114 protein-coding genes, 1 tRNA gene and 1 pseudogene (1 of these 116 only partly in view) are annotated in these 112,406 nt (G+C 73.6%); 55 read left to right on the top strand and 61 right to left on the bottom strand.

The features are described 5' to 3' along the window. On the bottom strand, positions 1–1,670 hold the 5' portion of the coding sequence (gene metH, locus O2W16_RS08830) for a methionine synthase (RefSeq protein ID WP_269158444.1). It extends 2,125 nt beyond the left edge of the window; only the first 1,670 of its 3,795 coding nucleotides appear in the window; its start codon is at positions 1,668–1,670; the stop codon falls past the left edge of the window. Positions 1,671–1,882: 212 nt separating this feature from the next. Here metH and O2W16_RS08825 point away from each other — a divergent pair, with 212 nt between their 5' ends. After that, positions 1,883–2,743 carry a PAC2 family protein gene (locus tag O2W16_RS08825; RefSeq protein WP_269158443.1) on the top strand — a complete coding sequence of 287 codons (861 nt, stop codon included), beginning with the start codon at positions 1,883–1,885 and terminating at the stop codon, positions 2,741–2,743. Positions 2,744–2,829: 86 nt separating this feature from the next. Here the strand turns inward: O2W16_RS08825 and O2W16_RS08820 are convergent, their stop codons facing one another. The 7 genes from O2W16_RS08820 to O2W16_RS08790 all read right to left on the bottom strand — a co-directional run bounded on the left by O2W16_RS08820 (position 2,830) and on the right by O2W16_RS08790 (position 8,776). Continuing rightward, the gene (locus O2W16_RS08820) at positions 2,830–3,939 is read right to left on the bottom strand and encodes an HD domain-containing protein (protein WP_269158442.1); all 1,110 of its coding nucleotides are present in this window, start codon (positions 3,937–3,939) and stop codon (positions 2,830–2,832) included. Next, positions 3,936–5,219: a cysteine--1-D-myo-inosityl 2-amino-2-deoxy-alpha-D-glucopyranoside ligase gene (mshC, locus tag O2W16_RS08815; RefSeq protein WP_269158441.1), complete on the bottom strand. Its 1,284-nt coding sequence runs from the start codon at positions 5,217–5,219 to the stop codon at positions 3,936–3,938. The genes O2W16_RS08820 and mshC overlap by 4 nt, the downstream gene beginning before the upstream one ends. 110 nt (positions 5,220–5,329) lie before the next feature. Beyond that, positions 5,330–5,716, bottom strand: a complete 387-nt coding sequence (locus O2W16_RS08810) for a VOC family protein (RefSeq protein ID WP_269158440.1) — start codon at positions 5,714–5,716, stop codon at positions 5,330–5,332. Between the two features lie 58 nt (positions 5,717–5,774). Further along, on the bottom strand, positions 5,775–6,638 hold the full coding sequence (locus O2W16_RS08805; protein WP_269158439.1) for an SCO1664 family protein: 864 nt from the start codon (positions 6,636–6,638) through the stop codon (positions 5,775–5,777). A gap of 12 nt (positions 6,639–6,650) precedes the next feature. Continuing rightward, positions 6,651–7,202: a DUF3090 family protein gene (locus tag O2W16_RS08800; protein ID WP_269158438.1), complete on the bottom strand. Its 552-nt coding sequence runs from the start codon at positions 7,200–7,202 to the stop codon at positions 6,651–6,653. Positions 7,203–7,212: 10 nt separating this feature from the next. Further along, on the bottom strand, positions 7,213–7,914 hold the full coding sequence (locus O2W16_RS08795) for a histidine phosphatase family protein (protein WP_269158437.1): 702 nt from the start codon (positions 7,912–7,914) through the stop codon (positions 7,213–7,215). Positions 7,915–7,942: 28 nt separating this feature from the next. After that, positions 7,943–8,776 (bottom strand): undecaprenyl-diphosphate phosphatase, encoded by an 834-nt coding sequence (locus O2W16_RS08790; RefSeq protein WP_269158436.1) that lies wholly within the window; start codon positions 8,774–8,776, stop codon positions 7,943–7,945. A 161-nt stretch (positions 8,777–8,937) separates the two neighbouring features. On the opposite strand from O2W16_RS08790, the gene O2W16_RS08785 reads away from it, so the two are divergent. The 3 genes from O2W16_RS08785 to O2W16_RS08775 are packed head-to-tail and all read left to right on the top strand — an operon-like array spanning position 8,938 to position 12,187. Further along, complete coding sequence (locus O2W16_RS08785) at positions 8,938–9,918, top strand: aldo/keto reductase (protein WP_269158435.1); 981 nt, start codon at positions 8,938–8,940, stop codon at positions 9,916–9,918. Between the two features lie 4 nt (positions 9,919–9,922). Further along, complete coding sequence (locus O2W16_RS08780; protein ID WP_269158434.1) at positions 9,923–11,863, top strand: AAA family ATPase; 1,941 nt, start codon at positions 9,923–9,925, stop codon at positions 11,861–11,863. A gap of 57 nt (positions 11,864–11,920) precedes the next feature. Further along, the gene (locus O2W16_RS08775) at positions 11,921–12,187 is read left to right on the top strand and encodes a GlsB/YeaQ/YmgE family stress response membrane protein (RefSeq protein ID WP_269158433.1); all 267 of its coding nucleotides are present in this window, start codon (positions 11,921–11,923) and stop codon (positions 12,185–12,187) included. A gap of 48 nt (positions 12,188–12,235) precedes the next feature. Here O2W16_RS08775 and O2W16_RS08770 read toward each other — a convergent pair whose 3' ends face one another. Further along, entirely contained in the window at positions 12,236–12,949 is a 714-nt protein-coding gene (locus O2W16_RS08770) for a DUF2470 domain-containing protein (RefSeq protein WP_269158432.1), read from the bottom strand. A gap of 149 nt (positions 12,950–13,098) precedes the next feature. Between O2W16_RS08770 and rpsD the strand changes: the two genes are divergently transcribed. Then, positions 13,099–13,704 (top strand): 30S ribosomal protein S4, encoded by a 606-nt coding sequence (gene rpsD / locus O2W16_RS08765; RefSeq protein ID WP_269158431.1) that lies wholly within the window; start codon positions 13,099–13,101, stop codon positions 13,702–13,704. 65 nt (positions 13,705–13,769) lie between these two features. On the opposite strand, the gene O2W16_RS08760 is transcribed toward rpsD, so the two are convergent. After that, positions 13,770–14,024, bottom strand: a complete 255-nt coding sequence (locus O2W16_RS08760) for a hypothetical protein (RefSeq protein ID WP_269158430.1) — start codon at positions 14,022–14,024, stop codon at positions 13,770–13,772. Positions 14,025–14,172: 148 nt separating this feature from the next. Here O2W16_RS08760 and O2W16_RS08755 point away from each other — a divergent pair, with 148 nt between their 5' ends. Further along, on the top strand, positions 14,173–14,376 hold the full coding sequence (locus tag O2W16_RS08755) for a DUF5703 family protein (protein ID WP_269158429.1): 204 nt from the start codon (positions 14,173–14,175) through the stop codon (positions 14,374–14,376). A gap of 7 nt (positions 14,377–14,383) precedes the next feature. Here O2W16_RS08755 and O2W16_RS08750 read toward each other — a convergent pair whose 3' ends face one another. Continuing rightward, the gene (locus tag O2W16_RS08750; protein ID WP_269158428.1) at positions 14,384–15,340 is read right to left on the bottom strand and encodes an NADPH:quinone oxidoreductase family protein; all 957 of its coding nucleotides are present in this window, start codon (positions 15,338–15,340) and stop codon (positions 14,384–14,386) included. A 137-nt stretch (positions 15,341–15,477) separates the two neighbouring features. Between O2W16_RS08750 and O2W16_RS08745 the strand changes: the two genes are divergently transcribed. Beyond that, entirely contained in the window at positions 15,478–16,218 is a 741-nt protein-coding gene (locus O2W16_RS08745) for a GAF and ANTAR domain-containing protein (protein WP_269158427.1), read from the top strand. A gap of 6 nt (positions 16,219–16,224) precedes the next feature. Here O2W16_RS08745 and O2W16_RS08740 read toward each other — a convergent pair whose 3' ends face one another. After that, complete coding sequence (locus O2W16_RS08740) at positions 16,225–17,049, bottom strand: SDR family oxidoreductase (RefSeq protein ID WP_269158426.1); 825 nt, start codon at positions 17,047–17,049, stop codon at positions 16,225–16,227. 4 nt (positions 17,050–17,053) lie between these two features. Further along, entirely contained in the window at positions 17,054–18,376 is a 1,323-nt protein-coding gene (locus tag O2W16_RS08735; protein WP_269158425.1) for a M20/M25/M40 family metallo-hydrolase, read from the bottom strand. Between the two features lie 86 nt (positions 18,377–18,462). Here O2W16_RS08735 and O2W16_RS08730 point away from each other — a divergent pair. From O2W16_RS08730 to O2W16_RS08710, 5 genes are all read left to right on the top strand, one after another. After that, positions 18,463–18,547 (top strand) — tRNA-Leu (locus O2W16_RS08730). A 392-nt stretch (positions 18,548–18,939) separates the two neighbouring features. Continuing rightward, entirely contained in the window at positions 18,940–19,548 is a 609-nt protein-coding gene (locus tag O2W16_RS08725; RefSeq protein ID WP_269158424.1) for a TetR/AcrR family transcriptional regulator, read from the top strand. Further along, entirely contained in the window at positions 19,545–20,564 is a 1,020-nt protein-coding gene (locus O2W16_RS08720; RefSeq protein ID WP_269158423.1) for a hypothetical protein, read from the top strand. The genes O2W16_RS08725 and O2W16_RS08720 overlap by 4 nt, the downstream gene beginning before the upstream one ends. 388 nt (positions 20,565–20,952) lie before the next feature. Continuing rightward, positions 20,953–21,246 (top strand): type II toxin-antitoxin system Phd/YefM family antitoxin, encoded by a 294-nt coding sequence (locus tag O2W16_RS08715; RefSeq protein WP_269158422.1) that lies wholly within the window; start codon positions 20,953–20,955, stop codon positions 21,244–21,246. Next, positions 21,243–21,518: a type II toxin-antitoxin system RelE family toxin gene (locus tag O2W16_RS08710; RefSeq protein ID WP_269158421.1), complete on the top strand. Its 276-nt coding sequence runs from the start codon at positions 21,243–21,245 to the stop codon at positions 21,516–21,518. Before O2W16_RS08715 ends, O2W16_RS08710 begins: the two co-directional genes overlap by 4 nt. Before the next feature lie 358 nt (positions 21,519–21,876). Here the strand turns inward: O2W16_RS08710 and O2W16_RS08705 are convergent, their stop codons facing one another. From O2W16_RS08705 to O2W16_RS08685, 5 genes are all read right to left on the bottom strand, one after another. Next, on the bottom strand, positions 21,877–22,773 hold the full coding sequence (locus O2W16_RS08705) for an alpha-hydroxy acid oxidase (protein ID WP_269158420.1): 897 nt from the start codon (positions 22,771–22,773) through the stop codon (positions 21,877–21,879). A 101-nt stretch (positions 22,774–22,874) separates the two neighbouring features. Then, the gene (locus tag O2W16_RS08700) at positions 22,875–23,597 is read right to left on the bottom strand and encodes an ABC transporter ATP-binding protein (RefSeq protein WP_269158419.1); all 723 of its coding nucleotides are present in this window, start codon (positions 23,595–23,597) and stop codon (positions 22,875–22,877) included. Next, the gene (locus tag O2W16_RS08695) at positions 23,594–25,405 is read right to left on the bottom strand and encodes a branched-chain amino acid ABC transporter ATP-binding protein/permease (protein ID WP_269158418.1); all 1,812 of its coding nucleotides are present in this window, start codon (positions 25,403–25,405) and stop codon (positions 23,594–23,596) included. Before O2W16_RS08695 ends, O2W16_RS08700 begins: the two co-directional genes overlap by 4 nt. Beyond that, on the bottom strand, positions 25,405–26,280 hold the full coding sequence (locus O2W16_RS08690) for a branched-chain amino acid ABC transporter permease (protein WP_269158417.1): 876 nt from the start codon (positions 26,278–26,280) through the stop codon (positions 25,405–25,407). Before O2W16_RS08690 ends, O2W16_RS08695 begins: the two co-directional genes overlap by 1 nt. Positions 26,281–26,417: 137 nt before the next feature. Next, positions 26,418–27,593, bottom strand: coding sequence for an ABC transporter substrate-binding protein (locus tag O2W16_RS08685; protein ID WP_269158416.1), 1,176 nt, complete (start codon positions 27,591–27,593; stop codon positions 26,418–26,420). A 220-nt stretch (positions 27,594–27,813) separates the two neighbouring features. Here O2W16_RS08685 and O2W16_RS08680 point away from each other — a divergent pair, with 220 nt between their 5' ends. The 3 genes from O2W16_RS08680 (at position 27,814) to O2W16_RS08670 (ending at position 30,138) form a co-directional block, all read left to right on the top strand. Beyond that, a complete protein-coding gene (locus tag O2W16_RS08680; protein WP_269158415.1) occupies positions 27,814–27,945 on the top strand; it encodes a type II toxin-antitoxin system RelE family toxin in 132 nt (43 codons plus the stop codon). Between the two features lie 577 nt (positions 27,946–28,522). Then, positions 28,523–29,326 (top strand): DUF4383 domain-containing protein, encoded by an 804-nt coding sequence (locus tag O2W16_RS08675; protein ID WP_269158414.1) that lies wholly within the window; start codon positions 28,523–28,525, stop codon positions 29,324–29,326. Between the two features lie 428 nt (positions 29,327–29,754). Then, a complete protein-coding gene (locus O2W16_RS08670; RefSeq protein ID WP_269158413.1) occupies positions 29,755–30,138 on the top strand; it encodes a VOC family protein in 384 nt (127 codons plus the stop codon). Between the two features lie 275 nt (positions 30,139–30,413). On the opposite strand, the gene O2W16_RS08665 is transcribed toward O2W16_RS08670, so the two are convergent. Both O2W16_RS08665 and O2W16_RS08660 read right to left on the bottom strand, forming a co-directional pair. Then, entirely contained in the window at positions 30,414–32,255 is a 1,842-nt protein-coding gene (locus O2W16_RS08665) for a potassium channel family protein (protein ID WP_269158412.1), read from the bottom strand. Between the two features lie 12 nt (positions 32,256–32,267). After that, positions 32,268–32,654, bottom strand: coding sequence for a DUF6394 family protein (locus O2W16_RS08660; RefSeq protein WP_269158411.1), 387 nt, complete (start codon positions 32,652–32,654; stop codon positions 32,268–32,270). A gap of 619 nt (positions 32,655–33,273) precedes the next feature. Between O2W16_RS08660 and O2W16_RS08655 the strand changes: the two genes are divergently transcribed. Next, on the top strand, positions 33,274–33,945 hold the full coding sequence (locus O2W16_RS08655; RefSeq protein ID WP_269158410.1) for an NADPH-dependent F420 reductase: 672 nt from the start codon (positions 33,274–33,276) through the stop codon (positions 33,943–33,945). Between the two features lie 326 nt (positions 33,946–34,271). Here the strand turns inward: O2W16_RS08655 and O2W16_RS08650 are convergent, their stop codons facing one another. Continuing rightward, the gene (locus O2W16_RS08650) at positions 34,272–36,422 is read right to left on the bottom strand and encodes an MMPL family transporter (RefSeq protein ID WP_269158409.1); all 2,151 of its coding nucleotides are present in this window, start codon (positions 36,420–36,422) and stop codon (positions 34,272–34,274) included. 173 nt (positions 36,423–36,595) lie between these two features. On the opposite strand from O2W16_RS08650, the gene O2W16_RS08645 reads away from it, so the two are divergent. From O2W16_RS08645 to O2W16_RS08630, 4 genes are all read left to right on the top strand, one after another. After that, positions 36,596–37,735 (top strand): sensor histidine kinase, encoded by a 1,140-nt coding sequence (locus O2W16_RS08645; protein ID WP_269158408.1) that lies wholly within the window; start codon positions 36,596–36,598, stop codon positions 37,733–37,735. Then, positions 37,732–38,394 carry a response regulator gene (locus tag O2W16_RS08640; RefSeq protein ID WP_269158407.1) on the top strand — a complete coding sequence of 221 codons (663 nt, stop codon included), beginning with the start codon at positions 37,732–37,734 and terminating at the stop codon, positions 38,392–38,394. Before O2W16_RS08645 ends, O2W16_RS08640 begins: the two co-directional genes overlap by 4 nt. 189 nt (positions 38,395–38,583) lie before the next feature. Further along, the gene (locus tag O2W16_RS08635) at positions 38,584–39,912 is read left to right on the top strand and encodes a cytochrome P450 (RefSeq protein WP_269158406.1); all 1,329 of its coding nucleotides are present in this window, start codon (positions 38,584–38,586) and stop codon (positions 39,910–39,912) included. 435 nt (positions 39,913–40,347) lie between these two features. Continuing rightward, positions 40,348–41,304 (top strand): CapA family protein, encoded by a 957-nt coding sequence (locus O2W16_RS08630; protein ID WP_269158405.1) that lies wholly within the window; start codon positions 40,348–40,350, stop codon positions 41,302–41,304. Between the two features lie 109 nt (positions 41,305–41,413). Here O2W16_RS08630 and O2W16_RS08625 read toward each other — a convergent pair whose 3' ends face one another. The 3 genes from O2W16_RS08625 to O2W16_RS08615 form a co-directional block, all read right to left on the bottom strand. Continuing rightward, the gene (locus tag O2W16_RS08625) at positions 41,414–41,797 is read right to left on the bottom strand and encodes a hypothetical protein (protein WP_269158404.1); all 384 of its coding nucleotides are present in this window, start codon (positions 41,795–41,797) and stop codon (positions 41,414–41,416) included. A 755-nt stretch (positions 41,798–42,552) separates the two neighbouring features. Beyond that, positions 42,553–43,074: a hypothetical protein gene (locus O2W16_RS08620; protein ID WP_269158403.1), complete on the bottom strand. Its 522-nt coding sequence runs from the start codon at positions 43,072–43,074 to the stop codon at positions 42,553–42,555. 10 nt (positions 43,075–43,084) lie between these two features. Next, on the bottom strand, positions 43,085–43,885 hold the full coding sequence (locus tag O2W16_RS08615) for a tyrosinase family protein (protein ID WP_269158402.1): 801 nt from the start codon (positions 43,883–43,885) through the stop codon (positions 43,085–43,087). 162 nt (positions 43,886–44,047) lie between these two features. Here O2W16_RS08615 and O2W16_RS08610 point away from each other — a divergent pair, with 162 nt between their 5' ends. After that, positions 44,048–44,944 carry a MerR family transcriptional regulator gene (locus tag O2W16_RS08610; RefSeq protein ID WP_269158401.1) on the top strand — a complete coding sequence of 299 codons (897 nt, stop codon included), beginning with the start codon at positions 44,048–44,050 and terminating at the stop codon, positions 44,942–44,944. 590 nt (positions 44,945–45,534) lie between these two features. On the opposite strand, the gene O2W16_RS08605 is transcribed toward O2W16_RS08610, so the two are convergent. Then, a complete protein-coding gene (locus O2W16_RS08605) occupies positions 45,535–47,469 on the bottom strand; it encodes an acyl-CoA dehydrogenase family protein (protein WP_269158400.1) in 1,935 nt (644 codons plus the stop codon). A 124-nt stretch (positions 47,470–47,593) separates the two neighbouring features. Here O2W16_RS08605 and O2W16_RS08600 point away from each other — a divergent pair, with 124 nt between their 5' ends. Both O2W16_RS08600 and O2W16_RS08595 read left to right on the top strand, forming a co-directional pair. After that, positions 47,594–48,874: a glycerophosphodiester phosphodiesterase gene (locus O2W16_RS08600; RefSeq protein WP_269158399.1), complete on the top strand. Its 1,281-nt coding sequence runs from the start codon at positions 47,594–47,596 to the stop codon at positions 48,872–48,874. Beyond that, complete coding sequence (locus O2W16_RS08595) at positions 48,871–49,044, top strand: hypothetical protein (protein ID WP_269158398.1); 174 nt, start codon at positions 48,871–48,873, stop codon at positions 49,042–49,044. Before O2W16_RS08600 ends, O2W16_RS08595 begins: the two co-directional genes overlap by 4 nt. Before the next feature lie 41 nt (positions 49,045–49,085). Here O2W16_RS08595 and O2W16_RS08590 read toward each other — a convergent pair whose 3' ends face one another. Further along, positions 49,086–50,393, bottom strand: coding sequence for a heparan-alpha-glucosaminide N-acetyltransferase domain-containing protein (locus O2W16_RS08590; RefSeq protein WP_269158397.1), 1,308 nt, complete (start codon positions 50,391–50,393; stop codon positions 49,086–49,088). 394 nt (positions 50,394–50,787) lie between these two features. On the opposite strand from O2W16_RS08590, the gene O2W16_RS08585 reads away from it, so the two are divergent. Then, positions 50,788–51,492 carry a TPM domain-containing protein gene (locus O2W16_RS08585; protein ID WP_269158396.1) on the top strand — a complete coding sequence of 235 codons (705 nt, stop codon included), beginning with the start codon at positions 50,788–50,790 and terminating at the stop codon, positions 51,490–51,492. 22 nt (positions 51,493–51,514) lie between these two features. Here the strand turns inward: O2W16_RS08585 and O2W16_RS08580 are convergent, their stop codons facing one another. Next, the gene (locus tag O2W16_RS08580; protein ID WP_269158395.1) at positions 51,515–52,468 is read right to left on the bottom strand and encodes a helix-turn-helix domain-containing protein; all 954 of its coding nucleotides are present in this window, start codon (positions 52,466–52,468) and stop codon (positions 51,515–51,517) included. Between the two features lie 210 nt (positions 52,469–52,678). Between O2W16_RS08580 and O2W16_RS08575 the strand changes: the two genes are divergently transcribed. Continuing rightward, positions 52,679–54,577, top strand: coding sequence for an amidohydrolase (locus tag O2W16_RS08575; RefSeq protein ID WP_269158394.1), 1,899 nt, complete (start codon positions 52,679–52,681; stop codon positions 54,575–54,577). An 82-nt stretch (positions 54,578–54,659) separates the two neighbouring features. Here O2W16_RS08575 and O2W16_RS08570 read toward each other — a convergent pair whose 3' ends face one another. Genes O2W16_RS08570 through O2W16_RS08560 form a run of 3 tightly spaced genes read right to left on the bottom strand, consistent with a single transcriptional unit; the run spans position 54,660 to position 55,750 of the window. Beyond that, complete coding sequence (locus O2W16_RS08570; RefSeq protein WP_269158393.1) at positions 54,660–55,307, bottom strand: class I SAM-dependent methyltransferase; 648 nt, start codon at positions 55,305–55,307, stop codon at positions 54,660–54,662. Between the two features lie 57 nt (positions 55,308–55,364). After that, complete coding sequence (locus tag O2W16_RS08565) at positions 55,365–55,514, bottom strand: hypothetical protein (RefSeq protein ID WP_269158392.1); 150 nt, start codon at positions 55,512–55,514, stop codon at positions 55,365–55,367. Further along, positions 55,511–55,750, bottom strand: coding sequence for a hypothetical protein (locus tag O2W16_RS08560; RefSeq protein WP_269158391.1), 240 nt, complete (start codon positions 55,748–55,750; stop codon positions 55,511–55,513). Before O2W16_RS08560 ends, O2W16_RS08565 begins: the two co-directional genes overlap by 4 nt. Positions 55,751–56,106: 356 nt before the next feature. Here O2W16_RS08560 and O2W16_RS08555 point away from each other — a divergent pair, with 356 nt between their 5' ends. After that, the gene (locus O2W16_RS08555; protein ID WP_269158390.1) at positions 56,107–56,331 is read left to right on the top strand and encodes a PLD nuclease N-terminal domain-containing protein; all 225 of its coding nucleotides are present in this window, start codon (positions 56,107–56,109) and stop codon (positions 56,329–56,331) included. Positions 56,332–56,345: 14 nt separating this feature from the next. Continuing rightward, positions 56,346–57,098: a DUF6544 family protein gene (locus O2W16_RS08550; RefSeq protein WP_269158389.1), complete on the top strand. Its 753-nt coding sequence runs from the start codon at positions 56,346–56,348 to the stop codon at positions 57,096–57,098. An 81-nt stretch (positions 57,099–57,179) separates the two neighbouring features. Here the strand turns inward: O2W16_RS08550 and O2W16_RS08545 are convergent, their stop codons facing one another. From O2W16_RS08545 to O2W16_RS08540, 3 genes and pseudogenes are all read right to left on the bottom strand, one after another. After that, a complete protein-coding gene (locus O2W16_RS08545; RefSeq protein WP_442928906.1) occupies positions 57,180–57,482 on the bottom strand; it encodes an SIMPL domain-containing protein in 303 nt (100 codons plus the stop codon). Between the two features lie 26 nt (positions 57,483–57,508). Further along, a pseudogene (locus O2W16_RS21665) lies at positions 57,509–57,781 on the bottom strand (SIMPL domain-containing protein); the annotation flags it as partial. 235 nt (positions 57,782–58,016) lie between these two features. Next, positions 58,017–59,438, bottom strand: a complete 1,422-nt coding sequence (locus O2W16_RS08540) for a DUF2252 domain-containing protein (protein WP_269158387.1) — start codon at positions 59,436–59,438, stop codon at positions 58,017–58,019. 270 nt (positions 59,439–59,708) lie between these two features. Between O2W16_RS08540 and O2W16_RS08535 the strand changes: the two genes are divergently transcribed. After that, positions 59,709–60,422, top strand: coding sequence for a hypothetical protein (locus O2W16_RS08535; RefSeq protein ID WP_269158386.1), 714 nt, complete (start codon positions 59,709–59,711; stop codon positions 60,420–60,422). Between the two features lie 167 nt (positions 60,423–60,589). Continuing rightward, a complete protein-coding gene (locus O2W16_RS08530; RefSeq protein WP_269158385.1) occupies positions 60,590–61,276 on the top strand; it encodes an AfsR/SARP family transcriptional regulator in 687 nt (228 codons plus the stop codon). A gap of 22 nt (positions 61,277–61,298) precedes the next feature. On the opposite strand, the gene O2W16_RS08525 is transcribed toward O2W16_RS08530, so the two are convergent. Further along, positions 61,299–62,102 (bottom strand): helix-turn-helix transcriptional regulator, encoded by an 804-nt coding sequence (locus tag O2W16_RS08525; RefSeq protein WP_269158384.1) that lies wholly within the window; start codon positions 62,100–62,102, stop codon positions 61,299–61,301. Between O2W16_RS08525 and O2W16_RS08520 the strand changes: the two genes are divergently transcribed. Further along, positions 62,071–62,811: an alpha/beta fold hydrolase gene (locus O2W16_RS08520; RefSeq protein ID WP_269158383.1), complete on the top strand. Its 741-nt coding sequence runs from the start codon at positions 62,071–62,073 to the stop codon at positions 62,809–62,811. The two genes, O2W16_RS08525 and O2W16_RS08520, sit on opposite strands and share 32 nt — an antisense overlap. A gap of 21 nt (positions 62,812–62,832) precedes the next feature. Then, complete coding sequence (locus O2W16_RS08515) at positions 62,833–63,006, top strand: hypothetical protein (protein WP_269158382.1); 174 nt, start codon at positions 62,833–62,835, stop codon at positions 63,004–63,006. Here O2W16_RS08515 and O2W16_RS08510 read toward each other — a convergent pair. Together O2W16_RS08510 and O2W16_RS08505 are read right to left on the bottom strand one after the other, a co-directional pair. Further along, positions 62,994–63,359, bottom strand: a complete 366-nt coding sequence (locus tag O2W16_RS08510) for a cupin domain-containing protein (protein WP_269158381.1) — start codon at positions 63,357–63,359, stop codon at positions 62,994–62,996. The two genes, O2W16_RS08515 and O2W16_RS08510, sit on opposite strands and share 13 nt — an antisense overlap. A 38-nt stretch (positions 63,360–63,397) precedes the next feature. Continuing rightward, positions 63,398–64,732, bottom strand: coding sequence for an FAD-binding oxidoreductase (locus tag O2W16_RS08505; protein WP_269158380.1), 1,335 nt, complete (start codon positions 64,730–64,732; stop codon positions 63,398–63,400). Between the two features lie 208 nt (positions 64,733–64,940). Between O2W16_RS08505 and O2W16_RS08500 the strand changes: the two genes are divergently transcribed. Next, on the top strand, positions 64,941–67,832 hold the full coding sequence (locus O2W16_RS08500; protein WP_269158379.1) for an ATP-binding protein: 2,892 nt from the start codon (positions 64,941–64,943) through the stop codon (positions 67,830–67,832). Positions 67,833–67,850: 18 nt separating this feature from the next. Here the strand turns inward: O2W16_RS08500 and O2W16_RS08495 are convergent, their stop codons facing one another. Both O2W16_RS08495 and O2W16_RS08490 read right to left on the bottom strand, forming a co-directional pair. Beyond that, positions 67,851–68,120, bottom strand: coding sequence for a DUF4242 domain-containing protein (locus O2W16_RS08495; RefSeq protein WP_269158378.1), 270 nt, complete (start codon positions 68,118–68,120; stop codon positions 67,851–67,853). A gap of 119 nt (positions 68,121–68,239) precedes the next feature. Beyond that, positions 68,240–68,794: a universal stress protein gene (locus O2W16_RS08490; protein ID WP_269158630.1), complete on the bottom strand. Its 555-nt coding sequence runs from the start codon at positions 68,792–68,794 to the stop codon at positions 68,240–68,242. Between the two features lie 472 nt (positions 68,795–69,266). Between O2W16_RS08490 and O2W16_RS08485 the strand changes: the two genes are divergently transcribed. Next, positions 69,267–70,235 (top strand): asparaginase, encoded by a 969-nt coding sequence (locus O2W16_RS08485; protein WP_269158377.1) that lies wholly within the window; start codon positions 69,267–69,269, stop codon positions 70,233–70,235. Between the two features lie 49 nt (positions 70,236–70,284). Next, entirely contained in the window at positions 70,285–71,178 is an 894-nt protein-coding gene (locus tag O2W16_RS08480) for a polysaccharide deacetylase family protein (protein ID WP_269158376.1), read from the top strand. A gap of 71 nt (positions 71,179–71,249) precedes the next feature. Here O2W16_RS08480 and O2W16_RS08475 read toward each other — a convergent pair whose 3' ends face one another. The 3 genes from O2W16_RS08475 to O2W16_RS08465 all read right to left on the bottom strand — a co-directional run bounded on the left by O2W16_RS08475 (position 71,250) and on the right by O2W16_RS08465 (position 73,290). Beyond that, a complete protein-coding gene (locus O2W16_RS08475) occupies positions 71,250–71,429 on the bottom strand; it encodes a hypothetical protein (protein WP_269158375.1) in 180 nt (59 codons plus the stop codon). Positions 71,430–71,702: 273 nt separating this feature from the next. Beyond that, positions 71,703–72,611, bottom strand: a complete 909-nt coding sequence (locus O2W16_RS08470; RefSeq protein WP_269158374.1) for an NAD-dependent epimerase/dehydratase family protein — start codon at positions 72,609–72,611, stop codon at positions 71,703–71,705. Positions 72,612–72,732: 121 nt separating this feature from the next. After that, positions 72,733–73,290, bottom strand: coding sequence for a hypothetical protein (locus tag O2W16_RS08465; RefSeq protein ID WP_269158373.1), 558 nt, complete (start codon positions 73,288–73,290; stop codon positions 72,733–72,735). 251 nt (positions 73,291–73,541) lie between these two features. Between O2W16_RS08465 and heR the strand changes: the two genes are divergently transcribed. Further along, the gene (gene heR, locus O2W16_RS08460; RefSeq protein ID WP_269158372.1) at positions 73,542–74,327 is read left to right on the top strand and encodes a heliorhodopsin HeR; all 786 of its coding nucleotides are present in this window, start codon (positions 73,542–73,544) and stop codon (positions 74,325–74,327) included. A gap of 192 nt (positions 74,328–74,519) precedes the next feature. Here the strand turns inward: heR and O2W16_RS08455 are convergent, their stop codons facing one another. Then, positions 74,520–75,170 carry a response regulator gene (locus tag O2W16_RS08455; protein ID WP_269158371.1) on the bottom strand — a complete coding sequence of 217 codons (651 nt, stop codon included), beginning with the start codon at positions 75,168–75,170 and terminating at the stop codon, positions 74,520–74,522. Beyond that, on the bottom strand, positions 75,167–76,447 hold the full coding sequence (locus O2W16_RS08450) for a sensor histidine kinase (protein WP_269158370.1): 1,281 nt from the start codon (positions 76,445–76,447) through the stop codon (positions 75,167–75,169). Before O2W16_RS08450 ends, O2W16_RS08455 begins: the two co-directional genes overlap by 4 nt. Before the next feature lie 189 nt (positions 76,448–76,636). On the opposite strand from O2W16_RS08450, the gene O2W16_RS08445 reads away from it, so the two are divergent. Both O2W16_RS08445 and O2W16_RS08440 read left to right on the top strand, forming a co-directional pair. Then, a complete protein-coding gene (locus O2W16_RS08445; protein ID WP_269158369.1) occupies positions 76,637–77,602 on the top strand; it encodes an ABC transporter ATP-binding protein in 966 nt (321 codons plus the stop codon). Beyond that, the gene (locus O2W16_RS08440; RefSeq protein ID WP_269158368.1) at positions 77,599–78,399 is read left to right on the top strand and encodes a hypothetical protein; all 801 of its coding nucleotides are present in this window, start codon (positions 77,599–77,601) and stop codon (positions 78,397–78,399) included. The genes O2W16_RS08445 and O2W16_RS08440 overlap by 4 nt, the downstream gene beginning before the upstream one ends. Positions 78,400–78,410: 11 nt before the next feature. On the opposite strand, the gene O2W16_RS08435 is transcribed toward O2W16_RS08440, so the two are convergent. Beyond that, positions 78,411–78,566, bottom strand: a complete 156-nt coding sequence (locus O2W16_RS08435; protein ID WP_269158367.1) for a hypothetical protein — start codon at positions 78,564–78,566, stop codon at positions 78,411–78,413. A 37-nt stretch (positions 78,567–78,603) separates the two neighbouring features. Further along, entirely contained in the window at positions 78,604–80,463 is a 1,860-nt protein-coding gene (gene ggt, locus O2W16_RS08430; protein ID WP_269158366.1) for a gamma-glutamyltransferase, read from the bottom strand. Positions 80,464–80,657: 194 nt separating this feature from the next. On the opposite strand from ggt, the gene O2W16_RS08425 reads away from it, so the two are divergent. Continuing rightward, a complete protein-coding gene (locus O2W16_RS08425; protein ID WP_269158365.1) occupies positions 80,658–81,302 on the top strand; it encodes a maleylpyruvate isomerase family mycothiol-dependent enzyme in 645 nt (214 codons plus the stop codon). A 69-nt stretch (positions 81,303–81,371) separates the two neighbouring features. Here O2W16_RS08425 and O2W16_RS08420 read toward each other — a convergent pair whose 3' ends face one another. From O2W16_RS08420 to O2W16_RS08410, 3 genes are all read right to left on the bottom strand, one after another. Then, positions 81,372–81,887: a hypothetical protein gene (locus tag O2W16_RS08420; protein ID WP_269158364.1), complete on the bottom strand. Its 516-nt coding sequence runs from the start codon at positions 81,885–81,887 to the stop codon at positions 81,372–81,374. A 306-nt stretch (positions 81,888–82,193) separates the two neighbouring features. Beyond that, on the bottom strand, positions 82,194–83,033 hold the full coding sequence (locus O2W16_RS08415) for a bacteriorhodopsin (protein WP_269158363.1): 840 nt from the start codon (positions 83,031–83,033) through the stop codon (positions 82,194–82,196). A 154-nt stretch (positions 83,034–83,187) separates the two neighbouring features. Then, positions 83,188–83,928 carry a hypothetical protein gene (locus O2W16_RS08410; RefSeq protein WP_269158362.1) on the bottom strand — a complete coding sequence of 247 codons (741 nt, stop codon included), beginning with the start codon at positions 83,926–83,928 and terminating at the stop codon, positions 83,188–83,190. Positions 83,929–84,196: 268 nt separating this feature from the next. Between O2W16_RS08410 and O2W16_RS08405 the strand changes: the two genes are divergently transcribed. Next, the gene (locus O2W16_RS08405; RefSeq protein WP_269158361.1) at positions 84,197–84,922 is read left to right on the top strand and encodes a hypothetical protein; all 726 of its coding nucleotides are present in this window, start codon (positions 84,197–84,199) and stop codon (positions 84,920–84,922) included. Between the two features lie 52 nt (positions 84,923–84,974). Here the strand turns inward: O2W16_RS08405 and O2W16_RS08400 are convergent, their stop codons facing one another. The 4 genes from O2W16_RS08400 to O2W16_RS08385 form a co-directional block, all read right to left on the bottom strand. Beyond that, positions 84,975–85,154, bottom strand: a complete 180-nt coding sequence (locus O2W16_RS08400; RefSeq protein ID WP_269158360.1) for a hypothetical protein — start codon at positions 85,152–85,154, stop codon at positions 84,975–84,977. A 600-nt stretch (positions 85,155–85,754) separates the two neighbouring features. Continuing rightward, positions 85,755–87,329 carry a phospholipase D-like domain-containing protein gene (locus tag O2W16_RS08395; RefSeq protein ID WP_269158629.1) on the bottom strand — a complete coding sequence of 525 codons (1,575 nt, stop codon included), beginning with the start codon at positions 87,327–87,329 and terminating at the stop codon, positions 85,755–85,757. A 134-nt stretch (positions 87,330–87,463) separates the two neighbouring features. Further along, the gene (locus O2W16_RS08390) at positions 87,464–87,874 is read right to left on the bottom strand and encodes a VOC family protein (RefSeq protein ID WP_269158359.1); all 411 of its coding nucleotides are present in this window, start codon (positions 87,872–87,874) and stop codon (positions 87,464–87,466) included. Next, positions 87,871–88,299 carry a helix-turn-helix transcriptional regulator gene (locus O2W16_RS08385; protein ID WP_269158358.1) on the bottom strand — a complete coding sequence of 143 codons (429 nt, stop codon included), beginning with the start codon at positions 88,297–88,299 and terminating at the stop codon, positions 87,871–87,873. The genes O2W16_RS08390 and O2W16_RS08385 overlap by 4 nt, the downstream gene beginning before the upstream one ends. A 131-nt stretch (positions 88,300–88,430) precedes the next feature. Between O2W16_RS08385 and O2W16_RS08380 the strand changes: the two genes are divergently transcribed. The 5 genes from O2W16_RS08380 (at position 88,431) to O2W16_RS08360 (ending at position 93,935) form a co-directional block, all read left to right on the top strand. Further along, positions 88,431–89,078, top strand: coding sequence for a trimeric intracellular cation channel family protein (locus O2W16_RS08380; RefSeq protein WP_269158357.1), 648 nt, complete (start codon positions 88,431–88,433; stop codon positions 89,076–89,078). 163 nt (positions 89,079–89,241) lie between these two features. Continuing rightward, on the top strand, positions 89,242–91,203 hold the full coding sequence (locus tag O2W16_RS08375) for a primary-amine oxidase (RefSeq protein WP_269158356.1): 1,962 nt from the start codon (positions 89,242–89,244) through the stop codon (positions 91,201–91,203). After that, positions 91,196–92,767 carry an APC family permease gene (locus O2W16_RS08370; RefSeq protein WP_269158355.1) on the top strand — a complete coding sequence of 524 codons (1,572 nt, stop codon included), beginning with the start codon at positions 91,196–91,198 and terminating at the stop codon, positions 92,765–92,767. Before O2W16_RS08375 ends, O2W16_RS08370 begins: the two co-directional genes overlap by 8 nt. A 3-nt stretch (positions 92,768–92,770) precedes the next feature. After that, a complete protein-coding gene (locus O2W16_RS08365; protein WP_269158354.1) occupies positions 92,771–93,307 on the top strand; it encodes a hypothetical protein in 537 nt (178 codons plus the stop codon). A 25-nt stretch (positions 93,308–93,332) separates the two neighbouring features. Continuing rightward, positions 93,333–93,935, top strand: coding sequence for a TetR/AcrR family transcriptional regulator (locus O2W16_RS08360; protein WP_269158353.1), 603 nt, complete (start codon positions 93,333–93,335; stop codon positions 93,933–93,935). 55 nt (positions 93,936–93,990) lie between these two features. Here O2W16_RS08360 and O2W16_RS08355 read toward each other — a convergent pair whose 3' ends face one another. From O2W16_RS08355 to O2W16_RS08345, 3 genes are all read right to left on the bottom strand, one after another. Next, positions 93,991–95,115 (bottom strand): NDMA-dependent alcohol dehydrogenase, encoded by a 1,125-nt coding sequence (locus O2W16_RS08355; RefSeq protein WP_269158352.1) that lies wholly within the window; start codon positions 95,113–95,115, stop codon positions 93,991–93,993. Positions 95,116–95,295: 180 nt separating this feature from the next. Beyond that, positions 95,296–95,589: a helix-turn-helix transcriptional regulator gene (locus O2W16_RS08350; RefSeq protein WP_269158351.1), complete on the bottom strand. Its 294-nt coding sequence runs from the start codon at positions 95,587–95,589 to the stop codon at positions 95,296–95,298. Further along, the gene (locus tag O2W16_RS08345) at positions 95,586–96,635 is read right to left on the bottom strand and encodes a TerC family protein (RefSeq protein WP_269158350.1); all 1,050 of its coding nucleotides are present in this window, start codon (positions 96,633–96,635) and stop codon (positions 95,586–95,588) included. Before O2W16_RS08345 ends, O2W16_RS08350 begins: the two co-directional genes overlap by 4 nt. Before the next feature lie 311 nt (positions 96,636–96,946). On the opposite strand from O2W16_RS08345, the gene O2W16_RS08340 reads away from it, so the two are divergent. After that, positions 96,947–97,582, top strand: coding sequence for a CBS domain-containing protein (locus tag O2W16_RS08340; RefSeq protein ID WP_269158349.1), 636 nt, complete (start codon positions 96,947–96,949; stop codon positions 97,580–97,582). 143 nt (positions 97,583–97,725) lie between these two features. On the opposite strand, the gene O2W16_RS08335 is transcribed toward O2W16_RS08340, so the two are convergent. The 3 genes from O2W16_RS08335 to O2W16_RS08325 form a co-directional block, all read right to left on the bottom strand. After that, positions 97,726–100,317, bottom strand: a complete 2,592-nt coding sequence (locus tag O2W16_RS08335; RefSeq protein WP_269158348.1) for a SpoIIE family protein phosphatase — start codon at positions 100,315–100,317, stop codon at positions 97,726–97,728. Between the two features lie 263 nt (positions 100,318–100,580). Continuing rightward, positions 100,581–100,937: an ATP-binding protein gene (locus O2W16_RS08330; RefSeq protein ID WP_269158347.1), complete on the bottom strand. Its 357-nt coding sequence runs from the start codon at positions 100,935–100,937 to the stop codon at positions 100,581–100,583. 259 nt (positions 100,938–101,196) lie between these two features. Next, positions 101,197–101,388, bottom strand: a complete 192-nt coding sequence (locus tag O2W16_RS08325; protein ID WP_269158346.1) for a hypothetical protein — start codon at positions 101,386–101,388, stop codon at positions 101,197–101,199. A gap of 32 nt (positions 101,389–101,420) precedes the next feature. Here O2W16_RS08325 and O2W16_RS08320 point away from each other — a divergent pair, with 32 nt between their 5' ends. After that, the gene (locus tag O2W16_RS08320) at positions 101,421–101,978 is read left to right on the top strand and encodes a flavodoxin domain-containing protein (protein ID WP_269158345.1); all 558 of its coding nucleotides are present in this window, start codon (positions 101,421–101,423) and stop codon (positions 101,976–101,978) included. Positions 101,979–101,989: 11 nt separating this feature from the next. Here O2W16_RS08320 and O2W16_RS08315 read toward each other — a convergent pair whose 3' ends face one another. Then, positions 101,990–102,664: a universal stress protein gene (locus tag O2W16_RS08315; protein WP_269158344.1), complete on the bottom strand. Its 675-nt coding sequence runs from the start codon at positions 102,662–102,664 to the stop codon at positions 101,990–101,992. A 198-nt stretch (positions 102,665–102,862) separates the two neighbouring features. On the opposite strand from O2W16_RS08315, the gene O2W16_RS08310 reads away from it, so the two are divergent. Both O2W16_RS08310 and O2W16_RS08305 read left to right on the top strand, forming a co-directional pair. Beyond that, positions 102,863–103,324, top strand: a complete 462-nt coding sequence (locus O2W16_RS08310; protein ID WP_269158343.1) for an alcohol dehydrogenase catalytic domain-containing protein — start codon at positions 102,863–102,865, stop codon at positions 103,322–103,324. Between the two features lie 6 nt (positions 103,325–103,330). Then, a complete protein-coding gene (locus O2W16_RS08305; RefSeq protein WP_331253742.1) occupies positions 103,331–103,873 on the top strand; it encodes a zinc-binding dehydrogenase in 543 nt (180 codons plus the stop codon). A gap of 36 nt (positions 103,874–103,909) precedes the next feature. Here O2W16_RS08305 and O2W16_RS08300 read toward each other — a convergent pair whose 3' ends face one another. Then, a complete protein-coding gene (locus O2W16_RS08300) occupies positions 103,910–104,449 on the bottom strand; it encodes a DNA-directed RNA polymerase subunit alpha C-terminal domain-containing protein (protein ID WP_269158342.1) in 540 nt (179 codons plus the stop codon). A gap of 141 nt (positions 104,450–104,590) precedes the next feature. On the opposite strand from O2W16_RS08300, the gene O2W16_RS08295 reads away from it, so the two are divergent. Then, positions 104,591–105,298 carry a class I SAM-dependent methyltransferase gene (locus O2W16_RS08295; RefSeq protein WP_269158341.1) on the top strand — a complete coding sequence of 236 codons (708 nt, stop codon included), beginning with the start codon at positions 104,591–104,593 and terminating at the stop codon, positions 105,296–105,298. 13 nt (positions 105,299–105,311) lie between these two features. On the opposite strand, the gene O2W16_RS08290 is transcribed toward O2W16_RS08295, so the two are convergent. Then, a complete protein-coding gene (locus O2W16_RS08290; RefSeq protein WP_269158340.1) occupies positions 105,312–106,412 on the bottom strand; it encodes an NAD(P)/FAD-dependent oxidoreductase in 1,101 nt (366 codons plus the stop codon). A 374-nt stretch (positions 106,413–106,786) separates the two neighbouring features. Here O2W16_RS08290 and O2W16_RS08285 point away from each other — a divergent pair, with 374 nt between their 5' ends. The 6 genes from O2W16_RS08285 to O2W16_RS08260 all read left to right on the top strand — a co-directional run. Further along, positions 106,787–107,965, top strand: coding sequence for an MFS transporter (locus O2W16_RS08285; RefSeq protein ID WP_269158339.1), 1,179 nt, complete (start codon positions 106,787–106,789; stop codon positions 107,963–107,965). A 48-nt stretch (positions 107,966–108,013) separates the two neighbouring features. Then, positions 108,014–108,772, top strand: coding sequence for an alpha/beta fold hydrolase (locus tag O2W16_RS08280; RefSeq protein ID WP_269158338.1), 759 nt, complete (start codon positions 108,014–108,016; stop codon positions 108,770–108,772). Next, on the top strand, positions 108,769–110,085 hold the full coding sequence (locus tag O2W16_RS08275) for a cytochrome P450 (RefSeq protein WP_269158337.1): 1,317 nt from the start codon (positions 108,769–108,771) through the stop codon (positions 110,083–110,085). Before O2W16_RS08280 ends, O2W16_RS08275 begins: the two co-directional genes overlap by 4 nt. A 60-nt stretch (positions 110,086–110,145) precedes the next feature. Further along, on the top strand, positions 110,146–110,754 hold the full coding sequence (locus tag O2W16_RS08270) for a sigma-70 family RNA polymerase sigma factor (protein WP_269158336.1): 609 nt from the start codon (positions 110,146–110,148) through the stop codon (positions 110,752–110,754). After that, the gene (locus O2W16_RS08265) at positions 110,738–111,838 is read left to right on the top strand and encodes a hypothetical protein (RefSeq protein ID WP_269158335.1); all 1,101 of its coding nucleotides are present in this window, start codon (positions 110,738–110,740) and stop codon (positions 111,836–111,838) included. Before O2W16_RS08270 ends, O2W16_RS08265 begins: the two co-directional genes overlap by 17 nt. A 2-nt stretch (positions 111,839–111,840) precedes the next feature. Next, positions 111,841–112,406: ABC transporter ATP-binding protein (locus O2W16_RS08260; RefSeq protein ID WP_269158334.1), on the top strand; the 566-nt coding region annotated here is incomplete at its 3' end.

Below are 112,406 nucleotides of genomic sequence, written 5' to 3'. Positions count from 1 at the left end.
TCCTGCTTGATCCACCGGGTGGCCTCGATGAAGTCCTGCCCGTAGGTGGCGTGCTCCTCGATGCCGGTGGCCACGGCGAAGACGTTCGGGTCGAAGATGATGTCCTCGGCCGGGAACCCGACCTCGTTCGTCAGGACGTCGTAGGCCCGCCGGCAGATCTCCTTGCGGCGCTGCAGGCTGTCGGCCTGGCCGTCCTCGTCGAAGGCCATCACCACGACTGCGGCGCCGTACTTGCGGCACAGCCGGGCCTGGGTGACGAACTCCTCCTCGCCGTTCTTCAGCGAGATGGAGTTGACGATCGCCTTGCCCTGGACGCACTTGAGCCCGGCCTCGATGACCTCCCACTTCGAGGAGTCGATCATCGTCGGCACCCGGCAGATGTCCGGCTCGGTGGCGACCAGCTTCAGGAAGCGGTCCATCGCCGCGACCCCGTCGATCATCCCCTCGTCCATGTTGACGTCGATGACCTGCGCACCGGCCTCGACCTGCTGGCGGGCGACGGCGAGCGCGGCCGGGTAGTCGCCGGCCTTGATGAGGTTGCGGAAGCGGGCCGAGCCGGTGATGTTGGTCCGCTCGCCGACGTTGACGAACAGGCTGTCCTCGGTGACGGTCAGCGGCTCCAGTCCGGACAGCCGCAGCGCCGGGGCGACCTCGACCGGCGTCCGCGGCGCCCGGCCGGCGACCGCACCGGCGATGGTGGCGATGTGCGCGGGCGTGGTGCCGCAGCAGCCGCCGACCACGTTGACGAAGCCGCTCTCGGCGAACTCCCCGACGACCGCCGCGGTCTCCTCCGGCGACTCGTCGTACTCCCCGAAGGCGTTGGGCAGCCCGGCGTTGGGATAGCAGGAGACGAAGGTGTCCGCGATCCGGGAGATCTCGGCGATGTAGGGCCGCATCTCCGCCGCGCCCAGCGCGCAGTTCAGCCCCACCAGCAGCGGCTTGACGTGCCGGACGGAGTGCCAGAAGGCCTCGGTGACCTGCCCGGAGAGGGTCCGCCCGGAGGCGTCGGTGATCGTGCCGGAGATCATCACCGGCCAGCGGCGGCCGCGCTCCTCGAACAGCGTCTCCAGCGCGAAGACCGCCGCCTTGGCGTTCAGCGTGTCGAAGATCGTCTCGATCAGCAGCACGTCCGACCCGCCGTCGACCAGCCCGTTGGCCTGCTCCAGGTAGGCCTCGACCAGCTCGTCGTAGCTGACGTTGCGGGCGCCGGGGTCGTTGACGTCGGGTGAGATGGACGCCGTCCGGCTGGTGGGGCCGAGCGCACCGACGACGTAGCGCGGCTTCTCCGGTGTGCTGACCGCGTCGCAGGCGGCGCGGGCGAGCCGGGCGGAGGCGACGTTCAGCTCGTAGGCGAGGTCGGACATCCCGTAGTCGAGCAGCGAGATCCGGGTCGCGTTGAAGGTGTTGGTCTCTATCAGGTCGGCGCCGGCCTCGAGGTACTCCCGGTGGATGCCGCTGATGAGCTCCGGGGCGGTGATGCTGAGCAGGTCGTTGTTGCCCTGGACGTCGGTGGGCCAGTCGGCGAACCGCTCGCCCCGGTACCCGGCCTCGTCCGGCCGGTCCCGCTGGATGGCCGTGCCCATCGCCCCGTCGAGCACCAGGATCCGCTGCTCGAGCAGGGTGGTCAGCGCAGACGAGGCGTCGGGGCGGACGTGCGGGGAGACAGGCACAGGCAGTCCTCGGTCGTCGATCGGGCACGGTCACGGAGGCGTCCGGCGCCAGGGCCCTGGCAACTCCGACGGGCAAGCGACCTCGTCGTCCTCGAACAGCGCCCCCATCGTCTCACTTCCCTCCTCCGCCCGGATGCACCTCGGGGGCCCGGGCCGCCGCACACACCCCCGCGCGGCCGGGCCGGCGGCCGGGATCGACGTAGGCTCGAAGGGTGATCGATCCCAAGTCCGACGCTGACGACCTGCCCGAGCTGGACGACCCCGTGGTCGTGGTCGCGTTCGAGGGATGGAACGACGCCGGGGACGCCGCCACCGGCGCCGTGGAGCACCTGGAGCTGATCTGGGATGCCACCCCGCTCGCCGCGCTGGACCCCGAGGACTACTACGACTTCCAGGTCAACCGGCCGACCGTCAACCTGATCGACGGCGTCAGCCGCCGGATCGAATGGCCCACCACCCGCCTCTCGGTGGCCAAGCCGCCGGGCAGTGCCCGGCACGTCGTCCTCATCCGTGGCATCGAGCCGAACATGCGGTGGCGCAGCTTCTGCGATGAGCTGATCGAGCTGTGCCAGGAGCTCGGCGCGCAGACGGTGGTCGCGCTCGGGGCCCTGCTGGCCGACACGCCGCACACCCGCCCCACCCCGGTGACCGGATCGGCCTACGACGCGGAGTCGGCGCGGCAGTGGGGGGTGGAGACGTCCACCTACCAGGGCCCGACCGGCATCCTGGGCGTCTTCGCCGATGCCTGCGTGCAGGCCGGCCTGCCGGCGGTGAGCTTCTGGGCGGCCGTGCCGCACTACGTCTCCCAGCCCCCCGCCCCCCGGGCGACGATGGCGCTGCTGACCCGGGTCGAGGAGGTCCTCGAGGTCACCGTCCCGCTCGGCACCCTGCCCGAGCAGGCCGACGAGTGGGTGAAGACCGTCGACGAGATGGCCCAGGAGGACGAGGAGGTCGTGGAGTACGTGCGCTCGCTGGAGGAGCGGCAGACCGCGACCGACCTGTCCCAGGCCAACGGCGACCAGATCGCCCGCGAGTTCGAGCGATATCTGCGCCGCCGCGGCGGCACGAGCTGAGCTCGGCCGCTTCATGATCAGCACGGGCTGAGGGTCGTCATCTCCGCGTGATGACGACCCTCAGCCCGTTCTCGTCGCCGACCCCCTCAGGGTGTGACGAGCAGCGGGCGCATCCGGATGGTGGCGGTGTCGTCGAAGAGGCGGTCGTAGGTGGCGAGGGCGAACCGGTCGGTCATCCCGGTCACGTAGTCGACGACCTGGGTGACCAGGTCGGCCTCGGTGTCCCGGTAGCTGGCCGGCATGAGCTCGGGATGGTCCAGGTGGTGGTCGACCAGCCGGCGGATCACCTCGATCGCCACGTGCTTCTGCCCGGCGGCGATCTCGGACCCGTAGACCCGCTCGAACATGAAGGCCCGCAGCTCGTTCATCGCCTCGAGGGCGTCCGGCGCCATCCGCACGGCCGGGGTCGGCGGGCCGCCGGGGACGGCGTGCCGGGCCTCCTCGCGCGCCGAGGCGTACGTCCCGTCGACGACCGCCTCGATCATCGCCCCGACCATCGCCCCGCCGGGCGGGCCGAAGGTGGCCAGCGTGCGGGCCGGCAGGTCACCGGCGCGCAGCACCCCGGCCCGGACGGCGTCCAGCGCGTCGTGGGAGAGGTAGCCGATCCGGTCGGCGAACTTCACGCACTCCGCCTCCCGGGTGGCCGGCGGCGGGGTGATCTTCCAGCTGTGTGCCCGGACGCCGTCGCGCACCTCCCAGGTGAGGTTGAGGTCCTCGAGCACCTCGACGATCCGCACCCCCTGGGCGGCGTGGTGCCAGCCACCAGCGACGTAGGGCTCCAGGGCCTCCTCGCCGATGTGCCCGAACGGCGAGTGGCCGACGTCGTGGGCCAGTGCGATCGCCTCGGCCAGGGTCTCGTGCAGGCCCAGCGCCCGGGCCAGTGACCGGGCGACCTGGGTGACCTGGAGGGTGTGGGTGAGCCGGGTGACGAAGTGGTCGCCGTCGGGGTGCAGGAAGACCTGGGTCTTGTGCTTGAGCCGGCGGAAGGCCTTGGCGTGCAGCACCCGGTCGCGGTCGAGCTCCCAGCAGGTGCGGAGTCCGTCGTCGGGCTCAGGGCGCGCCCGTCCCCGGCTCCGGGCGGACCGGGCGGCCGCCGGGGCGAGAGCCGTCTCCGCGTCCTCCCGCGCCTGTCGGTCGATCCGGGTGAAGGCAGGCGGGTACGCCAGCCACTCGAACCCCGTCCCGCCCTCGCTCACGGCGTGAGTGCCACGCCGAGCAGTGCGTCGACGAGGTCGCGGACGACGGCCGGGGACTCCTCGTCCCAGTCGTCGCTGGACTGCGCGGCGGGCAGGCCCGGGCCGGAGGCGGCCTCGGCGAGGCTCGCGGCAGCCCAGCGGTCGACGGCGGCGATCGCGCCGGGGGTGTCGAGGTCGTCGGCCAGCCGCTCCCGGACGGCGGCCAGCACCGGGCCGGCCGGCGCACCCAGCGGCAGCTCGACGGCGCGCCGCCAGGTGTCCAGCCGCCGCTGCGCCTGGGCCAGCAGGTCGGGGGTCCAGGCCCGGTCGGTGCGGTAGTGCCCGGACAGCAGGGCCAGCCGGATCGCCATCGGGTCGGTGCGGTCGCCGCGGAGCCGGGAGACGAAGACCAGGTTGCCCCGGCTCTTGCTCATCTTCTCCCCGTCCAGCCCGATCATCGCGGCGTGCACGTAGGCCCGGGCGAAGGGCTTGGTGCCGGTGAGCGCCTCGGCGTGGACGGCGGAGTACTCGTGGTGCGGGAAGACCAGGTCACTGCCGCCGCCCTGGACGTCGAAGCCCATGCCGATCTTGTCGAGAGCGATCGTGGCGCACTCGACGTGCCAGCCCGGGCGGCCCGCGACGCCCCGCGGACCGGGCCAGGACGGCTCGCCCTCGCGGGCCCCCCGCCACAGCAGCGGGTCGAGCGCGTGCCGCTTGCCCGCCCGGTCGGGGTCGCCGCCCCGCTCGGCGGACAGCCGGAGCATGGTGGCCTCGTCGTAGCCGGACTCGGAGCCGAACCCGGGCGCCTGGGCGACGTCGTGGTAGACGTCCCCGGTGCCGTCGTCCAGCTGGTAGGCCAGTCCGGCGTCCCACAGGGTCTCCACGTGGGCGGCGATCCGCGGGATCGACTCGACGGCGCCGACGAAGTCCTCCGGCGGCAGCACCCGCAGCGCGGTCATGTCCTCGCGGAAGAGCGCCGTCTCGCGCATGCCCAGGACGATCCAGTCCTCGCCGTCGCGGTCGGCCCGCTCGAACAGCGGGTCGTCGACGTCGGTGACGTTCTGCACGTAGTGCACGGCGTGCCGGGCATCGCGCCAGACCCGGTTGACCAGGTCGAAGGCCAGGTAGGTGGCGGCGTGGCCGAGGTGCGTGGCGTCGTAGGGCGTGATGCCGCAGACGTACATGCGGGCCGTGCGGCCCGGTGAGGTCTCGACCACCTCGCCGCGGGCGGTGTCGTACAGCCGCAGGGCGGGGCCGGACCCGGGCAGGGTGGGGAGCAGCGGGGCAGGCCAGGAGAGCACGGCAGGAGCCTAGATCCGGCCGGTGACAGGTCGGCACGCCACCCGGTCGACACCCGCCGTTCCCCCGCCGGCCGGACCGGCAGCCCGTCAGGCCCGGAGAGGTGACGCCGTCACGGCCAGGTGGTGGCGTGCCGCTCGAACTCCTCCCCGGTCTGGACGCCGACCACGCAGAACAGCAGCCCGGCCGGGTCCTTCATCTGCCAGAACCCGCCCATGTCGACCATCCGGACCGCCCCGAGGGCCTCCAGCCGGGCCACCTCGGCGTGCACGTCGTCGGTCTCGATGTCCACGTGCCAGCGCGGCGGGGTGCCCACCCCGGTGCGCTGGACCTCCAGGTGGAACCCGTCGGCGAAGGAACCGAGCGAGGACCACGCGTCGTCGATGGTGTCGGGTTCCACGGGATGGCCCGTCGCGGCGGACCAGAACGCCTGCCCCCGGTCGTGCAGCTGCGGCGGCAGGTCGATCAGCAGGACCGCGAGTCGGCTCCGGTGAGGCACTCCCCCACCCTGGCAGGGACGGCGGCGGGAGAGCAACGCCGGGCCGACGGCGCTCAGCTCAGAACGGCGGCCAGGGCAGCGCGGGCCACTCCCCGCTCGGCTGGGGGTGCACGCCGGTGCGCAGCATCTCGGCCACCCGTTGCTGGGTGCGCCGCACCTCGCGCCGGGTGAGGTGCTCGTGCAGCTGCTCGCCCAGCTCGCCGCGCAGCTGGTCGTCCAGCTCGCGCAGGACGGTGACCGCCTCGGCGGTGAGCGGCTTGCCGGCCCAGCGCCACAGCAGGGTGCGCAGCTTGGGCTCAGCGGAGAAGCAGATGCCGTGGTCGACGCCGTACACGTGCCCGCCGCGCATCGGGATGATGTGGCCGCCCTTGCGGTCGGCGTTGTTCACCACGGCGTCGAAGACGGCCATCCGGCGGAGCTCGGGGACGTCGAGCCGGACGAACTCGGTGAGCTCGACGGTGGGGTCGGCGTCCATCCAGAGCTGCACCATGCCGGGGCCGAACGGGCCCTCGCGCAGCACGGTGGGCGGCACGATCGACCAGCCGGTGGCCTCCGACACCAGGTGCGCGCTGATCTCCCGGCCGGCGAGCGTGCCGTCGGGGAAGTCCCACAGCGGCCGCTCCCCCGCCACCGGCTTGTACACGCAGGTGGCGGCCAGCTGGTCGGTCCGGATCGCCCCGACGAGGGTGACGTTGCTGGCGTCCAGCAGCCGGCCCTCCATGTCCAGCGCACCCTCGCGGAGCAGGGTGGCGACCTCGTCGGCGCCGCTGGGCGGCCGACGGTCGCCGTGGTCGAAGCCGGCGAGGTCCAGCTCGACGACGTCGCCGTCCAGCTCGTCGTCGTCGAGCTCGTCGTCCAGCTCGAGGGGCTCGTCGGTCAGCGGGTGCTCCAGCCGGTCGTCGCGGGGATCAGGCGCCGTCATCGCTCCGCCGGCTCAGCGGCGGTAGCCGTTCTGCCGGGGGCAGACGTGACCGGCCGGGTCCAGCGGCAGCGAGCACAGCGGGCAGGAGGGCCGGCCGGCGGCGATCACCCGGCGGGCGCGGGCGACGAACGCGCGGGCCGCGACCGGGGTGATCGTGACGCGCAGGGCGTCGGGGCCCTCGTCGCTGTCGGAGAGGATCGCGTCCTCCTCGATCGGCTCCTCGCCGGCGGCGACGGCCTCGACGACGACGGCGTCCTCCTCACCGTCCCAGGCCAGGCCCATCGCGGCGACGCGGAACTCCTCGTCGACGGGGGCGGTGAGCGGTTCGAGGTCGTCGACGTCGGCGTCGGGCGGGACGACGACGGCGGCGCGGTTGGCCACCTCGTCGAGCAGCTCGCTCATGCGGTCGGCCAGCACCTGGACCTGCGTCTTCTCCAGCGCCACGCTGATCGTGCGGCCGGCCTCGTCGGAGGCCTGCAGGTAGAAGGTGCGGTCGCCGGGCTGGCCCACCGTGCCGGCGACGAACCGGGAGGGACGGTCGAAGAGGAAGACCTGACGAGGCACGGCGATCAGGTTACGCGGCGCCGGAGCCCGCGCCGCCGCCGACGACCGCATCGGAGGAGGGTGTGCGCCGGCCGCGCTTCTTCTTCGGCGGGATCAGGGCGGACACGTCGCCGCCGGTGTCGTTGACCCGGACCAGGAAGGGCCGGGTGTCGGTGTAGGTGACGACCGACAGGGACGCCGGGTCGACGACGATCCGCTGGAAGGAGTCCAGGTGCAGCCCCAGGGCGTCGGCCAGGATCGACTTGATCACGTCGCCGTGGCTGCAGACCAGCCAGACGGCGTCCGGGCCGAGCTTCGCGTTCCACTCCCGGACGGCGGCCACCGCCCGCGCCTGGGTCTGGGCGAGCCCCTCGCCCTCGGGGCCGGGGAAGACCGCGGCGGAGGGGTGCTGCTGCACGACCTTCCAGAGCGGCTCCTTGACCAGTTCCTTGATCGGGCGCCCGGTCCAGTCGCCGTACCGGGCCTCGCCGAACCGGTCGTCGGTCTGCACGTCCAGGGCCCGGCCCTCGGCGACCGCGCCGGCGGTCTGCTGGCAGCGCTCCAGTGGGCTGCTCACCACTGCGGCCAGCGGGACGGCGGACAGCCGCTGCGCGACCGCCTGGACCTGCGCCTGACCGGCGTCGTCCAGCTGGACCCCGGGGGTCCAGCCGGCGAGCACGCCTGCGGTGTTGGCCGTCGTCCGGCCGTGTCGGAGCAGCACGACGGTGGTCACTCCACCGACTCTAGTGAGCGGCTCTCCGTCAGGTCGGCTCGAGGACGCCGGTGCCGACCAGCGCCAGCACCAGCACGCCGAGTGCGATCCGGTAGACCACGAACGGGGCGAAGCTGCCGCGCTCCAGGTAGCGCAGCAGCCAGGCGATGACCGCGTACCCCATCCCGAAGGCGATGACCGTGGACAGGACCGTCGGACCCCAGGAGAGCGCCTCGCCCTCGGTCTCGCCGGTCAGGGACTCGTAGGCCTGGAAGAACCCGGCGCCGAGCACGGCGGGGACGGCGAGCAGGAACGAGTACCGCGCGGCTGCGGCCCGGTTGTAGCCGAGGAACCGGCCGGCGGTGATGGTGCCGCCGGAGCGGGAGACCCCGGGGATGAGCGCCATCGCCTGGGCGAACCCGAAGGTCAGGCCGTGCTTGACGGTCAGGTCGGGCAGGTCCCGCTCGGTGCTGCCCACCCGGTCGGCCCAGTACAGGACCAGCGAGAAGACGATCAGGGCGACGGCGATGATCCGCAGGTCGCGGAAGGTCGTCTCGATCGAGTCCTGGAACAGCAGCCCGAGGACGACGATCGGCAGACTGCCGATGATGATCAGCCAGCCCATCCGGGCGTCGGGGTCACTGCGGGCCGAGCGGTCGGACAGCCCCCGGACCCAGGCGGTGATGATCCGCCAGATGTCGTGCCGGAAGTAGATGAGCACGGCGAGCTCCGTGCCGATCTGGGTGATCGCGGTGAACGCCGCGCCGGGGTCACCCCAGCCGAACGCCTCGCCGACCACCCGCAGGTGGGCGCTGGAGGAGATCGGCAGGAACTCGGTGAGCCCCTGGACGAGGCCGAGGACGACGGCTTCCCACCAGCCCACGGTCAGCGCCCCCGCTGCTCGGCCGGGCGGTGGTCAGGGCAGGTCGAGGGCTCGCGCACGACAGGCACCCTAGGTGGCCGGGACCCCGGGGCCCGGCAGCCCGGCACGAGACGTTCGTCGCTGCCGGGGGACGTCGGTGGGCAACGGTAGGTTGACCCGTCGTGGAACAGCGGGCGCTCGGGCGCAGTGGGCTCGTCGTCTCCCGGCTGGGGCTGGGCACCCTCACGTGGGGCCGTGACACCGACGAGGACGAGGCCGCGATGCAGCTGACGGCGTTCGTCGACGCCGGCGGCACGCTGGTCGACACCGCCGACGTGTACGCCGACGGGGAGAGCGAGCGGACCCTCGGGCGGCTGCTGGCCGACGTCGTCCCGCGGGACGACGTGCTGGTCGCCACCAAGGCGGCGGGCCGCACCGGCCCCGGGCCGATGGGCCGCGGCGCCTCCCGCGGGCACCTGCTCTCGGCGCTGGACGCGTCCCTGGAGCGGCTGGGGATCGACCACGTCGACCTGTGGCAGCTGCACGCCTGGGACGACGCCACGCCCCTGGAGGAGACGCTGGCCGCCTGCGACCTGGCCGTCTCCTCCGGCCGGGCCCGCTACGTCGGGGTGAGCAACTTCTCCGGCTGGCAGACCGCCCAGGCGGCCACCTGGCAGCGTGCCTGGCCCGGGCGCACCCCGATCGTGAGCACCCAGGTCGAGTACTCGTTGCTGCAGCGCGGCGTCGAGCGCGAGGTGCAGCCGGCCGCGGAGGCGCTGGGGCTGGGCATCCTGCCGTGGTCGCCGCTGGGCCGGGGGCTGCTCACCGGCAAGTACCGGCACAGCACGCCCGCCGACTCCCGCGGCGCGTCGGCGCAGTGGCAGGGGTTCATCGACGGGCTGCGCTCGGCGACCGCGGACCGGGTGGTGGAGGCGGTGATCACCGCGGCCGAGGGGCTGGGCACCACGCCGCTGGGGGTGGCGCTGGCCTGGCTGCGCGACCGGCCGTGCGTGGTGGCCCCGATCGTGGGCGCCCGGACCGCCCAGCAGCTGCAGGCCGCCCTCGACGCCGAGGGCGTCCGGCTGCCGCCGGCGATCACCACCGCCCTGGACGACGTGTCCGCACCGCACTTCTCCTATCCCGAGCAGCGTCGGGAGCACTGAGGTCATGAGCACACCCGCTGGCGACCCCGTCTTCGCCGCCTTCTGCACCGCGGGCCTGTGGCCGGGCCTGGGCAAGCGGACGGCGGCCGACCTGCCGACCGCCGGCATCACCGGCCCGGACGACGTCACCGCCGACCGACTGCTCAAGCTGCCCCGGGTGGGCCGGCAGCGCGCCGAGCGGCTGTTCAGCTCCTTCCTCGCCGCGCGGTCGACCTACGAGGTGGTCGAGCTGCTCGTCGGCGCCGGCCTGAACGCCCGGCTGGCCGTGAACTCCGCCGACGCGCTCGGCCCGGACGCCGCCCGCCGGCTCCGGGACGACCCCTGGGCACTGCTCGGCCTGACCGGGGTGACGCTGGCCGACGCCGACCGGCTGGCGATCGCCGTCCTCTCCGGCGCCGACCGGCAGGACACCCGCCGCGGCCGGGCCATCGTGGCGCTGACGCTGCGGACCGCCACCCGGGACGGGCACACCGTGCTCCCCGCCGACCTGGTGGTGGCGGCGCTGCGGGCCGAGGGGATCGCCGACCCGGCCGCCGCCGTGGTGGCCGCGGTGGAGTCCGGCGAGGTGCTTGAGCACGAACCACCGATGGTCGAGCCGGCCGACGACGCCGACGAGCTGCCCGAGCCCGACCCGGCGCTGCGCACCCTGTCGCTGGCCCGGTACGGGATGGCGGAGGAGGCGGTGGCGGAGAACGTGCACCGGCTGGCCGCCACGAGCGGGCGGATCGCAGACCCGGCGTCGGTGCGGTCGGTGGCCAAGGGCCTGGACCCGGCACAGCAGGCGGCGGTGGCCCAGGTGCTCGGCGCCGGCGTCTCGCTGCTGACCGGCGGGCCGGGCACCGGGAAGAGCCGGACCGTGGCCTCGCTGGTGAAGCTGCTGCAGGCCAAGGGCACCGAGGTCGCCCTGGCGGCGCCGACCGGCCGGGCGGCGAAGCGGCTGGAGGAGCTGACCGACCACCCGGCGGTGACCGTGCACCGGCTGCTGGGCGCCCAGGGCATGACGGGTGGGTTCGCCCGCAACGAGGAGTGGCCGCTGGACGCCGACGTCGTCGTGGTCGACGAGGCCTCGATGCTGGACGTCGAGCTGGCCGCGGCGCTGCTGGAGGCCTGCCCCGACGGGACCCACCTGCTGCTGGTGGGCGACCCGGCCCAGCTGCCCTCGATCGGCCCGGGCCACGTCCTCGGTGACCTGATCGACTCCGGCGTGGTGCCGGTGACCGAGCTGACCACGCTGCACCGCCAGGCCGCCGGTGGGGCGATCGCCCGGCTGGCCACCGGCGTCCGGGGCGGCGAGCTGGTGCAGGTGGAGTCCCCGGACCGTGAGGTGGTGATCGTGCCGGCCACCGGCAGCGCCGAGGCCGCGAAGCGGGTGGTGCAGCTGGTCACCGACTCGATCCCGCGCGCGCTGGGGATCGACCCGTCGACGGTGCAGGTCGTCACCCCGGTGCACCGCGGGCCGGCCGGCACGATCGAGCTGAACAAGGCACTGAAGGCACAGCTCAACCCGGGCGAGGGCACGGTGTTCGGGTTCGACGTCGGTGACCGGGTGGTGGCCACCGCCAACCACCTGGAGCTGGAGCCGATCGGGTTCGCCAACGGCGAGGTCGGTGTGGTCACCGGCACCGGCGAGGGCTCGCTCACCGTCGACTTCAGCTCCGGACCGGTCACCGTGATCGGCAAGGCGCTCGGAGACCTCCGGCACGGCTGGGCGATCACCGTGCACCGGGCCCAGGGCTCGGAGTGGCCCGGCGTCGTCGTGGTGCTGCCGCCGGAGGCCGGCGGGATGCTGTCCCGGCCGCTGGTCTACACCGCGCTCACCCGGGCCCAGCGGCACCTGTCGATCGTGCACGCCAGCGGCGCCGCCCTGGCCCGCGCGGTGCGGGAGGTCGACGTCCGGCCGCGCCGGACCCGGCTGGCGGCCCTGCTCGCCGAGCTGGCGGAGTGAGCCACCCGTCAGGCGGCGGGCGTTTGCCGCGTTGATCTTGTGGGAAACCACCAGCCCATGGGCATCATCGGTTTCCTCGTCTTCGGTCTGATCGTCGGTGCACTGGCGCGGCTGATCAAGCCGGGCAAGCAGAACCTCAGCATCCTGGCCACCCTGGCCCTCGGTGTCGTCGGTTCCCTGATCGGTGGCGTCGTCGCCACCCTCCTGGGCACCGGTGACTTCGGCGAGCTCAACATCATCGGCGCGATCGTCGCGATCGTCGCTGCCGTGCTGCTGGTCGGTGCGGCCGAGGGCATGAGCGGCGGGCGGCGCAAGGTCCACTGACCTCGCTCCACGGCACCACTCCCCTGCCCCGGGCGCAGACCTCCGCGGTCAGCGCCCGGGGCAGGCGCGTCTCACGGCGCAGATCAGCCGGTGCACGGCCGGGCCGAGGTCGTCGGCGCCGGTGACCGGGTCGGCGAACGGGACGCGGACGTCCCGGTGGCCCGACCGCTGTTCGATCCGCAAGCGGAACCCGTACCGGTCCAGGCCGAGCGGGCGGACGACGTCGCCCTGCCCCAACCAGGCGGCCGGCACCCGGGAGCAGAGCAGGTCCAGCTCCTCGGGGTGCGCGACGTCCAGGTGCTGCAGCGCCTGCGCCTCCACCGCGGCCAGTGGGTCGGGCACGGCGGCGAGGAAGGCGTCGGGGTCGATCTCGGTGACCGTGCCGCACTCCCCCAGCACGACCTCGGCCAGGTCCAGGCGCAGCAGGGTCGCGCTGCGCCCGACGTCCAGCAGCGCCCCCACCGGGGCGACGTCGGCGAAGGCCAGTGTGGCGTCCCGCTGATCGGCCTCGAGCAACGGCGTGAGCCACCCCGACAGCCAGACCTGGGCGCGCACCGGTTCCCGCAGCGGCACCGGCGCGTGGTCGGTGACCATCAGCAACGCCGCGAGGTCCCCGTCGGGGGACGACTGCACCGCGCTGCACACCTCGCCGGCGGTAGGCACCACGACGAGCACCTGGCCCGCGGCGGTGATGGCGTGCCCGAGCACGCGGCTCCCGTCGATGCCGGCGGCGCAGACCGCGGCGGACGGTCGGGCGGCCACCGTGCGCGCTCGTTCGGCTCCGGTGGGCCGGACTGCATCGGACGAGGGCCCCGGGGTGGCGGGGCGGGTCGATCGTGTCATGCGGCACTCCGGGTTCAGGACGACTCGACATCGCGGTAAGGTGAGCCTAACCGAACCCGGAGGACCGTGTGAACAGCTCTCGCCCCAAGGTCCGGCGCTCCCGTGCGCTGGGCATCCCGCTCACCCCCAAGGACGTCCGCTACTTCGAGCGGCGCCCGTACCCGCCCGGTGAGCACGGCCGCAAGCGCAAGAACACCAGCGACTACAAGACCCGGCTGATGGAGAAGCAGCGGCTGCGCGCTCAGTACGACATCAGCGAGACCCAGCTCCGCTCGGCGTTCGACCGGGCCCGGCGCAGCGGCGGGAAGACCGGCGAGGAGCTGATCACCCACCAGCTCGAGGCGCGGCTGGACGCAACCGTGCTGCGCGCCGGCTTCGCGCGGACGATCTACCAGGCCCGGCAGACGGTCAGCCACCAGCACGTCACGGTGAACGGCAAGCGGGTCGACCGGCCCAGCTACCAGGTGCAGCCCTACGACGTCGTCGAGATCGCCGAGCGCAGCAAGGCCAAGCTGCCCTTCCAGGTCGCCGCCTCCGGTGCCCACGCCGCTGCCCCGGCCTACCTGGAGGTCCAGCTCGCCGAGCTCCGCTGCGTGGTCCTCCGCCGGCCGCAGCGCGCCGAGGTCCCGGTGGTCTGCGAGGAGCAGCTGGTCGTGGAGTACTACTCCCGCTGAGCCGGTCCGGGCCGGGGCCGTTCCGGCCCCGGCCATCGGTCGGTGCCCACCGAGCGCGTTCGAGATCAGCCCCGCTGGTCGTCCTCGTCGTCGGGGACGGCGGCCTGCTGCTCCAGGACGTCGTACTCGTCGGCCTCGGGATCGGCGTCCCGCAGTCCGGTCGAGGCGCCCGGGGCGGCGGTGAGCTGCTGCTCGACGGCGTCGGCCTCCGGGACGTCGGCGCCCAGCGGGCTCACCTCGTCGGCGAGCTCCGGGCCGGCCGGGGCGACGGTCCGCTGCTGCTCCAGGCGGTCGGCGTCGTTGGCTTCGGGGTCGGTCATGGGGGCTCCTCGCCGGTCGGGGGCCCGGCCGGGTGCCGGGCCGCGCCGTCCTCCCCTGCCCGTACTCCGCCGGTGCGACACCCGGACCAGGTGGCGTCGTGGTGACCACCACATGACCCACCGACGTCCGGCAGGCACAATCGACGAGGTGTCAGCACCCGGCGAGTACGAGTACGCCCCGCTGCGCATCCCGGCGGGCATCTCCCGCTCCGCGGCCGCGCAGCTGATGAGCATGCAGTCCGACACGGGCGGCTGGGAGCTCGCCCGGCTCCAGCTGCACGCCGACGGCACCCGAAAGGTGATCATGCGACGTCGGGCGCGGCTGTCCTACCTCCCCCGCCCCATGGTCTGAGGCCACGTCAGGGGGTGAGGACGACCTTGCCGACGGTGCTGCGGTCGGCGATGGCGGCCATCGCCTGCGGCAGCTGGGTGAGCGGCAGCGACTGGCCGACCAGCGGGGCGATCGCACCGTCGTCGAACAGGTCGCACAGCGCCTGGTGCACCGTCCCGATCCGGGCCGGGTCGTGCTTGCGGTACAGGCCCCAGTGCAGCCCGACGATGCTGTAGTTCTTGACCAGCGCGTGGTTGACCGGGGCTTGCGGGATCGTGCCGCTGGTGAAGCCGACGACGACCAGCCGCCCCTCGAAGGCGATGCACTTGCGCGACTTGTCGAACACCTCGCCACCCACCGGGTCGTAGACGACGTCGGCCCCGTGCCCGCCGGTGATCTCCTTGACCAGCGGGACGAAGTCCTCGGCCGTGTAGTCGATGACGTGGTCGGCGCCGAGTGAGCGGCAGACCTCGGTCTTGCGCTCCCCACCGGCGGTGGCGATCACCTTCGCGCCGGCGGCCTTGCCGAGCTGGATCGCCGCCGTCCCGACGCCACCGGCCCCGGCGTGCACCAGCAGCCACTCCCCCGCCTGCAGCGCCGCGCGACGGTGCAGGCCGACGTAGCCGGTCTGGTAGGTCAGGTACAGCGAGGCGGCCTGCTCATCGGACATCGCGTCGGGCACCGGCCAGGCTGCGGCGGCGTCCATCAGGGCGTACTCGGCGAAGGCGCCGGGCCCGCCGGAAGGCGAGCCGAGCACCCGCTGGCCGGTCTCGACGATCTCGCCGCACAGCTCCACGCCGGGGGTGAACGGCAGCGGCGGCCGCTCCTGGTACTGCCCCATCGCCATCAGCACGTCGGGGAAGTTCAGCCCGGCCGCCCGCACCTTGACCAGCACCTGGCCGTCGGCCGGCGTCGGCTGCTCGACCTCGTCGAGGGACATGACCTCGGCCGGGTCGCCGAGAGAGTGGACTCGCCATGCACGCATGCCCGGCACCTTGCCAGAGCGGCGGTGACGCCGGTCACCCGGGGGCCGAGAACTCATTGCGCGCAATCAGGCACCTCGTACGCTGGAGCGGTTGCGTCGAGAGGACGGCGTCGTCGACCACCGGAGGACGAACCCCCGTGAGCTCCACCATCGACCCCGTCGCCGTGCACACCCTGGGCCGGCTGGGCGCCGACCTGGCCGCCGGCAGCCCCTCGCAGGACCTCGTCGAACGCCTCGTCGACGACCTGAACCGGCCGTTCGGGCTGGACTTCTCCATCCGGTACGAGCTGCCCCCGGCGGCCGACGAACTGCGCCTGCACACCACCATCGGCGTCGCTGCGCAGCACCGGACGGACCTCGCGGTGGTCCCGCTCGGCGTCGCCGTCTGCGGGATGGTCGCCGAACGGCGCCGCCCGGAGGCGCACGCCCGGGTGGACGCCGACCCCGACGAGCGGCTGGCCCTGGCCCGGGAACTGGACGCCACCGCCTACGCCAGCTTCCCGCTGACCGCGGGACCGGCCGTGCTCGGCACCCTGTCGGTCGGCTCCCGGACCCGCCCGGAGTTCGGTGCTGCGGAGCTGGCGGTCCTGGGGGCGGCCGCCGACCTGGTGACCGTGGCCGCGGCGCGCGAGCGCGACCGCGCGGTGGTCGAGTCGGCTCGCGCCGCGCAGGCGCAGGCCGAGGAGCGCGTCGCCCACCTGGAGACGGCCCTGGTCACCAACCGCACCATCGCCACCGCCATCGGCGTGGTGATGACGCGCCGGTGCATCACCGAGCAGCAGGCCCACCGGTGGCTGATCGAGGTCAGTCAGCGCACCAACCGGAAGCTCCGGGTGGTCGCCGAGCAGATCGTGCACACCGGTTCCCTCGAGATCTGAGCCGGTTCAGCGCATCGAGGGCGGCCGCAGCGCGGTCGGGACGACGGCGGTCTCGCCGCTCGTCGTCCGGGCGGCCGGCACTCCCTTGAACTTGTACGGGACGGCTCCCACTCCCGGCTGGACGACGTAGGCCGCACCCGGCTCGGCACCGGCCCAGGCGGCGACCATCGCCTCGGCGACCTCGCCGGCCGACAGCACCGGGAAGTCGGCGGCGGCGAACTCCTCGCGCAGCGGGTCGATGATCGCGGTGTCGGCGAACCCGGGGCAGATCGCGGAGATGGTGATGCCGTCGTCGACGAGCCGGGAGGCCATCGACCGGACGAAGGCCACCGCCCCGCCCTTGGCGACGCTGTAGCCGGGGTCGGTGGCCATCGGCGACAGCCCGGCCAGGGAGGCGGTCACCACGATCGACCCGCCTCCGGCGCGCCGCAGGGCCGGCAGCGCCGCTTCGGTGCCGTAGACGACGCCGAACAGGTCGACGTCGACCACCTTGAGGAACTCGTCGACGTCCAGGGCGTGCCGGGACTGCCCGGCGATGCCGGCGTTGAGGAAGACGGCGTCCAGCCGGCCGTGCTCGGCCTCCACAGCGGCGACGACGGCGGCGTTGGCCGCCCGGTCGGTGACGTCGAGGGCCACGAAGTGCGCCCCCAGGCCCTCGGCGACCCCGCGGTTGGCCGCGCTGTCGAGGTCGGCGAGGACGACGGTGACCCCGCGCTCGCGGAGCTGGGCGGCGAGGGCGCGGCCGAAGCCGCCGGTCCCTCCGGTGACGAGGGCGACGTCGCCGGGGGCGGGGGAACCGGGCGTGGGAGTGGTGTCGGTCACGCCCGGCATCACATCACGCCTGGCGCAGGAACCGGTCGAGCACCCGGATGCCGAACTGCATCGAGTCGATGGAGATCCGCTCGTCGATGCCGTGGAACAGTGAGGCGAAGTCCAGCTCGGCGGGGAGCTTGAGCGGGGAGAAACCGAAGCAGCGCATGCCGAGGGTCTCGAAGCTCTTGGCGTCGGTGCCGCCGCTCATGGTGAACGGGACGGCGCGGGCGCCCGGGTCCTCGGCCTGCAGCGCCTGGACCATCAGGTCGACCGAGGGGCCGTCGAACGTCGTCTCCACGGCCTGGTCGTAGGTGATCCACTCCCGGGCGACGCCCTCCCCGATCAGCTCGTCCAGCTGCTTCTCGAACTCCGCCTCCTGCCCGTACAGGAAGCGGCCGTCGATGGTGGCGCTGGCGGCGCCGGGGATGACGTTGGTCTTGTAGCCGGCGTCGAGCATCGTGGGGTTGACCGTGTTGCGCAGCGCCGCGCCGATCATTCGACTGATGCTGCCCAGCCGGGCCAGCGCCTCGTCGGGCTGGTCCGGGTCGATCTCCACGCCGTAGGCGTCGCTGACCGCGTCGAGGAACTCGCGCATCGGCGGGGTGAGCACGGTGGGCAGCCGGGTGGTGCCGATCCGGGCGACCGCTGCGGCCAGCCGGGTGACGGCGTTGTCGTCGTGCACGAAGGAGCCGTGCCCGGGGCGGCCCTGGGCGGTCAGCTTCATCCACGCCAGGCCCTTCTCCGCGGTCTGCACGAGGTAGAGGCGCAGGTCGTCGCGGACGGTGATGCTGAACCCGCCGACCTCGCTGATCGCCTCGGTGCAGCCCTCGAAGAGGTCGGCGTGGTGGTCGACCATGTAGTGGGCGCCCTTGCGGCCGCCGGCCTCCTCGTCGGCGACGAAGGCCAGCACGATGTCGCGGTCGGGCTTGACGCCGGTGCGGGCCCAGTCACGCACCAGCGCCAGGGTCATCGCGTCCATGTCCTTCATGTCGACCGCGCCGCGGCCCCACACGTAGCCGTCGCGCTGCTCGCCGCTGAACGGGTGGACGCTCCACTCGGCCGGGTCGGCCGGGACGACGTCCAGGTGGCCGTGCACCAGCAGCGCCGGGCGGTCGCGGTTCGTGCCCTCGATCCGGGCGACCAGGTTGGCCCGGCCGGGCTCGGACTCGTGGATGACGCTGCTGATCCCCACCTCGTCCAGCTTGGCGGCGACCCACTCGGCGGCCTTCCGCTCCCCCGCGCTCGTGGCGGAGTCACCGGTGTTGGTGGTGTCGATCCGGATCAGGTCGGAGAGCAGGTCCGCGACCTCGGACTGGGCACCGGCCAGGGGCGTGGGCTGCGACATGCGGTCGATGGTGCCACCGGCCCCTGTCCCGGACCGGCGGTGGCCTCGGTTATGCTCATCGAGGCGCTCCGCGGAGTGCCCACCTTGTCCGGGTGGCGGAATGGCAGACGCGCTAGCTTGAGGTGCTAGTGCCCTTTATCGGGCGTGGGGGTTCAAGTCCCCCCTCGGACACCGAGTTGAACCCCCACGGTCTTCAGGCCGGTGGGGGTTCCCTTGTTTCTGACGTAGGCACGTCGGCTCCATGCCTGTAGGACGTCGTCCGGGTACCGCAAGGCACTGGGAGCTGACCTGGCGCCACGAGGCCAGGCCGTGCTCCCTGGTCGATCGGCCGCAGATCTCGAAGGGTGTCCGACCGTCCCGCTCGATCAGCTCGATCAGCTCGATCAGCTCGCGCACGATCGTCGCGTCGCATCACCCATGGCCTTGCACCGGTCAGATTCGGCGTCCACAGGTACAGGTAGGTGCACACCTGCTTGCCGGTGAAGAACCGCACGATTCATCGCCGCCGGAGCAGGATTGACCACTCGTGCTAATTTCTGACCATGCGGTCAGACCGGTCGGGCGTGGAACAGACCTTCATCGAAGAGGCCCGGCGACGGCAACTGCTCCAGGCCACCATCGAGACGATCGCCGAGCTCGGTTACGGCCAGGCGTCACTGGCCCGAATCGCGCAGCGCGCCGGGGTCAGTAAGGGGGTCATCGCCTACCACTTCACCAGTAAGGACCGGCTCATCGAGCTCGTCGTCGACCACGTGTACGCCTCGAGCTGGGCCGCGGTGCAGCCTCGCCTGGCAGGAGCCGGGACGATGACGGAGAAGCTCGCGACCTTCGTGCACGCTGAGATCCAGTACTACGGCTCGCACCGGCAGCAACTCCTGGCGATCGGCAGCATCGTCGTCAACCACCGTTGCGCCGACGGGTCCCTGCACTACCCACCTGGTGCCGAGGCGTCCGTCGTGCGCGTGCTGGTCGACCTCCTTCGTGCGGGTCAGGAGCGCGGGGAGCTGACGTCTTTCGACCCGCTCCCCCTGGCCGTCACCGTGGACAGAGCGATCACCGGCGCGCTCGAGCAGTGGGCGACGGATCCTGAGATCGACCTGCAGGCCTACGCCGACGAGCTGGCCCGCATCTTCGAGGCGGCCGTCCGACCGCTCATGACGGAGATGCCGTGACGTCCCTGCCGCCCGCGCCTGCCCTGCGCGGGATCAACTACGACGTCGGAACGGACTACGCCTCCGTGCCCTCCCGGATCTCCTGGCATCGGGACGACGTGACCCGAGACCTGCTCGCCATCCGCGACGAGCTGCACTGCACGACGGTCAACCTCTTCGGCACCGACACGGGCCGGCTCGCCGAAGCAGCGGGCATCGCGCGTCGCGTCGGGCTCGATGTGTGGGTCCAGCCGCGGCTGATCGACAGGCCGCAGCACGAAGTCCTCGCCCACCTGCTCGACGCCGCCCGCGCGGTGGAGCAGTTGCGACTGGAACACGGCGCAGTCGTGCTGAACGTCGGTTGCGAGTGGAGCGTCTTCTCCGATGGCGTCATCCCCGGCAGGAGCTACGCCGAACGAGCCGCCCATCTCGGGCGCCCGTGGTCCTGGCCGGCGCTCCCCCTGTACAGCCGGCGGTTGAACCGACTGCTTGCACAAGCCGTCGAGGTCGCACGTGCGGAGTTCCACGGACCTGTGACCTACGCTGCCGGCCTCTGGGAGCAGGTGGACTGGCGACCTTTCGATCTGGTCGGCTTGAACTACTACCGCCTCCGATGGAACCGGCTCGGCTATGCGGGGCGACTTCGCAAGCACGTGCAGCACGGCAGACCAGTGGTGATCACCGAGTTCGGTTGCGCCACCTTCCGCGGCGCGGCGGCACTGGGCCCCGCCGGTCACACCATCGTGCGGTACGGGCCGGAGGGACCGTCCCTGGCACCCGGGTACGTCCGCGATGAACAGGAGCAGGCCGACTACCTGCACTCACTGCTCGACGTCTACCGCGCTGCAGGCGTCGCCGGCACATTCGTCTTCGAGTTCGCTGAGCCGTACAAGCCACACTCCGCCGATCCCCGCGCGGACCTCGACATGTCCGGTTACGGAATCGTCAAGGTGTTGCCCGGCTCCCCTGGAGGCCCGCTCGACTGGGAGCCGAAGGCCGCGTTCCGCACTCTTGCGCGTGCCTACGAGGCCGCATGACCACCTCCGGACCACCGCATGACCTGCAGATGCCAGCACCGGTCCGGCCAGCGCAACGGGGTCAGCCTCGTCGAGCGGTCTCAGGGTCAGGACGGCGCACGGGCAGGCGTGTCACACATGCCCCGCCCGCGAACATGCCGGGTGTGCGGGCGTCGCTCGGCTCGACGTACCGCGGCCCGGCCATACGGGTCATTTCCTCAGGGACACGCGTGTGCGTATGTGGCATGTCCCCCCTCGGACACCGCTCAATGCACACCGAGTCCGTTGAACGGCAGGGGCCCGGAACCACTCAGGTTCCGGGCCCCTGCCGTTCAATGCATGCCTACGACGTCCGAGCTACGACGTCCGAGCGCCTTCCGCGCGGCCCTCCTTGACCCTACGTAGCTACATGACCATAATCCTGGTCATGTCGACCCAGTCGCTGGCTTCCGTGAAGGCACACTTCAGCCACATCATCGACGAGGTCGCCGGGACGCATGAACGCGTGACCGTAACCAAGAACGGCAGCCCGGTCGCCGTGATCCTCGCCGTCGAGGACTACGAATCGCTGGTCGAGACCCTCGAGATCCTCTCCGACCCCAAGGCCACGGTCGAGATCCGGAAGGCCGAGTCCCAGATGGACGACGGCGAGGTATACGACGAAGCCGACGTACGTGCCGCACTGGCGGCACGCCGGCGGTGAGCCACCAGCAGACCTTCACCGTCGTCCTGTCTGCGGCGGCCAAGCGCGCCATCGAACGGGACCTCCCTGAAGCGGTCGCCGTCGCTGTCGTCGACTTCTTGTTCGGGCCGCTCGCCGCCGATCCTCATCGAGTCGGCAGGCCCTTGCGGTTCGATCTGGAGGGCTACTGGTCCGCCCGCAGGGGCCAGTACCGGGTGGTCTACTCGATCCACGATGACCAAGTCCTGGTACGGGTCGTCCGCATCTCGCACCGCGCCGACGCCTACGGCTGACAACCGCCATCAGCGGCGAGGGTCGATGGCCGTGTGCGTACGTAGCGTGGCGCCTCTCGGACACCGAAGACACGGCACTGACGTCGACCGGTGCGGCGAAGCCGACAACGGTCCCGCGCCGCGGAGGTGCGTCCTGGGCAATGGCGAGGGCGCTGGAGGGCTCCGGTGTCCCGGTCTCCCAGGGAGCTCCGGCGTCAGGCGTTGTCGCTCGGACCCTTGCGTGCTGGACTGGGGCGCGTGACCCGCCTGCGCCAGCTCGTGCTCGCTGCACACGAGCGCGCATCGGTCGAGGAGGCGCTGAGGGCGCTCCTCGCCGCCTCCGTGGCGCACCACGACCCCGGCGTCGGGCGGTTCGGCCTCACCAACGTCGTCCTCGCGGCGGGCGGCGACTTCGTCGAGGTCGTGTCGCCCTCGGGGCCGGGTACGGCGGCCGGTCGGTGCAGGCACTCCGGATCCACTCGATGTCGGCGAGCGTGACGCCCGGGTCGAACATCGTGTTGATGATCCCGGCCAGATCGCCCGGAGCGCCGCCGACGGTGGCGAAGGCGAGGGGCTCGCTGGTGAGGAAGTCCGCCCACCACGCGGGATGGCGCACGGCCTGCAGGGCACTGCGCCACCGCAGCGACGGGGGGATGGTCATGCCGTGCCGGACGTCGCGCAGCCGGGCGCCCGCGACCGGCACGTCCACGGTCAGCACGAGCACGTCCATGCCGGCATCCCGGGCCAGCTGGAGACTGTCCCGGCTGCGGCCGCGGTCCCGGACGACGTAGAGCTGGAACCAGTTCCACCCCTCCGGGGCGGCTGCGGCGACGTCGGTGGCGGACGTGGTCCCCATCGTCGACAGCGTGTAGGGGACCCCGGCCGCTGCAGCGGCGCGGGCGACGGCCGACTCGCCCTCGCGGTGCATCATCCGGGTGAAGCCCGTCGGGCCCAGCACGAGCGGGAGAGCGATGCTGCGCCCGAGCACGTCCGTGCTGGTGGACACGGTGCCGACGTCGCGGAGGACACGCGGTCGGAAGGTGACCCGGTCGAACGCCTCGACGGACGCCCGGAGCGAGCGCTCGCTCTCAGCAGCGCCATCGACGTAGTCGAAGACCATCCGGGGCGCGCGCCGGCGGGCGAGCAGCCGGAGATCGCCGATGTCTGCGGCCTGCGCGAGCCTCGTGGTGGTCGTCGGCAGGGTGGGGACGGGCGGGAGCATCGGGCGCAGCTCGCGCCACCGGGGGCGACGGCGCGGGCGGGCCGTGCTGGTCATGAGAGGTCCTCGTGGTCCGGGCGGGGTGGGGACGGCCGTCGAGCGGGGGCAGCCTGCATTCCTCGGATCATCGGACGTTCTCGGCCGATCCCGGCGGCAGGTCAGCTGCCGCTCTCGACCCCCAGGTACGCCTGCACGACGCGCTCGTCGGCGAGCAGCTCACCGGCCGGGCCGGAGTGCACGACCTCCCCGCTCTGCAGCACGTAACCGTGGTCGGCGGCGCGCAGCGCCCGGCGGGCGTTCTGTTCCACGAGCACGACCGTGGTCCCCGAGGCACGGATCTCCTCGATGACCCGGAACACCTCGGCGACGATCTTGGGCGCCAGCCCCATCGACGGCTCGTCCATGAGCATCACCTTCGGCCCGGCGATCAGAGCGCGGGCGATGGCCAGCATCTGCTGTTCGCCGCCGGACAGGGCACCGGCCGGCAGCGCCCGCCGGTCGGCCAGCACCGGGAACCGGTCGTACATGGCGTCGACGGAGCGCGCGCCGACGGTCCCCGAGTGCCAGCCGCCCATCTGGAGGTTCTCCTCGACGGTGAGCGTGGCGAGGATCTGACGCCCCTCCGGCACCTGCACCAACCCGCGGCCCACCAGTTTGTGCGCCGGCGTCCGGGTGATGTCCTGGCCCTCGAAGGTGATCCGCCCGCCGGCCGCCCGCAGCATGCCGGAAACGGCGTTGATGACCGAGGACTTGCCCGCCCCGTTCGCCCCGACCAGCGTCACCAGCGAGCCCTGCTGCGCCCGGAACGAGACGCCCCGGACCGCCTCCACCCGTCCGTAGGTCACCCGCAGGTCCTCCACGGTGAGGATGGGGTCGCTCATGTCGCCTCCCTCGGGCTGGTGTCCGGTGTGTCCAGGCTGCCGGCGTCACCGGGCCGCAGGTTCAGGACCGCATCCGGTGGCGCATCCTCGGCAGGAGTCGCGTCCGCGCGGGTCCCCTCGGCGAGCAGGCCGCCGTCCACGTCGTCGTCCGCCGAGCCCAGATAGGCCTCGATGACCGCGGGGTCGGCAGCGATCGCCTCCGGCGCACCGCTGGCGATGACCTCGCCGAAGTTGAGGACGACGACCCGGCTGCAGGTCTGCAGAACCATGCCGACGTTGTGCTCGATGAACAGGATGGTCAGCCCGTCCTGCGCCAGAGACCTGATCAGCTGCGACAGCTGCGCCGCCTCGACGTGGTTCATCCCGGCGGCCGGCTCGTCCAGGATCAGCAGGGACGGGTCGGACGCCAGCGCGCGGGCGATCTCGAGCCTGCGCTGGTCGCCGTAGGACAGGGCCTCGGCGCGGGTGGCGGCGAGCGAGGTCAGCCCGACCCGCTCCAGGCAGCGGGCCGCCTGCCGCAGCGCCGCCCGCTCGTCCCGGCGTGCCGACGGCAGCCAGAGCAGCCGCCGCAGGAAGGTCGGCCGGCTGACGAGGTGGGCGCCGACCAGGACGTTCTCCAGCGCCGACAGCCGGTTGAACAGCTTCGAGTGCTGGAACGTGCGGCTCACCCCCGCCGCCGCGATGCGGTGCACCGGCGTGCTGCCGATCGCCGTCCCGAGCACCGTCGCGCTGCCCGTGCTGGGTGGGACCAGGCCGCTGATCATGTTGACCAGGGTCGTCTTGCCGGCCCCGTTGGGGCCGATCAAGCCGACCACCTCACCGGCCCGGATCTCCAGGTCCACGCCACGGACGGCGTGCACCCCGCCGTACTCCTTGCCCAGCCCGGCGAGGGTGACCACCGGTTCGCCGGCCGCCGGGTGACGACGACCGGCCAGGCCGGCGGTGTCGTCGTCGGCCCCGGAGGGCATGCGCGTCCGGCGCGGGATGAGGCTCGCCAGACCACCGGGCAGGAACAGGATGACGACCAGCAGCAGCAGGCCGGCGAGGAACGGCCGGATCCAGCCGGCCTCCACCCCGACCGCCCGCTGGACCTCCGGGACGATCGTCTGGAACCCGCTGCCCAGCAGCGGCCCCAGGAACATCGTCGAACCACCGACCACCGCGGTGACCAGACCTTCGACGGCCGCCGTGAAGTCGAAGTCGCCGGGGGCGATGAGTCGGACGTAGTAGGCGTAGAGGACGCCGTACAGCCCGGCGACCGCCCCTGCCGTGACGAAGGCGGCGAGCCGGTGGCGGCCCACGTCGATGCCCATGGAGCGGGCGGCCAGCTCGTCCTCGCGGATGGCCTCCAGGGCGCGGCCGTACCGGGAACGGCCCATCCGCCAGAACCAGTAGGCCACCAGTGCGAGCGCCATCCACGCCATGCCGACGGTGAGGACCCGGGGTACCCCGAGGCCCTGGGCGCCACCGGTCCACTCCTGGTTGAGCAGCACCACCCGCACCGCCTCGGCGAACCCGAGGGTTGCGATGGCCAGGAAGACCCCGCGCAGGTGCATGGTCGGCAGGCCGAGGACGACGGCGGCGAGCGCGCCGACCGACATGCCGATCACCACGGCGATCAGCAGCGCAGGGACCTCGCCGACGTCGGCCCCGCTGGGTGCCAGGGAGGCCCCGGAGAACGCCGCCAGAGAGGCGAAGCCGGCCTGGCCGAGGCTGAGCTGCCCGGCGATCAGGACGGCGTAGAAGGAGTAGGCGAAGATCGCGCCCAGCGCGATGAAGGTCAGGGTGGTGGCGTACTGGTCCAGCATCAGACCTCCCGGACCTTCCGCGCGCCGAGCAGCCCCTGCGGGCGCAGCAGCAGGATCACGAACAGCAGGCCGAAGGCGATGACGTCCCTCCAGGACGAGCCGATGTACTGGACGGCGAACACCTCGGCCAGGCCCAGCAGCAGCCCGCCGATGAGCGCGCCGGGCAGCGAGCCCATGCCGCCGACGATGATGACGGCCAGGCCCTTGAGCTCGATCGCCGAACCCATGCCCAGCTGGGCGGTGTTCACGTTGATGGCGAACAGCACGCCGGCGACCGCGCCGAGCGCCGAGGAGATCGCGAAGGTGACCGCGGTGACCCGGTCGACGTCCACGCCGAGCACCCGCGCCGCCGTCGGGTTCTCCGCCACCGCGCGCATCCCGCGGCCCAGCCGCGTCCGGGTGACCATGTACGTGAGGCCCACCATGAGGGCGAGGGAGATCACGAGGATCACCACCTGCACGAGGGTCACCTGGGCGCCGGCGAACTCGAACCGGGTGTCCGGGAACGAGCCCGGCGGGAAGCGGCGGGTGTCCGGACCGTAGCGCCACTGCAGCAGCGCGACCAGCATGCCGGCGAGCGCGATGGAGGAGATCAGCCCGGCGAAGTGGGCGTCGGCCCGGCCCTTGAGCGGCCGGAACGCCACACGCTCGATGACCAGGCCCAAGACGGCGCCGAAGACGAACACGATCGGCAGGGCGGCCCAGAGGGACAGCCCACCCCGCTCGACCAGCTCGATGCCGACGAAGGCGGAAGCGGCGAAGACCGCGGGGTGCGCCAGGTTCAGCCGGTCGAGGATGCCGAAGACCAGCGTGAAGCCGATGGCGAACAACGCGTAGATCGAGCCGATGAAGATGCCGTTGAGGAGCTGCTGCACAGCGTTGCCTGTTCTCGTCGTGGGTGCCCGGGCACGGTAGTCGACACGTGCGACCGGGGCCTCGGTCCAAGGACCGGGGCCCCGGCGGGGTTGCCGAGCGGCGCCGGCCGGTCAGCCGGCCGGCGCCGTGTGCCGGGTCATTCGAGAACGGCGAACTCGCCGTCCTGGACCACCTGCACGACAGCCGGGTGGTCGGCGTCCCGGTTCTCGTCGATGGAGAACTCACCGAGGACGGTGGGCAGGTCCTCGATCTGCCCCAGCGCCTCCTGGATGTCGTCCCGCTCCGCGGAGCAGTTGGCGCGCACGGCCTGGTCGACCAGCTTGAGCCCGGTGTAGGCCTGGGCGGCGAACTGGTCGGGCTGCGCGCCGTACTCGGCCTCGTAGGCCTCGAGGAACGCCTGGTTCTCGGGGCTGTCGGACGAGGAGTTCCAGGCGGCGCCGACGACGACGCCCTCGGCCGCCTCGCCGGCGTCGGCCATCAGCTGCGGGTTGTTGAACCCGTTGCCACCGATGATCGGCACATCGATCCCGAGCTCACGGGCCTGGGTCACCAGCGGCACCGCGGCCTCGATCAGCCCCGAGACGACCAGCGCATCCGGATCGCTCTCCTGGGCCTGGGTCAGCAGGGCGCGGAAGTCGGTGTCGGACTTGGAGAAGGTGATCGTCTCGCTGACGTTCACGCCCTCCTCCTCGAGGGCGGCGGTGAACGCCTCGTACCCGGACTCGGTGAACGCGTCGTCGTTGCTGTACATGACGACGACGTCCTCCAGCCCGAACTGCTCGGTCGCCAGGGCGATCGTCTGCGGGATCACCGCCTGCTCGGTGAGGGAGTCGCGGAAGATGTAGTCACCGATCTCGGTGACGCCCGCGGCGGTGTTGGAGATGCCCAACACCGGGACGCCGGCATCCTGGGCGATCGGGTCGGCCTGGACGGCGGCGTTGGACAGCGTCGGCCCGATGATGAGACTCGCGTCGTCGGAGACGAACTGGTCGAACAGGGTGATGGCCTGCCGGGGGTCGGTCTGGTCGTCCTCGATCGTGAGGTCGTAGGTGACGCCGTCCTGCTCGGCGAGCTCCGCGGCGGCCAGCTCCAGGCCGCGCTGCTGGGACTCGCCGTAGCTGGCCGCTGCGCCGGTGAGGCTGAGCACCGCGCCGATGGGCACCTCGCCCTCGATGGTGCACGATTCGCCGCTGCCCTCGCCGGTCAGCCCCCCGGAGGCGGTGGAGTCCCCACCGCCGTCGCCGGAGGAGCAGGAGGCGAGGACGACGACCGCGGCGCCGGCCGCGGCAACGGTGTGGAGCTTGGTGCGCATGTCTCTCCCTTGTCGAGCACGACGACCACGTCGGCCCCGGCAAGGCGACCGCGCGTCCCCGGGGCGGGCGGGCGTGCCCGTGCCACCCGGACGTCGTGGGCCGACCGAGGCGGTCGGCCGGTTACGCGAGTCACAGTAGGCACTCGCTGCCCGCCCCTCGGCAGCGGCGGGCGAAGCGTGTGCAGAAACGTGACCCACCAGGACCGTGAGACGTGGGCGCATGGCCGACTGCTGGTCCGCCCGCAGAGGTCAGTACCGCGTCGTCTACTCCGTCCACGACGATGAAGTGCCCGTACGTGTCTTGCGCATCTCGCACCGGCTGACGCCTACGACTGAGGGTCCCGCCTGGTGAGGACCGGATGCCAGCCGACGTCTTCAAGGCGTGTGCGGAAGTACCGTTTCGCCGCTCGGACACCGAGTTCACCCCCACGGCCCCTCGCCCGTGGGGCCGCTGGTTGTACGTGTCGGCACGTGTGCGGACTGAACCGCCCCGGCTTCGGCCTCTGAACCGCCCGGGCCCAAGTCGACCGTCAGCCACCCGACGATGTCGGCGGCCGCGCCCTTCGTACCATCCGGAGCTTCCGCGGCGACCCGCTCCACGCCAGCGACGTTCAGCTCCTGCAGGTCTTCCTGCAGCAGTGCGGTCAGCTCATCGAGCAGGACCGGGAAAGGTGGCATTCCGACCCCGCCTTCCTGGACCAGCGGGGAACGCTCGAAAGGCTCGAGGACGAGCCCGGTCCGGGCCGAGTGGTCCCGCATCGTCGCCGACGGGCACGCGGGGAGCTGACGCGGACCGGGACCTCGAGATGACGTGGCTCTCGGAGCCTCAGGGGGAGAACTCTCGGAGCCTCAGGGGGAGAATGGGAGGGGTCCGAGCACCCCGGAGCGTCCATCCACACCGAGGCCGTCCCCTCCCACCGGAGCTCCCCATGGCACAGCGACTGCACCTCCCCCACCGCCAGAACACCACCTCCGCACAGTCCGAGGACCCGCCGCATCTCGGCGCCCGTGTGTACGCCGTGCAGCGCGCCGGCGCCGTTCTCGTGGCCCTGTTCCTCCTGCTCTTCGGTTTGTTGGGCTTCGCCAGCGACCAAGCGTTCTTCTCGACGCGTGGTCAATCGGTCCTGGGGATGTCCTCCAACGGCCTGCTGTCCACCCTCTCGGTGGTCGTCGCCGTCGTACTCCTCGCCGCCGCCGTCCGCAGTGCACGCACCGCATCGACGGTGATGCTCATCCTCGGCCCGCTGTTCCTGCTGTCGGCATTGGTGAACGCGATCGTCATCGGGACCCGCTTCAACTGGCTGGCCTTCGAGATGAGCAACGTCGTCTTCTCCGTCGTCGTCGGACTGCCCATGCTGCTCTTCGGGGCCTACGGCCGGATCAGTGGCAACCTCCCGTCCGACAGCCCGTACGCCCACCCCTCGACCGACAATGCGGACGTCGTCGACGAACGCCCCAGGACCCTGGAGGAGGTCGCCGCCGAAGAGGCGATGCGCGAGGCCGAGATCGCCGTCGTCCAGCACGCCGCCACTCCGGAGCAGCACCGCCGCGTCGAAGCGATGGCCCGGATGCACAACCGCCAGGATCGACGCCGGGTCTGGATGGAGCTCGACTCGGCGGGTCAGGACAGGGATCGCCGGGACGGGACGTCACCGGGTCCTGGGACGGCGCTCCCCCACCCGCGACCGGGCTGGCGCATGCCCTGGCGTCGAAGAGGTCCGGGCCCCGGCTGACGGATCCGTTCACTCGGGGGCAGGCGTGTGCGGAAGTGCCGTGTCCCCCTCGGACACCGTCGCGTCCCGGTGTTCCTACAGGCGAGGGCCCTGGGTGCTCCGATTCCCAGGTTCTCGAGGATCTCCTGACACCGCCGTGGTGACCATGCGTGCTGTCGAATGCGCCGAGCACCAGGGTGGTGCCTCGGAGCAGGTCCAGCGCCACCGACCCGCTGACCGCTCGGTGGTCGCTTCCCCCTGTCCTCGACACCCTCCCACTGCGGCGGACGGCGATGCGTTCCGATGTCTGGGTCGACGTCCCGCCACCGCAGCCGGCGCGCCTGCGTGTGCGGTGACGTCACCCCGCGAGACCGCTCGTCCGATGCGTGAAGTCACTGGCGGCGCACCTTTCCGCGGAGCAACCCGCACGCCTGATGGAAGATGCTGCGATGGAGGTGTTGAGCAGCCGCATCCTGCTGCGACCGACCGAGCCGGCGCGGTCACACGCGTTCTACGGCGACGTCCTCGGCCTGGCCGTCTACCGGGAGTTCGGCCCACCGGAGCATCGCGGCGTCGTCTACTTCCTGGGCAACGGCCTGCTGGAGGTCTCCGGTCATGCCGAGCAGCCACCCGTGGGGCTCGGCCTCTGGCTGCAGGTACGGGACGTCGCCCGGGAACACGAGCGGCTGGCGGACGCCGGTGTCACGATCACGCGACCGCCACGAGCAGAGCCCTGGGGACTGGTCGAGATGTGGATCGAGGATCCCGACGGCGTCCGGATCGCCGTGGTCGAGGTCCCCGACGACCACCCGCTGCGCTCCGACCAGCGCTGAACCATCATCGGGGCACGCCAACCGGCATGCCGGGCCGCCACCGGCGGGACAGTCGAGGTGCCGCCACGCCGCCCCGGACGCGGCGGGACCGCACCACGCCGGGGTCGGGCGAGGTGAACACCTACCGGTCACGGGTGCGCACAGCCCTGAACACGTACGGACGTGAAACGTGACCGGGAGCGGCCCATGCCCGGGGCCACGTGCTGGTGGACGCCGAGCGTGCTGGTGGCACTGGCGTGGCCCAAGCGCTCCGAGACCACCTCCACCAGGCGAGCTCAGCCCGCCCGGCGCCCGGCGGCCGGTTCCTGCGCGTGGGTGTCCCGGCTCAGCCGGCGCCACACCCAGCCAGCCGGCACCCGGTTCCCGGAGACCACGTACTCCCGGACGGAGTCCACCGTCAGCGTGGTCGCGAGCGCGCGGCGGGCAGCAGCCCACCCGGTCAGCAGCAGCTCGTCCCCCGGGGCCAGCAGGAAGTCCGCACCGGGGGTCGGCGTCGCCTGCCCCTCGCGCACGACCAACAGCACCAGTGCGTGCAGCTGCCGGTCGCGGTCGTCGGGGTTGCGCAGCAGGTCACCCAGGCGCGCGTCACCGCCGGCGAGCCAGCTCCCGAGCGCCGGTGCCGCCCGAGGGGTCAGTGGGAGCGTCCACAGCCCCTCCAGGTGTCGGCCGCACAACGCGGTGAGGCGCTCCACCAGCTCCGCCGCCCAGGCGTCGTCCTGCCGGGGCATCTCCTGGATGAAACGCCACAGCAGGGGCGTGGCCAGCTGGGCGTACACGTCCCGGGCGACCACCTCGGCGGGGACGAGCAAGGTGTCGATCCCCATCGCCGCGAACAGCGGGGCGCTGGCCGGCCGGTTCTGCCGGGCGCCGACGAACAGGCCGGGGTTGGCCCGGCGGGCGGCGGCCACGAGGGAGAGGTTGGTGATGTCGTTGTCCGTGCCCGCGACGAAGCCCACCGCGGTCGCCACTCCCGCACGGGCCAGCACGTCCGGGTCGACGCCGTCCCCCACCACGAGGTCGTCACCGGCGTCCTCATCGGCCCCGCCCGATCCCGGGTCGACGACGGTCACCGCGAGGCCCTCCGCGCGCAGGTCGGCGGCCAGCGACCGGCCGAGCCGGCCGTACCCGCAGACCACCCAACGGCCCTCCCGTGGTGGGTGGCTGAGGGCGGGCAGCTCCGCGCCCGGCCCGCGCTCGAGCCAGGTCAGCAGTCGATAGGTGGCCGGTGCGCGCGCGGCCAGGCACAGGTGGTCGCCGTAGCGGTCGAAGGGGTTGACCACGGAGGGCGAGCCGAAGGCCTGCATCCGCTCGGCCATCGCCACGGTCGTGGCCCGGGCGATGACCGGCAGCTCCGGACGGAGCAGGGCCGCGGCCATGACCACGGCGAGGTTGGCCTCGTCATCGTCGGTGAGGGCCACGACCGCCTCGCACGACGGGGAGCCCAGACCCATGACCGCGAGGTGGCCGGGGTCCCGGGCATCACCGGCCAGGGCGGGGATGTCGGCGTGGAAGGAGTCCAGTTCCAGGTCGTCGATCCGCTCGTCGGCCCGGTCGAGCACCACGAAGCGGCGGCCGAGCCCGTCGAGCGCGTGCCCGAGCAGCTCCCCGGCGCGCCCGTAGCCCGCCAGCAGCAGGAACGGTTCCCCCAACCGGCCGACCTTGCGGGTGACGTGCTGGAGGGCCAGGGCGGCGCGGAAGGCCCGGTCCTGCAGCAGGGCCAGCAGCGACCCGATGGCGTACGCCCAGCCGATCACGCTCAGGTAGATCGACACCATCGCCCACATCCGCTGGGCGGGGGTGAACGGGTACGGGATCTCGCCGAAGCCGATGGTCGTCGCGGTGTAACTCATGAAGTAGAAGGCGTCGAAGAAGCCCATCCGCCACGGTCGGCCGGCCGCGTCCTCGCCGGGGACCAGCGTCAGCCCCAGCACGCTCACCGCGAACACGACGATGAGCACGATCAGGGGGGCGCGCATCCGCCGCAGCACGAGGAACACCGGGGCCGACGCCTCGGCGTGCGGTACGGCGACCTCGGGCGGCGGGGGTCCGCCGGCCCGCCGGCCGTCGTCGTCCCACGCGAGCAGGCGCCACCACATCAGCAGCAGGGGGTTGCCCATGACGCCCTCCGATCACCCGCGGTGGAACGACGCCGTCTCCACGACCAGCAGCACGACCGAGACCAGGTTCGCCAACAACGCGCCACCGGACAGCGACACGATGCTCGCCGTCGTGGCGGCGGTGAGGCCGGCGGTGGAGACGTAGGCCGCGTAGCCGAGCACGAGGGCGGCGGCGATGAGCTGGAGGTCGGCGACGAGACTCGTGGCCAGGTGCACCGCGCCGAGCTGCGTGCGGTCGCCGAACTTGAGCACGGTCGCGATGAGGTTGACGACGACCGCGGCGAACAGCTCGTACCGGTTGTGCAACGTCGGGTCGTCGATGTCGCCGAGGAAGAACCCGAAGTTCAGGGTGGCGGCGAGCACGACGAAGAACCCGAACACGACCTTCTCGAGGTTCACCCCGCCCCCCCATCGCCGACCGGGGCCGCCGCGCGCCGCCGCGCAACGTGTCCCGGCGGCATCGTGCACCCACGGCGGGGTCCGGCGCAGCAGCAACCGCCCTGCCGCCGATCAGCTGCACCGGTCGACACGGTGCCGCACGGTCCCTGCACATGCCGCCCGGTGGACCCATGCGCCATCACCGCACCAGAGCCGCCAGGTCACCGATGACCTCCGACGGACCAGGACGACGTCGAGGTCCGCGTCCCTCGCGGCATCGACCACCCGCATCATCAGCCGATCCGGTCGCGGGTCAGCGCAGTGCATCGGGCTCGCCACCGAGCGGCAGCGCGCCGCAGCCATGCCCTCCATCTGCTCGACGAGCTACCTGCTCGACGAGCCGATGTCGGGCCTGCACGGCGGTTCGCGGACTCCTGATGGCCCGGGGCGATCACCCGGACCTGGCCGGCTGGAACACCGAGAGCGTCTGGCCGTTGCAAGCAGATGAACGCTCAACTTCATGGCGACAGGAGGGCTCATCCATGACCACGCAGCTCTACGGCACCCATCTCCTCCCCCGGGTGCGCGAGCTCCTCGCCGCCGGCGACGACGTGCCGGCCGCCGAGCCGGAGGTGCAGGCATGACCACGCTGGGCATCCTCGGCGCCGGCAAGGTGGGCACCGTGCTGGCCCGACTCGCGCTCGCGAACGGGTACGACGTGCTGGTCGCCGGCTCGGGCGACCCAGCGAAGATCGCGTTGACCGTCGAGGTGCTCGTCCCGGGGGCGACCCCGACGACCGCGGCTGATGCCGCACTCAAGGCGGATGTCGTCGTCCTGGCCCTGCCGCTGGGCAAGTACCGCACCCTGCCGGTCGAGGCACTGGCCGGGAAACTGGTCATCGACGCGATGAACTACTGGTGGGAGGTCGATGGCGTCCGCGACGACCTCACCGATCCGCGCACCTCCACCAGCGAGGTCGTGCAGGTCTTCCTGCCGGAGTCCCGGGTGGTGAAGGCGTTCAACCACATGGGTTACCACGACCTGGAAGGCGAGACCCGCCCCGTCGGCGATCCCGGCCGGAAAGCGATCGCGATCGCCGGGGACGAGATCGCCGACCTCGACACCGTTGCCCGGATCGTCTCCGACCTGGGTTTCGACGCGGTCGTCGCCGGCCCTCTGGCGCACGGCGTGCGCCTCGAACCGCGAACGGAGCCCTTCGGCGCCGACGTCGACGCCGAGCAGCTGCGCGCGATGATCGATCGGTTCCCCGCCTCCGACCGCGGCCGGGAGGTCATCGCCGCTCGCCGGTGACCTGGCTGCACTGCCGGTCAGCTCCTGGCGCCGACACCGCGAGCCGTGTGCGGATGTGGCGTGTCGCCCCTCGGACACCACGGAGTGGGAGCTGTCCCATTCGCACAGCCGGTGACGCATCGGCAGCAGGTCGCAGCCGCCGACATCCCTGCGCCCGGGGCATCCCGACGGACGTCCGCGCAGCGCCGGCCGCCGTCGGTTCGGCCGGTGGGGGCTGGCCGGCGGGGGCTGGCCGGCGGCCAGGAGGACATGGTCTTGACGTCGCGCTGGACCACGTCGCGGCGGGCGCCCCCGCCGGACGCGGCTCCACGCGATGGCGAGCCGGCTCAGCCGACCGGCACCGGCACCCGCGCGGGAGTCGCCTCGACCTCGCCCGCCACCCGCACCACGGGGAGCAGCCGGTCGAGCCACCCCGGCAGCCACCAGTTGGCCTTGCCGAGCAGCGCCATCGTCGCCGGCACGAGCACCATGCGCACCAGCGTCGCATCGAGCGCGATGGCGACGGCGAGCCCCAGGCCGATCATCTTGACGAACGGGTCCGGGGTCGCGACGAACGACAGGAACACCGCCGTCATGATCAGCGCTCCGCAGGTGATGACGCGGGCGCTGGACGCCAACCCGCGCGCGACCGCCTCGACGGTGTCCCCGGTGGCGTCGTAGGCCTCGCGGATGCGCGAGACGAGGAAGACCTCGTAGTCCATCGACAGGCCGAACAGCACGGCGAAGAAGATGGCCGGCAGCGGCGAGGCGATGAGGTGGGTGCCCTCGAGCCCGATCAGGCCGCCGAGCCAACCCCACTGGAAGACCGCGACCACGACGCCGTAGGCCGCGCCGATCGACAGCAGGTTCATGACCACGGCCTTGAGGGCGACCGTGACGGACCGGAACACCACGACCAGCAGCAGGAACGACGCGGCCAGGACCGACCCCAGGAGCAGCGGCAGGGTCGAGCCGAGCGAGGTGTCCAGGTCGATCGCGAGGGCGGCCTGGCCCGTCACGTGCACGCCGTCGGGCGCGCCGGACCGGATCCGCTCCAACGTCTGCGCCGTGGCCGGGTCGGCCGGCGCGGTGGTCGGCAGCGCCGTCAGCACGGCGGTGTCGCCGTCCGTGGAGAGCCTCGGTTCGGCGACCGAGCCGATGCCGGGGTCGGCCGCGATGCGCTCGGCGAGCAGCGGGACGTCGTCCACGCCCAGGCCGGAGCCGGAGAGGTCGGCGACGACGAGCAGCGGCGCGTTCATGCCGGGCCCGAATCCCTCGGCGAGCAGGTCGTGCGCCTGCCGGTGTGTGGTGCCCACCGGCGCGTCGCCGGCGTCGGGGAAGCCGGTCCTCATCGACAGCGCGGGCGCGGCCAGCGTTAGGAGCAGCAGCGACGCCACGACGAGGTACGGCCAGGGCCGCGCGGAGATGCGGTGGGACAGCCGCCACCAGGTGGTCGCCTCGACGGGACGCGCGGGACGGCGCCGGCCGACGACGCGTCCGGCGTCGATGCGGTCGCCGAGCAGCGACAGCAGCGCGGGGAGCAGGGTGAGCGCCGTCGCCACGGCGACCAGCACGACGAGCGACGTCGCGAGGCCGATCGACGCGAGCACGCCCATGCCGGTCAACACGAGGGCGGCCATGGCGAGCACCACGGTGACGCCGGCGAAGAACACCGCGGTACCCGAGGTGCCCATCGCGGCCGACAGGGCCGTCGCGTTGTCCTGGCCGGCGATCCGGTTCTCGCGGTAGCGGGACACCAGGAACAGCGCGTAGTCGATGCCGACGCCGAGCCCGACCATCGCGGCGATCACGGGCCCCGAGCTGGAGACGTCCATCGCTCCGGCGAGCACGGTGATGCCGCTGAGCCCGGCGGCCACCGCGACCAGCGCCAGCGCGATCGGCACGAGCGCGGCCACCACCGTGCCGAACGCGACGACGAGGACGACCAGCGCGACGAGGACGCCGACCGCCTCGGCGCCCGACGGCTCGGGCTCGGTGGTGAGGAACACCGCCGCACCGCCGACCTCAGCGGTGAGCCCGGCGTCGCGCGCCGGGGCGAGGGCCGCGGCGAGCGCCTCGGCCGGCTCCGGCCCGAGCTCTCCGGACGGCGCGTCCAGGACGATGTCGGCGAAGCCGATCCGCCCGTCGGGCGAGACGGCGCCGCCCGCGAAGGGCTCGGTCACCGTGGTGACGCGCTCCACCGCGCGCAGCTGGACGAGCGTCGCCTCCACGTCGGCCCGGTAGCCGGTGAGGAGCTCGCCCTCGGGCGCCGCGAACACCGCGACGGCGGAGCCGACGGCCGCCTCGGGGAAGCCCTGCTCGAGCAGCTCGGTGGCGGCGGCGCTGTCGCTGCCACGCACCGTCAAGTCATCGAGGTAGGCGCCGCCGAGCGTGCTCGAAAGCGCGACGACGAGCGCGGCGACCAGTGCCCAGACGCCGATCGTCCGCTTCGGGCGGCGGGCGCTCGCGGTGCCGATCCGTCGGATCCAGCCGTTCATGGTCGCTCCAGGGAGTCGGGAGGAGGCGGTCACCACGGACTGTCCGCGCGAGCCGCGCTGCCGTCGCCCGGCGCGGGACGGGCCCGGGGCGGCGCCGTCTCCCCCTGGAGGAGGAGACCGGTGCCCGTCTCCGGACCGGCGACAGCAGCGCCGGGCGCGCCTACGTTCAGCGCATGCGACCCGGCCCGTTCACGCGCTGGCCGCGGGCGGCCGACGCCGTCCTCGCCGCGGTGCTGTTCGTGCTCACGCTGCTCTTCACGACCGGGCCGGACGACTCGTGGGTGCTACGCGACCTCGGCGACGTCCCGCTCTGGGTCGTGCTGCTGTTCGCCGTCGGCAGCGGCGCGCTGTACTGGCGCCGCCACGCACCTGTCGTCGTCCTCGCCGTCGTCCTCGCCGCGTGGGCGCTGACGCTCGGCAGCGGCCACGCCGACCTCGGCGGCCATGCGCTCTTCGCGCTCTACGCCCTCGGGCGCTACGGGTCGGTCGAGCGGTGGGGACACGTCGGGGTCGACGTCGCGCTCGTCGTGCTCGTGCTCGACGGGGTCACCGGCGACGTCCCGTGGAGCGGGGTCGCGTTCGGCGTCGTCATCTTCTTCGCTGTCTGGTACGTCGGACGTCGGCTGCGGCTGCGCGCCGAGCGCGCCGTGCTGGAGGAGCGCGAGCTGCGGGAGCGGGAGCGTCGCATCGTGACCGAGGAGCGGTCCCGCATCGCACGCGAGCTGCACGACGTCGTCGCGCACCGGGTGAGCCTGATGACGGTCCAGGCCGGCGCGGCGAAGACCGTCGCGTCAGCCGACCCGGAGGCGGCGGCGCGCGCCATGGGCGCCGTCGAGGAGGCCGGCCGGCAGGCGCTGGACGAGCTGCGTCACCTGCTCGGCGTGCTGCGTCCCTCGGCCGGATCAGGGGACACCGAGCCGCAACCGGGTCTGGCCGACCTCCCCGCGCTGGTGGCGCGGATGCGCGAAGCGGGTCTGGACGTCGATCTGGACATCGACGGCGTGACCCCCGTGCTGCCCGCGCGGGTGGAGCTGTCGGCGTACCGCATCGTGCAGGAGTCCCTGACGAACGTGGTGAAGCACGCGGGTCCCGGCGCGCGCACCGGCGTCCGGCTCACGACCGAGGGACGGGACCTCGTCGTCGAGGTGCGCGACGACGGCAGCGGGGCGACGTCCCTGCCCGGCGCCGGGCACGGCATCGTCGGCATGCGCGAGCGCGCGCAGCTGCTCGGCGGCTCCCTCGACGTCGGCCCGCGTCCGGACGGCGGGTTCGCCGCGCGGGCCCGCCTGCCGCTCGACGGCGGGGCGGCATGACGATCCGGGTGGCCGTCGTCGACGACCAGGCGCTCGTGCGTGGCGCGTTCGCGATGGTGCTGGACCACCAGCCGGACATCGAGGTCGTCGCGGGGGCCGGCACCGGCATCGAGGCGATCGACGTCGCCCGCCGGCACCGGCCCGACGTCGTGCTGATGGACATCCGCATGCCGGAGATGGACGGCCTGGAGGCCACGGCGCGCATCGTCGCCGAGCTGGGCGACGCGGTGCGGGTGCTCATCCTCACGACGTTCGAGCCGGACGAGTACGTCTACCGGGCGCTGCGCGCGGGAGCGAGCGGCTTCGTCCTCAAGGACCTGCCGCCCGAGCAGCTCGTCGTCGCCGTCCGCACGGTCGCCGACGGCGGTGCGCTGCTGGCGCCGTCGATCACCCGGCGGCTGATCGAGCGGTTCGCGGCGCAGCGCGCGCCCGACACCGCCCTCGCCGGACGGCTGGAGAGCCTGACCGCCCGCGAGCGCGACGTCGTCACCGCCATCGCGAGGGGGCGGAGCAACGCCGAGATCGCGCGCGAGCTGTACATCGGTGCGGCGACGGTGAAGTCGCACGTGTCGAGCGTCCTCACAAAGCTCGGCCTGCGCGACCGCGCCCAGGTGGTGGTGTTCGCCTACGAGGCGGGGCTCGTCGAGCCGGGCGCCTGAACGCCGGGCGCGGGTCCTGCTGGGCCTCCACCGCCATCCGCGTCGCCCACTCGATCAGCGCCGCGCGCGGCGGGAACGACGCTGCGGTCACCGCGCCGTCGACCCTGGATGGGGTGGGCCGTGTCCGCGAGGATGAGGGCACGCCGGCCGCGGACGGGACACGGGTGCGGAGGGGACGGGCGAGGGACCATGGACGAACTGGTGCGCAGCGGGGTCCGCTGGACCGCCACCCACGGAGCGATGCGGATGGCCCTCCGGGCACGGGCCCGCGGGGGCAACGCGGACGCCCAGGTGATGGTCGCCCCGGCCCTCCGCGCGGACCCGTACCCGCACTACGAACGGCTGCGGACGGCGGACCCCTTCGCCGACGGGGCCCTGGCCCGCATCAGCGTCCACCACGACGTGTGCACCGACGTGCTGCGCAGCGAGGACTTCGGGCAGATCGGCGGGTTCCGGACCCAGGGGCTGCCGTCGGTGTTGCGGCTGGCGCTCCGGCTGGCCGGCGACCGACCGGGGGTGAGCCCCATCGACCCGCCGTCGATGGTCGCCGTCGACCCGCCCGAGCACACCCGCTACCGGCGGCTGGTCAGCCGGGCGTTCAGCGCCCGGGCCGTCGCGGGGTTGCGCGAACGCACCCGGGAGATCGCCGACGAGCTCCTCGACGGGCTCGAGGACGAGGCCGCGCGGCACGGCGGGCAGGTGGACCTCGTCGCCCGCTACGCCAGCCTCCTCCCGGTCACCGTCATCTCCGAGATGCTCGGCGTCCCGGTGGCGATGCGGGAGCAGTTCCTCGCCTGGGGCGACCGCGCCGCCCCGGTCCTGGACATGGGCGTGGACTGGTCGACCCACCGCGACGTCGAGCGCAGCATCGTCGAGCTCGACGCGTGGTGGCGGGGGCACCTGCAGTCGCTGCGCCGGAACCCGGGCACGGACATGCTCTCCAGCCTGGTCACCATGGTCGACGACGACGGTGCCGGCCTCACCGAGACGGAGCTGCGGGCCACCGCCGCGTTGGTCGTCGGCGCCGGCTTCGAGACCACCGTCAACCTCATCGGCAACGGGGCCGCCCTCCTGTTCGCCCATCCCGACCAGCGCCGGCGGCTCGCCGAGGACCCGTCGCGGTGGCCGACCGCGGTCGACGAGGTGCTCCGCTTCGATCCCCCCGTGCAGCGGACCGGCCGCCGGGCCAGGAAGCACACCACCGTCCACGGGGTCCCCGTCGCCGAGGGCGAGTGGCTGGTCCTGCTGCTCGCCGCAGCCAACCGGGACCCCCGGGTGTTCCCCGATCCGCACGTCTTCGACGTCGCGCGCCCCAACGCCCGCGAGCACCTCGCCTTCGCCAGCGGCATCCACTTCTGCCTCGGCGCCGCGCTCGCCCGGATGGAGGGCGAGATCGCGCTGCGCGCGCTGTTCGAGCGCTTCCCCGACCTGCGGCCCGCGGGCTCCGGCCACCGCCGCGGCACCGTCGTCCTGCGTGGCTACGAGTCCCTGCCGGCGATCCTCGGCCGACAGGCCTGAGGGCCTTCGGGACCGGGGCGACACCCGGTCCACCGCGCCGCCTCGTGTGCCGACCAGTAGCGGACCGTGCTGGCCACGCCGGGCAGGGCCTCTCGGCCGTGCGCCATGACGGCGTCCTGTCCGGCACCGCGCCCGTGTTCGGCCACTGTCGCCGCCATGCGTCATCGGACATCGAGGCCGGGAAACGATGATCCGGTGAGGACACGGCTGCGCCGACTGCCAGCCCGGGCTCGACCGGCGACGTACCTGCTGATGGCTCTGGCCACCTGCGCGGCCACCGCCTGTTCGGCCGGCGCCGCCGCGGACCCAGGCACCGGGCAGGCACCCGCAGCCAGCTCCTCGGCAGCGTCCACCACCACCGATCCGGCGCCCGGAGCCAGCACAGCGGCTGACGGAGACGAGCCCGCGGCCACTCCCGCGAAGGGCGGGAGGAGCGTGGAGATCACCGCCGTGGGGGACGTCGTCATGGGCTCGGCGCCCGAGTCGCTGCCGCCCGACGACGGTCGCCACCTGTTCGACGCGGTCGCCGACCGGCTCACCGGGGACGTCGTGCTGGCGAACCTGGACCAGGCGCTCACCGACCGGACGACGTCGACCAAGTGCGGTGCCGACAGCGCGCGCTGCTACGCCTTCCGGACGCCGCCGTCGTACGCGGAGACGTTGGGCGCCGCCGGGTTCACCGTCATCAACCTGGCCAACAACCACTCGCGGGACTTCGGCGAGGCGGGTCTGCGGGACACCCGAGCGGCGCTGACCGATGCGGGCCTGGAGCACACGGGCATGCCCGGGCAGATCACGATGCAGCAGGTGGGCGCACTGCGGGTGGCCATCGTCGGCTTCTCCCCCTACGGCTGGACGCAGAGCCTGCTCGACATCCCCGCCGCCCAGCAGCTCGTCGGCCAGGCCGCCGAGGAGGCCGACCTCGTCCTGGTCACCATCCACGCCGGCGCGGAAGGCAAGGACCAGAGCCACGTCCGCCCCGGCAGGGAGATCTTCCTCGGCGAGGACCGCGGAGACCCCATCGCCTTCTCCCACGCGGTCATCGACGCCGGGGCGGACGCGGTGCTGGGTGCCGGCCCCCACGTGCTGCGGGGGATGGAGTGGTACCGCGGTCGGCTGATCGCCTACAGCATGGGCAACTTCGCCGGCTACGAGACCCTCTCCAACGACGGCCCGGCGGGCATCGGCGGAGTGCTCAGGCTGCGCCTGGCCCCGGACGGGACCTGGGACGCCGGGAACCTGCTCGGCACCGTGATGGTCGACCCGGGGGTGCCGGAGGTGGATCCCACCCAGCAGGCGCTGGACCTGGTCCGCAGTCTCTCCCGCACCGACTTCGGCGAGTGTGGTGTCCGGCTCAGCCCGGCCGGTGAGCTCCAGGAGCCGACCTGCTGATGCTCCCGCCGCCGCGGTGGGTCAGATGTCCGCGAGGCACCGCCCTCCCAACGCGTGAGCGATCCTCAGCCCCCGGAGCAGCACTCGGGCAGCGCGCGGACGACGATGTTCACGGGGAAGGCAGTTCCGGTGCCGGCACCGGCGTCGGCGTCGGCGTCGGCTGGACCGGCCGGGTCCATGGACCGTCCGCGGTGGTGCCTCCATCGCACTCCACAGGGCGCGGGACCGTCTCGGTGACCGAGAAGCCGTGGCCGCGTGCCGTGACCGTCTTCGCTTCCGGGGCGCTGCACGTGCCGCCGTACGGGAAGGACATCCCGAAGCCGGCGGTGAACGGATCCCACGAACCTCCTGCCGTCGTCATCGCCAGCGGAGCCACGCGCAGGTTGCCGTAGGTGTCATGACCACTGATTTCGACCACGGTGTCTGGCGGGAAGCCGAGCAGCCCGACCTGGTAGTACCACTGACCGCCGATCGAGCCGGACGACGGCGCCACGAAGAGGATGTCGGGCTCGTGCTCAGAGGGCAGTTGAGGCGCGGACGCTTGAGCAGCGCCTCGGGGCAGCGTGCTCAACGGGGGCGGGCCAGGGGGCGGCGCAATCGAGGCCCGCGCGACCGCATCCGTTCGCCGGGCAGGAGCCGGGGCGGAGCTCGTGGTCCTGGAGGGGGTGGGCAGGAGTGACGCCGTCGGCCGCGTCGTCTCCTCGGACGTCGCCAGGCCGGCGGTCGGGCGAACCTGCGCGGCAGTCGCCGACGCCGCAGCGGACGACGCGCTGGCGCCGTTGAGTGCGATCGTCGATCCGCCCCACCCTGCGATGCCGGCCATGAGGACGACGCAGGCTGCGGCGGCGCCGGGCTTCACGTACCTACCGAGATCTCGGACCTCGCGACGCACCAGACATCTCCCCATCGATTCCCAGTTGTGCGGGCGAGCCGCCCGAGTCACCTATCGGCGCGCAAGGTGCGGCGTCGAACCGACGACCCTGCGGTCGACGGTCTTCGGTGCTCTCGCTGCTCGATCTCCGGATCGGTCAACAGCCGTCAGCAGCGCTCTCCGACACGACGCGTGCGCATCGGCCGCAAGCGGCGATGGGGGGACTCTGAGCCAGAACTGGCTCGCTCGGACCTCGTTGGGCTTGCCCAGGTAGCCGGCGGACGACCGTCTGACGTCCGGGGACGTGCCCACGCGTGCAGCACGACGGCGGCGCGACGGGGATGCGTGGCGGCCTCGGGACGGGAGCCGCGTGGTGATCAGGTGGGGATCTGGTCGGCGTCGGTCGCCGTGAGGTAGGTCTGCAGGGTCACGTCGTCGAAGCGCAGGAGCTCCGGGGCAGGGCCGCGGTCGGCGCGGCGCGGAGTCAGCGACACCGGCACCAGGGTGACGGTCTGCAACGCGTCGCCGGCGGCGAGGAGGCGCTGCAACGCACCGGTGATGGTGACGTAGGTGTCGAAGGACGTCAGCGGGGGCGCGAGGCGGAGGTCCTCGCCGGGGGCCGGAGCGTCGCAGTGCCCGTCGCCGCCGTAGCACCCGCCGTGGCCGAAGACGGTGTAGCGGCCGGCGTAGCGCTGCTCGGCCGTGCGCGGTGTCGTCGCGGTGGCGTCGGGGGCGTTGAGGAAGACCCGGACCTCGTAGGACGTGCTCGAGTGGTCGACGCCGGTGACGACGAGGTCGGCGCGACTGAACGGCGCCGGGGAGACGTCCCCGGGGAAGACGAGGTCGACGACGCGGGTCTGGTCGTCTCGTCCGGCGCGTGCCTGCTCGAGCGTCGCCATCGCAGCCTCCTCAGCCGATGACCTGGGCGGCGTACTCGTAACCCAGGGTGGAGATGTCCAGGGTCTCGCGCACGGTCGTGGGGAACGGCGGCAGCGCGCGGTCGAGCAGCCTGGCCGGTGGATCGCCGTTGCGCGGGGAGAGCTGCCAGAGGTACCACAGCCGGTCGATCATCGCGTGGTGCGCCCAGAAGACCGGGTCGAAGGCCGCGGTCGGCGCTGCGGACATGGCTCCCCCGACCCAGCCGTGGACGCCGTTGTGGATGCTCTCCAGGACCCGGCTGAAGTCGGTGAAGGTCGTGGCGCGCAGTGCGCGCTGCACGGTCGCGTCCCGCGGCAGCTCGTCGGGCTCCTCCGGGTCGCGCAACGTGATGGGGTCAGGGCCCTCGCTGATGGCGCCGGGGAGGTTCTCCCGCACCAGTTGCAGATCCTCGGGGCCGAGCACGACCGGGCCGGCGCTCAGCGGGTTCGTCGAGCCGTCCGTGGTGGGCTGGAACGCGGCGGGCAGGCCCCGGTCGTGCGAGGCCGCCGACGACCAGTCCCACCACGGGAGAGCCACCTCGACCGTCTCGTCCCCACGCGCTCGGCGCAGGGCGGCGGTGAGCGCCCGTTCGACGTGGTACAGGTACGCCCGGTGCCACGGCAGGAAGAGCGCGGTCCCGTGTTGGCAGTAGACCGGGAGCGGCAGGCCGTGGATCCCGGCGAGGAAGCCGTAGCCGCGGTCGTCGTCGATCCGGTAGAGCGCCTCGAACGCCTCGCGCAGGTCGACCAGCTCGGACGGCGTCAGGTTCTCCGCGTTCTTCCGCAGCCCCACGGGCACCCCTCCGCCGCATCGCTCCCGCCCTGTGGTCATCCTCGCGGCTGGCGACCGGGGTGTCCATCACACGTCGGGTCCCCACGGCACAGTCGTTGACCTGGCCCCAGGGGCCGGGCCCACGCTGTGCCGAGGACAGCCCCGACCCAGGCAAGGAGAACCGTGCACACCCATCTGAGCGCCGGTGAGTTCACCGCGCTGACCGGCTTGTCGGCCAAGGCGCTCCGGCTGTACGGGGAGCGAGGGGTCCTCTCCCCCGACGCCGTCGACCCGCACACCAACTACCGCAGCTACTCCCCCGCGCAGTTGCGCCAGGGCATCACGGTGGACCTCCTCCGCCGCGCGGGCGTGCCGGTGACCGAACTGACGCGATGGGCCGACTACCCCTTCGCCGAGCGACGGCAGGAACTGGCCTCGCGCCGGGCGATGGAGGACTTCTTCCTCGACGTCGCCGAGGAGATCAGCCGCTCCGATCCCACTGGCCTGGCTGTGCGCAGCACCCCGGCCGGACCCCTGCCCTGGGCAGGTGTCTCGTACGGGTTCCCGGTCCCTGGCGAGGCCCAGGAGCGCATCGAGGTGTTCGGTGCACAAGCCCTCGTCCTGCCCGCGGTCGACGCCGCGTTCGAGGAAGCCCTGACCGGCCTCGGGATGGACCCGGCGACGCACCGGTGGACCGCTGTCCCCGAGACGACCGGCCCGGCAGCTGCCCAGCAGGCAGCCATGGTGATCGCCCGCCCCTGCTCCACCGACCTGTCGGCTGCCGGACGGCGGCACATCGCCGCGCACGTCCGGCAGCACACCGGGGTCGAGGTCGCCGTCGTCACCGGCACCCTCCCCCGTCGGCTGGAGATCACCTTCCCAGGCGACGGCCTCGGCGAGCGCACCCTGGTCCAGGAGGCCGCTCACGACCACCAGCAGCTGCTCGCCTTCGCGCACCACTGCGCTCGCGGAGGACTGACCATGATCGGGAAGTCGGCACGTCAGGTCGTCGCCGGTTCCTCACTCAGCACACCGGCTGCGCGACCGACCACCGTCTTCGACGCCCAGCCTGACGACTGACCAGGTCCTGCGACGCACGACGACGCTCGACAGGCCGTCTCGTGCTGTTCCACGCCCAGCCGGCAGCAGGGCGATCGGGGCGCAGCTGGACCGGGAGACACCTGGTACGCGCGGACGCTCGTCGAAGAATCGGCGGGACAGCGCTGCGACCCCTGCTCTCGGTCAGGCAGACCTGTGGACGGCGACTTCGCGGAGGGGGTCCCCTCTGTCGATGAAGAGCCGGGCGTGCGGACGGGTCGCCGCTGCGATGCGTGCCAGGGCCGCTTCTCCGGCTCGGGGGTGACGGCCGTCGAGCGCACCGACCCGGAAGGCGACGACGAGGTCGAACGGCTCTCCGCCGTCGTCCGAGGTGAAGTCTTGATCGCGACGTGGCGTGCGCTCAGCCGACCGGAGGTGATGTGCTCGGCCCAGCGGGCCTCCAGCTGCCTGATCGCCATGGCGGATCTGTCGATCGCGAGGACGTGGCCGGTGGTGAGCCGGTCAGCGATGGCGCGCGCCGCGACACCGGGACCCTCCCCTCGTGCGCTGCGTGACGAGAGTCCAGACGGTGCGGGCCCGCCCAGCTCATCGGTCTCCGCTCCCGCAGCTCGCTACGAGGCGGGCGCGGCCGGCGCCGTGGGCGCAGGCTCGTCGAACTGCTCGGCTGCCGGTGGTTCGTGCGTCGGCATCATCGGGCCGTCACCGGCCGGGTCGAGCACGTCCTCCTCGAACCACGCGTAGCGGCCGGAGAGCACCTGCTGGGCGGCCCGGTACTGGTCTCGGTCGTCGTTGTCCCACAGTTCCGCGAACAGCCGATCGGCGCGACGACGGGCCTGACGGCAGAACAGGTCGGCCAGTTCGGCGGCCTCCTTGCCGCGGGCGGGCTGCTCGCTCCCGATCGTGTCCGCGTACACGCAGGCGCACGAGATCGCGTACAGCTCGGCGCCGATGTCGACGATCCGGCCGAGCAGGTGGCCCTTCTGCTCGAGGCGGGCCTGGTGTCGGCCCATCGCGTAGAAGGTCGAGCGGGCGAGCTTGCGGGAGTGGCGTTCGACGTAGCGCAGGTGCCTGGCCAGCTCCCCGAACTCGGCGTAGGAGCCGGGGCGCTGCCCGGCGCCGGTGGCCAGCGTGGGGAGCCACCGGGCGTAGAAGGTCCCCGCCTTCGCGGCGGCCTTGGCCTTGTCGACTGGGCGGGCGTCCCCGAGCACCAGGTCCCCCGCGACCCTCAGGTGCTCGTCCACGGCCTCGCGGGCGATCAGCAGGTGCATGATCTCCGTGGACCCCTCGAAGATCCGGTTGATCCGCATGTCCCGCAGCAGCTGCTCGGCCGGCACCGGCTTCTCGCCGCGCCGAGCGAGCGACTCGGCGGTCTCGTAGGCGCGACCGCCGCGGATCTGGACCATCTCGTCGACGGCGGTCCAGCCGAGCTCGGAGGAGTAGAGCTTGGCCAGGGCGGCCTCGATGCGGATGTCGTTGCGCTTGTCGTCGGCCAGGCGACTGGACACGTCGAGCACCGCCTCGAGGCCGAACGCCGTCCCCGCCAGCCAGGCGAGCTTCTGCGCGACCGGGTCGTGCTCACCGATCGGCCGCCCCCACTGCCTCCGTTCGGCCGACCACTCGCGGGCGATCTTCAGCGAGTACGTGACCGCCGAGGAACAGAACGCCGGCAGCGACAGGCGGCCGGTGTTGAGCGTGGTGAGCGCGATCCGCAGGCCCTTGCCCTCGCCGCCGATGACGTCGTCGGTGGGGACGAAGACGTCGTCGAAGCGGGTCACCGAGTTCTCGATGCCCCTGAGGCCCATGAACTCGTTGCGGTGCTCGACCGTGATGCCCGCGCGGTCGCACGGGCAGAGGAACGCGGTGATGCCGCCCCGATGGCCGTCCGACCCCGGGACGACGGCCATGACCACGACCACGTCGGCGATGACGCCGTTGGTCGCCCACAGCTTCGTGCCGTTGATCCGGTAGCCGGTGCCGTCGTCGGTCGGGATCGCGGTCGTGCTCATCCGCGCCGGGTCCGAGCCGACGTCCGGCTCGGTGAGCAGGAACGCCGAGATGTGGTCCCTGGCCAGCTTGGGCAACCAGTGGCGCTTCTGCTCCTCGGAGCCGAACAGCCGCAGCGGCTCGGGCAGGCCGATCGACTGGTGCGCGGAGAGCAGCGTCGAGATCGACGAGTGCCACGTGCCGGCCATGGCCAGCGCCCGGTTGTAGTAGACCTGGCTCAGCCCCAGGCCCCCGTACTCCTCGGGGATCTTCATGCCGAGCGCGCCCAGCTCCCCGAGGCCCCGCAGGACGTCGTCGGGGATCTTCGCCTCGCGCTCGATCCGCTGCCGGTCGACGTGCTCGGTGAGGAACGTGCGGAGGCGCTCGAGGAACGCCTCGCCCTTCTCCACCGCGGCCACGTCGAGCTCCGGCTGCGGGTGGACGAGGTCGAGCCGGAAGTCGCCGAGGAACAGCTGCTTGCCGAACGACGGCTGGGTCCACTCGGTCTCGCGACTGGACTCGGCGACCTGCTTCGACCGCTCGTACGACGGTTGCGACGCCATGCACCAGCATCACCCCTGCGCCCCTCGTTGGACAACGGTTCTCGGCGCCGTCGGTGAGAGCAGCAGGGCGGCGGTGGTCGTGCCCGCCGGCGCGCGGGCCCGAGCGGCGGGCTTAAGGTCGCGCGTGGACTTCGCCGACCTGAGCCGGCCGTTCGTCATCGCCCACCGCGGCGGGTCCCTGCAGGTGCCCGAGCACACGATGGAGGGCTACCGGTTCGCTGTGGACCAGGGGCTGGAGGTCCTCGAGCAGGACGTGGTGACGCTCGCCGACGGCGGTCTCGGCGTCATGCACGACGGCACCGTGGACCGCATGACCACCTCCAGCGGGAACGTCGCCGACCACACGTCGGTGACCTGGGAGCAGCTCGAGATCGACGCCTCGGTCATCCTCGGCGGAGGCTGGCCCGACGGGTTGCGCCCCCCGCTGTTCGAGGACGTGCTCACCGAGTTCGGCAATCGCGTCCTCCTCTGCGCCGAGGCCAAGAGCGGCGACGCGATGGGGCCCATGATCGACGCGCTCGAGCGGCACGGGATCAGCCCGGCGTCCGTGCTGCTCCAGTCCTTCGCCCTCACCGACTGCCGGCTGGCCCGCTCCCGAGGGTGGGGCGTCATCTGGCTGGGCAGCACCGACGTCGCCCGGGCCGCCGCCGAGGGCATCGGCTGGATCGGCCCGCCGGCGGGCCGCCTGACCTCGGCGATCTGCACGGCGGCGCATGCGGCAGGGGTCAAGGTGGCCTGCTACACGGTGAACCGCCGACACCAGCGGGACGACGTCATCGCCGCCGGCGTGGACGCGATCTTCTCCGACGACCCCCGCTACATCGCCGGGGACGCGGGCCGCCGCGCCTCGGACCTGTTCGCCCGGCAGACCTGGCTGCCCGGGATGCTCCCGGACACCAGCCGCGGCCGCTTCCACCCGGACGACTCGTCGTGGGGCCTCGACGTCTCCGACACCGTCCACTCCACGCTCATGGGCTTCCTCGCACCGCTGGACCCGGCGGTGTTCACGCTGCACCTCGACGTGCGGGTGGACGGGACGTGCCGCAGGAGCGGTGGGTCCGTGCTCCTGAGCACCGACGACCACCCGTATCGACCGTCGTCCCGGTCATCGCCCGGCGTCAACGGCTACCTCTTCACCGTGCGGGGAGACGGCAGCCTGGACGTCCAGCGGGTGGTCGACGGCGTCGCCACCACGCTGGCGTCCTCGACGGGGGGAACGGCGCCGCTGCCGGGCACGTACGTCCAGCTGCGGATCACCGTCACCGCTTCGGAACTGACCTTCACCCGCACGGACACCGCCGGCCAGACGCTGACGGTGGCGGACGCCACCTGCCGACCCGTGCCCGTCGTCCACCTCGGCAGCGCATTCGCCGGGGTCCGTTTCCGGGACGTGGTGTTGTCATGACCGACCCGTACGAGCGCCCGGGCCACGGCCCCGCCGACCCGGACGGCTACCTCATCGAGCAGACCCCGGACGGCTACCGGTGGACCCGCCGCGCGGACGGCCGCACCGCAGGGCCGTTCCGCAGTCGAGAGGACGCCGTCGTGTCCGCCGAGGCGGACGAGAGCGCCTGAGGCACCGGGAGGTCCGTGACACGAGACCCGTCACCCCGGGCTCAGCCCTTGCGGTGGGCGCCACGGTGTCTCGCCGCCGGCGCGTCCAGGACCTTCCTGCGGACGGCGCCGGCGGCCTCGGCGACGATCTCCTCGAACGGGCCTCGGACGTGGGCGCGGCTCCAGAGGAGGGCGAACCCCACCACGACCGCGAGCTGCACCAGGAAGCCGGTCGGCCCACCGGGGACGGCGGGCGCGCTGAGCATCACCAGGTGCATGCAGTAGAGGGTCAGCGTCATGCTCCCCGCTGCGGCCAGCGGCCGCAGCAGCGTGGTCGTCATGCGCCCGAGCAGGATGCACGCCCCGAGCACCACCAGCGCGACGCCGATCGTGTACGTGAGGTCCAGCGACGTGCCGGAGTGCGGCGCCATCGTGGCCAGCCACCAGCCGGTGTCCGTCGGCGTCGTCCCGTTCCACCCGGACGTCGTGACGTCGGCGTACTCCTGCGGCGTCATCGACTGCAGGGCCACCTGATCGAGCCGCGCGCGACCGCCGAACACGTCGAGCAGCAGCCAGGACACGGCCATCGCGGCGGCGACCAGTGCGCCACCGGCCAGGATCACCGCCCCCACGACTGCCCGGCTGGAGAGCGCAACGCGACCGACGGCGAGCCCGACGCACAGGTAGGCCAGCCACGCCAGCGCCGGGTACTGACCGGTGACAGTGAGCTCGATCAGCACCTGCAGTGGGTGGTCGACCAGGTCGGTGACGGTCATGTTGGGGACGACCACCGGTGCGGTGCCGGCTCGGAGCAGATGGCTGAGGACGGGCACGGCGAGCACGATCACCGTCGCCAGCACCACCAGGGCACGGCTGGACAGGGACAGCAGCGGGACGGCCAGCACGAACAGGACGGCGTAGTACGGGAGGATCACCCCGGCCGAGTCCGTCGGGACCAGGTGGCCGAGGGCCAGCCCCACCGCGCCGATGATCAGGGCGCGCACCAGCAGCGACGCCGCCTGGGCCGTCCACGTCCGTCCGGTCGGCCGTCGCCGGCGGCCACCGCTGGTGAAGGCGATGCCGACCCCGGCCAGCAGGGCGAACAGCGCCGCCGACTTGCCTGCCGCCAGGGTCCAGGCCAGGGACGCCGTCCCGTCCGCATCGGTCGCTGCGAACTGGTGCACCGCGATCATCCCGATCAGGGCGAGGCCACGGGCAGCGTCGATGCCGACCAGTCGGGGCGTCGACCGCAGCGACTCCGCGATGCTCGACGGCGTCCCGGAGACGTCGCCCGCCGGGACCGGGTCGCACGCGTGCGGGAGCCCCGGGACGCCGCCGACGGACTCCCGCACAGCCGGCGCCGCGGTCACCGTCGATCCCGACCTCTGCGGCGGGGACGGTGCGGTCTCCGGTTCGGCGCTCACCGGCTGGTCCCGCTGTCACGTGACGACATCTGCTCACTCTCCGCACCTGGCTGGGCGTCCCCGACCCGGTGCCATGACCGAGTCGTCGTCCCTCGCACAAGGGCGTTCGCAGCGCGGTCACCCGATGGATGTCCGATCCGGCCGATCCACGTCCCGTCCCCGGACGTCCCCTGTACGGGAACGGTCCGGTGAGGGCCCGACCCATCCGGGAGCGGCGGCCACGCCGAACCCTGCACGGGTCGACCGACCCGTGATCGGCTTTCACGTTGACTGGACGTGCCGCTCCGACGGGAGCTCGGCCTCGATGGACCTTGGAGATGGTGGGATGCGCAGGACATGGATGGTCCTCGGTGCACTGGTGCTCGTCCTCCTCGCTGCCGGGCCGGCGTCGGCCGGCCCGCCGAGGCAGGTGTCGGGTCAGCTCACGGATGACAGCGTCGTGATCGGCGCCGCCGGTCGACAGGTCCTCCAGCAGGCCGTGGACCGGCTGGAGGCCGAACGCGACATCGGTCTCCACACCGTCTTCGTCTCCGACTTCGACGCCGTGCCGGCCGGTGAGTGGGCTCGACGGACCGCCGAGCTGTCCGGACTCGGTGACTCGGACCTCCTCCTCGCCGTGGCCGTCGGAGGGGGCACCTACGACTACGGGTGGTGGGTGGCCGAGGGGTTCCCGCTGCCCGTGGCCGACGTCGACGCCGCGCTGGCCAGTGAGGTGGGGCCGGACCTGGCGGCGCGGGACTGGACCCAGGCGGTCGTCACGCTGACCGAACAGCTCCGGTCCCTCGCCGAGACGCCGACGAGCTCGGAGACGCCGGCGGCCGGCTCCGAGACACCGGCGGCCTCCGAGACACCGGCCGGGTCCGGGACCACGGGCGGCTCCGACACGTCGACGGACACCACCATGGCGACGAGCGACGAGGGGCCGGGGAGCACGCTGCCGTGGTCGGGGGCGACCACGCTGGTCGTGATCGGCGTCTTCGCGGTCGTGCTCCTGAGCGGGCACCTCCTCTCCCGCCGCAACGCCTCGAGCAGTTCGACCCGGTAGCCCCGCGCACGCCCGGGTCGGGTCAGGACCGCCGGTGCCCCGTCGACGGAGGGGCCTGGCCGTGCTGGAACGCCGTCCTGCGGAAGCTCTGCGGAGCCTGCCCGAACTCCCGGGCGAACGCCCGGGAGAACACGCTCGGGTCCCGGAAGCCCCACCGCACCGCGATGGTCGACACGGGGACGTCGGCGTTCCTCGGGTGCAGCAGCTCCTCGCGGATGCGTTCGAGCCGCCTGGTCCGGACGTACCCCGTGACCGTCGTCCCGTGGTCGGCGAAGAGCTTCCGGATGTAGCGGGTCGACAGGAAGTGCTCGGCTGCCAGGGCCTCGGTCGTCAGCAGGTGGTCGGCCAGCCGGACGTCCAGCCAGTCCGTGAGCTCGCTGAACAGCATCGTGGACCGTTCTCCGACCGCCGTGCCCCGGGACTCGGCGACGATCGCGGCCAGGCACGCGAGCACGGCGTCGCCCAGGTGCTGACCGGCCGCCGGCGGCGGAGGCCGGTCCGCATCGACCATCGTCGCGAGCAGGGCGCCCAGGGCGACGGCGCCGGCGAAGGCCGACAGGTCGCGAGCCACGAGCGCGTCGCGGTCGTCCCGGCGGATGCGCAGTGCCTGGTCGCGGACGTGCGCCACCAGGTACCGGTGCGGCGCCTCCGAGTGCAGGGCGAACGGGGTCACCCCGTCGTACAGGGCGACCTGCCCGCTCCCCAGCTCCACCGCCCGACGGTCCTGGGTGACCCGCATCGCCCCGGCGACGACGTAGCCGAAGACGAACCCGGGGTTCTCGGCGACGACCGCCGCGACCGGCTCGGGCCGGTACGGCGCCACGTCGATGACGCCCCCCTCGAGCAGACAGCAGTCGACGTCCCGCATCCGCCACTGCCGCGCGACCCGGACGTCGGTGTCGCACTGCACGACGACGGCGTCGCGTGCTCGGTGGTCTCCCCGGCGGGAGTCGAGGTAGCCCTCGAGCACCCGCACCGGTCGTCGTCCTCGGTCCATGCTGTCGATGACCCCCAGCGACCTTGACCCCGGCGGCACTGCCCTCGTCCGGGGCGGCACGGTCTGATCCCGGGGACGGCTCTCCCCCGTATGAACTTGGACACCTCGCAAGCGCGAACCTAGCCGCTCGATCGGGATCGCAGTTGGCGCACGAGGCACATCGGCCGACTCGACGGATGAGAGCGATCCATGGACGAACACCAGATCAGCCGCCGCAGCGCACTCAAGGTCGCCGCCAGCGTCGCCGCAGCAACGGGCTTCGCCGTCGCGAGCCCGACCGCGGCACACGCCGGTCCCCGGTCCCGTCGGGGAGCGGACACCGTGGTCATGAACGGCAAGGTCCTGACCATGCACCGCGGGCGCGACTGCGCCGAGGCGGTGGCGATGAAGGACGGGCTCATCGTCGCGGTCGGCAGCAACCGGGAGATGGCCAGGCTCGTGCACCGCGGCACGAACGTGGTCGACGCCGCCGGGGGCACGGTCCTGCCGGGCATCAACGACGGCCACCTCCACTTCAACGGGTTCGGCTTCGAGGCGAGCAACTTCGGCTTCGCGGGCCCGAAGATCTACAGCTACGACGTCGCCAAGCCGACGGTCGCAGAGATCGCGGCGGTCATCGCGCAGGCCGTCGCCGAGGCACCGACGCCGGACTCGTGGATCCGGGCCAGCGGGTGGGACGGCACCCGGCTGGACCGGCTGCCGACCCGCGACGTCCTCGATGCCGTGTCCGGCGACCACCCGGTCTACATGTCCGACATCTCCCACCACGCGCTGGCCGCCAACTCCAAGGCGATGCAGCTCGCGGGCATCACGCGGGACACCCCCACGCCCTCCGGCGGCACCATCGAGAAGGACGCCGCCGGTGAGCCCACCGGCATCTTCCGCGAGTCCGCCAGCGGTCTCGTGGCCGCCGCCGTCCCCCCGTACACGCCGGCCGAGATCTCCGAGGCGATGGAGTTCGCCGCCTCGGTCCTGCACTCGCTGGGCATCACCAGCGTCACGGACCCGGGCGTCGGCCTCGACCAGGTGGAGCTCTACCGCGGCAAGATCAGGGACGGCTCGCTGAAGCTGCGGTTCAACCTCATGCTCCGGGCGGGCCAGACGGCCGCCGCGCTCCAGGAGACCCTGAGCGGCCTCACGTCGACGCGCGACGTCGACCCGCGCATGCTGCGGGTCGGCGAGGTCAAGGTGATCGCGGACGGCGTGCCCACCGACGCCGCGACCTCGTGGCTGTACGAACCGTTCCTCGACGGGCGCAACGGCCACCTGCTCAGCGCCGGGGAGGACGACGCCGAGCGCCTGGAGTCCCTGCGGGCCATCATCGCGGTCGCCGCGGCGAACGGCTTCCAGGTCGGCACCCACGCCACCGGGGACGCGGCCATCGACGCGGTCGTCGCGGGGTACCTCGCCACGAGGACCAACGCGCTGCGCCACTACGTCATCCATGGCGACCTCACGCCGCTGGGGACGCTGGAGCTGATGGCCGCGAACGACATCGGGGTCAGCTTCAACCCGACGATCAAGCAGGTCTACAGCCGCTTCTTCGACTCCACCATCGGCCCGGAGCGCGTCGACTACCAGTGGCCCTTCCGGTCGGCCCTCGACGCCGGCGTCAAGGCGTCGAGCGCGTCCGACGCTGCTGTGGTGACCCCCGACTGGCTCATCGGTGTCGCCGGCGCGGTCACCCGCCTGGGCTTCGACGGCAAGGTGGGCGGCATCGACCAGGCCATCACGATCGAGGAGGCGTTGCGCTCCTACACCTGCACCCCGGCCTGGCAGGACCACGCCGAGCGCTGGAAGGGGCAGCTACGGCCCGGCTTCGCCGGCGACGTGACGGTCCTCGACGGCGACCTCCTCCAGGCGAGGACCGCGGAGGAGATCACCGGGCACCAGGTCATCGGCACGGTGCTCGGCGGCCAGGTGGTGTACGACGCCACCACGTCGACGGCGCCGGCCGCGCAGGCCGGCGCCGCGAAGGTCGCCGCCTACCGGCACCAGTCGTCGGTGGCGTGCAGCACGAAGGGCGCCGGGTGCTGCTGCCGCGCCAACGAGGAGCTGATGTCCCGGCAGCCCAGCGGCCGCGCATGAGGTACTGCGACGGGTAGGCGGAGGCGGCGCCGCGCTCGGCACGGCGCCGCCTCCCCCGCCGCTGGTCCCGCCAGCAGGCCGGCTACTCCCGCCGGGCCGTGCCGATGACGTGCGGCGCCATGGGCAGGGGCACCCGGGTGTCGGGCATGCGGCAGCGCTCCATGTGCTCCACGGCGAAGCCGGCCGCGGTGATCTCCGCGGCGGTGTCGCGTCCGACGTGGCACCCGCCGGCGAACAGCGGCCACACGGTGCGGTCGAGGGCGTCCTGCACGACCGTCAGCGGCGGCCGCTCGGCCCGGACGTGCTCCCAGAAGACCAGCCGCCCGCCGGGGCGCAGCACTCGGTGCAGCTCCGACAACGCGCGCGCCTGGTCGGCCACGCTGCACAGGACCAGCGTGCTGACGGCGGTGTCGAACTCGCCGTCGCCGGCGGGCAGCGCCTCCGCCATGCCGTCGACCACGCGGACCGGCGCGGCCGCTCGTCCAGCCGCCTGCTCTGCCAGTCCGCGCAGGTACCGCTCCGGCTCGACGGCGACCACCTCGGTGACCGCGGGCGGGTAGTGCGCGAAGTTGACCCCGGACCCCGCTCCGACCTCCAGCACCCGGCCGGCCACGTCGGCGAGCACCCTGCTCCGGACCTCGGCCAGCCCGGACCGCTCCCCCGCCGCGGCCAGCCGGCCGAAGACCCGGGCGAAGACGGGATGGTGGACAGCAGCGGGAGCGGAGGGCACGATTCCAGGATCCCGCGCAGCCCCGCGACTCGGGAAGCCGGGCGGGGCTGGCCGGGATCAGCCCGCGGCGACCGTGTGCAGGGCTGCCCGGAGCCGGTCCCGAGCCTGCGCGGCCCGGGTGCGTTCGACGGCGTCCGCGAACGGGACGTCCACCCGGACGCCCATCCCGGAACCGGTGGCGCGCATCGCACCGGCGTCCCCGGTCACCACTGCACCTCCGCCGAGCCGTGCTCCGCTGCCGCGGGGCGCACCAGCTCCCCGATCTCCAGCCGGGCCACCCGCAGGTCGCCGATGTCGGCGCGCCGCACCGTCAGCCGCCCGACCCGGACCAGTCCGATCGTCAGTGCGCCCACCGCCAGCGCGCCAAGTGCGAACGACCCGACCGCCAGCGCACCCGCTGCCCCGGCGCCGGTCGCCACCCGCCGCACCGCCACCCCCTGCACGGACACCGACCTCGGGCACGGTGCACTCCTCGCCGTCCTCCTGGTCCTCATCGGTCCTCCTCCGTCGCCGTCCGGACGCGAGGGCCCGCGCCCGGTTCGACTCTCCTGCGGATCCGACCGTCCGCACACGGCCCTTGGTCCCTGTCCGGGCCGCCGATGGACGGACGGTCGGTGCACGGTGACGGCCACCGCCGACGGGGCCGGGGGCCGCCCGACCTGGGGCGCCCGACGCGGAGCTCCCCGCTGCGGTGCCGACGGCGATCGGGCCGTTGGTCCCCGGCCGGCAGGACCGCTGACCCGCGCGGGCACGCCGGGGCCTGCGGAGGCTCGGGTCACGACGACCCGACGGAGGTTCGATGAACGGCTCGACGACACCCGGTCCCACGGCGGCGCTCGACGAGCGCATGCAGGCGCTGGAGGCCGCCGTCACCGCGTCGGCGTGGGCGGACCTCGCCACCAGCCCCGCCGAGCAGGTCACCGGCAGCAAGCTGCGCTGGGCGCTGCTGATCGCCGTGAACTGGGTCGGCCCGCTCGCCTGGTTCCGCTGGGGCCGCCGCGACCGCCGGGCGGCCATCCGGTGAGGGACGCCCGGCAGGTGCCGGCCGCCGCCCGGCGCGTCCGGGAGGAGTGGGACCGACTGTCCATCGGGAGGGCGGCGACAGAGGTCTTCGACCCCGGGATGCTCGCCGGGCTCCCGGAACCGGCCCGCCGCTGGCTCGGTCATGCCATCGCTCCGGGCACGCCGCTGTGGGAGGCCGTCGAGCTGCGCATGGAGGGGCAGATCCGGCTGGGCAGCTGGCGGCCGTTCACCGCCCGGCAGGTGCTCACCCCGCCGTCGGGGTTCATCTGGGCGGCGCAGGCGCGGGTCGCCGGCCTGCCGGTGACCGGCTACGACCGGTACAGCGGGACCACCGGGGAGATGCGGTGGCGGTTGCTCGGTGTGGTGCCGGTGCTGTCTTCCAGCGGCCCGGACGTGTCCCGGAGCGCCGCCGGCCGACTGGCGGGGGAAGCGGTCCTCCTGCCGACGGTCTTCCGGCACGCCGACTGGACGGCGGGTGACGAGCCCGACACGACCGTCATGTGCTGGCGACTGGCCGGATCGGACGAGCGCACCACGCTCCGCATCGGCGCCGACGGACGCCTGCGGGAGGCCGTCCTGCAGCGCTGGGGCAACCCGGGCGGTGCCCCGTACGGCCGCCACCCCTTCGGCGTCGCCGTCGAGGCCGAGGCGACCTTCGGTGGCATCACCCTCCCGTCGGCGCTGCGCGCCGGCTGGTGGTGGGGCACGGACCGGGCCGCCGAAGGAGAGTTCTTCCGGGCCCGCATCACCTCCGCCACGTTCTCCTGACCGACGTGCTGGACGCCGCACCGGCGCACCATGCCTCCCTCTCGCCGACGTCGTCCTGGCCAGGCCCGTTCCAGGGGCCGGTCAGCGCAGCGACCAGCGGACCTGAGCCGTGACCGCCACGGTCGACGACCCGGGAGCCAGCGGCACCGCCTCGGCCACCGCCGCGTCGGCGCCCGCGAACGGCATGGGACCGGGCGACGACACCTGCTCCCGGATCTCCACGACCTCGCCGAGTTCCCGGCCCGTCAGTTCCGCGTACTGCTCGGCCTTCTGCCGGGCGACGGCCAGGGCCTCCGCCCGGGCCTCCGCTTCCAGGCCCGCGTCGTCCTCGAGCGCGTAGGAGACACCCCGCAGTCGAGCAGCGTCACCGCCGGCGTCCACCAGCGCCCCGATCGTCCCCCTGCCTCCTGGACGTCGCGCAGTGTGACCGCGAGGTCCTGCCGCGCTGTGTACCCGGTCGGTTCCCGCCGGTCCTCGGCGTAGGCCTGGTCGATGGACAAGCTCACCGTCTGGACATCGCGCTCGGGCACCTCCTGGGCGCGCAGCGCCTCGAAGATGCGCAGCACCGCGGCGTCCGCCTGGTCGAGGGCCTCCTGCACCGTCTCGGCAGTCGCCTCGACGCCGACGGTGACCCGCAGGACGTCGGGTGCGCCCGTGGCCGTGCCGACCCCCTCGACCTGCACAGCGGCGCCGGGCGGGGGCTCCGCGGGTGCGGCTCGAACGGCCTGCGGGCGATCGAGGAGGGCGACAGCCGCCACCGTGGCCACGACGGTCACGAGGACGAGCAGGAGGTGGCGGATGCGGCGATGGGACACGGGAGCCTCCGGTGTCCAACGGTGTCCGACTGTGTCCCGTGGTCAACGCGTCACCCGCACCGGCGGTTCCACCGCTCAGCCCCTTCTCTGCTGGTGCCTGCGGTCATGCCCCCGGCTCGGTGGGCAGGGCCCCGTGGGCGACCGCCTGGACGAGCGTCTCGTGGTCCCGCTCCGTCTGGTCGGCGTAGGCGCGGGCGAACCGGCACAGCGCCACGTCGACCTTGTCGGACTTGCCCAGGTAGCCGGCGATCATCGACGCGCCGCTGGTCCGGGCGTGCCCCTTGGCCAGCAGCCGGCCGCAGACCCCCGCGTAGTCGCTCAGCGCGGCGGCGTCGAGGGAGTCGATCGCGATGGTGCCCTTCATGTTCCTGAACTGGCGGACGTAGTACTGCCGCGACCCGATCGTCGTCCAGCCCAGCAGCGGGTCGCTGACCGTCTGCAGCGCCTGCTGGTACTCCACGACCCGCTGCCCCTGGTGGGCGTGCCAGGCCGACTCGCCGTGGACGTGCTCGGCCACGACCGACCGGCGGGCCTGCTTCAGCTGCAGGAACACCACGTCGTCGGGGCTGCTCCCCTCGCACAGCGCCACGTAGGCGCGCAGCCCCACGCTGCCCACCCCGACGACCTTGTGGGCGACGTCGACGAGCGTGTAGCCGCTGAGCACCCGTCGCCAGTGGGACGGCAGCGTGTCGACGTAGCCGTCCAGCCCGTCGGCCACCGCGGCGACCTCGTCCTGGTCGAGCCGGGTGATCAACGGGGGCTCCTCGACGATCCGCCGTCCCTCCTCCCGCTCCTCGGTGAACCGGGGCAGCGCCCGGTCGCTCACCCGCTTGCGGGCCCGCCGCGCGGCGCGCTCGATCTCCTTCTGCAGCGACTCCTCCCCCACCGTGGTGTGCAGCCCGGTGACGTCCAACCGCTCGAACGACCGCGCCAGCAACGGCTCCCCGGCCAGTCGACGCACGTGCTCCCGGTAACGGCGCGCCATCGACGCCACCGCGTCCTCGCACTGCTCCTCGGTGGCCGAGTTCTGCCGGCCGGCCACCCAGACGCTCGCCGCCAGCCGGCGGAGGTCCCACTCCCAGCCGCCCGGGTGCGCCTCGTCGAAGTCGTTGAGGTCGATGACCAGGTCGCGCTCCGGGGAGGCGTAGAAGCCGAAGTTGCCCAGGTGGGCGTCCCCGCAGATAACCGGCCGGATCCCGGTGGCCGGGAGACCGGCGAGGTCTGCGGCCATCACCACCGCCGTGCCCCGCAGGAAGCCGTAGGGGGAGGCGGCCATCCGGGCCACCCGCACGGGGACGAGCCGCTCCACCCGCCCCAGGTGGGAGGCCCGGACCTGGTCGACGACGTCGGGCCGGTCGAGCGGAGCCGTCCACTGCCCGAGCGCGGAGCGGGGCACCTGCTTGCGCAACGACCGCCCCAGGGCGTACCGCTCCGCGCGGGGTGTGGCGCGACGACGCAGCGAGCCGTAGCCCTCGCCGTCGGCTGCCGTGAGCACGACGTGCCCGTTCTCTCGTCCACCGTCCACCGGCCACCCCAGACACTCGACGGGCCGTGCTCGGCCCTCGGTGCATCCTCCTACCCGTCCTGACGACCGTCAGGGCCACCGGACGGAGTCGGGCGACCGTGCCGGCCGGCCGCACCCACCTCGGCCACCATTCCCGTCCGCGTCTCATCACGCAGAGGTGCAACGCGCCGACAGGGTCACCGCCCTGCGATCTGCGTCACATTTCTCCCATCCGCAGCAGTCCGGTCTGCGAACGCCCTGTAGCACCACACCACCACCAGGGAGCTCCTCATGAACCAGCGACTGCTCATCACCGCCACCACCGCCGGGCTGCTCGGGGGCAGCATGCTGCTCGGCCTCCCGGCCGCCAGCGCCCACCCGTCGAGCCCGCCCGGGCAGGCCAAGACGGTGCAGCTCGACGCCTCGCTCCACGAGCTCAACGACTCGGGCGCCACGGGCACCGCAAGCGCGGTCGTGCGGAACCAGCTGATCCGCTCGATCGAGGTCCAGGCCCACGGCCTGAGCCCGGACGCGCCGCATGCCATGCACATCCACTACGGCGATGACGCTCGCAACGAGTGCCCGACCCTGGCCGATGCCACCAACACCCGCGGGGAGGCCGGGACCTCGCGGCTCAGCACCGTCGACGGCTTGCCGGCGTACGGCCCGATCGTCGTCTCCCTGACCACGACGGGCGACACGAGCCCGGCATCGGCGCTGGCGGTGAGCCGCTTCCCGGTCTCGACGGACGGCGCCCTGCACTACAGCCGGGACAAGATCGAGTTCACCGACGTCGCCGGAACCGGCTACCCGGGGGCAGGCGGGACCGGCACTGCCAAGCAGATCGCCGACGCCATCCGGGACGGGGAGGGCGTCGTCGTGATCCACGGCGTGGACTACAACCACAACGGCCGGTACGACTTCGCCTCCGCAGGCGCCAGCGAGCTCGACCCCTCGCTGCCGGCCGAGGCGACCGATCCTGCGGCGTGCGGCGTGCTGCGCTGACCCGGCCCTGAGGGGGCCTCGTCCATCCGTCGGCCGCCGGCGCTGGTCCCGTCCGGGGCCGGCGCCGGCGGCTCACGAGATCGACCTGCGCCTGTTCCGCGAGGACGCCGGCCGGCGCGCGCGCCTCGTGGGGGATCTCCTTCGGCCTGGCCGCCGCCGTGGTGGCGGTGCTCCGTGCGGCGGGGCTCGTCGAGGCGCTGCTCCCGGTGGCCCCGGCCCGGTCGCCGTCGACCCTGGACTCGCACATCTGGCGGCTGCGCAAGGTCCTGGAACCGCACCGCGACCGCGGCTCACCGTCGGCGGTCCTCCGCCACGACCGCGGCGGGTACCGGCTGGTGCCCGGGGCCGCGAGCATCGACTCGGCGCGGTTCACCGCGTCCGCCGAGGCCACCCGCGCGCTGCTCGCCGACGGCCGGGCGGGCGGGGCAGCCCGGACGGCGGAGGAGGCGCTGGACCTGTGGCGTGGCCGCCCGTACGCCGGCTTCGCGGACGAGGCGTGGGCCGTCGCCTCGGTGGCCCGGCTGACCGAGGTCCGCGACCAGCTGCGCGAACTGCTCACCGAGGCCCTCCTCCGCGCCGGCTCGCCCGCGCGGGCACTGCTCGCCGTGGGCCCGGGTCTGGCGGACACGCCGCTGCGCGAGCGGCTCTGGGCGTTGCGGATGCTCGCTCAGCACCGCCTGGGCCGGGCGGAGGAGGCGCTGCGCAGCTACTCCGAGATCCGCGGGCTGCTGCTCGACGAACTCGGTCTCGAGCCGGGCTGTGAGCTGCGGCGGCTGCACGGGCGGGTCCTCGCCGCGGACCCCACCCTCGCCGGCCCGGCCCCGGCCTCCCCCGCCGTCCCCCAGGTGCACTGACCGGACACGTCGATCGAGTGGCTCAGTCGCTGCGGCCGTGTACGGGTCTGGCGTTCGCCGGGGGTGTCCCGACCTCGTCGATCGTGTGGCCGTCGCAGGCGATCGTGGTCGTGCTGGCCTGCTCGATGCGGGACAGGGTGAACCACCGCATGGCGTCGCGCAGCCGGCACCAGCCGACCAGGTGCCACTGGCCGTTCGTGGAGGCGAACAACACCGGTTCGACGTCGCGGGTGGTCGTGGTGCCCTCGCGCGAGGTGTAGCGGATCCGGACCACTCGTTGCTCGGCCATCGCCGCTTCCAGCGCCGACCTGACGGCGCGCGATCTGGACGGTGGCGCGTTGACCCAGACCCGGTGCGCCAGCTCGTCGGCCTTCGCTCGGGTCAGGGGATCGAGGACGTCCACGATCTTCTGCACGGCGGCTGAGGCCAGATCGCTGTAGGGGGCGTCGGGGGCAGCGGAGACAGCCGCCAGGAGCGCCACTGCCTGGGCCGGGGAGAGACTGACGGGCGGCAGGGACCTGCCCGTGGTCCATCCGTAGCCACCGCCGGGTCCGGGACGTGACCAGATCGGCGCGCCGCTGTTCTCCAGCGCAGCCAGGTCTCTCTTGACCGTTCGCACGGACACGTCGAACTCGGTCGCCAGCCGCTCGGCGGTGCATCCTCGCGCGCCGTTGCGGCGCAGCATCTCGGACAGTGCGTGGAGCCGTTCCGCTCGCTTCACCGTCCTGACGTCACGAAGACCATGACAGAGATGGTGACACACAGCTGTCCAGACGGCCCCGGAGCATCGGGGCATGACCACGACGACGAGCAGCCCGACCACCATCCTGATCGCCGGCCACTGGCTGGGCGCCTGGGCATGGGACGAGGTGCTGGAACACCTGACAGCCGACGACTGGCCGGCGATCCCGATGACGCTCCCCGGACTGGACGAGCAGGATCCCGAACGTTCGTCCAAGACCCTCGACGACCAAGCAGCGGCGATCGAGCAGGTCATGGCACGGGCCGGCGTCAGCGAGGACCAGCCTGCGGTGCTCGTCGCTCACAGTGGGGCCAACGCCCCGGTCAGCCTCGTCCTGGACCGGCACCCCGAGCTCGTCCACCGGGTGGTGTGGGTCGACTCCGGGCCGGTGGCGCCGGGAGGTGCCCTCGCTCCGGACGTGCCGGGCGCACCGCAGGAGCTGCCGCTGCCGCCCTTCGACGTCCTCGGGGAGCAGGCCAGCCTCGAGGGCCTGAGCCCGGAGGTCCTCGAGCGCTTCCGGGCCAGGGCCGTCCCTGAGCCCCGTCCCGTGCTCCGCCAGCCCGTGCAGCTCACGAACGACGCCCGCCGGAGCGTCCCGACCACGCTCGTGTGCTGCTCGATCCCGAGCGCGCAGGTGCTGGAGCTGGCCCGCGCCGGACACCCCGTGTTCGCCGAGGTCGCCGACCTCGAGCAGCTCGAAGTCATCGACCTCCCCACCGGGCACTGGCCCATGTGGAGCCGTCCCCGCGACCTCGCGGACGCGATCCGCTCCGCAGCCTCCCAGGTCGGCTGACGCGCGAGCTGCCAGCACCTGGTGCTGGCGCGGGGTCAGCCGGTCGAGCGCATCGTGCTGCCCCCGAGCGCGGGCGACCAGGAGGCACACGACCTCGGGGTCGAGGACGGTGCCTCCATCGCACCCGCACCCAACGGCACCGACCCCGCCGTCGAACTCGCCAAGGCGGTGGTCGACGAGCTCTACGCCGACTGACCGCCCTGCAGGTGGCGGACGACCTCCTCGAGCTCGCTGGTCGGCGACACGTCGAGGTACTCGCAGTCCTCGAGCGCCTCCGGTGCGTGCCCGGGTGCCCAGTAGAAGGCCTGCCCTGCCTCGTAGGTCGAGTCGCCGTCCGCGGTGTGCATGACCAGTCGGCCGGAGATCATGTACCCCCAGTGCGGGCAGGGGCAGAGATCGCCCGGGAGGCCGGCCAGACCCGGCCGGAGGTCTGCTCCGGCCGGCAGCCGGACCCAGGCGATGCTGTTCTCCCCGGCCCGGTCGGTCCGGAACTCCACGCCTCCGCCCTGGATCGCCATGGGCAGGTCCGTGCGGTCGATGACGCGCATGTCGTCTCCTCGGTTCGGGTGCCGCGGCGGGCACCGGGTCAGGGCTGGATGTTCTGGTTCAGGTGGAACAGGTTGTCGGGGTCGTAGCGCCGCTTCACCTCCCGCAGGCGCGCGTGGTTGGCGCCGTAGTTGGCACCGGCACGCGACTGGTCGTCGGCCGAGGCGAAGTTGACGTAGCCGCCCTCCTCGGAGTGCGGCGCGATCGCCGCGTGGTACTCGCGGACCCAGGCGGTGTTGCGCTCGTTGTCCGCGGGATCGGGCCACATGCCGGCGATCACCGGCGCGAACGAGGCGTCGCGGTGCCCGAACGCCGTGGCGTCGGCCGCCACGTCGTGGACGGCGCCGTTGATCGGGTAGAGGTGCACGGTGGAGTTCACGGTGGGCACCTTCGGCCCGTGCTCCATGTGCGCGGCGATCGCGTCGTCGGTCAGCTCGCGGACGAAGGCGGCCTTCCAGTGGTGCTGCAGCCCCGGCGGCACCAGCCCGTCGAAAGCACTGTTCAGCGCGGCGTAGGCCATCGGGCCGACGTGCTCGGCCACCGGACGGGCGACCTGCCGGAGACCGTCGAGGACCTGCTCCCCCTCCGCCGCGGAGCCGGTCCAGCAGGACACGACGGCGACGAACGGCTCCCCCACCCGGTCCTCCGGCACGAACGGCAACGGCGGCGCGATCTGGAAGGCCGGGAAGCCGCCGTACTCCCGCGGCGCCGTCCGGATGAAGTCCCGGAAATGGGCCAGGACCGCCGGCCCGTCGGCCAGCTCGAAGAACATCGGCCCGCCGAGGACGGTGGTCACCGGGTGCAGCCGGAAGGTGAACCGGGTGACCACACCGAAGTTCCCGCCACCGCCCTGGAGCGCCCAGAACAGGTCGGGGTGCTCCGACGCGCTCGCGGTCACGACCGTCCCGTCGGCGGTCACCACCTCGGCCGAGAGCAGGTTGTCGCAGGAGAGGCCGTAGCCGCGGGCCAGGTAGCCGATGCCGCCGCCGAGGGTCAGGCCGCCGACGCCGGTCGTGGAGACGATCCCGCCGGTCGTCGCCAGGCCGTGCGCGGCGGTGACGTCGTTGAACCGGCCCCAGGTGGCGCCGCCCCCGACGGTGGCCGTGCGCATCTCGTCGTCGACGTCCACCGCCTGCATGCCCGACAGGTCCGCCACGACGGCGTCGTCCGCCGTGCCGAAGCCGGGCACGCTGTGGCCCCCACCGCGCACGGCCAGCGGACTGCCGCTCTCGGCCGCGCAGCGCACGGTCGCCACCACGTCGGCGGTGCCCATGCAGCGGACCACCGCCGCGGGGTGCGCGTCGATCATCGCGTTGTAGACGTGCCGGGCCTCCTCGTAGGCCTCGTCCCCCGGCCGGACGACGCGTCCGTCCACCTGTGTCGTCAGGCTGTCGAGTGCTGGCACGGCCATGGCTCCCCCTCGGGGCTGGATGCCGGTGCGCCGCGGATCCGCGGTGTGCACCCGACGCTAGGAGCGGCGGGCCGGGGCGCACATGACCAGATGTGCGTGACTGTGTCCGCCGGCCGCGCATGGTCAGTTCTGGTCATCGACGCCGAGACCGGGCAGGGCTAGCGTCGGCTCCGTGTCCGGCTGGGCGCCACCACCGCTCCCGGCGCGCTGGTCAGCCCCCGCGCGCCCGCCCTTCGTCGGCCGGTGGGCCGAGCTCAGCGCCTTCGAGGAGGTCTGGTCGGCGGTCCGTGCGGGGAGCCGGCAGGTGGTCTTCGTGGGTGGGGAGCCGGGTGCCGGCAAGTCCCGGTTGCTGGCCGAGGTGGCCACGACGCTGCACGGACACGGGGCAGCCGTCCTGGTCGGCACGTGCGCGGCGGAGTTCGGGCCGCCGTACCAGCCCTTCGGTGCACCGCTCGAGGCGCTGCTGGGCACCCGGACCGAACCGCGCCACGACGAGCGGCTGTCGACCCTGGCCGGGCGGAGCCCGCCGGACGACGCCGACGTCCCCTCCCACGCGCACCGGCGGACGCTGTACGACGCGGCGGTGGACGCGGTCTGCGACGTCACCGCCCGCCAGCCGCTGGTCCTGGCACTGGAGGACCTGCACTGGGCCGGACCGTCCGCGCTGCAGCTGCTCTCCCACCTCGTCGAGCGGACGGCGGACTGCCCGGTGCTCGTGCTGGCCACCCACCGCACGACGGCGCCGGACCGCTCCGCCGGCCTGCTCCGCACCATCGCGCAGCTGCACCGGCTCGACGGGGTCCGCCGGCTGGACCTGGCCGGCCTGGCCGCCGAGGACATCGCCCAGTACCTGGTGGCGGAAGGCCGGCTCTCCCCGCGCGCGGCACGGCGGGCCGCCACGGTGCTGCGGGACCAGACCGGCGGGAACCCGTTCTTCCTCCGCGAGCTGGTGCGCGACCACTCCGCGCGGGGCGGCCTCCTCCCCGGCATGGCGGCACGGAAGGCGCCGGCCTCGGTCCGCGACACGATCCTCGACCGGCTGGAGCAGCTGACGGCGCCCGAGCGCCAGACCGTCGAGCTGGCCGCCGTCGTGGGCGAGGACGTCGGTGTCGCGACGGTCCTCGCGGCAGCGGAGTGGGGCCGGGAGACCACGCTGGCGGCGCTGGACCAGGCCGTCGCGTTCGGACTGCTCGAGCCCGTGCCCCCGACGGACGACGTCCTCCGGTTCCCGCACGCGCTGTCCCGCCAGGCCGTGCTGGACCTGATGCCGGCCTCCCGCCGGCTCAACCTGCACGCAGCGGTCGCGCGTGCGGTCGAGTGCACGGCGCCGGGTTCGGAGCGGCGGACCCAGCAGCTGGCCTTCCACTACGCGCAGTCGCAGGCCCTCGGCCACGCCGGGAAGGCGGTGCAGTACCTCACCGCGGCCGCCCGGGCGGCCGCGCGGAGCCTGGCCCACGAGGACGCCGCGGGCTGGTTCGAGCAGGCCGCCGGCCTCGTCGACCACGGTCCCGAACGCAGCGGGCTGGTGCTGGCGGCCGCCGACAGCCACCTCCTGGCCGGGGACTTCGCCCGCGCCCGGGCCCTCGCCGAAGAGGTGGCCGTCCATGCGGTGGACGCCGACGCACGGCTGACCGGTGCCGTTCTCTTCGAGGACGCCTCCTGGCGGCCCGGCCTGCCCGGGCACCGAGCGGTGCAGCTGCTTTCCGACGCCCTGGCCGGGGTCCAGCCGGACCCTGCCGACCCCGGCTACGTCCGCGGCCTGGCCAGTCTCGGCCGGGCCCTGGCGTTCACCGGCGCCACGGAGCAGGCCGGTTCCCTCGGCCGGCGGGCGATCGCGCTGGCCCGGGCGCACGGGGACGACGAGCTGCTCGCCGACGCGCTGCAGGCCAGCCTCTGGAACGGGCTGCGCCCGGAGGACGCACCGGACAAGTTCGACCGCGCCGGGGAGCTGTCCCGGCTGGCCCACCGGACCGGGGCGATGGGGCACCTGGGCCCGGCGGCCTACTACCGAGGGGTGATCTCCTACCTGCAGGGCGAGCCGGTCGCCCTCGCGGAAGCCCATGACGACCTGATCCGGATGGCCCGGGCCACGGGGCAGACCTTCTTCGACTACATGGCCGGGTGCATGAGCTATGCGCGGCAGTTCGTCGCCGGGGACCTCACCGCGGCGCAGCGCACCTGCGACCTCCTGCTGGAACTGGGCACCTCGTTCGGCAGCGACGACACCGAGGGCCCCTGCGCGGTGCAGAGCTACATGGTCCGGAGGGAGAGCGGGGCCGTCGAGCAGGTGCGCGCGCTGATCACCGGCGACGAGCGCCCGGAGGACCACTGGGCGCCAGGCCTGCTGGCCCTCTACACGGAGCTGGAGCTGGCCCGGCCCGCGGCACGCCTGCTCGCCTGGCTGCTCGACGACCGCCTGACCCGGCACCAGGACTCCGCCCAGTGGCCCTGCGTCCTGGTCTACGCGACCGAGGCGGCGCTCTTCCTGGCGGACGAGGCCGCCGCGCGGACGCTGCGGCCGATGCTGGCCGAGTACACCGGCACCAACCTCGTCGCCGGTCAGTTCGTCGCCGTGTTCGGCAGCGCCGACCGCTACCTCGGTGCCGTGGACTCGTTGCTGGGCGAGGCGGGAGCGGCGGACCTGCTGGCCTCGGCGCTGGAGATGGACGTCCGGATGGCCGCGACCGTGCACGAGGTGCACACCCTCGTGGCGCTGGTGGTGCACGGCCGCCGGACCGGCGCGAGCCCCCGGCAGCTGGAGGAGCTGGTCGGACGGGCCCGGCAGCTGGCCGGCCCCCTCGCGCTCCGCCGGGCGCTGCGGCCCCTCGGCGTGCCGGGGTCACCAGGACCGACGCGAGGTCCCGGCGGCCTGACACCACGGGAGACCGAGGTGCTCCGACTGCTCGGCGAGGGCCTGCTCAACCGGGAGATCGCCCAGCGCCTGGTCATCAGCGAGAACACCGCTGCCAACCACGTGCGCAGCATCCTGGCGAAGACCCACTCCGGGAACCGGACCCAGGCGGCCATGTACGCCGCCGCCCACGGGCTGCTCGACCAGCGGTAGGGACGCAGAGGCAGGCAGTCACAGCGGCGCGGTCGTGCCGTCGGGCCGCACCATCGCCGTCATCTCGACGATGACGTCGGCCGGCAGCCCGGCGCGGACGGCGGCGCGCCGGATCGCCTCGGCCGAGGGGGCCTCGTAGAGGCAGTACGTCTTGCGCTTGTCGGCGGACAGGAAGGAGTACAGCCACTCGACGCCCTCATCGGCGTTGATCCGGTTGACGCCGTCCACCTCGTCGACGCTGAGTTCCAGGTCGTCGGCGTACCTGCGCTCGATCATGAAGACGGGCATCGGCCGGCCCTTCGACGGGGGTCCGACCGTACCCGCCGGCGCGCCCAGTGGGACCAGCCTGCGCACGCCCATCGTCTCGCGTGCTCCGGCCACGGGTGCACCCGGCCGGTGATGCGCTCTCAGCCCGGCGGCTCCGCCTCCGACGACGCGTCGGCCCGGCCTCGCCGCTCACCGGGCCGCTGGTCCTGTCGCTCGCGGTGCAGACGCAACCGGTGGCTGTGGGCCTCGGTGGAATGGACCACGGTGACCGGGCAGGCGGCGTGCATCGCGCACTGCATGCTCGTCGAGCCGAGCAGCATGGTGTGGAAGCCGCCGTGACCGCGGCTGCCCACGACCAGCAGGTCCGCGCCCTGCGACTCGCGGATGAGCGCGTCTGCCGGCGAACCCAGCGAAGCGCGGACTTGCACCTCGGGCAGCGGACCGTCGAACTCGCGGGCGGCCTCGTCGATCGCGGCGCGGACCGTCTCCTCGCCCTGGCTGCGTAGCGTGTCGTGCAGTCGTCGTTCCTCGGGCGAGCCGATCCCGTCGTAGTCCACCCACAACTCAGGCGGTCGGTAGGCGATCACGGCCTCGACCGGCACGCCACGCCGTGCTGCGTCCTCGAGTGCGAACCTCAGTGCTGCCTTCGAGCCCCCTGACCCGTCGACGGCTGCCACCACCCGGGGACCACGCATGACCTCGGGTTCGGCCGGAGCCACGTCGGCGTAGAGGCTCACCTCCTCGTCGTACACCACGCCACCTCCTCGATCCGGCAACACCGTTCGGCACCTGGCCCGGCGGTGTCCTGCTCGGCGTCCCGGGCCGGTCGGTCCTGCGGCGGGAACACGACCGGGACGCCGGTCCGCTGGGCCGTCCGGGGCACCGTCATGGACTGATGGTCCTCCGCCGGCCCCCGCCCCACCAGGGCCCGTGGCCCGCCGATGACCTGGTCCTGACCGGCGCCCAGGGCGACGGCACCCACGAGCAGCACCCGCCGAGGGCCGTAGCGGTCCACCGCGACGCCGCTGAGGGCACCCAGGCACAAGCAGGTGAGCGAGGTCAGGGCGAAGGAGGCCGGGGCACCTCCGGTCGCCGACCGGCGGTGGACGGAGGACCGTGGGACACGTCGTCGCCCCGGGGCCGGCACCAGGCCCGGACGGAGGTCGCATGGGACGGGTGCACCTGCTCGCCACGGGCGGCACCATCGCCAGCCGACAGGGGCCGCACGGGCTCGCGGCGGTCACCCCCGCCGCCGAGCTGCTCGCCACCGCCCACGCCCCGGCGGGGGTGACCGTGACGACCAGCGACCTCGGCACCGTCGCCAGCTTCGCCCTGACGACGTCGGACGCGCAGAGCCTGGTGGCAGCGGCCCGCCGCTGCCTCGCCGACGGCGTGGACGGCGTCGTCGTCACCCACGGCACGGACACCATGGAGGAGTCCGCGTACCTCGCCGACCTGGTCCACGACGACCCGCGCCCGATCGTCTTCACCGGCGCGCAACGCCCGTTCGACAGCCCGGCCCCCGATGGTCCGCACAACCTCGCCGACGCCCTGCGGGTCGCCTCCGCACCCGCCGCCCGGGACCTCGGGGTGCTGGTCTGCTTCGACGGCCTCGCCTTCGCCGCCCGCGGGGTGCGCAAGACAGACACCCTGCGCAGCGGTGCGTTCGGGGCGCCCGGGCGCGGGCCGGCGATCCGGCTGGCCGGCGAGTCGGTGCTGCCGCTGGGCAGGACCGCGCGACCGGCGCCCCTCCCGCTCGACCTGCGGGCGGAGCTGCCCCGCGTCGACGTCGTGGCCTGCCACCTCGGTGCGGACGCGTCGTTGCTGCACGCCGCGGTCACCGCCGGCGCCGCCGGGCTGGTCCTGCAGGCGCTCGGCGCGGGGAACGTCCCCCCGGCGATCGCGGAAGCCACCGAGCACCTCGTCGCCCGCGGGGTCCCCGTCCTGGTCTGCTCCCGGGTGCCCGCCGGTCCCGTCGCGCCCGTCTACGCCGCCGGAGGTGCCCGGCTGGCCCGGGGCGGTGCCGTGTTCGCCGGTGATCTCAGCCCGTGGCAGGGCCGGCTGCTCCTGGCCGCAGCGCTCGCCCTCGCCCCCGACGACCCGCAGCGGGTGCTGGCCCAGCACCTCGCCGTCTGACCCCACCGCCCCGGTCCGGGGCCGACCTGTGTGAAGGAGCGTGACGACGATGAGCAAGGAGATCCTCGTGGCCTTCGGCGTCGACATCGACGCCGTCGGCGGCTGGCTGGGCTCGTACGGCGGGGAGGACTCCCCCGACGACATCTCCCGGGGTGTGTTCGCCGGTGAGGTCGGTGTCCCGCGCATCCTGGAGCTGTTCCGGCGGTACGGCCTGACCCAGACGTTCTTCTGGCCGGGGCACTCGATCGAGACGTTCCCGGAGCAGTTCGACGCCTGCGTCGCAGCCGGGCACGAGATCGGCGTGCACGGCTACAGCCACGAGAACCCGATCGCGATGAGCCGCGAGCAGGAGCAGGCGGTGCTCGACCGCTGCATCGAGCTGATCGAGGAGAAGACCGGGCGCCGTCCCACCGGCTACGTGGCTCCGTGGTGGGAGTTCAGCGGCGTCACCAACGAGCTGCTGCTCGAGCGCGGCATCAAGTACGACCACTCGCTGATGCACCGGGACTTCGAGCCCTACCACGTCCGGGTCGGCGATTCCTGGACGAAGATCGACTACTCGGCGTCGGCGGAGAGCTGGATGGAGCCGCTGGTCCGCGGGGAGGAGACCGACCTGGTCGAGATCCCGGCCAACTGGTACCTCGACGACCTGCCGCCGATGATGTTCGTGAAGTCCAGCCCCAACAGCCACGGGTTCGTGAACCCGCGGGACATCGAGCAGATGTGGCGGGACCAGTTCGACTGGGTCCACCGGGAGATGGACCAGGCGGCCTTCACCATGACCATCCACCCGGACGTCTCCGGACGCCCGCAGGTGCTGCTCATGCTGGAACGGCTCATCGAGCACATCAACGGTCACGACGGCGTCCGCTGGGCGACCTTCGACCAGATCGCCGACGACTTCCTGAGCCGCTCACCCCGTGGCGGTGGCGGGCCCCGCTGATCCGGCGGGGCCGGTCGGTGAGGGTGTCCCCCTCGAGCACCGACCGGCCGAGCGTGCGCCGCGGCAGCCGGTCAGGAGGACGGCGCGACGAAGACGCAGCTCCCGGCGTGGTCCTGTGGCTCCTGGCAGACGCGACCGGTGTGCAGGTCCGTCATGCCGCAGTGGCCGGCGTCCGCGGCCGACGAGTCGATGCTCGCGTTGTGCACGTCCAGGCGCTCGGTGTCGGCCGATCGCGGTGCTGAGCTGGTCATGGGTCCTCGGATCAGGTGGGGAGGAGGTGGTCCTGGTCGGCGGAGGCGCCGCTCGCGACGGAGCCGACCGCGGAGCCGACCGTGGAGCCGACCGCCCGAGCATCCCCCACGGCAGGGCGCAGCGGCAGGGTCGCCGGACCCTGTTCGAGGTCTCCAGCTCTGTGGGCCGGCGCGGCGGCCGAGCACCCCGCGGCAGCGGCTGCCGGTTCGCGACCGGGGTGGGCGACGCCGACCTGGCCGCTGTCCCGGGGGTCTCGGGGAACCGCAGGACCGTCATGCGCGGGGCAGGAGCCCCCGCCGCAGCTCGTCCATGGCCTGCTCCAGGCCCACCCGCGGCGCCCAGCCCCAGGCCCGCGCACGGTCGGTGCGCAGCTGTCCGGTCCAGACCGGTTCGTCGGTCCACTCGGGTGCGATCCCCCACGCGTCGGTCACCGTGCCGAGGTAGTCGTGCCACGTCGCCGGCTCACCCGCGACGACGACCGGCGTCGTGCCCCCGGCCACGGGGCCAGGACCCGGGTCGTCGGCGGTCGCGACGGCGCCCGTGGCGAGGTCCGCGATCAAGGCCGCCAGGTCGTCCACGTGCACCCACGCGAACGTCTTCGCCGGGTTCGCCCGGCGATCTCCGTCGCGCATCGCCTGCGGTCGCAGCGTGTTCCAGACAGACGTGTCGCCGGCGCCCATGATCGCCGGTGGGCGGACCAGCACGGTCGTGAGCCCGCCGACCTGCTCCAGCGCCGCGTCGGTGGCCCGCTTGGTGTCCGGGTAGTCGCCGCTGCCCTCGGGCAGGAGCTCGCCGTCCTCGGCCACGTCCCCGACGCCGGCCGAACGGTCGTAGACCCCGGCCGTGGACATGTGCACGAGCCGGGCGACGCCGGCGTCCCGCGCCGCCCGGGCGATGACCGGCGTGCCCTCGACGCCCACCCGGTGCTGGACCTCTCGGGACGAGCCCATCGGGTGGACCGTCGTGACGACCGCGTCAGCGCCCTGGGTCACCTCGCGGGCGAGCTCCTCGTCGGCGAAGTCCCCGACGAGCTCGGTGACCCCGTCGAGCACGGGCGCGCCGCCGGCCCGGCGGACGACCGCGCGCACCCGCGCCGACCGCTCGACGAGCGCCCGGCACACCGCGGTGCCCACCAGCCCGTTGGCACCGGTCACCACGACGACGGGAGAGGACGTGACCATGCCGACCACCCTGCCAGCGACCGCACGACGGCGCTGCCCGACTGCCCGCCGGGTCACGTCACCACGGGCTCGCCGATGCCGCCGTCCCCGGCTCTCCCGGAGTCCCGGTCGATCGGGGACGTCAGGGGCGGATCCCCGTGACCGGCCGGCCGGCGAGGGCGGTGACCACCTCGACGGCGGCGGGCCAGTACCGCTCGTAGTGGTACGGGTCGGCGTTGCGCTGGGTGCGGTGCGCGGCGATCGTCGGTGGGAGCGCGTGCCAGTCCGGCACCTCCTGCAGGGCACGGAAGAAGTTGGTCGCACTCGTGGTGGGGTCCATCCGGTCGGCGTACGAGCCCCAGGCCCCGTTGTCCCGCTGCTGGAACAACCCGCGCGAGTCCGGGCCGACGGCATCGCCACGGTCGAGGACCCGCAACGAGGACTCCCCCATCGCGGTCATGACCCCGATCGTCTGGGCGCAGGTGTCCAGGCCCAAGGCCTGGCCGGCGTTCACGATCGCGGCCGCGTTCGCCAGTTGGTCGCCTCGGTAGCCGGCGACCGGACCGGACGGCACAGCTGCGGCGTCCACCCGCACCCCGGCCTCGGCCACGGCGCACTCCGCCGACCGCGGCAGCTCCTCGCCCGCCTGGCGGGTCAGCACGACCAGGACGGCTGCCACCATCCCTGCGGCGAGCACCACCGCCAGCCATCCGCGCGGCCCCCACGTCGACAGTCCACCCCGACGTGGTCCGGACGCCATCGTCCTCCTCCGCTCGCCCGCTGTGACAACTGACCAACGAGCGGGTCGTCGACAAGGTCCCCATCCGCGCGCGCCGCCGGGAGCCTGCCCTCCTCGCCCTGGCCGGCGCGCTACCGTCGAGCATCAGGAGACTGATGGTGAGGCCACCGTGCGGACCGCCGTCCGGTCCTCCCCCGTACCAGGAGGTCGTCGTGAGCGAGCCCGACAGTCCAAGACCGGTCGCGACCGGGGTGGACGACGCCCGCCTGGCCGGCCTCCGGCGCTGGAACCTGGCGCTGACCGTGCTGCACGCCGCCCAGGCCGTCGCCGTCCTGCTGCTGGCCAGCAGCTTTGCCATCACCGTGACGACGTCCTTCCCGGCCGGTCCGCCCGGGACGGCGGTGCCGGCGCCGGAGCCCCTGGTCGACATCGGTGTGGGGGCGGCCATCGCGGTCTTCCTCGGGCTGGCCGCGGTGGACCACCTGCTGACCGGCACCGTGCTCCGCCGGCGGTACGAGACCGACCTGCGCCGCGGCATCAACCGGTTCCGCTGGTCGGAGTACTCGATCAGCTCCACCATCATGGTGCTGCTGATCTGCACCTACACCGGCATCACCGGGCTGAGCGCACTGATCGGCATCGCCGGCGCGAACGTCGCGATGATCCTGTTCGGCTGGCTGCAGGAGCGGATGAACCCGCCCGGCCGCACCCGGACGACGATGCTGCCCTTCTGGTTCGGGTGCATCGCCGGGGCCGCGCCCTGGGTGGCGATCACCGCCAACATCGTCGGCGCCGCCCAGCTCCCGGGGTTCGTCATCGGGATCTTCGTGTCGCTGTTCGTCTTCTTCATGAGCTTCGCGGTCAACCAGTGGCTGCAGTACCGCGAGATCGGCCCGTGGCGCAGCTACGCCCACGGCGAGAAGGCCTACCTGGTGCTGAGCCTGGTCGCCAAGAGCGTGCTCGCCTGGCAGGTCTTCGCCGGCTCGCTGGCCACCTGACCCGCGCGGGCGTTCGAGCCCGGCGGCCCCACCGGCAAGGCTCAACCGATGGAGCCTGACCCCGGGCCCGCTGTTCTGGAGCGTCGCTGGCTGGGTGCGACCGTACGCCTGGAGCGGCCATCATGGGCGCCTCACGGCACTCCATGACCACCGCGACCGGACGCCGCGGTCGGGACCGGGGGCCGGCGGTGATCAGCCGGTCATGAAGCCGCTCTCGTAGGCGGCGATCACCGCCTGGGTGCGGTCCCGCGCCCGGAGCTTGAGCAGCACGCTGCTGACGTGGGTCTTCACCGTCTCGCGGCTGAGGAACAGTTCGGTGGCGATCTCGGCGTTGGACAGCCCGCCCGCCACCAGCCGCAGCACGTCGGCCTCGCGGCCGGTCAGCTCCGGCAGGGCGGCCGGCCCCCGCGCACGGGACGGCGCGTGCGAGGCGATCAGCCGCCGGGTCAGGTCCGGGAGCACCAGCGACGTCCCCCGGGCGACGACCCGGATGGCGTCGACGAGCTCCTCCGGGTCCGACCGCTTCAGCGCGAAGCCGCTCGCCCCGGCCTGCAGCGAGCGGAACAGGTAGTCGTCGTCCTCGAACGTGGTCAGGACCAGCACGCGGGGGCGCTGCGCGTCCCGGGCGACCAGCTCCGCGGTCGCCGCGATGCCGTCCATGTCGGGCATCCGGACGTCCATGAGGACGACGTCCGGGTCGGTGTCGGCCGCGACGGTCAGCGCCTCCCGTCCGGTGCCGGCGTCGCCCACCACGGTCATGTCCGGCTCGCTCTCCAGGATGACCCGCAGCCCGGAGCGGACGAGCACGTCGTCGTCCACGAGCAGCAGCCGCACGGCGCTCACGCGGCGCCCGACAGTGGCAGGGTGACGCACAGGTCGAACCCGCCCGAGGGGGTGTGCTCGGCGCTGAGCGTCCCGCCGGCGGCGACCGCCCGTTCCCGGAGGCCGGCCAGCCCGCGGCCGCCGCCGGGGCCCGGGCGGCCGTCGAGCTGGGTGACCCCCTCGTTGCACACCCGGACGGCGAGGGCGCCCTCGCTGCGGACGACCTGGGCGACCGTCAACGGCGTGCCCGCGTGCCGCAGCACGTTCGTCGTCCCCTCCTGGACCACCCGGTAGGCGAGCTCCTGGAGCTCGGCGGGCACGTCGTCGACGTCGCCGTCGACCACGAGCGCGACGGGGAGGCCGCCGTCGCGGAGGCCGGCGAGCAGGTCCTCGAGGTCGTCGAGCGACGGCGCGGCGAACGGGACGGGGTCCCGGCCCCCGTCCTCTGCCCGGAGCACGGTGAGCACCCGGTCGAGCTCCGCGAGCGCGGCCCGGGTGTTGGTCTCGATGTGCCCGAGCGCCTGCCGGGCGAAGTCCGGCTGCAGCGGCCGGTCGCCGGCCGGGGTCAGCGTCCGGCGGGCGGCGGTGGCCTGCAGCAGGCTGGCGGTCAGCGCGTGGCCGATGGTGTCGTGCAGGTCGCGGGCCAGCTTGTTCCGGTCGGCCAGTCGGCGGGTGCGCTGCTGCAGCACGGCGATCCGCTGTTCGGGCGCGGTGCCGAGCAGGCGGGGCGCCACGGATGCCGACAGCCGCACCAGCAGGTCGACCACGGCCAGGGTGAGGACGACGTCGGCGACCATCAGCGCGAGCAGCGGGAGTGCGTTGAGCGGGTTCCACTCGACGTCCCAGCCGAGCGTGACGAAGAGCGCGGCACCGAAGAGCAGGGCGGCGGACGTGGCGACGCCGAAGAGCAGACGTGCGCCCAGCCAGCCCAGGGCACGCCAGGTGTCGGGCGCGAGGACCAGCCGTCGGAGCTTGCGGACGACGCCGCGCTGGTCGCGGACCCGCTCCGCCTCGGGGATGTCGACCCCGAGCAGGCGGCGGGCCAGCCGGCGCTCCATGCCGGCCAGTCCGCGGGTCACCGCCAGCACCAGCAGGATGAGCAGCACGCCGACGCCGTAGACCAGGGCCACCACCGAACCGATGAGCCCCAGGTACAGGGCCAGGAACAGCACTCCCAGGGGCACGCTCGCCAGCGCGTACAGGGCCCGGCCGCGCCACCCCGGGCGGGCGGCGACCAGAAGCGCCCGCAGCCGGGCGGCGGTCCCGGCCGCCGAGTGCGGGGAGGTCGTCGGGGGCACGGCTCGATCCTGGCCCACCACCGCGCCCGGCGACTCCCCCTCCGGCGCCCCGCTCCCCTCCCCCACGCGGGGGACCCCGGTCGGCACCGCGGGGTGATCCGCCCGGGCCGGCCGGCCCGACACGCTCGGTGTCATGACTGCACCCCTCCCGTGGCGGCGACGCCGTCACGCCCCCGACGGGCCGCGAGCATGATCCAGGTGCGCGGCCTCACCAAGGAGTACGGCACCAGGTCCAGGCTGCGCGGTGCCGGCACCGTCCGGGCCGTCGACGACCTGACCTTCGACGTCCAGCCGGGCAAGGTGACCGGCTTCCTCGGTCCGAACGGCGCAGGCAAGTCCACGACGATGCGCATGGTCCTCGGCCTCGACCGGCCCACCGCCGGCTCCGCGCTGGTGACCGGCCGCCGCTTCGCCGAGCTGTCCGAGCCGCTCCGGGTCGCCGGTGCGCTGCTCGACGCCGGCGCGGTGCACCCCGGGCGCAGCGGCCGCGACCACCTGCGGGTGGCCGCCCGCACGCACGGCATCCCGCTGCGCCGGGTGGACGACGTCATCGACCAGGTGGGGCTGGGCCCGGCAGCCCGGCGGCGGGTGCGCGGCTACTCCCTCGGCATGCGCCAGCGGCTCGGCATCGCCACCGCGCTGATCGGGGACCCCGCCGTCCTGCTGTTCGACGAGCCGATGAACGGCCTGGACCTCGACGGCGTCCGGTGGGTCCGCCAGCTGGTGCGTGGGCTGGCCGACGAGGGCAGGACCGTCCTGCTGTCCAGCCACCTGATGAGCGAGATGGAGCAGACGGCCGACCACCTGGTGATCATCGGCCGCGGCCGGCTGATCGCCGACGCCTCGATGCAGGAGGTGATGCGCCGGGAGGACGCGCAGCGGCAGGTCCGGGTCCGGACCCCCTCCCCCCGCGACCTCGCCGGCGCCCTGCGGCGCCGTCGGCTGCAGGTGCACCCGACCGACGACGGCGACCTGCTGGTCGAGGGCGCGACGGCCGAGACCGTCGGCGACGTCGCACTCGAGCTCGGCGTGGCGGTGCACCGGCTGACCGAGGAGCACTCCTCGCTCGAGGAGGTCTACCTCGACCTCACCGGCGACACAGTCCAGTACCGGGTCGCCAGTGCCCCCGAGCCGGCCGAGCTGGTGCGGCGATGACCGCCGCGCAGGCCGCCGACCGGGCGGCGGCGGGCCCCGAGCCGGGGACCCCATCCCTCCTCGCCCGCACCGCCGGCGCCGAGTGGCTGCGGCTGCGCACGGTGCGGTCGACGTGGTGGTGCCTGCTCGCCGCCGCGGTGACCGTCGTGGGCATCGGCGTGACCGCCGCCTTCGACGAGGCGGCCGGACCGGGCGCCCCGTCGGCGGCCCTGCCGGCGACGTTCGCCGGCGAGTTCGGCGTGCTGCTCGGCCAGTTCGGGCTGCTGGTGCTCGCCTTGATCGCCGTCACGCAGGAGCACGCCAGCGGATCGATCGGCCCGACCCTGCAGTGGACGCCGCGCCGCGGGGTGCTGCTGGCCGCACGGGTCGCCGTGCCGGTCGTCGTCGCCACGGTGGCCGGGGTGCTCCTCGCACTGGTCGCCGACGTCGCCGCCTGGCTCATCGCACCCGAGCTGACCCTGTCGGCCGCCGAGCTGGCCGGCAGCCTGGGCGGGGTCGCGGCCGTGCTGGTCGCCGGCAGCGTGCTGGCCGTCGGGGTCGGCCTGCTGCTGCGCAGCACGGCGGGCGCACTGGCCACGGTCTTCCTGCTCCAGCTGGTCCTCCCCGCCCTGCTGCCCGGGTTCGGCGTGGCGTGGATGGCCGACCTCGGTGAGGTGCTGCCGGGCACGGGCGCCGTCTGGACGCTGCTGGGTGAGCCGGACATGACGGCGGCCCACGCGGCGGCGCTGCTGGTCGGCTGGTCCGCCGCGGCGATGGTGGCCGGCGGCTGGTCACTGCTGCGCCGGGACGCCTCGTAGGTCGGGTCAGGTCAGGCGGGCGGACCGTCGGCGTCGTCCGGGTCCTCCTCGGGTTCGAAGGTGCCGCCGGCCTCCTCCGACAGACCCATCTCCACGCCGGGCGCGCCCTTCTCCGGTGCCGGGTCGGCATCCGGCTGGTCGGTGTCCGGTGCATCGGGGTTGGTCACAGCGGTCCTCCTGTCGTCTCGGCCGGCCGGCCGGCCGTCATCCGTCCCCGCGCCGGGGGGCGAGGCCGGGGTCGTCGGTGCGGGGTCCGTCCGGACGGCCGAGGACGTCGTGCACCACGCCCGCACTGCCCCCGCCGCGCCGTTCCACCTCCGCAGCGGCCAGCATCAGCCCACCCGGCAGGTACTCGATGCCGGTGGCCGCACCGAGCTCCTCCACGACGGTGAACTCGTGCCCGAGGGCGGCGAGGGGCGCCCCGTAGGCCTCGATGAACGTCGGTTCCGCGCTCACCGCGGTGGTGTTCCGCTGGCTCGCCCGGGGGGCGGCGATCGCCTCGGCGAGGTCCATGTTGCGGTCGATGCGGTTCACCAGGGTCTGCAGCACCGTCGTGATGATCGTGCTGCCGCCCGGCGAGCCGAGGCCGAGCACCGGTTCGCCGGCGTGCAGCACGATCGTCGGCGCCATGCTGCTGCGCGGCCGCTTGCCCGGGGCCGGCAGGTTCGGCTCGGGCTGGGTGGGATCGGCCGCGGCGAAGGTGAAGTCGGTGAGCTCGTTGTTCAGGATGAACCCGCGGCCGGGCACCGTGATCCCGCTGCCGCCGGTCTGCTCGATGGTCAGCGTGTAGCTGGCGATGTTGCCCTCGGCATCGCCGACCGTGAGGTGCGTGGTGGACGGGCCCTCGGGGCCCTCCGCGACCGTGGGCTCCCCCTCCACCGGGCACGGGCCGTACTCGCCGTCCGGGTCCCCGGCGGTCGTCGGCTTCGCCAGGGCCACCGCCGGGTCGATCGCGCACGCCCGCTCGCCGGCGAAGCCGTCCGAGAGCAGCTCGGCGAGCGGCACCTGGCTGTACGCCGGGTCCCCGACGTAGGCGTTGCGGTCGGCGAAGGCCAACGCGCTGGCCTCGAGGTAGTGGTGCAGCACCGGCACGGGGGGCAGCGAGCCGAGCGGGTACCGCTCCAGGATGTTCAGCGCCTCCGCGACGGTCGAGCCGCCGCTGGACGGCGGGGCCATGCCGTAGACCTCGAGCCCCCGGTAGTCGATCCGGGTGGGCTCGCGCAGCGGGGCGTCGTACAGCGCGAGGTCGACCGCCTCGAGCAGACCCGGCCGGACCTCCGCCGCGCCGGCTGCCTCGGGCGGGTCCTGCACCGTCTGCACGACGTCCTCGGCCAGCTCGCCGTCGTAGAACGGGTCCACGCCCTGCTCCGCCAGGAGGCGGTAGGTCTCGGCCAGGTCGGGGTTGGCGAAGGTGGAGCCCACCTCGGGCAGGGCGCCGTTCGGCAGGAACAGCTCGGCGGTCGGTTCGAAGCGGCGGAACTTCTCCTCGTTCTCCGCGGTCTGCTGCTGGAACGTCTCGTCGACGACGAAGCCCTCGTCGGCCAGCCGGATCGCGCCCTGCAGCGCCTCCGACAGCGACCAGGTGCCGAACTCCTCCAGCGCCGTCTCCCAGGTGCGCGGTGTCCCCGGCGTGCCCACCGACAGCCCGCTCTGCACCGCCTCGGCGAACGGGAGGGGTTCACCTGCCTCGTCGAGGAAGGCGTCGGCACCCATCGCGAGCGGCGCGGTCTCCCGGCCGTCGATCGTGGTGACCACCCCGGTGTCGGCGTCGAAGTAGAGGAAGAACCCGCCACCACCGACCCCGGCCGAGTAGGGCTCGGTCACGCCCAGCGCGGCGGCCGTGGCCACGGCGGCGTCCGCGGCGTTCCCGCCGGCGGCCAGCACCGCCAGGCCCACCCGGGTGGCGTCGGCGTCGACGGTGGCGACCGCACCCCCGGTCCCGACCGCCAGTGCCCGCTTCTCCGTCACGAGCTCGGGCGGGATTGCGCTGGCCGGCCCCGCGGCCGCGAGGGCGCCGGCGGTCAGCGCGGTCAGAGCGACCAGGGTGGTGCGTGGACGCGACATGGAGACTCCTCGGGCGTCATCGATGCGCAGGGACACATCGGACACCTCCGGAGCTCCTCGCGCCACCCCATCGGCGAGCCCCGGCCCCGGATCGCACAGGACACGCCGGCGAGCGCGGCACTGCGATGAGCGATGAGTTCCGCGCAGCCACCGAGTCGAAGAGCTGACCGCGACCGATCCGACTGGAGGCCCTCGTGCCCGACACCACCCGGCAGGCCCTGTGGGCAGCCGCCCACGCCGAACGCGCCGCCCTGGCCGGCGACCTGGCCGAGTTGGACGAGACGCAGTGGGCCGAGCCGTCGCTGTGCGGGCGGTGGAGCGTCGAGGAGGTCGTGGCCCACCTGAGCGCCGCTGCCAGCACCGGGCGGGCGCGCTGGCTGGTGAGCATGATCGGCGCGCGCTTCGACGCCGACGTGCACAACGACCGCCGCCTGGCCGAGCACCGCGGCGGCACGCCCGCCGAGACGCTGCAGCGCTTCCGCACGGTCGGTGAGAGCACCACCGCCCCCAGCGGGCACACCGCCGCCTGGCTCGGCGAGGTCGTCGTCCACGCGCAGGACGTCCGCCGCCCACTCGGCCTGCCCGGCCGGCCCCCGGTGCCCGTGGTCACCGAGGTCGCCCGCTTCTACGCCGCCCGGGACTTCGCCGTGAACAGTCGCACCGCCGCCGACGGCCTGCGCCTGGAGGCCGACGACGGGCCCTTCGCCGCGGGTGCCGGCCCGCTGGTCACCGGCACGACCCTGGCGCTGACGATGGCCCTGGCCGGACGGGCGGCGTTCTGCGAGGAGCTGACTGGCCCCGGCGTGCCCGTGCTGCGCGACCGCTGCGCGCGCTCCTGAGCCACCCGGGGGCCGGACACGGGCGGCGGGCGGGTGCTCCGTCCCCGGCCGCCGCCCGCCGGTCCGGCGTCAGACCGACGACGACAGGCTGCGCACGCTGCTGGTCGTGGTGAGGGCCAGCCGGCGGCTCATCCGCAGCCCTTGGTCGGCGAGGGCGAACGTCGCCTCGATGACGTCCTCGGGGCGGACCAGCGCCGCGGGCACGATGCCGCGGACGATGGTCGTGATGCTCTGGACGACGCCGGCGACGGCGTCCTCGCCACTGCGGGCGGCTTCCTGCAGCTGCTGCCGGGCGCGCTCCTGCTCCTGGTCACGCAGCTCCGCGAGCAGGCCGGCGCGCGCCTGCTCGAGCACCCGGTCGGCCTGCCGGCGCTCCTCGGTGCCGCCGGAGGCGGAACGCACGAGCTCGCCGGCGACCAGTTGCCGGGCGCGCTGGGCCACCTCCTCCTGGGTCCGGGCCAGCTCGTGGACCTCGCCGTCGGACCCCGTGAGCAGCTCCGGCGCCGTCCGCTCGTCGGTGTCGGGGGCGGCGGGCTGGTTCTTCGCGGCCGCGGCCTGCTTGGTCGTGTTCGTCGGTCCGGTCATGAGGTGGTCCTCCTGTGCTCGGTCCATCGGGACCTCCAGACTCGGCCCGGCCGGTGAACACGTGGGGTGTCACGGGGAGACAGCTGGGGAGTCCGGCTCGAACTCGGGCGCCGGCCGGTGTGTCGCCCGGCGGGTCGTCGGCCCGCCACCGGCGCCACGAGGAGGGCGCCCAGCGCCATCGGGGCCGTGGCGGCGTGGCCGATGAGCACCCCGAGCCGCGGCCTCCGCCCCGGCGGCCGGCCACCCGGTCCGGGACCAGGTGGTCGACCGCGGCGTGCGTCCGCCGTCAGGACGCCGTCCTCCGGATCAGGCGGCTCGACCGGGAGCAGCCACCTCGGTGATGCCACCGCGGGGCATGGTGACGTCGGAGGCGATGGCCTCGTCGTGGCCCTCGTGCTTGCTGACCTTGCGGGCGATGACCGCCAGCAGGATCCCGTAGACCACCTTGGAGGTGACGTCGGCGACGGTGTAGGTGATCTGCCGGGCGACCACGCCGTCGGCGGAGTCCCAGATCGCCGGCATCAGGTAGGCGCCGGGGTAGAGCATCCAGGAGACCAGCAGCAGCCACCACACGGCCTTGACCAGCGGGCGAACCTCAGCGGGGAGCCGGCCGACGTTGCCGTACACGGTGCGGTGGACCAGCGCCAGGATGACCAGGAAGAAGACCGTGCTGATCGATCCCCAGATCCAGAAGGGCGCGCTGCGCTCGACCTCGTAGAACTGGCCGACGTAGCCGGTGTAGACCATCCCCAGCCCGGCGACGGTGAACACGATCCAGCCGCGGCGGAAGGCGGCGCCGGTCACCCCGAGCACGATCAGCATCTGCAGGAGCAGCACCGGGACGTCGATCGACCAGTTCATGTACCGGTAGCCGTTGGAGAACAGCGCGTCCGCCTGGCTGAACGCCGCGCCGTCCCAACGGAAGGCGCTCTCCCACTTCTGGGAGATGACCAGCAGCTCCAGGAACGCCGACACCATCACGACCGCGGACAGGGTCGAGGACAGCTGGTACCTGGGCAGGGAGTTCTTGCTGGTCAGGACGAAGTACACCAGTCCGGCGGCCATGGCGGCGTAGCCGACGGTGAAGACGTGGGACACGATCGTGTACTGGAAGAAGTCGTAGGTGAAGGTGTTCTCGATGTTCACGGGTCTCCTGGGGGATCGCGGCCTCGTGCCTCTGCTCGATCACGAACACCTGGCTCTTCGCCCGCCCGCCACACCTCGGATGCGGCGATCGGCAGCCCAGGACGTGGCCCGACGACCGGCCCCCGAACCGCTCCGCCCTGAGCTCGAGGAACGCTCACGAGCCGATGGGGTCGTCACCGGCCAGGCAGTCGGGGTGGACACGTCGCTCCACGAGGTCATCCGCCAGGTCGTCGACCGTCCGGTCGCCGGCGAAGGCATGGGCTCGCAGCAGCGCCAAGGCGTCCGTGGCCTCCAGCCGTTGCCCCAGCATGACCATGCCGACTGCCATCCACAGCCGGCCCCGGCGGCGCGCCTCCGGCGTGTCCCGCGCATCCGGGACCTCGGCGGGCAACCACGGATCCCACGCGGCGGCCTCCCCCAACCGCTGGGCGATGAGGGCAGCGACCCGGCCGGCCGTGCACTCTGCTGCGGTGGCCGCACCGAGCGGGTCGGTCCAGTACAGGGAGAGGCAGCCCAACCCCGTCAGCGAACCGGGGAGGGGCAGGGCCAGCATGCTGCGGATGGGGGTGCGGGCGACCAACTGGTCGTGGAACGCCGGCCACTCGCTCACCAGGCGCGCCTCCACGGCCCGCACCGGGGCACCGCGCTCCACGGCCTGCAGACACGGGCCGGCGCCCATGGTGAACTGCAGCTCCTCCACCAGCGCCGCGGTCGCATCGCTGGCCGCCAGCGGTGTCCGCTGGTGCGGGCGACCGTGGACGCCCAACCCGGCTCCGTCCACCTCCAGCACTGCCGCGGCGGCGCGGGCGAGTCGCATCGGCAGGTGGTCCAGGTCACCGTTGCGGTCGGGCAGTTCGGCGGCCAGCGCCTCGTCGAACCGCTCGGCGAAGTCCATCCCGCGTCCCCTCCCGTCCCCTCGGGCATGCCACCACACCCGCCGGCTCCCACCGTTCCTGGGACCGTGCCCGCACCCCCAGGGGGCAAACCGAGCGGCCGCACCGGCACCAGCCACCGCACGGCGGCTCGGTCTGCCTGCCGGTGTCCGGTCAGCCGTCGTCGGGAGGCCCTGGCACGGCCGGGGAACCGCTGGAGGCCGCCGGGACGTTGGCCCGGCAGCCGATCGTCGTCTGGACGACGGGCCCAGCGTCCCCCCGAGGAGCACCATGACCACCCCGCTGCCGACCGGCCCTGCCGGCGGACTGGACGTGCGGGCCGACGACGAGCTGTCGTGGCTGCTCTCCCTGGACAGCACGGTGCTCGCCGTCCTCGGTGGCGTGTTCGTGACCGTGCTGCTGATGGCCCTGCTCGCCGGGTGGCTGGTCGTCCGACGGGTGCGGCGCAGCCCCCTGGTGGCCCGGAGCCGGGAACTCGCCTCGCGCGGCCGCGAGCTCGGCGTGCAGGGTGCCACCGTCGTCGCTGCCCGCCGCCTGCCGCCGGGCGAGCGGCGCACGGCCGCGGAGCTCCAGCTCGAGGTCGCCCGCGCCCGGGACCGGCTGCGCCGCCAGGTGGCCGCTGCCCAGGCCGCCGGGGCGCACCTCGGCGAGGTGCCGGACCTGCTCCCCTCGCTGGCGGCCGAGGGCAGCCGGCTCGAGCAGCGCCTGCGGCAGCGGGCCCTGGACCCCGAGCCGGCCGGCCGCGACGACCCGGCGCCAGAGGCGCGGGCGTACCTGGAGACGGTCGCCGACGTCTGCGACGCGGTGCTCCAGGCGGAGCGGGCCGTCGCGCCGACCAGCCGGACGACGGCCGACGTCGCCGAGGCGGTCACCGCGCTGCGCGCGCACACCGCCGCCTACCAGGAGCTCACCGCCCCGCCGGCGATGCCCCCGCTGCCCTCTCCGACCGCTGCGCCCACCCCGACCGGCGCCGACGTCCGTCGCCCGCCGCTCTGAGGCGACGCACAGCTGCCGGAGGAGGGGTGCTCGACGACCGCACCGGCACCGCTCACGTTCCGGCGGGGACGGGGGCCGGGGCGACCAGCGCCGCCAGCATGGCCGCGGTGTCCAGGTAGGCCTCGAAGCGGTGCACCCGGCCGCCGAAGACGGTGGAGACGTGCACCTCGGGCACGTCGAACGGTGCGCCGGTCGCCCGCACCACGCCGCGGGTCCGGCCGACCTGGACCACGTGGCCGGACCCGTCGGCGACGTCGCCGGGCAGGCCCGCGGTGGCGTGCTCACGGGAGTCCAGGGTCTCCAGCAGCCGGTAGGCCGGCCCACGTTCACCAGGACGCGGTGCTCTGCCGCCGCCGGGACGAGCTCGTCCACGACCTGCCGCTGCACCGGCATCACGAGGAGACCCCGGCGGAGCTCCACCCGGATCCGGGGACTGGGTCACCGCACCTCCCGCCGCTACGACGGATGATCCGCCGTCCCGCGCCGCGTGCCAAGGGCCGCGCGGACGCCGTCCCCGCACGCATGGGTCGACCTCGGCCGCCCCATGTCCCCTGAGACTGCGACCCACAGACACGGACCAGCCCCCACGGCGTGCTGCCGTGGGGGCTGGCGTCCGGTGCGCGAGGGCACCGGCTGACCGGCAGCGCCGGTCGGGTGGCTCAGTTCGTGCGACGGCGGCCGGTCAGGCGGCTGAGCAGTCGCTTGAGCAGGTTGGCCTTGATCAGTCCGGACACGATGCCCATGTCGGTTCCTCCTCCGGGTCGGTTGGAGCAGGTGGTACCCCGCACCTGTGCGTTCCATGTGCGGGCCGGCCCGCACGCCGACCGCGGGGTCAGGAGCGGGCCCGGTTGCGCGGTCGCCGGCCGCGGGCGAACCACCGCTCGACCCGGCGCCAGCGGTTCGGGGTCTTCTCGCGGTCCAGCACCTCGGACTCGGCGAGCGCCCGGTCGACCGGTCCGAGCTCGGGCGGCTCGAAGGGCACCACGGAACGACCGGTCGGCCGGCGCAGCCGCTCGATGCCCTGCACCAGCGAGCCGGCGTCGGTGACGGCGGCGGAGACGTCGTCCGGCGTGCACCCGAGGTGCTCGGCGAGCAGCCGGTCGCGGAAGGCGAGGATGGTCGCGGCCACCTGGTCGGCGCCCGGCCGGCCCTCCACCGCCTCGATCGCCAGGTCGCACTCGGTGTCCAGGCCCATCGACCGGTTGTTCAGGTTGCTGGAGCCCAGGCGCAGCAGCCGGTCGTCGATGACGGCCACCTTGGCGTGCACGTAGATCTGCTCGCGCTGCTCGGTCACCGGCGAGTAGAGCCGGAACCGGTCGTGGACGTCGGCCTCGCGGACGATCTCCAGCGCCAGGGCGCGCGCGGTGCCCATCGCCTTCTCCGACAGCCAGCCGTCGGCGGTCCACGGGTTGAGCACGACGACCTCCGGGCCGTCGGGCTCACGCAGCCGCTCGGCGATCGCCTCGGCGATCCGGCGGTTGGCGAAGTACTGGCTCTCCACGTAGATCGACCGTCGAGCCGCGGCGATGCCGGCGAGCCACAGCAGCTCGATCTCGTGCACCAGTTCCGCGCCGTCGTGCTCGGGCCGGGTGCGGGCGATGGCGACGTCGACGTCGGTGAGGAGCGGCTCGACCTCCTCGGGCCAGCACGCCCGCTCCTCGGACAGCGGCTCCAGTCGCTCCCCGGTGCCGCTCTCCCACCGCATGCGGGCGAGCTCGGCGACGGCGCGGGCAGCGGGCCCGGTCAGCATGCTGGTCGCGTCGTGCCACGGCCCGGCCGGCCGGCCCTCGACCCGGCCCGGGGCCGGGGAGAGCCGGTGCGGGTTGACGTCGGCGTGGTCGGGGGTGTCCCACCGGTCGGCGGTGACGTCGATGCCGCCGGTGAAGGCCAGGCAGTCGTCGATGACCACGATCTTCTGGTGGTGTGCACCGCCGACCGGGTGGTGCGTGTCGATGGCGAGGGTGAGGCGGTCGGAGGTGCGCCGGTCCAGCAGCACGATCGGCTGCAGCCCCCGGCCGAGCGCGCGGAGCATGCCGAGGTCCCACTGGAGGACGCCGATCTCCAGCTGCGGGTTCTGCTCCACCGCCCGTTCCAGCACGGCGCCGAGCCGGTCGTCCTTCGGCCGGCCCCCGGCGAGCGGGTCCAGCCGGATGCGCGGGTCGAAGTCCCAGCCGATGAACAGCACCCGTCGCTCGGCGCGCAGCACGGCACGCTTGAGGGTGGCGAAGTACTCGGCCGCGTCGACGAAGACGGCGAAGCGGTCGGCCCGCTCGATCCGCCAGCAGGTCTCCCCGGGGACCAGCATCGCCACAGCTGCCTGCGGCGGGACCGCCCCTTCGTCACCCAGAGCGGGGAGGCCGAGGCCGGGGTCGGTGTCGGGTCCGGTGGTCGCCTGGCCGTCGTGCATCACGTCGGGAGTGTGCCCGTCGCCGCCGGTCCCACCAAGGACCGGCTCCCTCGAACCGGGTAGGCGGCGGAGCCCGGCCCGCTCGACCACCACGCCGACCGACGGGGGGCACGAGCCGGTCCGGGCCCGCCGGGTCAGGTCAGCTGGTTGATCCGGATCAGGTTGCCCGTGGGGTCACGGAAGGCGCAGTCCCGCACGCCGTGGTCCTGGTCCGTCGGCTCCTGCAGCACCTCGGCGCCGTTCGCCTCGAGCTCGGCGAAGGTGCCGTCGAGGTCGTCGGTGGCCAGGGTGACCGCGGCGTGGTTGCCCTTGGCGATCAGCTCCAGGACGGTGCGGCGCTCGTCGTCGCTGATCGTGGGGTCGGCGGCCGGCGGGTGCAGGACGATGGACGTCTGTGGCTGGTCGGGCGGGCCCACGGTGATCCAGCGCATGTCCTCGTAGCCGACGTCCTTGCGGACCTCGAAGCCGAGGACGTCGCGGTAGAAGGCCACCGAGGCCTCCGGGTCGGTGTGCGGCAGGAACGCGTAGTGGATGATCAAGGTCATGTCGGCCACGCCAGGGGCGGCACGGACGTCCGGGCTTCTCGATTCCTGACCGGTCTGGTCACCTGCTCGGCCAGGCACGGTGGGATCTCCGCGCTCCCCTGGGCGGCCCGCTCCCGGTAGACGCTGGGCGGCATCCCGACGAGTTCGGTGAAACGGGTGCTGAACGTGCCCAGCGAACCGCAGCCGACGGCGAAGCAGACGTCGGTCACGCTCAGGTCGCCCCGTCGCAGCAGCGTCATCGCGCGCTCGATCCGCCGGGTCATGAGGTAGGCGTAGGGCGACTCCCCGTAGGCCCGCTTGAACTCCCGGCTCAGGTGCCCGGCCGACACGTGCACCCCACGGGCGAGCGCGGCGACGTCCAGCGGCTGTGCGTACTCGCGGTCGATCCGGTCCCGCACCCGGCGCAGCAGCACCAGGTCGCTCACGCGCTGCTCCGATACGGGTCCACCGGTCACGTGCGCGAGCGCAGGGGCGCGCCCCGCTCGCGCGAGGCCTGTCGGGCCGCAGTGCCCCCGCCGTCGCCGGGGGCCGGGCACCGCGCTGGTAGAACCGACCGGTGAGCACCGAGGCGACACTGCTGCTCACGCTCGACCTCGTCGGCACGTTCGCCTTCGCGCTCAACGGTGCGCTCACCGCGCTGCGGGTGACCCGGCTGGACATCGTCGGCGTCATCACGCTGGGGATGACCACCGCCCTCGGCGGCGGGATCATCCGCGACGTCCTGCTCGGCGCCCTGCCGCCGGCGACGTTCAGCGACTGGCGCTACCTCGCGGTGGCCGCCGGCGGCGGGCTGGTCGCCTTCGTCTTCGGGCCCGGGCTGGACCGGCTGACCACCCCGATCACGGTGCTCGACGCCGCGGGGCTGAGCCTGTTCGCGGTCACCGGCGCGAGCAAGGCCCTCGCCCTCGGGCTGGGCCCGACACAGGCGGTGCTGCTCGGCGCGCTCACCGGGGTGGGTGGGGGCACGCTGCGCGACGTCCTGATCGGGCAGGTCCCGTCCGTCTTCCGCAGCGGCCTGTACGCGATCCCGGCACTGATCGGCGCGGCCGTCACCGTGGTGGCCGTCCAGCTCGACGTCTACGGGGTGGCCGCGGCCGTCGGCGCGGCGGCCGTCTGCTTCACCGTCCGGATGCTCGGCGTCCGTTTCGGCTGGAACGCGCCGATGCCCCGGACACCGCGCGCCCACCGGCCGGACGGCGCCTGACCGCCCGCGGGCCACACCTCCCCCAGGAGAATTGACCTGAACGTCACACGAGGGTCTTCCGTTGAAACGTGACGTGGGGCACTCTGTCCGCCACACCGCGCGGACGACCCCTTCGCCGCGCACCCGCATTCGTCAACATTCGTAGACGTTCCGAGGTGCAGCCATGACCACCACCCAGCTACAGCTGACCCATCCCCTGGACCCCGTCCAGGCCGCGGAGATCGAGGAGGTCCGGCGGATCACCACCGCGGCCGGTCTGGTCGTCGACAGCACCCGCTTCGTCTACGTCGGCCTCCAGGAGCCACCGAAGACCGAGGTGCTGGCACACCGCCCCGGGCAGCCGGTCAGCCGGCGCTTCCGGGTGCTGCTGCTGGACCTGGCCTCGCAGGTCTCCCGGGACGTCGTGGTCGACGCCACCGCCGGTGAGGTCGTCACGGCGGTCGAGCTGGACACCGCCACCTCCGGTCAGCTCCCGGTGCTCGACGAGGAGTTCGAGCTCGTCGAGCAGCTGCTGGCCACCGACGAGCGGTGGCTGGCCGCCCTGGCCGCCCGGGACCTGGACGTCGCCCAGGTCCGGGTGGCCCCGTTGTCGGCCGGCGCCTACGAGGAGTACCCGGACGAGGCGGGGCGCCGGGTGCTGCGCGGACTGGCCTTCCTGCAGGAGACGCCGACGGACTCCGCCTGGGCGCACCCGATCGACGGGCTGGTCGCCTACGTCGACACGATCAACCGGGTCGTCGACCAGGTCATCGACACCGGCGCCGTCCCGGTGCCCACCGGCTCGGGCAACTACGACGACCCGGCGGTCAGCGGCCCGCCGCGGACCACCCAGAAGCCGATCGAGATCACCCAGCCCGAGGGGTCGACCCTGACCCTGGACGGCAACGTGCTCACCTGGGAGAAGTGGTCGCTGCGGGTCGGCTTCGACACCCGCGAGGGCCTCGTGCTGCACCAGATCGGGTTCGACGAGGGCACCGGCGTGCGGCCGATCGTCTACCGCGCCTCGATCGCCGAGATGGTCGTCCCCTACGCCGACCCCAACCCGGTGCGCTCCTGGCAGAACTACTTCGACACCGGCGAGTACCTGGTCGGCCGCTACGCCAACGCCCTCGAGCTCGGCTGCGACTGCCTCGGCGACATCACCTACCTGGACGCCGTCATCGCCGACGAGCAGGGCAACCCGCGCACGCTGCCCAACGCGGTCTGCATCCACGAGGAGGACTACGGGATCCTCTGGAAGCACACCGACCTGTGGAGCGGCTCCCAGCAGACCCGTCGGCAGCGGCGGCTGGTGGTCTCCTTCTTCACCACCGTGGGCAACTACGACTACGGCTTCTACTGGTACCTCTACCTCGACGGCACCATCGAGTTCGAGGCCAAGGCCACCGGCGTCGTCTTCACCTCCGCCCACGACGGCGGCGAGTACCCGTACGCCTCGCAGATCGCCCCGGGGCTGGGCGCCCCGCTGCACCAGCACCTGTTCAGCGCCCGCCTGGACATGACGGTCGACGGCGTCGCCAACCGGGTCGACGAGGTCGAGGTCGTCCGGGTGCCGATGGGGCCGGACAACCAGCGCGGCAACGCGTTCACCACCTCCTGCACCACCCTGGCCACCGAGTCCGCGGCCCAGCGCGACGCCTCCCCGGCCACCGACCGGGTCTGGCACATCGTCAACCCCGAGCGGCTCAACCACGTCGGCCAGCCGGTCGGGTACGCCCTGTACCCGGAGGGGCTGCCGACCCTGCTGTCGGACCCGGGGTCCTCGATCGCCCGGCGGGCGGCGTTCGCCACCCGGCACCTGTGGGTGACCCGCTACGACCCCGCCGAGCGCTACTCGGCCGGGGACTTCGTCAACCAGCACAGCGGGGGCTCCGGGCTGCCCGAGTACGCCGCCGCCGACCGCGACATCGACGGCCAGGACCTGGTGGTGTGGCACACCTTCGGGCTCACCCACGTCCCCCGGCCGGAGGACTGGCCGATCATGCCGGTGGACTACACCGGGTTCCGGCTCAAGCCGTTCGGCTTCTTCGACCGCAACCCCACCCTCGACGTGCCGGCCTCGACCTCCGCGCACTGCGCGGGCGGCGCCGCCTCCTGCTCGACCACGGAGGCCTCCGGTGAGTGAGCGCCCGACCACCTCGACCGGCGCGACCGCGCTGACCTCCCCCGGCGATCCGGCCGGCCGGCGCAGCGACGGCGAGCAGCTGAAGTCCGGCCGGCTCGGCGTCCTCGGCATCGTCTTCTTCGTCGTCGCCGCCGCGGCCCCGCTGGTCGGCATGACCGGCGCCGTGCCGGTGGCCATCGCGGCCGGCAACGGCGCCGGCGCCCCGGGCGCCTACGTCGCCGTCGGGATCGTCCTCATGGTGTTCGCCTCCGCCTTCTCGGCGATGAGCCGGGTGGTGACCAACACCGGCGCGTTCTTCGCCTACGTCGGCCGCGGCCTGGGCCTGTCCGCCGGCGTCGGCTCGGCGTTCGTCTCCGTGTTCGCCTACCTGACCATCCAGCTGGCGGTCTACGGGTTCTTCGGCGGTCTGATGGCCGGGCAGATGGACGCCACCTTCGGCATCGACGCCCCCTGGTGGCTGTGGACGCTCGCCGCCTGGGCGCTGGTGCTCGCCCTCTCGGTGGTCAGCGTCGACGTCGGCGCCAAGGTCCTCGGCACGCTCATGGTCCTGGAGCTGCTCAGCCTGGCCGTCGTCGCCGTCGCCGTCATGCTGGAAGGCGGCGGCCCCGACGGGGCTAACCTGGTCGAGTCCTTCGCCCCGCAGAACGTCTTCGTCGGCGGCCTGGCCGGCTCGGCCGGCATCGCGCTGGCCTTCGCCTTCGCCTCCTACATCGGCTTCGAGGCCACCGCGATCTACGGCGAGGAGAGCAAGGACCCCGAGCGCACCGTGCCGCGGGCCACCTATGCCGCGGTCGGGCTGATCACCGTCATCTTCGCCGCGGCCTCCTGGGCCGTGGTGAGCGGACTGGGCACCGACGACGTCGTCGCCCGGGTGCTCGAGGAGTCCTCGGTGGACGGCGTGCCGCTGGCCGACCCGGCGGCAGTGCTGTTCTCCGTCGCCGCCACCTACGTCGGCGACTGGCTGGCCACGGTGATGAGCTGGCTGGTGCTCTCCAGCCTGTTCGCCGGGCTGCTGGCCTTCCAGAACTGCAGCGCCCGCTACTTCTTCTCCCTCGGCCGGGCCGGGGTCTTCCCCGGGGCGCTGCAGAGCACCAACCGGCACGGCGCCCCCGGCATCGGGGCGATCGTGACCAGCGTCCTCACCGGCGCGGTCATCGTGGTCTTCGCCCTGGCCGGCCTGGACCCGGTGCTCAACCTCTTCTACTGGTCCTCCGGGATGGCGGTCATCTCCGTCGTGCTGGTGGAGATCCTCGTCTGCCTGGCCGTCCTGGTGCACTTCCGCGGGACGGCGCGCGGGGGCCACTGGTGGTCCACGCTGGCCGCACCGGTGCTGGCCGCCCTCGGCCTGGCCACCGGGCTCTACCTGCTGATCGGCCGGTTCGGCCTGCTGGCCGGCACCGTCCCCGAGGGCGTCGACCCGGCCGTGACGGCCTGGCAGCTCAGTGCCACCGGCTGGACGCTGGTGCTGCTGCCCTTCGTGCTGTTCCTGATCGGATTGGTGGTCGGCGCGGTGCTCTCCCGGAACGCCGACCAGCGCCCGGCGCTGCGCGACGTCGTGGGCTGAGCGGTGACCGCTCATCTGCTGGTCTGCGGCGCGGGCGCCGGGCTGGCGATGGTCGGGCACTTCCCGCACCGGCCGCCACTGTGGGTGCCGCACGCCCTGGGGCTGGTGGCGATGGTGGTGGCCTGGCTGCCCGCCGCCCGCCCGCTGGGCGAGCCGGTGGCACTGCTCGCGCTGGCGGCGCTCCTGGCCTGGCAGCTGTGCCGCGTCCGGACGCCGGCCGCCCGCTGGTCCGGGGCGGTCGACACCGTGGCGATGGCCGCGCTCATCGCGCTCGCCGGTGTCGGCGGCGGGACGGCGGCGGGCGGCGCCCACGGCGGGCACCACACCGGCGCCGAGGGCACGCTCCCCTATGCCGTCGCCGTCCTGGTGGTCTGGCTCGTCGTGCGGCACGCCACCCGCGAGGGCGGGCCGCACGACCACCGCGCCGACCGGGACGACGCCGTCCCGGAGCGACCTCGTCGCGCCGGTCGGGCGCTGGGTGCCCTGCGGTTCACCGGGGGGCTGGTGATGCTGTCGGGGATGACCGCGATGCTCGTCTGAGCACCCCCGTCTGCCGAGGAGCCCCGTGCCCAAGATCGTCGACCACGCCGCCCGCCGCACCGAGATCATCGAGGCGGTGTGGTCACTGATCGTCCGCAAGGGCTTCATCGCGGTCACCATGCGGGAGCTGGCCGCGGAGGCGGGGTACGCCAACGGCGCCCTGGCCCGGTACTTCCCCGACAAGGACGCCGTGCTGCGGGCGGCGTTCCAGCGGGCCTTCGACGCCACCAACGAGCGGGCCCGCGCCGCGATCGGGGACCGCGGCGGGCTCACCGCGTTCCGGCTGCTGTGCCTGGAGATCATGCCGCTGGACGAGGTCCGGCTCGCGGAGGCCCGGGTGGTCATCGGCTTCTGGGACTACGCCGCCGGCCAGCCGGAGCTCGTGGAGTTCTACGACAGCGCCATGGAGACCTGGCGCGCGGAGATGCGGATGTACCTGGGCCAGGCCCAGGTCGCCGGCGAGCTGGCACCGGGCCGCCCGCACGACCTGATCGTCGACGCGGTGCTCGCCATGACCATGGGGTTGCAGATCAACGCCTGCTTCTCCCCCCGCCACAACACCCCCGAACGCCAGACGGCCCTCCTCGAGGACTTCCTCACCACCATCGGCCGCCCGGCGTCCTCCTGAGCCGCCGACGCCCCAGCACCCGCGCAGGGTGCTGGGGCGTCGGCGGACGGTGCGGTCAGTCGAAGACGATGACGCCGCGGATGTTCTTGCCGGCGTGCATGTCCTCGTAGGCCTCGGCGACCTGGTCCAGCGTGTACTCCCGGGTGACCAGCTCGTCGAGCTTGAGCTGACCGGCCTGGTACATCCGGAGCAGGGCCGGGATGTCGTGCCGCGGGTTGGACTCGCCGAACAGCGACCCCTGCAGCCGCTTCTGCATGAGCGTGAGGTCACCCAGGGCGATCGGGGCGCCGGTGGCGGTGACGTCACCGAGCCCGGTCAGCACGACGGTGCCGGCCTTGCGGACCGCGGCCAGCGCCTGGGCCACGTGCTCCCCCTGCACCACGCCGACGGTGATGATGACGGCGTGGGCGCCCTGCCCGTTGGTGATGGACCGGGCGTACTCGGTCGCCTCCTCGATGCCGGCGAAGGCGTGCGTGGCCCCGAACTCCTTCGCCTTCTCCTGCTTGAACGGTGCCGGGTCCACGGCGATGACCGTGCTGGCCCCGGCGTGCACCGCCCCCTGCAGCGCGTTCGCCCCGATGCCGCCGATGCCCATCACGATCACCGTCGCCCCCGGCTTGATGTTCGCCGAGCGGACCGCCGACCCCCAGCCGGTGGGCACCCCGCAGCCCACCAGGGCGGCGGCCTTGAGCGGGACGTCCTTGCTGATCTTCACCACGGAGTCGACCGAGGCGGTCGTGTACTCGCTGAAGGTGGAGATGCCGCACTGCTGACCGACGGGGTTGCCGTCCTCGCTCATCCGGAAGCTGGTCGGGTCGTCGGCCCGGGCACCGGTGAGCAGGGAGGCCCCGAGGTCGCAGAGGTTGCTCTGCCCCTGGGCGCACGGCTCGCAGTGCCCGCAGGCGGGCAGGAACGAGAAGACGACGTGGTCACCGACCTCGTAGCCGGGGGTGTTCGGCCCGACCGCGGTGACGACGCCGGCGCCCTCGTGCCCACCGACGTAGGGGTAGACCCCGACCGGCACGTCCCCGGTGGCGACGTGGTCGTCGGAGTGGCACAGGCCCGATGCGGCGAGCTTGACCGTCACTTCGCCCTGACGTGGGTCGTCGAGCTCGACGGTGGCCGTCTCGTAGGTGCCGGGGGCCTTGCGGACGAGCGAGACGCGGGTGGTGACGGGCACGGGTGCTCCTCTCTGAGCAGGGACGGTGCGGCCGGTCCGGCGCGGGCTCGGTGGGCCTCCCGGGCGCCGGTCACTCCTCCCCGGTGGTTCCCGACCGATCGGTCAGGAATGCAGGCAGCCTACGGGTCCGGAGTGGTGCACGTCACGGTCCGGCGCCACCGCCGGGGACGTTCCCCCGGGTCAGCCCGGCGGGGGACGACCGAAGATCGCCAGCAGCTCGTCCACCTCGTGCGTCTCCGTCGCGGGGTGCCGGAACGGCCGGTGCGGCTGCACGGCGTAGTGGGTGCGCCGCCCGACCCGCGTCCGCAGGACGTACCCGTCGTCCTCCAGGTCGCGGAGGATCGCCAGAGCAGCACGGGGCGAGATGCCCACCTGCGCGGCGATCTCCGCGACCCGCAGGTCAGGGGCGCCGGCGACGGCCAGCAGGACGTGCCCGTGGTTGGTCAGGAACGTCCACCGTCGCTCACCGGTCATCGCTCGTCGCGCCCCTCCCCCGTCGTCCCGACCCGCTGCCGCTGCCGCCGCCAGGTCGGCTCCAGCGCCGCGGTCTCCTCGGCCGAGGCGACCCGGAAGGGAGCTGCGGCACCCGCGGCCACCGGCGCCCGGCCCTGTCCGCGCGTCGCCCGCAGGCTGGCCACGACCGAGACCCCGATGATCGTGGCGACGACGGCCAGCGAGATCGTCGTCGGCACGTAGAACAGGTCGACCTTCAGCATCATCTTGACCCCGACCCAGACCAGCACCAGCGCCAGCCCGGCCTTCAGGTACACGAACCGGTGCATCAGGTCGGCGAGCAGGAAGTACATCGCACGCAGGCCGAGGACGGCGAAGGCGTTGGCGGTGAACACCAGGAACGGCTCGTCGGTGACCGCGAAGATCGCCGGGATCGAGTCGACCGCGAAGACCACGTCGGTGACCTCGATGACCACCAGCACGGCGAGCAGGGGCGTGGCGACGAGCCGGCCGGCGACCCGCACCACCAGGCGCTGACCGTGGTAGGCGTCGGTCATCGGCACGAACCGGCGGAAGGCGCGCAGCGCCCGCGACCGCTCCGGGTCCAGGTGCTCGTCGCGCTGCCGGGCCATCCGCACCCCGGTGACCAGCAGGAACGCCGCGAACAGGTACAGGACCCAACTGAAGCTGGCGATGAGCACCGACCCGGCGGCGATGAAGACCCCGCGGAAGACCAGGGCACCGAGGACGCCGAGGAACAGCACCCGGTGCTGGTACTCCCGCGGCACGGCGAAGTACGTCAGCACGATCGCCCAGACGAACACGTTGTCCACGGCGAGGGACTTCTCGATCAGGTAGCCGGCGAAGTACTGCTGGCCGTACTCGCTGCCGGCCTGCCACCAGACGACGGCGCCGAACGCGACGCCGAGCGCGACCCAGACGGCCGACCAGCCGGCGGCCTCCCGCACGCCGATCACGTGCGCGTTCCGGTGGGCGAACAGGTCGACGGCGAGCATGACGAGGATGACCGCCAGCACGGCGAGCCAGATCCAGAGGGGGACGTCCACAGGGCACCTTCCGGTCAGGTTGCGACCGGAGGTCTCCCCCGCTCCCGGACACCCGCCCAGGAGCTCCATCCCGCCGGGCCACGAGGGCCGTGCTGACGACGAGGTGGCGTTGGGGTACTCCCCTCCACGACGAGGACAAGTGAAGCAGACTTCACCTGTCTGCGCCAGAGCGGAGTCCCGGCAACGGGGCGAGCACGTCCCGGTCGGGCCCGAGGACCCTGCCAGGACGCCGCCGACGGCTCTACCGTCGGGGACGAAACGCCGAAGGACACCGCTGGGGAACTGGAGGAGCCGTGCAGGTCAGGGACGTGATGACACACGAGGTGGTGACCGTGGGGCCGGACACCTCGGCGAAGTACGCGGCCGAGGTCATGGCCGAACGGGGCTTCGCCGCCGTGCCGGTGATCGACGACGGCGGCACGGTGATCGGGATCGTCGCCGAGGCCGACGTCCTCCGGGACCGGCTGCCGCCCGATCCCCGGCTCCACCTCCGCCGGTCGCCCGTGCCCGACGCGCCACCGGCCCTGCTCGTGCGCGGGGTGATGACGACGTCGGTCCGCACGGTGCCGGTGACCGCGGACGTGTCCGACGTGGCGCGGTTGTTCGTCGACGCCCGGCTGCGCAGCGTGCCGGTGCTGGACGGGGAACGGCTGGCGGGCATCGTCAGCCGCCGGGACCTGCTGCGCCCGCTGGCCCGCCCGGACGAGGAAGTCCGGGCCGACCTGCTCCGGCTGGTGGAGAGCTACACGCAGGAGACCGGCAGCTGGGCGGTGGAGGTCGCCGAGGGCGTCGCGACCGTCCGACGGTCCCGCGGCACCCCGGACACCGACGACGAGCGGGCCACCGTCGAGACCCTCGCCCGGACCGTCCCCGGCGTGGTGGCAGCGCGCATGCCCACCGATGTCCTCGGCTCCGACACCGACCCAGGCAGCGCCACACCGCAGTGATCTCGGGGGCCCCCGATGCGACGCCGTCCCCGCAGATCCCGAGCAACGCGACTCCACGCGCTGACACCGATGCACTGATCAGTGGCGTCGCGGATCCGCCACCCTGCACCACCCACTGGTCCTGACGCCGCGAGGCGGCTGGGTCACTCGGCGGGGACGTTGGGCGGGATCCGCTTCGGCCCGGCCTCGGCCGGCCGCGGCCGGTCCTGTGGGTGCAGCCGGACGGCGATGAGAGCCACGTCGTCGTCCGGTGTGCCCGGGAGCATGCGGGCGAGGACCGTGTCGCACAGCTCGTCGAGGTCTGAGCCGGCGAGTTCGACCAGGACTGCCTGCAGCTGTGCGGTGCCGGTGTCGAGGTCCTGGTCTCGACGCTCGACCAGCCCGTCGGTGTACAGCAGGAGGACGCTGTCCCGCCCGACCTCGACCTGCGACTCCCGTCGCGCGGTGGACGGGTCGACGCCCAGCATCAGGTCAGCGCGGTCGTGGGCCAGGGTCTCCACGCGCCCGTCTGGATGGATCACCATCGGTGGCGGATGCCCGGCGTTGGACCAGCGAACCCGGGTCGTGCCGGCTGCCCGTTCCTGGTCCGTCTGCTCCAGCCTGGCGACCGCAGCGGTGGCCAGGATGTGTGACTGCAGGGTCTCCATCACCTGGTCGGCCTGGCTCAGCACCGTGGCAGGTCCGTCGTGGTCATGGGCGCCCAGGGTGCGCACGATGGTGCGCAGCTGCCCCATCGCCGCCGCCGCTTCGGTGTCATGGCCGGCGACGTCCCCGATGGCGAGCACCACCGCCCCGTCGGGTTGGAGGAACGCGTCATAGAAGTCCCCACCGACCTGCGCGGCCTGGGAAGCCGGCACGTAACGCACCACGATCTGCCCGTGGTCGGGCTGCGGGGGTGCGGTGAGCAGGGACCGCTGCAGTCCCTCGGCCACGTCACGCTGCTGCCGGTACAGCCGGGCGTTGTCCAGCACCAGACCGGCGCGGTCGGCGATGTTCCGCGCGGTGACCAGGTCCTCGGGGGCGAACGCGCCACGGGCGGTGCCGTTGGCCAGGGTGAGCAGCCCCACCGGGCCGTCGCGCCCGGGCAATGGCAGGACGGCGACGGCCTCGGGGGCCAGGTCGGCGAGCAGGTCACGCGCCGGGCCGGCAGTGAGCATCGGCAGCACCTGCGCGGTCGCGCCAGAGTCGACGAGCTGCATCTGCCCGCTGGTCAGCGCGCGGACGAGGACGGAGTCGTCATCCAGCGAGCTCAGCCACGCCTCGGCGTAGGCGGAGGTGGTGTCCCGACGATCGGGGTCGGTGTGCCAGCACGCCGCCGTGCGCATCCCGCGACGGGAGCCGGCGGCCCGGTCGTCCTCGCTGCTGGTCACGATGCACCAGTCGGCGACCGCTGGGACGACCAGCTGCGCCAGCCGCTGCGCGGCCTCATCGCCGTCCAGGGTCGCCGACAGGTTCTCGGTGATGCGGGACAGCAGCTGCTCCCGGGCAGCCACCTGCTCGGCCTGCTGCTGGGCCACCACGCGGGAGGTGATGTCGACGAAGTGCAGCACCAGACCCGACGGGCTGGGCACCGCTCTCACCTCCACCCAGATGTTCAGAGGTCTGGGGTAGTGGGCATCGAAGACGACCGGCTGTCCGGTGGTCGCGGCGGTCCGGTAGTTCCGATCGAAGACGCTCCCCACCCCGGCAGGGAACACCTCCCACATGTTCTGACCGAGCATCTGCCACCGCGGGAGGCCGAGGATGCGCTCGGCCTCACGGTTGACGTGGGTCATCACCCAGTCGGTGTCCAGTGCTATGAACCCGACAGCCATCTCGTCCACGATCTGCGCCGCCCGCTCCTGCGGCTCGCGGGTCGAGGTGCTGTCGTGCACCACGCCGACCAGCCGCCGACCCGACTCCCCGTCGTCACCGACCACCTCGCCGCGGGCGGCGATCCACCGGTGCGAGTCCTCGGCCAGGGCGATGCGGTACTCCGCTTCGTAGGTGCCGCCGGCCTCGATGACGTGCCGCACCCGGGCGACGACGTCATCGACGTCGTCGGGGTGGACGTGGGCGTAGACGTCATCCGGGCGACCGGAGAAGGAGGCCCGGTCCATCCCCGACAGCTCCAGCAGGCGGTCGTCGACGGTCAGTGCACCGTCACCCAGGTCCAAGGCGAAGGTGCCCACCTGACCGGCGTCCAGAGCCAGCGTCCACACCGACCGGTCGGCGTCCTGCTCCGCCCGGAGCTCCCGCGCCTCGGCCGCGGCCACCGCGGTGCGGTGCTGGGCTTGGCGCAGCTGCAGCTCCGAGCTGCACGCCCCGGCCAGGTCGGTGAGCACTGCCAGGTCCTCGTCCGTCCACGTACGCGGCTCGCTGTCGATGGCGCACAACGACCCCACGACCACACCGTCGGCGTCGGTCAGCGGGATCCCGGCGTAGGCGATGACGTGGAGGTCGGGGATCGCCAGGTTGTCCGCGACCAGCGGGTCGATGCGAGCGTCGGCGATCACCAGCGGCTCGCCCGATCGGACCACGTGCTGGCAGAACGAGTGGCTCAGCGGAGTGCATCGCGTCGACTGCCAGGGTTCGGGCAGCCCGATCGCTCCGGGGAACACCTGCTCGTGCGCCGACACCATCGTGACCAGCGAGACCGGCACGCCCAGCTGCCGGCGGACCAGTCGGGCGAACCGCTCGAACGCCGGATCAGATTCCGCGGGTAGGGAGGAGATCAGAGGCAGCGAGCCGGTCACGCGTCCCCTTCGCGGGCGGACACCCATCAGCCGACGTCCCGTCCAGTGGCCTTTGATGTTACCGGCACGATCAAGCCGCTGGACCGTCGGTCAGCAGGCCCGAAGACCAGACCGCGTTTCCAGGAGGGCCCACCGTCATCCCAGGACGCCGCATCGGAGGCACGTCAGCAGGGGGGGCTGGCCGAGAGCTCCGTGGTCCTGGGTGGCGGCCGTTACGCGTTCCGGCCTCATGGACGGCGGTGCTGAGCCCGCCGTCCATGACCTCAGACGGCGGTGTCCACGTTCACGTAGGCCCACACGTGCTTGCGGTCTGCCGTGACCGACCAGCCGTAGTCACCGCACAGCCGAGAGATGAGGCTCAGGCCGAGGCCACCGAAGGCCGGATCCCGGTCCACCGCCGGGATCGGCGCATGGTCAGGCGCGGCGTCGGTGACGTCGATCAGCCAGCCGTTGCCTGCGGCAGTGACCGCTGCCTGAACCGGCGGCTGCCCGTGTCTGAAGCCATTGGACGCGAGTTCCTCGTAGGCCAGCAGCAGACACTCGATGTCCTCGGCGATGTCACCCGGTGGCACGCCCGCGCCCAGGACATTGGCTCGAAGGTCCAATCGCGAGCGGGTCAAGTCGGCGGCCTGGTGCAGGTCCCACGCCCACGGCGGTAGTTGATCTCGTAATGGATCCGGGAGTGCTCGTTCCGACCAGAGTGGTGCATCCATGTGTTCGCGCGCTCCAGATCCCACGACGTGGTGGGAGTTCATCCGACGAGAGAGCCAGTCCAAGCTTCCCGAGCCGTAGGCTTGACTCATCGGCTGCTCGCCGTCGGTAGCTTCGACGTTACGCGTGTCTGCCTTGGGCGGCGTGCCGCATCGGATCGACCACCGGTCACTCGTCCATCAGGTGCCACCCCCAGTGGCGGTAGACCTGCCGCGCGAGCAACACCACCACGGCGGCGAGCCCGGCCAGCCGGCCCCCGGGCTGATCGCCCCGACGCAGCCACGGGTCGAAGGTCCTGGGCAGCCGGGACCCGGGACCCCGGCGCGCACCGCCCCGGTGCGCCGACGCTCGCAGGAGCACGCCCGTCCGGTCCGCTGCCGAGAGGAACGACGATGAGCACTCACCCGCCGCGGGTCCTAGTGACCGTCGCGAGCCGGCACGGCTCCACCGCCGAGATCGCCGCCGCGGTCGTCCGGCACCTGCAGGAGTCACCGGCCGGTCGTCGCTGCGGACTCCGCGCGGTCGCCGTCCCGGTGGAGCGCCGCCCCGACCCCTCGTCCTACGACGCCGTCGTGCTGGGCAGTGCGGTCTACGCCGGCCGGTGGCTGGAGCCCGCCCGGCACTACGCCGCCGAACACGCCACCGCACTGCGGGGCCGGCCGGTCTGGCTGCTGAGCAGCGGTCCGATCGGGGCACCGCCCTTCCCACCGGACGAGCCGCACGACGCCGAGCCGATCGGCGCGTCCGTGGGTGCCCGTGGACACCGGGTGCTGCCCGGGCGACTGGACCGGGCCCTGCTCGGGATCGGCGAGCTGGCCATGGTGACCGCGCTGCGCGCCCCGGTCGGCGACTTCCGCGACTGGGCGGCCACGCAGGCGTGGGCGGAGGAGATCGCCGAGGCGCTCGCCGGCGCGGTGAGCTCCTCGGCGCCGCCCTCCCCGCCGTCCTGAGGCCAGCTCCGTCAGGACCGGTGGACCGGGCGCGCGGCCTGGCCGGTGGTCCGGTCGACGGGCTGGTGGCCCGCGGCGGCGGGCGGGAACACCACCGGGACGTCGGCCTCGTGCGCCAGCCGCTCGGCGACGCTGCCCAGCAGCCGGCGGGAGAAGCCGCGTCCGCGGCGCCCGAGCACGAGGACGTCGGCGGCTTCGGCCCGGGCGATCTCCTGCAGCACCCGGGCGGGCTGTCCGCAGCCGATCTCCAGCACGGCACCCTCGGGCAGCCAGCCCGCCCGGTCGGTGAGCAGGCCGTGTGCGGCCCGCCGCCGGGGGTCGTCCGGGAACTCGGCCACATCGGGGTCGAGCACGCTCACCAGGACGAAGGCCGCCCCACCGCCGGCGAACAGCCGCCCCGCCTCCCGTACCGCCTGGTCCGACTCGGTGGAGCCGTCCACGCCCACGACGACGGTCAGCCGGTCCGGGTCCTCGTTCCGGGGGCTCCCCTCCCCGCGCTCCAGCACCGCGACGTCCCGCCGGGCACGCTCCGCGGCGATCGGGATGAACAGCGGGCCCAGGACGGCGCCCATCAGGTACCACCCCCAGTCGCGGTAGCCCTGCCGGGCGAGCAGCACCACCACGGCGGCGAGCCCGGCCAGGACCCAGAGGGCGATGACGACGGCGACGTAGGCGACGGTCTCCACGGGCGCTCCGTTCCAGTGCGACGAGTCGGGCCGGACGGCGGCGGGTGCGCCGCCGCCCGCACCCTCCAGGCTCCGCGCCCCGGGGACCGGGGACAGGGGGCGCTCGTCCTGCCTGCCTGGGACGTTGGCCCCTGCCGGTCGGCACTGGACACCGAGATCGTCGACGCCGACACTCCCGTCATCGAAACGGAGATCACCATGAAGGCCGCCGTCGTCACCGAGCTCGGTGCCCCCCTCCAGGTCCGGGACGTGCCCGTCCCCCGGCCGGGGCCAGGTCAGGTGCTGGTCCGGATGGAGGCCAGCGGCCTGTGCCACACCGACATCCACGCTGCGCGCGGCGACTGGCCGGTCAAGCCCACTCCCCCGTTCACCCCCGGGCACGAGGGCATCGGCGTCGTGGAGGAGCTGGGCGAGGGCGTGACCTCCCGGGCGATCGGTGACCGCGTCGCGATCGCCTGGCTGGGGTCGGCCTGCGGGGAGTGCCGGCACTGCATCGGCGGCTGGGAGACCCTGTGCGAGTCCCAGCAGAACTCCGGCTACTCCGTCGACGGGGCCCTGGCCGAGTACGCCGTCGTCGCCGCCGACTTCGCCACGCCGGTCCCCGACGGTGTCTCCAGCACCGACGCCGCCCCCCTCACCTGCGCCGGCGTCACCACCTAAAAGGCGATCAAGGTCGCCCGGGTCGCGCCGGCCGAGACCGTCGCCGTCTTCGGCATCGGCGGGCTGGGCCACCTGGCCCTGCAGTACGCCCGGATCGCCGGCGGCTTCGTCATCGCCGTCGACGTCCAGGACGACAAGCTGCAGATGGCCCGCGAGCTCGGCGCCGACGAGGTGGTCAACGCGGCCACCACCGACCCCGTCGCCGCGATCCAGGCCCTCGGTGGCGCCGACGTCGCCGTCGCGCTCGCCGCCGCACCGGCCTCCTTCGACCAGGCCTACCTGTCGCTGCGGCGCGGCGGTCGGCTGGTCTGCGTCGCGCTGCCGGCCGACGGGACCATGCAGCTGCCGATCTTCGACACCGTGCTCGCCGGCAAGTCCGTGATCGGCTCGATCGTCGGCACCCGCAACGACCTCGCCGACGTCTTCGCCCTGCACGCCGCCGGCCGCACGACGGTCGTCACCACCGAACGCAAGCTCGAGGAGGTCAACGAGGCGATGGCCGACGTTCTCTCCGGGCACGTCCCCGCCCGCATCGTCTTCCAGTTCTGAGCCGCGGCGCTCCCACCGGACGGCGTCGGGCGCCGGTCAGTCGCCGAGCAGTCGGCGCACGGACGCCTGGACCGACCACCGGGCCACCCGCAGCGGGACGACCGCCGCCGCAGCGGCCAGGTGGACACCCCACCGCAGCAGGTCGCCGTACTCGGCCGTGGGCGCGTGCCCGGTCGGTGCAGGGGTCGGTGCAGGGGCCGGTGCCGGCGCGGCAACGGGAGGCGGCGCAGGCGCCGGGGCCACCGGCTGTTCGGGGACGAGCAGGTCGAACGCAGTCCGCCGCCGCGGGTCCCGCAGGGAGTCGAACGACGGGATCGCCGGCGCGTCCGGCGACTCCTCCTCGACCGGCTCGGGCGGGGGCGGGAGCTGGTCCGGCACGGCGCGGGCGGAGCCGGTGGACGGTTCGGGCACGACGGCGCGGATCGCGGCGATCGACCCCGGGCCCAGCCCGGCGATCCCGGACAGCTCCGCGCGGGTGAGCGCCGCCAGGTCGGCGACGCTGTCGACCCCCGCCCGGTCCAGCGCGGCCACCACCCGGGCAGGCAGGCCCAGCTCGCGGACGGTGCTCCCGGGCACGTCTCGCGACGACCTGTTCGACATGGGCCCAACGTATCGCCCGCGCGTCCTGCGGGCGGCAGCACGGCAGGGCGGGACCCCGCCAGAGCGAGGCCGGGTCTCCGGATCGCCGTCCGGGCCGCGTCCTGTCACCCTGTCCCGGTGCCCCGGGTCGAACGAGAGACCGTCCAGCGGACCGCGAGCGTGCGGGCCTACGCCGGCCACTCCGTGCACGCCGCGCCAGGGGTCCACGAGTACGCGGTGACCCTGGTGCAGGCCGCGCTCCCGGCCGGCGGGCGGGTGCTGGAGGTCGGGGCCGGGTGCGGTGCGCTGGCGATGCGGCTGAGGGACGCCGGCTTCGACGTGGTGCCGACCGACCTCGAGCCGCCGCACGACTGGATCAGGCGGCTGGACCTGGACCACCCCGAGCTGACCGAGGAGACCCAGGGCCCCTTCGACCTCGTCGTCTGCGTCGAGACGCTGGAGCACGTGGAGAACCCGCGGCAGGTGCTGCGGTCGATCCGGTCGATGCTGCGCGCAGGGGACCGTCTGCTGGTCAGCACCCCGAACGTCACCCACCCGCACTCGCTGCTGAAGACGGTGCTGCGCGGCGCCCCGGTGTTCTTCGGGCCGGGGCACTACTACCAGCCCGGGCACATCACGCTGCTCCCCGACTGGATGCTGGTCGAGCACGTCCGGCAGGCCGGGTTCGACCAGCTGGAGGTCCGGACCGCCGGCTCGATGGAGTACTCCGGGCTCCGCCGCCTGGTCCACCGGGTGGAGCTCGCACTGCTCCGGCTCGTCGGGCTGCGGGCACACCCCGCGGACGGCGAGGGCGTCTGCGTGTTCGTCACCGCCGTCGCCGTCTGACCACCCGGGTTGCTCAGCCGGGGGCCGGGAAGGACCGGTCACCGAAGAGGACGTGCCGCGCCACGGCCCGGCCCAGCGGGGTGTGCAGCGCGGTGAACGCCGCGGCCGCCATGGCCGGGGTGCGGACTTGGGCCAGCCCCCGGCGCAGCAGCAGCCGCCCGCGGAAGCTGCGGCGCAGCGCCGCGCCGTCGTACCGGTCCAGCGCTCCGGGCCGCCCGGTCCGCAGCGCCTCGTCCAGCACGTCGGCGGCGTGCTCGGACAGCCGCAGGCAGGGGTCGAGCCCGCCGGCGGTGAGCGGGGAGACAGCGCCCGCGGCGTCGCCCACGAGCAGCCCGTCGGGGCAGCCGATCCGGCGCAGCAGGCCCCCGACCGGGATGGGGCCCCCGCGCAGCTCGACGTCGTCGGGCCGGACCACGCCGGACAGCCCGGGTGCCCGCGCGCCGAACCGCTGCACGGCCCGGCGCAGGCCGTCGGGGAAGCGGTCGGGGTACCCGGCCACGCCCACGTGGGCGTGCTGCCCGTCGTTGACCACCCAGGCCAGGTAGCCGGGCGCCAGGGAGGGGTCGAGCACGCAGTGGAAGGCCGGTGGCTCAGCGCTGCCGGGCACGGCGAAGACCTCCTCCCCCCCGACCAGCAGGTGCCGGTTGCGGTCCAGCCCCAGGTCCCGGGCGACCGCCGAGCGGGCGCCGTCGGCGCCGACGACGAACCGGGCGCGCACCCGCACCGGGCCGTCCGGGCCGGTCAGCAGCGCGTGGCCCGCCGCCCGACCGCGGTACCGGGTGGCCAGGGCCAGCCGCACGCCGGCGTCGGTCGCGGCGCGGGCGGCGGCCAGGTACAGCCCGGCCATGTCCCCCACCCGGTACTCGTCCCGGGCGCTGTTCAGCGTCACCGGCCGGCGCAGCGACGGCGGGTAGAGCACCACCCGCCGGATCGGCGGCCCGAGCCGGTCCGGCGGCAGCGGGAAGTCGTCGAGGGTCTTGCGCACGAAGATGCCGGTCGTGCGGATGGCGCCGCTGAGGCTCGGTCGCCGCTCGGCGAGCAGCACGTCGTGACCGCGCCGGGCGAGCTGGGTGGCGGTGTGCAGACCGGCCAGGCCCGCGCCGACGACCAGCACGTCGGCCGTCTCCGTGGGCGCGAGCCCCCCGGCGCCCTGTCCGGGGGAGCTTCGCGGTGTCACCTGAAACGGCCGGACCGGGCGGTGTCGGGTCGGCATTGATCGAGTCTCGATTGGTGCCTATCGATTGTCAATCGACACGCCAGGGCGGTCCTGGTCAGCTGACCGGCGTTGTGCGCTGAGCGGGGTCTCGCCGGACCGAAGACCCCGCTCAGCGCACAAGGACGACCCGCAGCTGCCGGCGCTGGCGGCGGGCAGCGCAATGGTGCCGGCCCACGCCGAGATCTTCCGCATGTCCCATCGCCGTCGGCAGCGGCTGACCCCGGGTACGGCGCGGGCGAGGCAGGCCTCCGGCGGCCGGTAGCGTCCCGGGGATGCCGGCGGCCACGCTCCAGCGGGACCCGGCGCGGCGGAAGCTCGACGCGCTCACCTTCGGGCTGTTCACCGTCGCCCTGGGCACGAACATCCCCACGCCGCTGCTGCTGGTCTACCGGCGCACGCTGGACCTCTCCGACGCCGACGTCACCGCCGTCTTCGGCTGCTACGCCATCGGCCTCATCGCCGCGGTGACCCTGTCCGGGCCCGCCTCGGACCGGTTCGGCCGGCGGGCCCTGGTGCTGCCGTTCGCTGTGCTCGCCGGCCTGGTCTCGCTGCTGTTCCTGCCCGCCGTCGACCACCTGCCGCTGCTCTACGCCGGGCGGCTGCTGCAGGGCGTCGTCTCCGGGGTGGTGTTCTCGGTGGCCAACGCCTGGCTGCAGGAGCTCGCCGGCCCGGAGGGCCAGCAGTCGGCGGCCACCCGGGGCGCGGTGTCGACGTCGCTGGGCTTCGCGGTCGCGCCGGCGATGAGCGGGCTGCTCGCCCAGTACGGCCCGGCTCCGACGACGCTGCCGTACCTGGTGCACGTCGCCGTCCTGGTCGTCGGGCTGGGCGCGCTCGTCACCGTGCCGGAGACCGTGCAGGCCCGGCAGGGCGGCCCGCTGCTGACGCTGGGGCTGCCCCCGGAGGCCCGCCGCCCCTTCTGGGCGGTGCTGGCGCCCACCGCCGTCGGGGTGTTCGCCTTCCCCACGATCGCGGCGACCCTGCTGCCGCTGCTCGTGGTCCCCGACGGGGTCGGCGTCGCCTACGCCGGGCTGGTCGCCGGGCTCGCGCTGGGCGCCAGCGCGGTCGCCGCCCGGCTGGGCCGGCGGGCGGAACGGGGCGCCGCGCCGCTGGGCATGGTGCTCGCCGCGGTCGGGCACGTGCTCGGCGTCGTGGCGATCGTCGGGGAGTCCGAGGCGCTGCTGCTGCCCGCGGCGGCGCTGCTCGGCGGGGCGGGCGGGCTCTGCCTCACCGCCGGGCTGACCCTCACCGCCCGGCTGGCGCCTCCGCAGGCCCGCGGTGCGATGAACAGCGCCTTCTACGCCTTCGCCTACGCCGGGTTCGGCACCCCGCTGCTGCTGGCCTGGCTGGGCTCCACGTTCGGCACGGTGCCGGCCATGACCGGGTTCCTGGCCGTCCCGGTCGCCCTGGCCGGCTGGCTGTGGCTGGAGCTGCGGCGGCGGGCCCGCGACTGAGCGGCGCGGCCCTTGCCCCGCCGGCCTGTGGCCCACGACACTCCCGGGATGGCCAACGCACCCCTCGTGATCGGCACCGGCCCCCGGAAGGTCCTGGCCCTGCACGGCTGGTTCGGCTCCGCGGCCGGCTGGGGCCACCTCCCCGACCTGGTCGACGGCGACCGGTACAGCTGGCTGTTCCTCGACTACCGCGGCTACGGCGCCCGGCGCGGGGACACCGGAGAGCACACCCTCGCCGAGATCTCCGCCGACGCCCTCGCCGCCGTCGACGCCCAGGGCTGGTCCTCCTTCGCCGTGGTCGGGCACTCGATGGGCGGCAGCGCGATGCAGCGGGTGCTCGTCGACGCCGGCGGCCGGGTCGACGGGCTGCTCGGCGTGAGCCCGGTCCCCTCCACCGGCGTCCCCCTCGACGAGCAGGCCGAGCAGCTCTTCCGCGGCGCCGCGGACGACCGGGGCAACCGCTACGCGATCCTCGACCTGACCACCGGCAACCGGCTGAGCCGCACCTGGCTGGATCGCATGGTGCGGTTCTCGCTCGACCAGTCCGACCCCGCGGCCTTCGGCGCGTACCTGGACGCCTGGGCGGGCACCGACTTCTCCGCCGAGGTGCAGGGCAACCCGGTCCCGGTCCGCGTGGTGGTGGGCGAGCACGACCCGGCGCTGAGCGCCGCGGTGATGGAGCAGACCTTCCTGCAGCAGTACCCGAACGCCTCGCTGGAGGTGCTGTCCAACGCCGGCCACTACGCGATGTACGAGACGCCCGTGGCGCTGCTGACCACCGTGGAGCGCTTCCTGGACGACCTGTGACCCCACCGGTGACGCGGGCGGCGGACACCCGCGTGCTCCTCGACCCGGCCACCTACGAGACCGGCCCACCGCTGGCGGAGCTGGCCCGGCTGCGCGCGGCAGGCCCGGTCGCCTGGGTCGACGAGCCGGACGGTCCCGGCTGCTGGCTGGTCCTCCGGCACGCCGAGGTCGAGCAGGTGCTGAAGGACCCGGCCACCTTCTCCTCCTGGCTCGGGGCCACCCAGGTCCAGGACGCCGGGGACCTGCCCTGGGTCCGCCGGATGATGCTGAACATGGACCCGCCGGACCACTCCCGGCTGCGCCGCCTGCTGACCCGGTCGTTCACCCCGCGCGCGGTGGCCGCGCTCACCGCCTCGATCGAGGCCACCGCGGCCACACTGGTCGACCGGATGATCGGCGCCGACCGGGAAGGCCGGTGCGACTTCGCCAAGGACGTCGCCGCCGACCTGCCGCTGGTCACCCTGGCCGACGTGCTCGGGGTCCCGGCGGAGGACCGCTGGCTGATGTTCGACTGGTCGAACCGGGTGATCGGCTGGCAGGACCCCGACTACGCCTCCTCGGCGGCGTTCGACGCCAGCAGCGGCACGGCCATGGCCCGGCAGGCGGTGGCGCTGCGCCCGGTGCCCGACGCCGACGGGCGGCTGCCCGACCCGCGCACCCGCGCCGGGATGCCGGACCTCTACGCCTACGCGCGGCTGCTGGCCGAGGAGAAGCGCCGCGCACCCGGCCGGGACGTCATGTCGATCCTGCTGGCCCAGACCGACGGGGACGACCCGCCGGTCAGTGACGCCGAGTTCGAGAACATGTTCTGGCTGTTCGCGGTGGCCGGCAATGAGACGCTGCGCAACGGGCTGCCCGGCGGGCTCATCGCGCTGCTGTCCCACCCCGAGGAGCTGGCCCAGCTGCGGGCCGACCCGGGGCTGCTGCCCGGCGCGGTCGAGGAGATGCTGCGCTGGTGGACACCGGTGATGGTCTTCCGCCGGACGGCGACCCGCGACGTCACGATCGGCGACACCCGGGTGCAGGCCGGGGACAAGGTCGTCGTCTCGTTCACCTCGGCCAACCGGGACGAGCGGGTGTTCACCGAGCCGGACCGCTTCGACGTCCGCCGGGCACCGAACCCGCAGCTGTCCTTCGGCCACGGGCCGCACTTCTGCCTGGGCGCCCAGCTGGCCCGGGTGCAGATGCGGTCGCTGTTCGCCGAGCTGCTGCGCCGCACCAGCGTGTTGGAGCCGGCCGGGCCGCCGGCGCTGCTCCGGTCGAGCTTCCAGCGCGGGGTGAAGCGCCTGCCGATCCGCTGGGTCGCCGGCTGAACCGGGCATGCTCATGGCCGCCGGGTGTCACATCTGCGGCCCCGGCGGTGCTGTAAGGGCATGGACCTCGTTCGGTACGGACCCCCGGCTGCGCTCCAGCTGTCGGTGCCCGGGCGCACGGCGAGCCGGGTCGGGAGGAAGGGCGGGACGGTGGCGGGTGCCGGGAACGGTGCCGTGCGGTCCGACCTCGGTGAGGTGTTCCGCCGCGACTACCCGCAGGTGGTGGCCGTGGCCGCCCGGGTGCTCGGCTCGCGGGACGAGGCCGAGGACGTCGCCCAGGAGGTCTTCCTGGCGTTCGGCCGATCCACCGTGCCGGCCGCCGAGGCGCCCGGCTGGCTGAGCGTCGCCGCCGTCCACACCGCACTGAACCTGATCCGCTCCGGGCGCCGCCGCGCGTCCCGGGAGGAGACCGTGGCCGCCACGGCCGACGTCACCACCCCCGACGTCGCCGAGGCGGTGCTCACCCGCGAGGACCGCAGCCGCGTCCGGGCCGCGCTGGGCGAACTGCCCCGCACGCAGGCCGTCGCCCTCGTGCTCCGGCACAGCGGCCTCAGCTACGCCGAGGTCGCCGCGGCGCTCGACATGTCCCCCGGCAGCGTCGGCACCACCGTCCGACGCGCCGAATCCGCACTGCGCAAGGAGCTGACCCGTCATGCGTCATCCGACTGAAGGCACGCTGCGCCGCCTGCTCGACGAGCCGGCCGGCGTCCCCGACCCCGACCGCGCACACGTCGCCGACTGCCCGCAGTGCCTGGCGGCGCTGGCCGCCACCCGCCGGGACGCCGAGCTCGTCGGCACCGCGCTGGCAGCCGAGGGCAGCACCGCGCTGGCCGCCGCGGGCAGCACCGACGTCGACGCCGGCTGGCGGCGGCTGACCGCCGCGCTGCCCGCTGCCGCGCCCGCTGCCCGTCCCGAGCGGGTCCGCCCGAGCCGGTCCCGCCTGTTCCGGCGACCGGCCGCCGCCGTCCTCGCGTTCGGCGTCGTCCTGGCCGGCGCCGGGACCGCGGCCGCCAACGACTGGCTGCAGGTCTTCCGCACCGAGGAGGTCGCCCCGCTCAGCCTCACCACCAGCGACCTGGTCGCGCTGCCCGACCTGAGCGCGTACGGCGACGTCGAGCTCACCGGCGACCCGGACGTGCACGAGGTCCCCGATGCGGCCACCGCCGCCGAGGAGTCCGGCCTGGACGTGCCCGAGGTGGCCGACCTGCCCCGCGGCGTCGCCGGCGAGCCGACGATCTCGGTGGGCGGCCAGCTCAGCGCCACCTTCACCTACTCGGCCGACCGCGCCGCGCAGGCCGCCGCCGCGGCCGGGGAGACGCTGCCCCCGCCCCCGCCGGGGCTGGACGGCAGCTCGGTGCGGCTGGTCGCCGGCCCGGGCGTGGCCCAGGTCTGGTCCTCCGAGAGCGGGCTCCCCGCGCTCGTCGTGGGCCGCGCCGTCGCGCCGTCGGCGTACTCCTCCGGCGTCCCGTTCGAGACGGTGCGCGACCACCTGCTGTCGCTGCCCGGCCTGCCCGAGGACGTCGCGGCGCAGCTGCGGGGCTTCACCGCCGACGGCTCGACCCTGCCGATCCCCGTCCCCGCCGACCTGGCCACCAGCTCGACGGCGGAGGTCGACGGCGCCGAGGCCACGGTGCTGACCGGCCGGGACGGCGCGATGGCGGCCGTGGTGTGGGTGTCCGACGGCGTGGTGACCGCCGTGGCCGGCTCCCTGGACCCCGACGAGCTGCTGTCGGTCGCCCGGGACCTGGACTGAGCGTGAGCACCGTGGACAGCGGTGCCGGGGTGCAGGCCGCCGCCGACCTGGTGGCCGGCCTGCCCCCGGCACCGGCGGCCTGGTGCACCGGGCTGCGCAAGCAGTACCGCAAGCACCTGGCCGTCGAGGACGTGTCGCTGCAGGTGGGCCGGGGCGAGATCGTCGGGCTGCTCGGGCCCAACGGCGCGGGCAAGACCACCGTGATCAAGATGCTGCTCGGGCTGGTCCGCCCGGACGCCGGCGAGGCGATGCTGCTCGGGCAGCGGTCGGCCGACCCCGCCGCCCGCGCCCGGGTCGGCTACCTGCCGGAGCTCTTCCGCTACCAGCCGTGGCTGACCGCGGCCGAGGTGCTGGCGCTGCACGCCCGGCTCTCCGGTGCCGGGGCGCCCGCCGCCGAACAGCGGGAGTGCCTGGCGCTCGTCGGGCTGTCCGGCCGGGGTGACGACCGGGTGGGCGGGTTCTCCAAGGGCATGCAGCAGCGGCTGGGGCTGGCGGTCGCGCTGGTGGGCCGGCCGGAGTTCGTGGTGCTGGACGAGCCGACCAGCGCCCTGGACCCGCTGGGCCGGGC

The sequence above is a fragment of the Modestobacter sp. VKM Ac-2984 genome (assembly GCF_026967985.1).
Classification (GTDB): domain Bacteria; phylum Actinomycetota; class Actinomycetes; order Mycobacteriales; family Geodermatophilaceae; genus Modestobacter.
Note: the sequence above shows the minus strand (reverse complement) of the source record. Positions and strands in the feature narration are given on the sequence as shown.

Excerpts from the sequence above, each read along its gene's own strand:
- O2W16_RS08520 (WP_269158383.1), top strand. The coding sequence starts at position 62,071 with ATGACCACGACGACGAGCAGCCCGACCACCATCCTGATCGCCGGCCAC.
- O2W16_RS08650 (WP_269158409.1), bottom strand. The coding sequence starts at position 36,422 with ATGAACGGCTGGATCCGACGGATCGGCACCGCGAGCGCCCGCCGCCCG.
- O2W16_RS08715 (WP_269158422.1), top strand. The coding sequence starts at position 20,953 with ATGACCATAATCCTGGTCATGTCGACCCAGTCGCTGGCTTCCGTGAAG.
- O2W16_RS08340 (WP_269158349.1), top strand. The coding sequence starts at position 96,947 with ATGACACACGAGGTGGTGACCGTGGGGCCGGACACCTCGGCGAAGTAC.
- O2W16_RS08685 (WP_269158416.1), bottom strand. The coding sequence starts at position 27,593 with ATGCGCACCAAGCTCCACACCGTTGCCGCGGCCGGCGCCGCGGTCGTC.
- O2W16_RS08285 (WP_269158339.1), top strand. The coding sequence starts at position 106,787 with ATGCCGGCGGCCACGCTCCAGCGGGACCCGGCGCGGCGGAAGCTCGAC.
- O2W16_RS08760 (WP_269158430.1), bottom strand. The coding sequence starts at position 14,024 with ATGACCGACCCCGAAGCCAACGACGCCGACCGCCTGGAGCAGCAGCGG.
- O2W16_RS08585 (WP_269158396.1), top strand. The coding sequence starts at position 50,788 with ATGGTCCTCGGTGCACTGGTGCTCGTCCTCCTCGCTGCCGGGCCGGCG.
- O2W16_RS08620 (WP_269158403.1), bottom strand. The coding sequence starts at position 43,074 with ATGGCGACGCTCGAGCAGGCACGCGCCGGACGAGACGACCAGACCCGC.
- O2W16_RS08420 (WP_269158364.1), bottom strand. The coding sequence starts at position 81,887 with ATGACCGGACCGACGAACACGACCAAGCAGGCCGCGGCCGCGAAGAAC.
- O2W16_RS08695 (WP_269158418.1), bottom strand. The coding sequence starts at position 25,405 with ATGCTGGACCAGTACGCCACCACCCTGACCTTCATCGCGCTGGGCGCG.
- ggt (WP_269158366.1), bottom strand. The coding sequence starts at position 80,463 with ATGTCGCGTCCACGCACCACCCTGGTCGCTCTGACCGCGCTGACCGCC.
- O2W16_RS08405 (WP_269158361.1), top strand. The coding sequence starts at position 84,197 with ATGACCACCCCGCTGCCGACCGGCCCTGCCGGCGGACTGGACGTGCGG.
- O2W16_RS08470 (WP_269158374.1), bottom strand. The coding sequence starts at position 72,611 with ATGGTCACGTCCTCTCCCGTCGTCGTGGTGACCGGTGCCAACGGGCTG.
- O2W16_RS08490 (WP_269158630.1), bottom strand. The coding sequence starts at position 68,794 with ATGCGTGGTCCCCGGGTGGTGGCAGCCGTCGACGGGTCAGGGGGCTCG.
- O2W16_RS08750 (WP_269158428.1), bottom strand. The coding sequence starts at position 15,340 with ATGCGTGCATGGCGAGTCCACTCTCTCGGCGACCCGGCCGAGGTCATG.
- O2W16_RS08645 (WP_269158408.1), top strand. The coding sequence starts at position 36,596 with ATGCGACCCGGCCCGTTCACGCGCTGGCCGCGGGCGGCCGACGCCGTC.
- O2W16_RS08595 (WP_269158398.1), top strand. The coding sequence starts at position 48,871 with ATGACCGACCCGTACGAGCGCCCGGGCCACGGCCCCGCCGACCCGGAC.
- O2W16_RS08705 (WP_269158420.1), bottom strand. The coding sequence starts at position 22,773 with ATGACCAGCACGGCCCGCCCGCGCCGTCGCCCCCGGTGGCGCGAGCTG.
- O2W16_RS08635 (WP_269158406.1), top strand. The coding sequence starts at position 38,584 with ATGGACGAACTGGTGCGCAGCGGGGTCCGCTGGACCGCCACCCACGGA.
- O2W16_RS08375 (WP_269158356.1), top strand. The coding sequence starts at position 89,242 with ATGACCACCACCCAGCTACAGCTGACCCATCCCCTGGACCCCGTCCAG.
- O2W16_RS08410 (WP_269158362.1), bottom strand. The coding sequence starts at position 83,928 with ATGGACTTCGCCGAGCGGTTCGACGAGGCGCTGGCCGCCGAACTGCCC.
- O2W16_RS08390 (WP_269158359.1), bottom strand. The coding sequence starts at position 87,874 with ATGACCTTGATCATCCACTACGCGTTCCTGCCGCACACCGACCCGGAG.
- O2W16_RS08280 (WP_269158338.1), top strand. The coding sequence starts at position 108,014 with ATGGCCAACGCACCCCTCGTGATCGGCACCGGCCCCCGGAAGGTCCTG.
- O2W16_RS08510 (WP_269158381.1), bottom strand. The coding sequence starts at position 63,359 with ATGCGCGTCATCGACCGCACGGACCTGCCCATGGCGATCCAGGGCGGA.
- O2W16_RS08485 (WP_269158377.1), top strand. The coding sequence starts at position 69,267 with ATGGGACGGGTGCACCTGCTCGCCACGGGCGGCACCATCGCCAGCCGA.
- O2W16_RS08270 (WP_269158336.1), top strand. The coding sequence starts at position 110,146 with ATGGACCTCGTTCGGTACGGACCCCCGGCTGCGCTCCAGCTGTCGGTG.
- O2W16_RS08640 (WP_269158407.1), top strand. The coding sequence starts at position 37,732 with ATGACGATCCGGGTGGCCGTCGTCGACGACCAGGCGCTCGTGCGTGGC.
- O2W16_RS08445 (WP_269158369.1), top strand. The coding sequence starts at position 76,637 with ATGATCCAGGTGCGCGGCCTCACCAAGGAGTACGGCACCAGGTCCAGG.
- O2W16_RS08665 (WP_269158412.1), bottom strand. The coding sequence starts at position 32,255 with ATGGGCAACCCCCTGCTGCTGATGTGGTGGCGCCTGCTCGCGTGGGAC.
- O2W16_RS08535 (WP_269158386.1), top strand. The coding sequence starts at position 59,709 with ATGAACCAGCGACTGCTCATCACCGCCACCACCGCCGGGCTGCTCGGG.
- O2W16_RS08740 (WP_269158426.1), bottom strand. The coding sequence starts at position 17,049 with ATGCCGGGCGTGACCGACACCACTCCCACGCCCGGTTCCCCCGCCCCC.
- O2W16_RS08495 (WP_269158378.1), bottom strand. The coding sequence starts at position 68,120 with ATGCCCGTCTTCATGATCGAGCGCAGGTACGCCGACGACCTGGAACTC.
- O2W16_RS08310 (WP_269158343.1), top strand. The coding sequence starts at position 102,863 with ATGAAGGCCGCCGTCGTCACCGAGCTCGGTGCCCCCCTCCAGGTCCGG.
- O2W16_RS08480 (WP_269158376.1), top strand. The coding sequence starts at position 70,285 with ATGAGCAAGGAGATCCTCGTGGCCTTCGGCGTCGACATCGACGCCGTC.
- O2W16_RS08395 (WP_269158629.1), bottom strand. The coding sequence starts at position 87,329 with ATGCACGACGGCCAGGCGACCACCGGACCCGACACCGACCCCGGCCTC.
- O2W16_RS08655 (WP_269158410.1), top strand. The coding sequence starts at position 33,274 with ATGACCACGCTGGGCATCCTCGGCGCCGGCAAGGTGGGCACCGTGCTG.
- O2W16_RS08525 (WP_269158384.1), bottom strand. The coding sequence starts at position 62,102 with ATGGTGGTCGGGCTGCTCGTCGTCGTGGTCATGCCCCGATGCTCCGGG.
- O2W16_RS08265 (WP_269158335.1), top strand. The coding sequence starts at position 110,738 with ATGCGTCATCCGACTGAAGGCACGCTGCGCCGCCTGCTCGACGAGCCG.
- O2W16_RS08440 (WP_269158368.1), top strand. The coding sequence starts at position 77,599 with ATGACCGCCGCGCAGGCCGCCGACCGGGCGGCGGCGGGCCCCGAGCCG.
- O2W16_RS08575 (WP_269158394.1), top strand. The coding sequence starts at position 52,679 with ATGGACGAACACCAGATCAGCCGCCGCAGCGCACTCAAGGTCGCCGCC.
- O2W16_RS08555 (WP_269158390.1), top strand. The coding sequence starts at position 56,107 with ATGAACGGCTCGACGACACCCGGTCCCACGGCGGCGCTCGACGAGCGC.
- O2W16_RS08320 (WP_269158345.1), top strand. The coding sequence starts at position 101,421 with ATGAGCACTCACCCGCCGCGGGTCCTAGTGACCGTCGCGAGCCGGCAC.
- O2W16_RS08350 (WP_269158351.1), bottom strand. The coding sequence starts at position 95,589 with ATGACCGGTGAGCGACGGTGGACGTTCCTGACCAACCACGGGCACGTC.
- O2W16_RS08670 (WP_269158413.1), top strand. The coding sequence starts at position 29,755 with ATGGAGGTGTTGAGCAGCCGCATCCTGCTGCGACCGACCGAGCCGGCG.
- O2W16_RS08775 (WP_269158433.1), top strand. The coding sequence starts at position 11,921 with ATGGGCATCATCGGTTTCCTCGTCTTCGGTCTGATCGTCGGTGCACTG.
- O2W16_RS08735 (WP_269158425.1), bottom strand. The coding sequence starts at position 18,376 with ATGTCGCAGCCCACGCCCCTGGCCGGTGCCCAGTCCGAGGTCGCGGAC.
- O2W16_RS08605 (WP_269158400.1), bottom strand. The coding sequence starts at position 47,469 with ATGGCGTCGCAACCGTCGTACGAGCGGTCGAAGCAGGTCGCCGAGTCC.
- O2W16_RS08675 (WP_269158414.1), top strand. The coding sequence starts at position 28,523 with ATGGCACAGCGACTGCACCTCCCCCACCGCCAGAACACCACCTCCGCA.
- O2W16_RS08680 (WP_269158415.1), top strand. The coding sequence starts at position 27,814 with ATGGCCGACTGCTGGTCCGCCCGCAGAGGTCAGTACCGCGTCGTCTAC.
- O2W16_RS08700 (WP_269158419.1), bottom strand. The coding sequence starts at position 23,597 with ATGAGCGACCCCATCCTCACCGTGGAGGACCTGCGGGTGACCTACGGA.
- O2W16_RS08805 (WP_269158439.1), bottom strand. The coding sequence starts at position 6,638 with ATGACGGCGCCTGATCCCCGCGACGACCGGCTGGAGCACCCGCTGACC.
- O2W16_RS08780 (WP_269158434.1), top strand. The coding sequence starts at position 9,923 with ATGAGCACACCCGCTGGCGACCCCGTCTTCGCCGCCTTCTGCACCGCG.
- O2W16_RS08475 (WP_269158375.1), bottom strand. The coding sequence starts at position 71,429 with ATGACCAGCTCAGCACCGCGATCGGCCGACACCGAGCGCCTGGACGTG.